This is a genomic window from Pseudomonas sp. AC229 (assembly GCF_979254655.1).
In genome coordinates this window covers 1-115343 of record NZ_CEEDHK010000001.1, presented here as the reverse complement: position 1 = coordinate 115343, position 115343 = coordinate 1, and the positions used below count along the sequence as shown (strand labels likewise).

Below are 115343 nucleotides of genomic sequence, written 5' to 3'. Positions count from 1 at the left end.
GGCCTCCCAATGGCGGATTTCTTCGGTGGCCTGGCGCCCGTCCATGCCCGGCATTTGCACGTCCATAAAGATCAGGTCGAAGGTCTTGTGCTTGACCACCTCAACCGCCGCGTAACCGCTGTCCACGGCGGTGACGTCGGCGCCCATGTCGCTGAGCAAGGTGTACACCAGCTTGAGGTTGGCCGGGTTGTCGTCCACGCACAGCAGCTTCGGCGGCCGGCTGGTGGCGGCCGGCGCGGGTGGCTCGGTGGGTTGATGGCGGGGGCCGAGCAGCTCGATCAGCGCGCGCTGCATTTTGCGCGTGCACGCCGGCTTGGCCTGGAGCTGGCTGTGCGCGTCGGGCAGCGACTCGTGATACAGCGCCTGCTCGGTGGTGGGGCAGAGCACCAGGCTCTTGCAACCGATGCGCTCCAGATCCCATACCCGCTGGCTCAACTGCTCCGGCGGCAAGTCTTGGGTGGTCACGCCCAGCACCGCCAGGGTGATGGCGCTTTCGGTGTACTGCTGCGTGCTCACGGCGCTGAGCAGACTGTCCAGGTGTTGATGGTGCACCACCACCAGGCCGCAATCTTCCAGTTGATGTTGCAACGCTTGGCGCGCCAGCGAGTGCTGTTCAACCACGGCCACGGTGCGACCCAGCAGCGGCGCTTGCGGTTGATCTTCGGCATCTTCTCGCGCCTTGGGTAAGGTCAGGCTGACCCAAAATTCCGAACCTTCCCCGGGCGTGCTGGCCACGCCAATCTCGCCGCCCATCTGTTCGATCAGCCGTTTGGAGATCACCAGGCCCAAACCCGTACCGCCGGCTTGGCGCGACAGCGAGTTGTCGGCCTGGCTGAATGCCTGGAACAGTGCGCGCAGGTCTTCATCCGATAAGCCGATGCCGGTGTCCTGCACGCTGATGCGTAGCTGCGCCCGATCGCCGCTGTCTTCCTCGACCATGGCGCGGATGGCGATGGTGCCGTCGCGGGTGAATTTGATGGCGTTGCTCACCAAATTGGTGAGCACTTGCTTGAGGCGCTGCGGGTCGCCGATCAGAGCGATTGGCGTGTCGCGATAGACCAGACTGACCAGCTCCAGCCCCTTGGCATGGGCGGTTGGGGCCAAAATGGTGAGGGCGTCTTGCAGGACGTCGCGCAGGTTAAAGGGGATGTTCTCCAGTACCAGCTTGCCGGCCTCGATTTTCGAGAAGTCGAGAATCTCGTTGATGATGCCTAACAGGCTGTCGGCGGACTTCTCGATGGTGCCCAGATAGTCTTGCTGGCGCGGCGTCAGCTCGCTTTTTTGCAGCAGGTTGGTGAAGCCGAGAATGCCGTTGAGCGGGGTGCGAATCTCGTGGCTCATGTTGGCCAAAAACTCGGATTTGATGCGGCTGGCTTCCAGCGCCTCTTTGCGCGCGAAATCGAGTTCGATGTTCTGGATTTCGATGGTTTCCAGGTTCTGGCGCACGTCTTCGGTGGCCTGATCGATGCTGTGTTGCAGTTCTTCCTGGGCGTTCTGCAGGGTTTCGGCCATGCGATTGATGCCCGAGGCCAGCTCGTCCATCTCGTGACTGCCCAGCGGCGGCAGGCGCGTTTCCAGGCGGCCTTCTTTTAATAGCGCAACGCCTTGTTTGATGCGTCGAAGCGGGTCGTTGATCGAGCGGCTCATCTGCACCGCCAGCAACGCCGTGACGCCCAGGCCGGTGATGATTAACAGCAGGCTGGCGAACAAACTGCGGTAGCCGCGCAGCAAGGTGCCGTGGTGGGAAAGCTCCAGCTCGACCCAGCCGAGCAAGCGGTCCGGATCGTCCGCCACCGGGTCGCCCGACAAGCTGCGATGGCGGCCGAATACCGGCAGCAGAAAGCGCGTGGCGTCATGGCCGCTGCGCAGCTGCAGCACGCGGTTATCGCCCTCGGGCATCGGGTTGAGCATGCTCGGGCCGGCGTTGGCCAGGCGCGAATGGTCTTCGCCGAGGAAGTGCACCGAGCGCACGTCAGGTTGCTCAAGCACCTCGTTAGCGATGCGCTCCAGCAGGGCCGCATCGCTGCGCGCCAAGGCCGGCGCGGCAATCGGCGCCAACTGCTCGATGGTCATTTGTCCACGTTGGAGCAACTGCGCCTGTAGGTCAGACAATTGCATCCAAGTGAAATAGCCGCCCAACACCAATGCCAACAAACTGGTGGGAAGTAGAGTGAGCAGCAGCACGCGGCCCTTGATACTGAGATCCTTGAACACACCGCCCTCGCTGAAAATACTGGCTCCAAGCCCCGTCCCGCAGTGTAGCGTCTGGGCTTTGTTCGTAACGTTTGAATTTTACTCAAACTCCCGTCGCTTGCGGCGGCGCCTGCGCGGATGCACGGGGTGTTTGCCTACCGAACGGCGCACACGTCCAAGCGACCTTTCGCGGACGATCAGGAGGTTGCGCAGGCAATTTCTCGCTATCATGTCGCCCCCGCTGGAACGGATCGGACCGCTTTCATGACTACCCCTGTTACCTACCCAACGATCGCCGACACCGTCGGCAACACCCCACTGGTGCGCTTGCAGCGCCTGCCGGGCAACACCAGCAATACGTTATTGGTGAAGTTGGAAGGCAATAACCCCGCCGGTTCGGTAAAAGACCGTCCGGCCTTGTCGATGATTACCCGCGCCGAACTCAGTGGCGCGGTGAAGCCTGGCGATACGCTGATCGAAGCCACTTCCGGCAACACCGGCATCGCCCTGGCCATGGTCGCGGCGATCAAGGGCTACCGCATGATTCTGATCATGCCGGACAACATGAGCGCCGAGCGCAAAGCGGCCATGACCGCTTACGGTGCCGAGCTGATCATTGTCAGCAAGGAAGACGGCATGGAAGGCGCCCGAGACCTGGCCGAGCGTATGCAAGCCGAAGGCAAAGGCATCGTGCTGGATCAGTTCGCCAACGGCGACAACCCCATTGCGCACTACACCGGCACCGGCCCGGAAATTTGGCGGCAGACCCAGGGCACCATTACCCATTTCGTCAGCTCCATGGGCACCACCGGCACCATAATGGGCACCTCGCGCTATCTGAAAGAACAAAACTCGGCCATTCAAATTGTCGGTCTGCAACCCATGGAAGGCTCCGCCATTCCGGGCATCCGCCGTTGGCCGCAAGAGTATTTGCCGAAGATTTACCAAGCCGAGCGCGTCGACCGCATCATCGACATGCTCCAGCGCGAAGCCGAAGACACCATGCGCCGCCTGGCGCGTGAAGAAGGCATTTTCTGCGGCGTGTCGTCGGGCGGTTCGGTGGCGGCGGCGTTGCGTTTGTCGCAAGAAGTGGAGAACGCCACCATCGTCGCGATCATCTGCGACCGCGGCGACCGTTACCTGTCCACTGGCGTCTACGATGACCCACGCTAATGGCTAAGAAACCCACGGGGCTGCGCTTTCAACCCAGCGGCGGCACGCGCGCCGTGCAAATTCCGGTCGGCAAAAAGCAGCGCCTGGAGATTGAACGCCTGGCCAATGACGGCCGTGGCATCAGCTTTTTCGAGAACCGCACCTGGTTCGTCGCGGGCGCCTTGCCGGGTGAACAGGTGGAAGCGCGGGTGCTGGCCGCCCGCAGCCAAATCGTTGATGCCCGCGCCGAACGTATTCTGGTGGCCGCCCCGTCACGCCGCCCGGAGCCGTGCCGGCATGCGAGGGTATGTGGCGGCTGCAGCCTGCAACACATGCCCCACGAGCAACAGTTGCTGTTGAAGCAACAACAGTTGACCGAGCAATTCAGCCGCATCGCCGGTGTGCAGCCCGAAGAGTGGGCGCCGCCGCTGGTTGGCCCGGAGTTCGGCTACCGCCGCCGTGCGCGTATCGCCGTGCGTTGGGACGTCAAAGCCAAGCGCCTGGACGTTGGTTTTCGCGCTGCCGCCAGCCAAGACATCATCGCCATCAGCGAATGCCCCGTGCTGGTACAGCCCTTGCAGACCATCGTGCAAGTGTTACCGCAGGTGTTGCGCGGGTTGTCCAAGCCGCAGGCGCTGGGCCACGTCGAGTTGTTCAGCGGAACGGCCAGCGCCGTTTTGGTGCGTCATACCGCGCCGTTGCCAGAGGCCGACGTGGCCGCGCTGCAGGCGTTCTGCGCCGAGCATGACGCGCAGCTTTGGCTACACGGCGCCGGCGACCCGCAACCTTTGGATACCACGTTGGCACTGGGGTACCGGTTAGCGCAGTGGGATTTGCAGCTAGCCTATCGCCCCGGTGATTTTGTGCAGGTGAACGCGCCGGTTAACGAGGCAATGATTGCCCAGGCGCTAGACTGGTTAGCACCGCAAGCCCACGAACGGGTGCTGGATTTGTTTTGCGGCCTGGGTAATTTCAGCTTGCCGCTGGCTCGTCAGGCGCAGGAAGTGGTCGCGGTGGAAGGCGTGCAAGTGATGGTGGAGAGGGCGGCGAGCAATGCCTTGGCCAATGGTCTGAGCAACGCGCACTTTTATCAGGCCGACTTGTCGAACTCGCTTGCCGGCGCCCCCTGGGCCGCTCAAGGTTTTTCTGCAGTGCTGCTGGACCCCCCGCGAGACGGCGCATTGCAGGCCGTTGAGGGCATGGCGAAATTGGGTGCCAAGCGTGTGCTGTATGTGTCTTGCAACCCCGCCACGCTGGCCCGTGACGCGGCGGTATTGGTGCAACAGGGTTACCGGCTAAAACGTGCCGCAATCCTCGATATGTTTCCGCAGACGGCGCATGTCGAGGCGATGGCGTTATTTGTGGCGGACTAGGATGTTCGCGTAACCGACTGGCCCGCAGAGGTCGGCGTATTCGGCGCGTTTACTGCGCGTCGTAGGGAAGGTAAACGATGGTACAGGTTAGAGCGCAGCAACCGATCAACACGGATGGCAGCATCAACCTAGAGGCCTGGCTCGATTACGTGCTGAGCGTCGACCCGGCGCTGGATCGAGAGGCCCTGCGAGCCGCCTGCGAGTTCGCTCGCGAAGCCGAGCAGCAAGCCAACGCGGCCCAGAACCTGTGGACCGAAGGCACATCCAGCTTTCGCACGGGCCTGGAAATTGCCGAAATTCTCGCCGACCTCAAACTCGACCAGGACTCCTTGGTGGCCGCCGTTGTGTATCGCGGCGTGCGTGAGGGCCAAATTCCCCTGGCCAACGTGCAGCAGCGCTGCGGTGCGGTGGTCGCCAAGCTGATCGAAGGCGTGCTGCGCATGGCCGCCATCAGCGCCAGCCTCAACCCGCGTGAATCGCTGGTGCTGGGCACTCAAGTGCAAGTCGACAACCTGCGCAAAATGCTCGTGGCGATGGTCGATGACGTGCGCGTGCCGCTGATCAAGCTGGCCGAACGGACCTGCGCCATTCGTGCGATCAAAAACGGTGACGACGAAAAGCGCCAGCGCGTGGCTCGCGAGGTGTTCGATATCTACGCGCCGCTCGCCCACCGGCTAGGTATCGGTCATATCAAATGGGAGTTGGAAGACCTGTCTTTCCGCTACCTCGAGCCCGAACAGTACAAACAGATCGCCACCTTGCTGCATGAGCGGCGCCTGGACCGCGAGCGCTTTATCACTGACGTAATGGCCCAGCTCAAAGACGAGTTGGCGGCCACGGGCGTGCAGGCCGACATCAGCGGCCGGGCCAAACACATCTATTCCATCTGGCGCAAAATGCAGCGCAAAGGGCTGGCCTTCAGCCAGATTTACGACGTGCGAGCGCTGCGTGTGCTGGTGCCGGAAATGCGCGATTGCTACACCGCGCTCGGCATCGTCCACACCCTGTGGCGGCATATTCCGAAGGAGTTCGACGATTACATCGCCAATCCTAAGGAAAACGGCTACCGGTCCTTGCACACTGCGGTAATCGGTCCGGAGGGCAAGGTGCTGGAAGTGCAAATTCGCACCCACGCCATGCACGAAGAAGCGGAACTCGGCGTTTGCGCGCACTGGCGCTACAAGGGCACCGACGTCAAATCCGGCTCCAATCACTACGAAGAGAAAATTTCCTGGCTGCGCCAAGTGCTGGAATGGCATGAGGAGTTGGGCGATATCGGTGGCCTGGCCGAACAGCTGCGGGTGGATATCGAGCCCGACCGCGTGTACGTATTTACCCCCGACGGTCATGCCATCGACCTGCCCAAAGGCGCTACGCCGCTGGACTTTGCCTACCGCGTGCACACCGAGATCGGCCACAACTGCCGGGGCGCGAAGATCAATGGTCGCATCGTGCCGCTCAACTACAGCCTGCAAACCGGCGAGCAGGTGGAAATCATCACCAGCAAGCATGGCGTGCCGAGCCGCGACTGGCTGAATAGCAACCTCGGTTACGTCACCACCTCGCGGGCGCGGGCCAAGATTGTTCACTGGTTCAAGCTGCAAGACCGCGACCAGAACGTGGCCGCTGGTCGCTCGATGCTGGAGCGTGAATTGGCGCGTCTGGCTTTGCCCAGCGTCGACTTCGACAAAGTCGCGGACAAGGCCAACATGCGCACCGCCGACGACCTGTTCGCTGCGCTGGGCGCTGGCGACTTGCGCCTGGCTCAGGTGGTTAATGCGGCGCAGCAATTGGTCGAGCCGGAACGTGGCAACGAACAGCTTGAGCTGATTCCGCGCCGTCACACCGCCTTCAAACCGGGCAAGCGCGGCGACATTCAGATTCAGGGCGTCGGCAACCTGCTCACGCAAATGGCCGGCTGCTGCCAGCCATTGCCCGGTGATGCCATCGTTGGCTACATCACGCTGGGCCGTGGCGTCAGCATTCACCGCCAAGACTGCGCCTCGGTGCTGCAACTGGGCGGCCGCGAGCCCGAGCGCATCATTCAAGTGAGCTGGGGTCCGGTGCCGGTACAAACCTATCCGGTGGACATCATCATTCGCGCCTACGACCGCTCGGGTCTGCTGCGTGACGTGTCGCAGGTGTTGCTCAACGAGAAGATCAACGTGCTGGCGGTTAACACTCGGTCCAACAAGGAAGACAACACCGCGGCCATGTCACTGACCATCGAGATTCCGGGGTTGGATGCGTTGGGCCGGTTGCTCGGTCGCATCTCGCAGTTGCCGAACATTATTGAAGTGCGCCGCCACCGAACCTCCTGACCTACGGCACTCGCTACGCTCAGCTACCTGGGACGTTTTTCATGTACCAACTTCCTGACCTCCTGCACCTCATGGCCCGTCTGCGCGACCCGCAGTACGGCTGCCCTTGGGACTTGCAACAGAACTACGCCAGCATCGTGCCGCACACCATCGAAGAAGCTTACGAAGTGGCCGACGCCATTGAACGTGCCGATTTCGAGCATTTGCCGGGGGAGTTGGGCGATCTGCTTTTTCAGGTGGTGTATTACAGCCAACTGGCGAAAGAAGAGGGGCGCTTCGAGTTCGCTTCGGTGGTCGATGCCATCACCCGCAAGCTGGTGCGTCGCCATCCCCACGTGTTCCCGGACGGCGACCTCTATGGCGCCCCCGACATGGCGCGGCTAAGCGAAGCCGCCGTGAAGCAGCGCTGGGAAGAAATCAAAGCCGAAGAACGCGCCGAGAAAGCCGCAGCGCCGGAACAGTTGTCGTTGCTCGACGATGTGCCGACCACGCTGCCCTCGCTGTCGCGCGCCGCCAAGCTGCAAAAGCGCGCGGCGCAGGTCGGCTTCGATTGGCCCGAAGCGTTGCCCGTCGTCGATAAAGTGCGTGAAGAACTCGACGAAGTCTTGGAAGCCATGAGCGCCAACGACACTGACGCGATGGCCGAGGAAATCGGCGATTTGCTGTTCGTGGTCGTCAACCTGGCGCGGCACTTGAAGGCCGACCCGGAAACCGCATTGCGCGCCGCCAATGCCAAGTTTGAGCGGCGTTTCCGTTTTATCGAGCAGGTGCTGCGCGAGCAGGGCCGCGATATTCAGGCGTGTAGCCTGGAAGAGCTGGACGCCATCTGGGGCCAAGCCAAACGCGAAGAGCGGCAGGCAGGCATAGCCAGTTGCGGATAGGCAGTTAGAAGAGTCGGCCGGGTAGGTGTTCGCCCTGGCTTGTGGAAGAATAGCGGCGTTTTTTACCGGTGCCCTTGAGAGAGTCATCAAGCATGAGCATGTCATTGCGTGACCAGTTGCTGAAAGCCGGCCTGGTCAACGAGAAGCAGGCCAAACAGGTCAGCAAGGAAAAGCAAAAGCAAAAGCGCCTCGAGCACAAAGGCCAGGTTGAGGTCGACGACTCGCAGCAGCGCGTTGCACTCGAAGCCAAGGCTGAGAAGATTGCCCGCGACCAGGAACTCAATCGTCAGCAGCAGGAAAAGGCGCAGAAGAAAGCCGAAGCCGCGCAGATCAAGCAATTGATCGAGTCGAGCCGCCTGCCCAAGCTGACCACCGAGGACTACTACAACTTCGTTGACGACAAGAAGGTCAAGCGCATCTCCGTCAACGCACTGATGCGCAACAAGCTCAGCAGCGGCTCGCTGGCCATTGTTCAACATGGCGGCGGTTACGAAGTGATTCCCCGCGAAGCCGCGCTGAAAATTCAGGAACGCGACCCGCGCCGCATCGTGCAACTGAACGTGCAAACCGAGGAAGACGACGCCAACGATCCGTACGCGGCGTACAAGATTCCCGACGATTTGATGTGGTGAGGTGATTCACCGGGTGTGGGGCGTACCGCACATCCGGTGATGCCGTTTGGCCATCAATTAAAGTTCGCACACTCTGGAACGTGCTCGGTCCAACCCCCTAGACCGTCACTTCCGGAGCCCAGCCAATGGCCGATATCCACAACCTGCAACGCTTTGTCGACGCCCAAGCTTCCACCTACGATCAGGCCCTCGCCGAAATCCAGGCCGGACAGAAACGAAGTCACTGGATGTGGTTTATCTTCCCGCAGCTCAAAGGCCTGGGGCACAGCGCCAATTCCGAGTTCTACGGAATCTCTGGCCTCGATGAGGCCAACGCCTACATCACCCATCCCATCCTCGGCCCCCGCCTGCATGCCTGCACCAACGCATTGCTGGCCTGGCCCGACCGCAGCGCCCGCGACATTCTCGGCAGCCCCGACGACACCAAGTTGTGCTCCTGCATGACCCTGTTCGCCACGCTGACCCACGAGCCGAATATTTTCTCGCAGGTGCTTGAGCATTTCTTTGCCGGGCATGCAGATCCGTTGACGTTGGCGCGAGTGGGATAGGCGTCGAACAATTGTCTGCCGGCGTTCACCGTTTGCAGAGATCGCGACTAAAGTCGCTCCCACTGAAGGCAGAGCACACGCGCATCTAGGCCAACGCTTTTCTCTGTAGGAGCGGCTTTAGCCGTGATTGCGATCTGCCGTCTTCCCCTCCCGCATATTCTCCAGCACCCGCTCAGCGTTATCGCCGCAGCCCATGCCTTCGGGGCGGTTTTCGATATCGCCAATGATCGCCAGTAGTCGCGCTTTGTTCTGCGCCAGACGCTGCTGCATGTCTTCGATTTCGACGACTTTGCGGCGCAGGCTGACAAGAATTTCGCCGTGGTCGAGCCCCTGCGGATTGTTGTCCGGCAGGAAGCGGCGGATTTCTTCCAGGCTGAAACCGGCGCGCTGGGCGTTGAGGATGATTTCCAGCGTGCTCACTGTATGGGCCGGGTAGTGGCGGTAGCCGTTGGCGTGGCGCTGCGCGGCGATCAGGCCGCTGGCTTCGTAGTAGCGAATGCGGGACGGAGCCAGTTGGGTGCGTTGTGCCAGTTCGCCAATTTTCATCAGTACTCCAAGGCGGTGCTTCGCCCGATAAAAGAGGGGTTGACCTTAAAGCTGACTTTAACCTTAGGCTCGCGTCTTCAGCCAACTGCATTTTTCTCTGGAGTTTGAGATGCCTGTCTTTTCGCCGCTGCAATTGCCCAACGGCACCACCGTTCCCAACCGCATTTGCAAAGCGGCGATGGAGGAAAACCTGGCCGATGCGGACCAGGGGCCATCGCCCGAACTGTTTCGCCTGTACCAGACTTGGGCCGAAGGCGGCGCCGGGATGATTCTGACCGGCAACGTGATGGTCGACCGCCGCGCCATGACCGGCCCGGGCGGCGTAGTGCTGGAAGACGCGCGGCAGTTGGATAAATTCCGTCAGTGGGCGCGCATCAGCCGCAGCCACGGCGCTCAGGTGTGGATGCAGCTCAACCACCCCGGCCGTCAAATGCAGGCCAGCCTGGGTCAGCAAACCGTCGCACCTTCGGCTGTTTCCCTGCAACTGGGCGGCATGTCGAAAATGTTCGCCGAGCCCAAGCCAATGAGCGAGGCGGACATCGCCGAGCTGATTCAACGCTTCGCCACCAGTGCGCAGCTAGCCGAACAAGCCGGCTTCAACGGCGTGCAAATCCACGCCGCGCACGGCTACCTGCTCAGCCAATTCCTGTCGCCCTTGAGCAACCAACGCACCGACCGCTGGGGCGGCAGCCTGGAAAATCGCGCGCGCGTGTTAGTGGAAGTGGTGAAGGCAGTGCGTGCCGTCGTCGCCCCGGCGTTCGGCGTATCGGTCAAACTCAACTCGGCCGATTTCCAACGCGGCGGCTTCGACGGCGCCGATGCGTTGAAGGTGGTGGAACTGCTCAACGAGTTGCCCGTGGACCTGGTCGAGCTATCCGGCGGCAGCTACGAAGCGCCCGCGATGCAAGGCCAGGCGCGCGACGGTCGTACGCTGGCGCGTGAGGCGTATTTCCTCGAGTTCGCCAGCGACATCGCCAAAACCGCACGCATGCCGCTGATGGTCACCGGCGGCATTCGCCGCTTGCCCGTTGTCGAACAGGTGCTGGCCAGCGGCGTCGCCATGGCCGGCATTGCCACGGCGTTGTCCATTGATCCTGCATTGCCCAAACGCTGGCAGGCCGGCGAGGCCAGCAGCCCTGAACTGGCGCCGATCAACTGGAAAAACAAAGTGTTCGCCTCGCTGGCCTACATGGCAGTGGTGAAGTTTCAGCTCAACCAACTCAGCCGTGGCAAACAGCCCAAGCCTGGTGTTTCGCCACTTAAAGCCTTGGTGTTAGAACAGCTGAAAACACTGCGCCGCACGCGTCAGTACAAGCGGTGGATGGCGGCGAGTTAAGTCGTTACGCAGAGCTGCGTGGGAAACGGATGGTAGGTGAGGTTTGCTGTCGACTCGCGGCCGTAGGGAAGGGCAGGATAGCGGCCCTTTCCTTATTGAGCGGCCAAATCATGGCGGACCGTAATATCTTCACGGAGATACTAGAAGGCTTCGACGCACTGGCGAAGCAGCGCGCAGACGCTGCTTCGATTCAGAACAAGCACGCTACGCCGACCACACCGCCAACTCATACCCATCCAAATCCAGAAACTGAAACCGGCGCCCGCCTGGAAAGCTGAATACTGCTTTGCTGACGGTGCCGCCCGCTGCTTCCACACGGGCCTGCGTGGCCGCCAGGTCTTCGCCATACACGATCACCAACGGCCCACCGGGGCGCACGGGCTCGCCTGTGGTGAAGCCTCCGGTGAGCCGGCCGTCGCTGAATTCACAATAGGTTGGACCGTAGTCGGTGAAGGTCCAGCCAAATACGCTGCCGTAAAACACTTTGCTGCGTTCGATATCAGCGACGTTGAACTCGATGTTATCGATCTGCTTATCGTTGCCTCGGGTGCCCATCGTTTCCTCCTAATTCGGTAACAAGCCAGTAGTGACTAAGCCAGATCCCGCAGCGCACCTTCAAGGTTCGGATAACGGAAGCTAAAGCCTTCGCTCAGCAGCCGAGCCGGCGTTACGTTCTGGCCGTCGACAAACAGTTGCGCCATTTCACCGGCCAGTAGACGAACCGGGGCAGCCGGCAGGTGCAGCCACACGGGCCGATTAAGCAAGCGGCCTGCGGTGGCAGCAAACTGCGCCTGGCTGATGGCTTCGGGGGCGACGGCGTTGTAGGTGCCGTGCATGTTGGAGTCGGCGAGCGCACGGGCGAATAGGCGCAGCAGGTCTTCGCGGTGGATCCAACTCATCATTTGTTTACCGCTGCCCAGGCGTCCGCCGAGGCCGAAACGGTGGGGCAGCAGCAACGGTTGCAGCGCGCCGCCGGGGCCAAACACCACGCCCAAACGCATCACCACTTGGCGCACGCCAGCTGCTTGCACAGCGGCGGCGGAGGCTTCCCAGCGGGCGCAGAGTTCGGCCATAAATCCGCCGCCTTTTGCGCTGTCTTCAGTCAGCACTTCGTCCGGGCTGCGCACGCCGTAGTAGCCGATGGCCGAGGCTTGCAGCCATACGCTGGGTTTGTGCCGGGCTTTTTCCAGCCAGGCGACCAAGGCGTCGGTGACACCCACACGGCTGGCGAGCAGTTGCGCCTGACGCTTGGCCGACCATCTTGGCCCCGCCACCGGCGCACCGGCCAGGTTAATGACGGCGTCGAAGGCGTCCCATTCGGTCAGCGCGGCAAGGCTGCTAACGCATCGTGCTCGACCGTTAAATTGGAAGGCGGCGCGCCGCGGGTTACGGGCGAACACGGTGACCTCGTGCCCGCCGTCCAAGAGTTGCTTGACCAGCGTTTCACCGATAAATCCGGTACCTCCGGTGATCAATACGCGCTGATGAGCAAGTTCGGTGAAGGGGTTGTGCGCTGGGGCACTGAGGCCTTGGCTGAGCGCCGCCGGGGCACTGTCTTGGCGCAGCAGCCATACCAGCGGCACGAGCAAGCTAACCATGGCGAAGCAGTCGACCCAGACGTGTGACCACACGCCCGCCTGCATGGACATCCAGATGTCTTGTGGCCCCCACAACACCACGCCCGCGATCATTGCTCCCCAGGCCACGCGGCTGCGGTAGCGATTGCCCAGGTACACCAATGCGCCCATAAACAGCGCGTAGCTTTGCACCGTGGCGCCGAACAAGGCGAACCACCACACTTGCAGGCCGTGCAGGTTGGCCGCTGTGCCGCCGCTCTGAAACGCAAGTTCGATGTTGCGGTGGTAATCGGCCAACGCGGCGGCATCGCCCAGGTATGTCATCAACAAGCCGCCCACCAGATGGCCGACCGCCACCGCGTACAGCCAGAAAATAAGCCAGGGTCTGAGGCGGGTTTTGTCTGCGCGTTGCATGGGAATCGCCTGTGCCGTTGCGAGGAAGTTGCTGGCTGGATGATAGCAGCGGGGCTGATGCAACCATTCGTTGATTGCGTTGAGCAAGGCTGAATAAGATGCCGGCGAGCCACTCTCCAACGGACGCTTCCATGCACATCGCCATTCTGACCTTTGACGGTTTCAACGAACTCGACTCCCTGATTCCTTTCGGCATTTTGCAGCGCGTGAAAACGCCTGGCTGGACGGTGTCCATCGCCAGCCCGTCGGCGCGGGTGCGGTCAATGAATGGCGTGTGGATGGATGCACACATTTCCCTGGAGCAGGCGTGCGAAGCGGATGCGGTGCTTGTGGGTAGCGGCATCGCCACCCGCGAGGTGGTGCAGTCCGCCGAGCTGATGGCGCAACTGAAGCTGGACCCCGCGCGACAACTGATCGGCGCGCAATGCTCCGGCACATTGATTCTGGCCAAACTTGGTTTGTTGCAGGGCGGCGTGGCCTGCACCGACCTGACTACCAAACCGTGGGTGATGGAGGCGGGTGTCGATGTGTTGAACCAGCCGTTCTTCGCCAATGGCAACGTCGCCACGGCGGGAGGCTGCCTAGCGTCGCAATACTTGGCGGCCTGGACCATCGCCCGCCTTGAAGGGCTCGACGCGGCGGAAGCGGCCATCCATTACGTGGCGCCTGTGGGAGAGAAAGAGGGTTACGTGGAACGGGCGATGGCCGCGATTGCGGCGTATCTGTAGAAGCTTAACGGGCCGGGCGGCGGAGAGGCTTAACCGGATCGGCTGTCGCCTGCCCGCTTGGCGCGAAATTGCAGCACTTCAATCTCGATTTCGATGGCCTGGGCGATGATTTCCACGTCTTCTTCCGACAGCGTGGCGCCGCACGGAATGCAGGTGATCACCACCAGATTTTCGCCCGTTTGCGGGTCGTAGACCCGGGCGGTCATGGAGGTCGGCGAGCTTAATACGCCTTCGAAGCCAAGCGGCGCGAAGTGGTTTTGTAACCTGGCGCAAGCGGCAGGGAAGATCATTCTGGCCATTAATGACCCTCTGGGAAAAATCCGACGAAGCCAAGGATAATTCAACGGCGCGGAATGTGACAGGCTGCTCATTGTTGCTGTGAGGCAGTCGTCACCCGTAGCCGGTGCTGGGCGGGCGTTTCGCCGGTTTGCTGTTTGAACATTCGGCTGAACGAGCTGAGGGTGGGATAGCCCACCGCCAGCGCGATGTCACTCACCGGCGCAGCGCTTCGCTTTAACAATAGCTGAGCGCGCTCGATGCGTAGTTGCATCAGCCAAGTGGCCGGCGCAATGCCGGTGGCGGCGACGAACGCACGGACGAAATTGGAGCGCGACATGCTCGCGCACTCCGCCAAACTTTCCACCGACCAGGCCTGACTCAAGTCGGCCAGTAATGCCTGCGCCGCCTTGGCCAGGCGCTTGTCGCGCAGCAGCGCGAATACGCCTGGCAGTTCGTGCTGGTGCTCACAGACATGGCGCAACACCAGGGTAAACAGAATCACCGAAAGCCCGTCGACCACCGACTGATTGGCCACTTGCTGCCCCTCGGCTTCAAGGCGCATGAGGGTGATAAGGGCGTTGAGTCGCTCGTGTTGGGGCGGCGCGCTGGCGTTAATGACCAGCACCTCGGGCAGTGCCGCCAGCAAGGTGGCGTTAGGCAAGTAATCGATACGCCCACACAGCATGTTCAATTCGCCGCTGCCGGCGCCGTTGCGCAATTGGGTAATGCGCCCTGGTTCGGCGAGTTTGCGCAACGCGGACGTGCTGCTTCGTCCCGCATCGCCTGCTGCCAGCACATGCACAGCGCTGCGTGGCAGCAACACCACATCTCCGGCACGCAGTGGCACGGGCGCCTGACCGGGCAATTCCAGGCGGCATTGGCCTTCAAGAATCACGTGATAACTGGCTTGCCCAGCGGGCAACGGCGGGTGGTTCAAGGCCCAATCGCCTTGCAATTGGCAGTGCAAGTCGAGCACGCCGCGCAGGTTGGCCAGGGCAATCAGATGGTCGAAGGCATGCATTTGGGACGATTCGGCAAATGGATGGGCGTTGCGGAAAAAACCGCACCAAGCGAACGGCCGACACTGTGTTCGTCGGCCTTGAGGCCACCGGCAGCCCGCCGCCAACATAGGAGAATCCACCATGCTGTTCAACTGGTCTGAATATGTGCCCGCCGTGAAAAAAGCCTTTGGCAAACTCGGCAAAACCCACCCGAAAATGCTGCAGGCCTATGGCGCTTTGAGCGACGCCGCGGCCGAAGGCGATGCGCTGGATGCAAAAACCCGCGAGCTGATCGCCATCGCCGTGGCCATCACCACCCGCTGCGACGGCTGTATTGGTGTGCACGTGCAAGCGGCGCGCAAGGCCGGAGCAACCGAGGCAGAGCTGGCGCAAACCCTGGCCACGGCCATTTCCCTGAATGCCGGCGCCGCCTACGTGTACTCGCTCAAAGCGCTGGAGGCTTACGAGCAATTGGCGCCCTGAGCCGCCACGGGTGTATTGCGCAATGGGAGGGGCTGGCTATATTCCTTAACTGAACACGAGCGTGAAAGCGCGTGCTCTTCAGTCCCTTCCAACCGCCTATTCCGTTGTTTTCGCCGTGTCCGCGAGCGGCGTTTCTGGAGTGTTGCCACCATGGTTTTCCTTGAGATGGGTCGCCGCTGATGGCTGGCAAACGCTTACAGCAATTCTGGAATTCCTCCGACCTGTCGCTTATCCACCACCGGCGCGAAAGACGTGTGCGCGTGCTGGCCAGCTTCGTGATGTGGGTGCTGGGCGGCATCTGGGCGGTCTATTTTTCCCTGCACGGCCATTGGTTGATTGTCGGCATCGACCTGGTGCTGATGGGCACGGGCGTGGCCGTGTTCGTGCTGAGCTGGGTGCACCACGACCGAAGCGCGCGGTTGCTGTTATTCGGCGTGTTGCTGCTAGTGATTATTGGCATTTCGCTGGTGCTGGACGTCCCCAACGCCAGCATTCCGCGCTCCACGCATCTGTATCTATTGCCCTTGGGCGTGGCCGCCATGATGGCGTTCCGCGACGAGCCGCGCTGGCTGCGCTACAGCGTCATTGCGGTGTGTCTGCTGAGCTTTATCGGGCTGGCCGGCAGTTACTGGACGCCGCTGCCCGGTCACAGCCTGCCGGACGCCACGCGCGGCCCCGGCACCTGGGTGAACACCTGCGCAGCCATCCTTTCGCTGTTCGCCATGCTGCATGTGCTGCAAACCGATGCTGTGCAACGGTCGGCCTGGGAAAGCGAGCTATTGGAAGCGCTATCCACCGGCCAGTTTCAGCTGCACTACCAGCCGCAGCTCAACAGTCACGGCCGGGTTATCGGCGCCGAAGGCTTACTGCGCTGGTTTCACCCCAAGCGCGGCATGATCGCGCCGGGCAAGTTCATTCCCCATGCCGAAGAAACCGGTCTGATCATTCCAATTGGCAAGTGGGTGCTGGAAACGGCGTGCGCGCAACTGCGCATCTGGATGGACGAACCGGGCATGCAGCATCTGTGTCTGGCGGTGAACATCAGCCAGAAGCAGTTCAACCAGGCCAGTTTCGAATCCGACATGCTGGCGCTCATCAAACGCTCCGGCATTGACCCCAGCCGACTTGAGCTGGAAGTGACCGAAACCATGGTGGTCAAAGACATGGAAGAGCTGTCGCGCAAGATGGCCAATCTGGTCAGCCATGGCATCACCTTCGCGCTGGACGATTTTGGCACCGGCTACTCATCGCTCAGCCACCTCAAGCAGTTGCCGTTGACCAAGCTGAAGATCGACCAATCCTTCGTCTGCGACGTACTCACCGACCACAACAGCGAAGCCATTGTGCGCACCGTCATCGGCCTGGGCAGCAACATGGGCCTGACGGTGATTGCCGAAGGCGTGGAAACCGCTGCCCAGCATCAATTTCTGCTCGACAACGGTTGCCAGCAATTTCAGGGCTACCTGTTCAGCAAACCGCTGCCGCTGGTGGCCTTCACCGAATTCACCAGCGGGCGCAATGCCTGAGCCCAGGCGTTAGTCCACCAGCGGCACTTTCGCGGCGCGCTGATACGGCCCGAACTCCACCGGCACCCAGGCGAAGCCTTTGCCCTCTACGCGGATATGGCCGATGGCCGGAAACGGTAGGTGCGCCGCAGCTACCCACGTGTTGTCCCGCGCCACTTGGGTGAACAGCTTTTTGCGCGCAGCAATGGCTTCGGTGCCGTTGTTATCAAAGCCGATGCTCACTTCCGGATGGGCAAACTGCACGGCGAAGCTGTGAATGATGTCGCCCATAAAAATGATGCGTTGCCCGTTCGACTCGAAGGCATAGCCAGTGCTGCCCGGCGTGTGGCCGGCCAGGTTCAGGGTGCTTACGCCAGCAATCGGCTCCTGGCCCGGCGTGAAGGTTTTCAGGTGGCCGGCTGCTGCATACGGCGCGGTGGAGTTCTGCGCGATCTGGAAGAAGCCCTGCGCTTCTTTCGGTGCTTTCGTGAGGTTTTCCTTGCTCAGCCAGAAGTCGGCTTCGGCTTTTGCCGCGTACACATCGGCGTTGGCAAATACCGCCGCGCCCTTGTCGTCAACCAGGCCGCACACGTGGTCCAGGTGCATGTGGGTGAGCAATACGGTGTCGACCTGCTCCGGGCTGTAGCCCGCCGCGCGAATAACGTCCGGCAAGCCGCCGGCCGTTGGGCCGATGCATTTGCCGGCGCCGGTGTCGACGAGAACCAGGTTCTTGCCGGTGTTGATCAGAAAGGCGTTGAACGCCGTTTGCACGCCGACCGAGGTGATGTTTTTGCGTGCCAGCAGTGCGCGAATTTCTTTCTGCGACAAGCCTTTGAGCAACGACGGTCCGAGGTCGTTGTAGCCATCAAACAACGCGGTCACTTCATAGTCGCCCACCGCCAAGCGCTGGTAGCCGGGCGCTTGGGTTTTTATCTGTGCAGGCGGTGTTGCCAGCGCGGCCAGCGGTGCCAAGGCGGCGCCCAGCAGCAGAAACGGAGTGAGCAACAACGCGGCGTTCGAGCGAGTGGTGAGCATGGCGAGCCTCTGTCAGGTGGGCACGCAGGCCCATTTGGGAAGGCTCGATAGTGGCGGGTTAAGGCGCTGGCTGCTTGCACCGATGTGCTGAAACGAAAACGGGGTGAACAGCGGTTTCCCACTGCTCACCCCGTACGCTGTCAACGTGGCGCCGAGCGATGCCGGCGCGGTTGTCAGAAGATTTCCAGCGGGTATTCCACAAACGCGCGAACTTCGTTCAGGTTCGGGCCGACGTCGCGGTCGGCACGGTAGATCGAGTTACGCAGTTTCAGCGACAGGTTTTTCAACGAGCCGTCCTGCACCACGTATTTCACCTGGTTGAAGAATTCGCGCTCGGTGCCGTCCTGCTCGCCACCGGCATCAATGTTGCTGCCGCGCACGTAGGCGGTTTTGTAGCTCAGGCCGGCGACGCCGTACTCGGTGAAGTCCAGCTCGTAGCTGACCTGCCACGACTCTTCATCTTTCAGGTTGAAGTCGGAGTAGTAGGAGTTGGCCACGTAAATGGTGCTGCCGCCGTCGCCGTAGTCATAGGCGTAGCCCGCGTCGCCGCTGCTGCGCTGGTGCGCCACGATAAAGGCGTGAGCGCCGACGCTGTACTTGGCCGCCAGGCTCCACAAGGTGTTGCTGTCGTTGTTGCCGTCGCCGCCGAAATCCAGCGCCGCTTGGGCGTTGTCGTCGTAATCGGTGCGGTAGATGTTGAAGTCGAAGTTCAGCGCCTGGTTCTCGCTCAGCACCTGGGTGAAGTTCACGTTGCCGTAGTACTTCTTGAAGGTGTCTTCCACATCGGAGTGGTAAGCGGCCACGCTCAGGGCGTCGTTCACGACATAGCTGCCGCCGATCACGTCGATGCTTTTCAGACGGTTCGGGTCGCGCGCGGCGTCGCCCATTGGGCTGTCCGCGGTGAAGCGGCCGGCGTTCAGTTCCAGGCCTTCGATTTCCTTGCTGGTCACCAGGGTGCCGGTGAAGGCTTGTGGCAGCAGGCGCGAATCGTCGTACGCCAATACCGGCAACGATGGGAACTGGTTGCCGTAACGCAGCACGGTGTTGGAGATACGCAGCTTCACCACGCCGCCTGCTTCAGACAGGTCGTCTACCGGGTGGCCGTCGCTATCGGTGTCGAAGAAGGCGCCGTAATTGCGACCACGGCCGCTGTCGAGCTTGATGCCCAGCAGGCCGTAGGCATCAACGCCGAAGCCGACCGTGCCCTGGGTGAAACCGGACTCGAACGTGCCGATAAAGCCCTGGCCCCAAACCTTGCGATCGGCGGCGCCATTTTTGTAGTCACGGTTGAAGTAGGCGTTGCGCAGCAGCAGGTTGAGGCTGCTGTCTTCAACGAAGCCCTTGGACTCGGATTGCTCACTGGCAAACGCCGGGGAAAGACTCAGCGAGGCCAGCGCGCAGGCCAGCGCGATGCGTGTGCGATTGAACATAGGTGCTCCCAATAACGGTTCTTGGCATGTGTTGTTGTTGCTAAAGGCGGCAGGCGCTGCACGGCGCTTCGGGTCAGCCTGGCGAGCAGGCAAACCACGGGCGGGACGTTATTGAGCTATAGGAAGTCCCAGCCTATGCAGCGGATGGGATAAATACGCGGTTTGAAACCATCGGTAAAACTGCTTATTTCAATTTTTACTATCGACGCTATTAATGGTGCGTTTGGCGGGCTGGGCCTTACTCTTGGCCGCGATGAATCCCCAACGCACTGAATTCAGAGACTAATTCAGTGCATTGCTCCCTTCATCACCTTTGGTTTTATTTGCCGCCTCCTGTGGGCGGCTTTTTTATGGGCGCAGATTCATCGAGCCCGTCGATGGATGGCGCGAAACGGCCTAGCGGTCTAGCAGGGCGCGGATGCGTTCGAGCAGGTCGTTGCTGTTGAACGGCTTGCTGAGCATGTCCATGCCGGTGCCGGCCAGGTCCTGGCGGTCCAGGGCGTTTTCGGCGTAGCCCGACACATACAGCACCGGCAAGCCAGCGCGCATGGTGCGGGCGAGGGCGGCCAGGTCGCGGCCGTCCATGCGCGGCAGGCCGATGTCGGTGAGCAGCAGGTCGATGGAGGGGTCCTGCTTGAGCGCTTGCACCGCGCCTTCCGCGTCGTACACCTGGGTGAACGTGTAGCCGGCATCGCTGAGAATTTCCGACATCAGCGCGCTGACCGAGGCCAGGTCTTCAACGATCAGCACATGCTCGCCGCTGCCTTGTTGCGGCTTGGTCGCAGGCGCGGCCTCAGTGGCGGGCAAAGCATCGCCAGCCGGCAACAGCAACACCACTTCGGTGCCTTTGTTGATGCGGCTGCGAATGCTCACATCGCCGCCCGACTGGCGGGCAAAGCCATAAATACTCGACAGGCCCAGGCCGGTGCCTTGGCCGACCGGTTTGGTGCTGAAGAACGGGTCGAAGACTTTGCCGATCACTGACTCATCGATACCCACGCCATCGTCACGAACCGACAGGGCGATATAGGTGCCGTCTTCCAACTTGGCGTTGCCTGAAACCACCGTCGCGTAGGTAGCAATGCGAATGCTGCCGCCTTTGGGCAGCGCGTCGCGCGCGTTGATGATGAGGTTGAGTACCGAACTCTCGAACTGGAACGGGTCGACCATCGCGATCGAGGTGCCGGCGGTGAGTTCCAGCGTCAGGGAAATGCGTTCGCCAATAGTGCGACGCAGCATTTCCTCTAGCGACAGCACGTGCTCGTTGATATCGATAGGGCGTGTGTCCAGCGGCTGCTGGCGGGCAAAGGCAAGCAGGCGATGGGTGAGTGCGGCGGCACTGTTGGCCGAGCTTAGCGCGGCGTCGGCGTAGCGCATCAGGGTGTCGTAGCGCTGGTCTTCAACGCGACGCTTCATCAATTCCACGGCGGCAATAATGCCGGTGAGCATGTTGTTGAAGTCGTGGGCGATGCCGCCAGTGAGCTTGCCGAGGGCATCCATTTTTTGCGCTTGCAGCAGTTGTTCTTCGGTACGCGCACGCTCGGCGACTTCCTGGGCGATGCGACTGTGGGCTTTGTCCAACTGCTGGCGCTGGGCGCGATCTCGTTCGCGGTGTTCGGTCACGTCTTCAACAAATGCCAGGCTGTGGCCGGGCAGGCGATAGGGCGATACCTGCCACTCGGTCTCGCGATTTTCGCCGTTGACCTGCAGCGTGAGGGTGCCTTTCCAGCGTTCGCCGGCCAGCACCTGTTTGCGCAGTTCGATCAACGGCTCGTCCTGGCCCGCGCCGATGTGTTCGAGCAGGCGTTCGTCGCCGTGAAGCAACTGGGCAAACGCCTGGTTGCTTTCGATGACGTTGAGCTGTTCGTCGATCACCGCAATGGGCGCCGACACGTTGCGGAAAATCTCGCGGAAGCGCGCTTCGCTTTCGCGCAGGGCGTTTTCGCTGTCACGCACACGCAGCAAAGTGCGCAGCGTGGCCATCAGCACCTCGGGGTCGATGGGGTGCGTCAGGTAGGCGTCGGCGCCGGTCTCAAGGCCGGTGACGATATCGTGGGTCTGAATCGAGGCAGCCGATACGTGAATGACCGGCACCAGTTCGGTTCGCGTGTGCTGGCGGATCTCGCGCACGATGTCGAAGCCGGTCATGTCCGGCAGGTTCACGTCGAGAATCAACCCGTCGTACTCATTTGCTGCAATCAGCGCCAGGCCTTCAGCACCTGTGCCGGCTTCGTCGATGACATAGCCTTGCTGCTCAAGGCGGCGCCGCAAGGCATACCGCGTCGCTACGTTGTCGTCGACGATCAGCAAATGAACGTCAGTCTTCATCGGGTTTTTCCTGACCAATTGCAAAGGGAATAATCACGTAGAAAGTCGAGCCGACGCCGGGTTCGCTTTCCACCCCAACGCGTCCGCCCAGCAAACCGGCGAAGCGTTTGCACAATGACAGACCCAGGCCGGTGCCACGGAAACGTTTTTGCAGCGGTGAGTCCACTTGCGAGAAATCTTCAAATAGCGTGCCGTGCATTTCTGCCGGTATGCCAATCCCCGTATCCGACACGGCAAAACGCACTTCGGTGTCGCTTTCCAGACGCGCGGACACGCGCACTTCGCCGCGCTGGGTGAACTTCAACGAGTTGGAAATGAAATTGCGCAGAATCTGCGCCAGCTTTTTATCGTCGGTGTAGAGCCTGGGCATGTTCACCGGTTCGGCAAACACCAGGTCCACCGACCTGCCATCGACGATGGGGCGGAACATGCCGCGAAGCGCCGAGAACAGATCGAACATATCGAACCAGTCCGGCGAAATGCTGATGCGCCCGGCCTCGATTTTCGCCAGGTCGAGCAGGTCGTCGACCATGTCGCTGAGCTCGCTGGCGGCGGTGCGCACAAAGCCCACCTGCTTGTGCTGCTCGGGACTCAATGGCCCGTCCAGTTCGTCATCCAGCAGGCTGGTGATGCTCAGAATCGAGCCCAGCGGCGTGCGGAATTCGTGGCTCATGTACGAGAGGAAACGGCTTTTCAAATCCGACGCTTGGCGCAACTCATCGGCCTGCGTATCCAACTCGGCATACAAGGCCAGCACGCCCTGATTGGTTTCTTCGAGCTCGGCGCGCAGCGCTTCGTTTTCAGCCAGCACGGCGTGCAGGCGCGCCTGAATATCGCTGTCAGCCATTGGCTGCCTCCAGTGGAACGACCAATACGGTTACATCATCACGGCCCCGGCAGAAGTCACGGTGCAGTACGGCGGCGACCACGGCGGGGTGGCGGTGCACCAGACCTGGGTAGTCACGCAGGTTCCAGCGCGACTGCAGGCCGTCGCTGAACATCACCAGCAGCTGGCCGCCGCAGTCGGCGAAGTCGAAACCCTGTGCCTTGCGAAACTGGGCGCCAAGAATGCCAGGGTGCGAAGCCAGGCCACGGCTTTTGTCGGCCGTTATAAGCGTAGCGCCGATATTGCCGATGCCAGCGAAATGCAGGCTGCCGGTGTTAGCGTTGTATTGCGCCACGGCGCCCGCGCCACCTCGGGTTCCGCACATGGCCCGGTGCATATCGTCAATTAGCACCACCGGTACTGAAAATGGCGAGGCGGCGAAAGCGACTTCGCCAGCACGTGAGGCTTCTTCGGCTTCTTCGCCATGGCCGAGACCGTCGATGATCATTGCGCTGACATGGTTGTCCTTGACCACCAGGTGCCAGGTATCGCCGCACGCCGGTACGTTGTGCAGCGAATGCTGGGTGACGCCAAAGCGCAGGTCGGCGCTGTGTTTGCCGCGCGGGTACAACCGCGCCATCAGCACCGCACCACGGGCGTCGGCAAATACATCGAAGACATCCGACTGCCGATCCACCGCGCCCATGCCAATGCCTTGCGTGCCGCCGGTGGAAAAACCATCGGCCAGGCAGTTGTGCACGTCGAAGCCCGGCCCGCGATCCACCGCCACCAGCTCGATGCCGGTGGACTCGGAAAACGGCAGCGTGCGCACATGCAGCTCACCACGGCCGGCGTGCTTGAGCAGGTTGCTGGTGAGTTCGGTGGCCACCAGGGCCGCGCGGCCCGCATCGTTGGCGTTGAAGCCGCTGTCTTCAGCGAGCTTCTGCACCACGCGGCGGGCGTGCCCGACCTGGCTTTCGTCATCTACATGCAGCACCAGGGTGAGGGAGCTGCCTAGGTTCACGTCCATCGGGTGATCGTCACGCGGGTGCCTTTGCCAGGCGCCGTGTCCAGCTCGAACTCGTCGACCAGACGCTTGGCGCCGGTCAGCCCAAGGCCCATGCCGCTGCCGGACGTCCAGCCATCGGTCATTGCCAACTTGAGGTCGGGAATGCCGGGGCCTTCGTCGCGGAAGGTCAGGCGCAGGCCGGTGCGGCCGCCGTCGTCCAGCACTTGCCAGTCCATGTCGCCGCCACCGCCATACACCACGGTGTTGCGCGCCAGCTCGCTGACGGCGGTCACCAGCTTGGTCAGGTCGATCAAGCGCATACCGCATTCCTGGGCCAGCTTTCGTGACGTCTGCCGAGCCATTACCACGTCTTGCTCAATGCGTACCGGTTGCGTGCCGCTGCTGCGCACGTTCATTGCGCGCCAACTCGCTCACGCAAGAGCTTCATGCCGCGCTCGACGTTCAGCGCGGTGCTCACGCCCGGCAGGGTCAGCCCCAACTCCACGAGGGTGATGGCTACAGCCGGCTGCAAACCGACCACCACGGTTTCGGCGTCCATGATGCGCGACAGGCCGGAGATGGTGCCGATCATGCGGCCGATAAACGAGTCGACCATGTCCAGCGCCGAGATATCGATAAGAACACCACGCGCCGACGTGGCGCTGATGCGTTCGGACAAGTCGTCTTGCAGGGTCATGGCCAGTTGGTCATGCATGTCCACCTGAATGGTGACCAGCAGGAACTGACCCATCTGCAGAATGGGGATGCGCTCCATGATTACTGCGCCTTGGTCACGGTGGCGCCCAGGCGGCGCAATGCCAATGCCAGCGCGTCGGCCAGGTTGGCTTTGGTGACTACGCCTTGCAGATCCAGACCCAGGTGCACGATGGTTTGCGCAATTTGTGGGCGCACGCCACTGATGATGCAGTCCGCGCCCATCAGGCGGATGGCCGTCACGGTTTTCAGCAGGTGTTGGGCAACCAGGGTGTCAACGGTGGGCACGCCGGTGATGTCGATGATGGCGATTTCCGAACCAGTGTCGACGATGCGTTGCAGCAGCGATTCCATGACCACTTGGGTGCGTTGCGAATCTAGGGTGCCGATCATTGGCAGCGCCAGCACGCCGTCCCACAGTTTCACCACCGGGGTCGACAGTTCCAGCAGCTCTTCTTGCTGGCGACGGATTACCGCTTCGCGCGAAGCCTGGTAGGTGCGGATGGTGTGCAGGCCGAGCGCGTCGAACAGCTCCGAGGCTTGCAGCAGTTGCTGCGCGAACAGAGCGGGTTGGTCACCGAACTCTTTTTGCAGCAGGGTAAAAAACGGACCTTTAAGAGCAAAAATAAAGTTGGCGGTCTGGCTGGAGTCCTGCCCCAACTGAGCGCGGCTGCGCGACAGGCGTTCGAGGAACTGACGGGTGTCTTCCCACTGCGCAGTGCCGATGGCGGCGCTGGCGCCGTTTTCCAGTGCGGTGCTGATCAGCTTGAGGAATTCGCGGGTGTCGGCTTTGAGTTCGTCTTCTTTCAGATTGCGGGTGCCGCCTGTGGCTTGCAGCGAGGCGATCCACTCTTGGGACAGCTGCGACTCGGCGGCTTTGATTTTCTGAACGGCATCTTGACCCAGTGCGGCCATGCTGAAACTCCTGTGTTGGCTGTTCTTTTAATAGGTGCAGTGGCGGGCGCAGACGGTGTCATTGATGGCACACGGCCTTCACCCTAAAGAAGGTGTTGACGAAATACAGCAAGGCGGGCTTCCGGTAAAGAAGTGTTCGCATCTTGCGCAGGAAAGTGTATCCAACACACACACGAACACCGCCTGTTGCCTCGCTAACGCGTAGGCCACGAGGGGTCACTTTAGTTCAGGAAATATGAACGATGCACCGGCGCTTCACCGAAGAATGGCGAGCGGGCGCTGAAGGCACAAGGAGGGGGTAGAAAGCTGCATCGGGCTCATCCGTGAGCAAGGCTTTGTCCGTTAAGCCATCCGTTAAGCAGTGCATCCAAAACAGTACAACCGCGCGGCGCGTGCACGCCGCAGCGGGCAGAGAACTTAAGCTTGAGCGCGCAGCCACTCGCGAGGAGCGTGGGCCTGGCGTTGAGCGCGGGCGGCTTCGTTGGCACGGTTGGCCAGGAAAGCACCTTGTTCAACATTCAGGGTCAGGGCGCCACTGGCGATGCGCATGTCACGACGCAGTTCGCGAATCAGGCGGCCGACCATCTTCTCGTTAAAAATCATCGCCGGCTCGATCACCTTGGTGAAGGTCTCGCGGGCGTTTTTCAGGGTCAACAGCACCGAGGTGTCTGGACGTGGGCTGAAGGTGATTTCGTAAGTCGGGAAGGCGTTGAACAGGTGCTTAACGGGATATTTCATTTTTCACCGCTCCATGGGGTTTTAGTCGTTGCAGAACATAGAGCAGCAGACGTGCCAACTTTTGAAACTGCTCGCAGCCCAGCAAATTCGCGGGTTGGGCGTTTTTTGCAATCAGCCTGCCATTAGCAATTTGCACGATTGCCTTGAGGCCGCCATGCAAATCGCATGAAGCGGCTAAGCCGAACGCCGCATCATCAGCAACGCCACCCCAACGGCTGCCGCTGCGCCCACCGTCGCCAGTACGCCGAGGCTTTCAAGGCCGAGGTGGCGAATACCCAGACCACCGAAAATAGCGCCAAGGCCAATGCCGGCGTTGGCGGCGGAAATGTTCATGCTCGCCGCCAAGGCCTGCGCACTGGCACCGGCCTGCATGACGCGCACCTGGCAAATGGGGAACAGCGCCGTATGGGCAACGCCCCACGCGGTGAGCGCCACCACCAGCCAGAACGTGTGTCCGGCAGCGGGCACGGCGGCGAGCATGCCGGCAGCCAGCATCAGCAGAAACAGCACCATGGCGGCCAGCGGGTTGCGATCAACCATTTTCCCGCCGAGGTGATTGCCGAGCATGCCGACGGCGCCAAAGCCCATCAGCCACCAGCCCACCTGGGCTGCCGGAATCGCCGCCAGGCGTTCAAGGGTGTCGGCCAGGTAGGTGTAAGCGGTGAACATGGCGGTGAAGGCCAGCGTCGAGAGCAACACGTGGGCCAGGAAGCGCGGTTGTTTAAGGATGTCGGTCTGGCGTTTGCCGCTGGCTTGCACCGGCGCAGCGGGCATGGCGGGCATCACCAGCTGAATGAGCAGGGCGATCAACAACGCGGCGCCGGCCAGCAGCCAGAAGCTGCCGCGCCAGCCCAGCGCGTCGGCGGCCAAGGTGCCCAGCGGAATGCCGAACACAAAGGCGGCAGAAATACCCATGTACACCTGCGCCACCGCCTTGCCACTGTTGCCCGGCCCGGCGAGCTGCCCAGCGGTTTCGCTGGCCGTGCTCCAGAACACCGGCAAGAACAGCGCGGCCATAAAACGCGCCACCGCCAGCACCCAAATGGACGACGACGCGGCGGCCAGCGCGTTGGACGCCACGAACACCAGCAACACGAACACAAAGAGTTTTTTGCGCGGCAGGTGCGCCAGTTTGGCCGTGAGCAGCGGGCCGAACAGCATCACGGTGAACGCGAACAAGGTGACCAATTGGCCGGCCAGAGGAATGGAGATATTCAGGTCCCGCGCCAAGGCTGGTAGCAAGCCAAGAATGAGGAATTCGGTGGTCAGAATAATGAAGCCGGCGACGGCCAGAATCAGAATAGACAGCCCGGCGCGCGGTGCAGCGCAGGAAGGCGCAGTGGGGCACGCCGTAGAGGTGGAAGTTCGCATCGTCAGTTGCTCTTGAGAAAACCAGGCGGCAAGCTTATTGGCGAACGCAGTTCCGATTTACGCTGGTTTATCCCAACTGCTGTGACCAAAATTCCTTAATGTGGGCGCACCATGTTTTCTTCTGAACGCTTGAAAGGCATCGACCTGTTCGTCTGCGTGGCCGATGCCGGCAGCTTTACCGCCGCGGCCGAGCGCATGAACCTCACCAGTTCGGCGGTGAGCAAAGGCATCGCGCGGCTCGAATCGCGCCTCGACACCCGGCTGTTTCAGCGCACCACCCGGCGCCTGGCGCTCACCGAAGCGGGCGTGGATTTCTATCGCACCTGCACCGCCGTGTTGGCCGAACTGGAAGAAGCCGAGCTGGCGCTGCACACCGAACATGGCGAACCGTGCGGCAAAGTGCGGGTTGATTTGCCCGCCTCGTTCGGCCGCCTGCATGTGCTGCCGGTGATTCTTGACTTCGTCGCCGAGCACGGGCTGTTGCACCCGCATGTGTCGTTCTCCGACCGTTTCGTCGATCCGGTGGAAGAGGGCATCGACATCCTTGTGCGCATCGGCGGCTCGGATGAGTGGCCCGTGGCGCTCGGCCACCGTTACCTGGGTGCCGAACGCCTTATTTTCTGCGCCGCGCCACGTTACTTGGCCGAGCACGGCGAACCGCGCACCGTGCACGACCTCGAGCAGCACAGCTGCGTGGTGTATGGGCGCAGCGACGGCGGCGTGAACCCGTGGCTGTTTTCCGGCGAGCACGCCGGCGACCGCGAGCGCCGCGTGATGCCCGGGCGGATTGCCGTGGGCGATGGCGAAGCGCAGGTGGTCGCCGTGCTCGCGGGGCAGGGCATCGCGCAGTTGCCGCTGTGGCTGGTGCAGGATCAATTGCACAGCGGCAGCCTGGTGCAAGTGCTGCCGGACTTGGCGTTGGAGGGCTCGCCGATCAACCTGGTGTGGCTGAAAACCCGGCAAAACCTACCGAAAGTCAGTGCGTTGCTGGAGGCGCTGGCCGCCGCCCTGACACCGTCGGGCCGGCGCCGCTAAACACGTTCAAGCGTCGCGTAGCAGGTCGTTGGCGTTAAGCAGGTCGAAGGCGATTTGGGGAGTGTGTTCCAGGCCACGGCGAATGGCGGCTGGAATGGCTTGGCGGGTTTTGCGGCACAGGCCTGGCAGGTCGTGCACATAGATGGCAATGCCGCGCATGGTGCGCACTTCGGTGTGGCCGGGGCCGATGTCCAGGCGAATGCCCAATTGCTCGTGCATGCGCCGGCACATGTGTTCAAGGTCGGCCAGGCTGTCGATGCGCTCCAGGCGTTCGAGCAGTTTTTTCTCTTCCAGGCGGGTGAGCCGCACGATGCGCAGGTCGGCATCAGCGGCCGTGCGCAATTCTTCCAGCCGGCAAATGCAGACACCGGGCGGGCAGGGTTGGCGGATTGGCGTGGCGCTGTTCATGGGGTCCGATCATAGCCAGCCCGCCCGGGCCTTGCCCATGGCTTTTTATCTGCCGCTGCGCGGGCGCAGCGCCAGGCTGGGTCAGGCCAGCGAGGCCATGTCGATCACGAAGCGATAGCGCACGTCCGAGCGCTCCATGCGTTCGAAGGCTTCGTTGATCTCATCCATGCGGATCATTTCGCAGTCCGGAAGGATGTTTTTCCGTGCGCAGAAATCCAGCATTTCCTGGGTCTCGGCAATGCCGCCAATGGGCGAACCGGCCAAGCGGCGACGACCCAGCACGAAGGGCAGGGTCAGCTGTTGGTCGATGGGGCCGATCTGGCCGACGATCACCAGCGTGCCGTCGACATCCAGCAGCGACATGTATGGCGACACGTCGTGGCGCACCGGCACGGTGTCGATGATCAGGTCAAAGCTGGACGCGGCTTTTTTCATGGCGTCTTTGTCGGATGACACCAGCAGCGCGTCGGCACCCAGCTCCAGAGCGTCGGCTTGTTTGTCACTGCTGCGGCTGAGCACGGTCACTTGCGCGCCCATGCCGGCCGCCAGTTTCACCGCCATGTGGCCCAGGCCGCCCAGGCCGATGACCCCAACGCGACTGCCGGGCCCAACATTCCAGGTGCGCAGCGGCGAATAGGTGGTGATGCCTGCGCACAACAGCGGCGCGGCTTTGGCCAGGTCCAGCGCGTCGGGCACGCGCAGCACGAACTCTTCACGCACCACCAAATGTTTGGAGTAACCGCCGTAGGTGGGCTCTTTGGTGATGCGGTCGCGGCTGTTGTAGGTCTGGGTATTGGCCTGTCGACACAGCTGCTCTTCGCCTTTGCGGCATTGGTCGCACTCCTGGCAGGAGTCGACCATGCAGCCCACGGCCACGGCATCGCCGACCTTGTAGCGTTTCACTGCGCTGCCCACCTCGGTGACGCGGCCGACAATTTCGTGGCCCGGCACGATTGGGAAGGTGCTGAAGCCCCAGTCATCCCGTGCCTGGTGCAAGTCGGAATGGCACACGCCGCAGTAGAGAATTTCCATCGCGACGTCGTTCGGGCGCAGGGCGCGGCGCTCGAATTTGAATGGGGCCAGGGGCGATTTGGCCGTTTGGGCGGCATAACCAATGGTGAGCATGAAAACCTCCAAATACGCAAAACGTGGGCGAAAGAAATTCGGCGGGTAGCGATTGATATCTTGCGGCCGGCAGATGGCCAAGTCCTATGCTAGACACTTGCCGGGGTGAAACGCTCCGTTGTCTATCGGGCTATAGCGTGTGGCGCCGTGTTCGCCGACACTCATGGCACAGTGGCATGGGTGAACCTTACCCGCCCCGCTGCGCTCTGATTAGGCATATAAACCTGCATGCCGTTATACGCTCTGCTAATAAGCTGGCCGCTGAAGTTCCGGCGGTTTGACCGGGGCAGGGCCAGGCGAAATCGCTGATCATGGGGGCAGTCCGCTCAAAGGGAGAGTTACATGCGCGTCCGTTCAACCGTTGTGCCAGTCGTGTTGTTGTCGTTGTCCGTACTCACTACCACGCCGGTGTGGGCTGATGATGAAACGCAACTGGTACAGGCCATCAACGCCTATCGCGGCCAGGTTCAGCGCTGCGAAGGCCAGGCCTCGCCAGAGCTGCCGCCGCTGGCCGACGACCCGCGCCTGCGCCTGCGCTCGGACAGCTTCGGCGGTTTGCAGACGGCACTGGCCAAGAACGGCTACCCCATGGTCAATGTGCAGGCCATCAGTCTAGCGGGCGCGCGTGACAGCGCGGCGGCCATGAAAGCCGTTCAGGAAAGTTTCTGCCGGGTGATTCTGGATCCACAATTCGTGGACATCGGCGTGCGCCGCGAAGGCGATTTGTGGCGCATCACCCTGGCTCGCCCAATGCTCACGGCGCGCATGGGCGACTGGCAAAGTCAGGGCCAACAGTTACTGCAAATGATCAACAGCGCCCGCAACCAGGCGCGCCAGTGCGGCACCCAGGCCTACGCGGCGGCCGCGCCCTTGAGTTGGAACAACACCCTGGCCGGCGCCGCCGAAGCCCATAGCCGGGCCATGGCCAATGGCAATTTCTTCGATCACAAAGACCGCGACGGCCGCACGCCCGGCGACCGCGCCGAGCTGGCTGGCTATGCCGGTCTAGCCATCGGCGAGAACATCGCCGCTGGCAACGACAGCCCGCGCAAAGTGCTCGACGGCTGGCTGGCCAGCCCCGGCCACTGCGCCAACCTGATGAACCCGCAATACCGCGAGCTGGGCGCCGCCTACGCACTGGACCCACGCAGCGACGCCGGTATTTATTGGACCGCCATGTTTGGCAGCCAGTAAGCGGGGTTAGATCACCCCGGTATCGTCATCGTTAATCAGCTTATGCAGCCCGCCCAACGCCTCACGCGATTGGGTACGGCTGAGCAGTTTGCTCTGCGCCGCCGGCGGCAAATCGGTGATGCGCAGCACGCCTTTATTCATCAGCACTGAAATCAAGTCGTCGATTACCCGGATCATCTCCAGGTCGCTCTGCTTGAGTTGCATCAGGTTGCTTTCGACGGTCTGGTTCGAATACCAGGCCAATGCCTCTTGATCGTCTGCCGGCAAGGTGCCGTTCATGCCCTCGAACTCGGCGGCTTCGACGCGCGTCAGCTGGCCCTGCTCATTGCGCTGGATATACAGCATCCGCAAATCCCTCTTGGTTTCGTGCAACACGTTGGGTTGGAAGACAGAGCCGCAGACCCTGCCAGTAGTGTGTAGCGCCTGCAACGCTTTCTTGCCAGGCAAAAAAACGGCGCGAACTCCACACTGCTAGAGAACGCGCCGTTTAGTCCCGCCCTAATTAATGGTGGTCGGTTTTCACCACCGGATCGGTACCTGCCACCAACGACTTGATGATGTCGGCCGAGCTTGAACCGTAGTTGTTCAAGTCCACACCTTGCAGGGTAATGCTCACATCCGAACCCTGATCGATATGGCCGCTGGTGCTGACCTGAATGGTCGACGTCGCAGTGTCCACTTTCAGGTAGCTCAGCACGTTGGTGTCGGTGATATCCGGCAGCAAGTCGCTGAGGTTGATGCGGTCGCCTTCGCTGGCGTTGAAGTCGGTGATGGTCGATTTACCGACATCGCCGGCCTGCCAGGTGAAGGTGTCTGCATTGGCACCGCCAGTAAGGATATTGTTGCCGCTGCCGCCGTACAGGATGTCGTCGCCGGCACCGCCGATAAGCAAGTCGTTACCGGCGCCGCCAAACAGCGAGTCGTTGCCGTTGCCGCCTTCCAGACGATCGTTGCCGGCCAGGCCGTGCAAGGTGTCGTTGCCGTCACCGCCACGCAGCAGATCAGCCGCTGTCGAGCCGGTGAGGGTGTCGGCGCCCGCCGTGCCGGTGGCCAGCACCGACGTGCCGTTGGCCAGTGTCAGCGCCTGGTAGGTGGTGCTCACATCGCCATTGGCGGCGGTGTTGGTGCCGGTGAAGATCAGCGTGCCCGAGTCGGTGCCGGTGTGGCCGAGGGTCAGGTTGCTGGTGGTCCAGTTGCTCAGGTCGATCAGCGAGTCAACGCCGGTCGAGGTCGCGGTGTGGCCGTTACCGTCGCTGATGATCATGCCGGCTTCCAGGCCGCTCACTTTCAGCACGCTGGCGTTGTCGGTCACGCTCAGGCTCAGGGTGCTTTCGTTAGTGGTGGTGGCGTTGGCAATCGCGGTGCCCTGGTAGCCGTTTTCCACGTGGTGGATGGCAGCCACTTGGTCAGCGCTCAACACGCCGCTGTAAATGCGCAGGTCGTCCAACGCGCCCTTGAAGTAGCTCGTGTCGTTGGCATCTTTACCGTTGCCGGTGAAAGCATTGGTCGCGCCAATTTCCAGCAACTGATTCAGCGCGCCGGTGAAGGCGGCGTCGACCGGGCTGCCGGTGGCTTCCAGTTTGCCGTCCACATACACGTTCACCAGGCCCGTGGAGGAGTCGCGAGAGATGGCCACGTTGTGCCACTGGCTGTCGTTAACCGAGGTGGTGCTGTACACGCCGTCGACGTTGCCCAGACCGAAACCGATTTTGCCGGCGGCGTTGATGGCGCCCCACTGAATGTCGTTGCCGCCACTCACTTGTTCGCTGCCGATAATGCTCGGGTTGCTCCACGCGCTGCCGGCGCCGTTGGCGTTGCCTGCCTGGGCGGTATTGATCCAGAACGTCAGCGTGGCGGTGCCCATCAGCGCTGCCGTTACCGAGGTGCTGACATCGATGTGGTCACCGGTGTCGCTGCCCGAGTTGAACACCAGATTCTTGCCGGCGCCCTCGGCGCGGCTGGTGGAACTCAGCTGCGGCAGGTCGACGGTTTTATTGCTGTCGGCATCGGCCAGCGTGCCGGTCTGTTTGGTGATCTCGTTGGTGACAACCGAGCCGCTGCTGGTGGTCGAATCGAAAGTCCAGTAACCCTTTGGCGTCACGCTGACGGTTGGAATAGCCGCATCGCTGACCGAGTTGACCATCAGGCTGACGGTCGAGGTTTCGGTCACGCCGCCGGACGTCACGGTGTAGGTGAAATTCGACTGGCCGTGGTAATCGGCAGTCGGGGTAAACAGCAACTGGCCGTTAACCAATTTCACCGAACCGTGGTCCACCGTCACCGAGCCATTGTTGGCAATGCTGGTGCCGTTGATGGCGCTGATGGTGGCGGTGTTGCTGAAGTTGTCGTTGCCCAGCACGTTGAGGGTGATGGCGGTGTCTTCGTCTGTCACACCCGTGTCGGCCTTGATATCGGCCACCGGTTTAACGGTGAGCACAGCGCTGTCGGCAGTGGCCACGGTGCCATCGCTGACGGTGTAGCTGAACTTGACCTCGCCGTTCCAGTCTTTGGTCGGCGTGAATGTCCAGGTGCCATCAGCATTGACGACCAGCGTGCCTTCGCCGGAGGTTTTGCTCAGGCCCACCACGGTTAGCGCGTTGCCGTCCGGGTCGGTGGCATTGCCCAGCAGTTGCGCCGAGGTAATGGTGATGGAAGTGTCTTCGTCGCCACTCAGGGCGACCGGCGTTACTGCCACCACTGGCGCATCGTTTACCGGCGTCACGTACATCGTTACGGTGGCGCTGGCGGTGCCGCCTTTGCCGTCGCTAACGCTGTACTGGAAGGTCGCTTCGCCGTTGTAGTTGGCTTCCGGGGTGAAGGTGATCACGCCGTTGTTCAACGCAACGGTGCCGTGGGTGGCGTTCTGCACGCTGGTCAGCGTGAGGGCGTTGCCGTCCACGTCGGAATCGTTCTTCAGCAAGGTGCTGGCGTTGATGGTCAACGCGGTGTCTTCGGCTGTCACCAAGGAGCCGGTGTTGCCGCTGGCGCCGAGCACGGTGTAAGCGGTGTCGGCAGCGCCGGCTGCTTTCACTTCCACTTTCAGCGCGGCGTTGCCGCCTTGGTCCCAATAAACGATCTCGATCTGGTGCGCGCCGCCGGTGGGAATCGTGAAGTTGGCAGTGGTGGAAGCAGCACTGCGGTTGCCGTCGAACTTGACCACGTCCTGACCATCGATACGCAGGATAAACCCGTCGTCCGAGGTCACTTTGAAGGTGTAGTTGCCGGCCGCCAGGCTGATCTGGCCGCTGAGCTTGATGATCGCGTCGCTGGTGTTACCCGGGTCGGTCGACAGGCTGGCCTTGTCATTGCCCAGGAACGTTTGCAGGTTGGTGCCTTCACCCAGGTTGGTGCTGACGCCGCCGTAGTTCAGGTTGGTGGAAACAAAGGTGGCATCCGGGGTTTTGCCGGCGATCAGCGACTCGACCTGAGAAATGGTCGCCAGGTTGGCGCCGTTGCCCTGTGCATAACCGTAGTACTGGCCCGTCAGGCCCAGCACATAGGTGTCAGCCACGGCCACTGGCGCATCGTTGGTGCCGGTGACGTTGACGTTGATCACCTGCGTGGTGGTGCCGCCCAAGCCGTCGGACACGGTCGCCGTAAAGGTTTCCGTGCCGGTGCTGCCCGCGCCCAAGGCTTGGGTGGCTGGCTTGCTGTTGTCCAGGGTGTAAGTCCACACGCCGGCGCTGCTCATGGTCAGCGAACCGTAAGTGCCGGTGCCGTTGGCCACGCTCCAGGTGGTGCTTGAACCGTGGTCCGCATCGCTGGCCGTAAGAGTGCCGGTGGCCGACGGGGTGCCCGCCGTGGCAGCGCCCGCAGGCGTCAGGCCGGCCTCGACCACAGTGCCGGTCGCGGCGCTGGCGGCGGAGGTAACCACCGGTGCATCGTTAGTGCCGTTAACGGTAACGGTGATGACTTGCACCTTGCTGCCGCCCTGGCCGTCGGACACGGTGGCGTTGAAGGTTTCGGTACGGCTCTCGCCTACCGCCAACGCTTGGGTGGCCGGCTTGCTGTTATCCAGGGTGTACGTCCAGGCGCCAGCGGCGCTCAGGGTCAGCGAACCGTAGGTGCCAGTGCCGGTGCCGCTGGCCAGGCTCCAGCTGGTGCTGGAATCGTGGTCCACGTCGGTGGCCGTCAGGGTGCCGCTGGCCGTGGCGGTGCCAGCAGTGGCAGCACCGGCCGGGGTCAGACCGGCTTCGGTGACGGTACCGGCTGCGGCGGCAGCGTTCGAGGTGATAACCGGTGCGTCGTTGGTGCCGGTGACGGTGATTACGGCGGTTTGCGCCACCACCGCGCCTTTGTCATCGACCACGTTGTAAGTGACGGTCAGCGTCTGCTGCTCGCCGGCTTTCAAGGCCTGGAACGCGGCATTGCTTGGGTCCACGGTCAGCACGCTGCCCACGCGGGAAACGCCTGCCGGCAAGGTGCCGACGTTGGCCACGCTGAGGCTGGAACCGCTGTCCACATCGCTGGCGCCGGCCAGCAGGTTGACGGTGAAGCTGGCACCGTCTTCCACGCCCGAGGCGGTGACTGCGCCGCTGACTACAGGCGAATCGTTGGTGCCGGTGACGTTAACGGTGATTACCTGAGTCGCCGTGCCGCCCTGGCCGTCGGAGACGAGGGCCGTAAACGTTTCTTTGCCAACCTGACCTTCTGCCAGCGCTTGGGTCGCGGCCTTGGCATTGTCCAGGCTGTACGTCCACACGCCGGCGGCGGTGAGTGCCAGCGTACCGAAGCTGCCGGCGCCGCCGTTTGGCAGGCTCCAGGTGGTGCTGGAATTGTTGTCGACATCGCTTGCGGTCAGCGTGCCAGTGGCCGACGGCGTGCCTGCTACCACAGCGCCCGGATCGGTATTGCCGGCTTCCACTACGGTGCCGGTGGCGGCAGCGGCGGAAGAGGTGACTACTGGCGCATCGTTGGTGCCGGTGATGGTGATGACGGCGGTTTGTGCTGTCTTGGCGCCAAACTGATCGGTCACGCTGTAATTGATCGTCAGCACTTTCGACTCGCCCACCGCCAACGACTGGAAGCTGCTGTCGGATGGGTTAACGGTAAGGGTCGAGCCCGAACGGGTGACGCCCGCCGGCAAGGTGCCGACATCGGTCACGCTCAGCGCAGCACCGTTATCAACATCGCTGGCATTGGTCAGCAGGTTGACGTTGAAGCTGGCACTGTCTTCAGCGCCCGTCGCGGTCACAGTGCCGCTAACGGTTGGCGCGTCGTTGGTGCCGGTCACGGTGATGGTCGCGGTTTGTGGGGTAACGGCGCCTTTGTCGTCTTCGACGTTGTAGGTCACGGTGATGACCTTGGTTTCGCCCTGCGCCAACGACTGGAAGCTGGCGTTGCTCGGGTTCACGGTCAAGGTGCTGCCCGACAGGCTCACACCGGCCGGCAAGGCGCTGACGCCGCTGACTTTCAGCAGGGCGCCGGCATCCACATCGCTGGCACCGCTGAGCAGGTTAACGACGATAGCGGCGCCATCCTCGGCGACCGCCGCTGTCAGTGCAGCAGCCACGACTGGCGAATCGTTGGTGCCGGTGACATCAACCGTAATGACTTGGGTAGCGGTGCCGCCCTGGCCATCGGACACGGTCGCGGTAAAGGTTTCTTTACCGGTCTGGCCTTCGGCCAACGCCTGGGTCGCAGCCTTGGCGTTATCCAGCGTGTAAGTCCATACGCCCGCCGCTGTGATTGCCAGAGTGCCGTAGTTGCCGGCGCCGTTGGCGACAGTCCAGGTAGTGACCGAACCCTGATCCACATCACTGGCAGTCAGCGTGCCGGTCACGCTCGGCGTACCCGCCACGGTGGCGCCAGCATCGGTATTGCCGGCTTCCACCGCAGTGCCGGTCGCAGCGGCCGGGGAGGAGGTGACCACTGGCGCGTCGTTAACCGGCGTAACGCCGATGTTGATCACGCTATCAACCGTGCCGCCTTTACCGTCGGAAACGGTCACGGTGAAGGTGTCAGCGCCGTTGTAATTGCTGGCTGGCGAATAAGTGAACTTACCGTCTGTACCCACCAGCACCGTGCCGTTGGCCGGACCGGTTTTCAGGGTGTAGCTGAGCGTGTCGCCATCGGCATCGCTGCCGGTTACGGCGCCGGTCAGCGGCGTGTCTTCAGCGGTGGTCAGCGATTGGTTGGCAGTAGTCGGGGCGTCGTTTACCGGCGTTACACCGATGCTGATCACGCTATCAACAGTGCCGCCTTTTCCGTCGGAAACAGCGACGGTGAAGGTGTCGGAACCGTTGTAGTTACTGTTCGGCGTGTAGGTGAACGTGCCGTCGGCGTTAAGCGTTACGGTGCCGTTGGCTGCCGGGGTTTTCACGTTGTAGCTGAGGCTGTCGCCGTCTACATCAGTGCCGGTTACAGCGCCGTTCAGCGGGGTGTCTTCGGCGGTGGTAAGCGTTTGGTTGGCAGTAGTCGGTGCATCGTTTACCGGCGTGACGCCGATGCTGATCACGCTATCAACCGTGCCGCCTTTTCCGTCGGCAACGGTGACAGTGAAGCTGTCGGAACCGTTGTAGTTGCTGTTCGGCGTGTAGGTGAAAGTGCCGTCGGCGTTAAGCGTTACGTTGCCGTTGGCCGCCGGCGTTTTCACGGTGTAGCTGAGGCTGTCGCCGTCTACATCAGTTCCGGTCACGGTGCCGTTCAGCGGGGTGTCTTCGGCGGTGGTAAGCGATTGGTTGGCAGTAGTCGGTGCGTCGTTTACCGGCGTTACGCCGATGCTGATCACGCTATCAACAGTGCCGCCTTTGCCGTCGGAAACGGTGACGGTGAAGCTGTCGGAACCGTTGTAGTTGCTATTCGGCGTGTAGGTGAACGTGCCGTCGGCATTCAGCGCGACGTTGCCGTTAGCTGCCGGAGTTTTCACGGTGTAGCTGAGGGTGTCGCCGTCGACATCAGTACCGGTCACGGCGCCGGTCAGCGGCGTGTCTTCAACGGTGGTCAGCGATTGGTTGGCGCTGGTCGGCGCGTCGTTTACCGGCGTAACGCCGACGCTGATCACGCTATCAACAGCGCCGCCTTTGCCGTCGGAAACGGTGACGGTGAAGGTGTCGGAACCGTTGTAGTTGCTGTTCGGCGTATAGGTGAACGTGCCGTCGGCATTCAGCGCGACGTTGCCGTTGGCGGCCGGGGTTTTCACGGTGTAGCTGAGGCTGTCGCCGTCTACATCAGTGCCGGTTACGGCGCCGTTCAGCGGGGTGTCTTCCGCGGTCGTCAGGGTTTGGTTAGCGCTGGTCGGTGCATCGTTTACCGGCGTTACGCCGATGCTGATCACGCTATCAACGGTGCCGCCTTTTCCGTCGGAAACAGTGACGGTGAAGGTGTCGGAACCGTTGTAGTTGCTGTTCGGCGTGTAGGTGAACGTGCCGTCGGCATTTAGCGCGACGTTGCCATTAGCGGCCGGCGTTTTCACGTTGTAGCTGAGGGTGTCGCCATCGGCATCGCTGGCGGTCACGGCGCCGGTCAGCGGGGTGTCTTCGGCCGTGGTCAGCGATTGGTTGGCGCTGGTCGGCGCATCGTTTACCGGCGTAACGCCGACGCTGATCACGCTATCAACAGTGCCGCCTTTTCCGTCGGAAACAGCGACGGTGAAGGTGTCGGAACCGTTGTAGTTACTGTTCGGCGTGTAGGTGAACGTGCCGTCGGCGTTAAGCGTTACGGTGCCGTTGGCTGCCGGGGTTTTCACGTTGTAGCTGAGGCTGTCGCCGTCTACATCAGTGCCGGTTACAGCGCCGTTCAGCGGGGTGTCTTCAGCGGTGGTCAGGGTTTGGTTAGCAGCAGTCGGTGCATCATTTACCGGCGTTACGCCGATGCTGATCACACTATCAACAGTGCCGCCTTTTCCGTCGGAAACAGTGACGGTGAAGCTGTCGCCGCCGTTGTAGTTGCTGTTCGGCGTATAGGTAAACGTGCCGTCGGCATTCAGCGCGACGTTGCCGTTAGCGGCCGGGGTTTTCACGGTGTAGCTGAGGGTGTCGCCGTCGACATCAGTACCGGTGACGGTGCCGTTCAGCGGAGTGTCTTCGGCAGTGGTCAGCGATTGGTTGGCGCTGGTCGGCGCATCGTTCACCGGCGTTACGCCGATGCTGATCACGCTATCAACCGTGCCGCCTTTGCCGTCGGCAATGGTGACGGTGAAGCTGTCGCCGCCGTTGTAGTTGCTGTTCGGCGTGTAGGTGAAAGTGCCGTCGGCATTAAGCGCGACGTTGCCGTTAGCGGCCGGCGTTTTCACGTTGTAGCTGAGGCTGTCGCCGTCTACATCAGTGCCAGTTACGGCGCCGGTCAGCGGGGTGTCTTCGGCGGTGGTCAGCGATTGGTTGGCGCTAGTCGGCGCATCGTTCACCGGCGTAACGCCGATGCTGATCACGCTATCAACCGTGCCGCCTTTTCCGTCGGAAACAGTGACGGTGAAGCTGTCGGAGCCGTTGTAGTTGCCGTTCGGCGTGTAGGTGAACGTGCCGTCGGCATTCAGCGCGACGTTGCCGTTAGCGGCCGGAGTTTTCACGGTGTAGCTGAGGGTGTCGCCGTCTACATCAGTGCCGGTCACAGCGCCGTTCAGCGGGGTGTCTTCGGCGGTGGTCAGCGACTGGTTGGCGCTGGTCGGCGCGTCGTTTACCGGCGTGACGCCGATGCTGATCACGCTATCAACCGTGCCGCCTTTGCCGTCGGAAACGGTGACGGTGAAGGTGTCGGAGCCGTTGTAGTTGCTATTCGGCGTATAGGTGAACGTGCCGTCGGCATTCAGCGCGACGTTGCCATTAGCAGCCGGAGTTTTCACGGTGTAGCTGAGGCTGTCGCCATCGGCATCGCTGCCGGTTACGGCGCCGGTCAACGGGGTGTCTTCGGCGGTGGTCAGTGTTTGGTTGCCAACAATCGGCGCGTCGTTATCGGGCGTTACACCAATGCTGATGATGCTGGTGGTGGTGCCGCCTTTGCCGTCGCTGACCAGGGCCTGGAAGCTGTCCGGGCCGGTGTAGTCCTTCGCGGGCGTGTAGGTGAAGCTGCCGTTGGTGTTGAGCGTCAGGGTGCCGTGAGCCGGAGCGGTGACCAAGCTGTAGGTCAGCGTGTCGCCGTCAACATCACTGCCGGTTACGGTGCCGGTCAGTGGGGTGTCTTCTTCGGTGGTCAGGCTTTGGTTGGTGGCGGTCGGTGCGTCGTTTTCCGGGCGCACGGTAACCGTCAGCGGCAGGGTCGTGGTGGCGCTGCCGCCAGTCGCTTCGGTGGACGTGGCGCTAACGTGCAGCACGATGGTGCCGTTGAAGTTCGCCGGCGGCGTGAGCGTCAGGCTGCCTTTGGCCCAGCCGGTGATGTCCACCGGGCTGCCGGTGCTGGTCACGGTGTTGCCGTTGCCGTCGCTGAGTACCGAGCCGGCCGGCGCGTCGTCGATGGTGATTTTGCTGATGCTTTCCGAACCGTCGGTGTCGGTCACCGCAGCAGTAATGCTCGACAAGCGAATGGCGTGATCTTCCAGGCCAACATTGACCTGCTGACCGAGGCTGATGTTGTCGAGCAGGCCGCCGACCGAGTTGCTGTCGGTGGCGCGGAATTCCAGGGTGTAGTTGCCAGCGGTGTCGGCTGGCAGGGTGAAGCTGTAATTGGTCAGCCCGGCGGTGGTGCCGCTCAGGGTGCCGACTTTTACGCCGCCCCAGAACACGTCGATGCTGGAGTTTGCTTCGGAACCGCTGCGTGGCGAGTACTGCAGTTGCACCACGAAGGTGTCGCCGGCTTGCGCGGCCACGGTGGTGTTCAGGTTGCTGGCATCGCCTGGGTTGCGTTCCAGTTCAATGACCTGGTTGCTGCCGCTGCCGCCGTTGATGTAAGTGCCTTCGCTACCGACTTCCACAGCGTTGCCGCTGTTATCGGTGTGCCATTGGCCGCCGCCCAGCGAGCCCTCGGAAACGCTGTTGCTGAAACCGCCGCTCAGGTTGATTTCCTGGAAGTCGGTGGACGCCAGTTGGCTGCCGGCACCGAAGGTCAGGGTAGGCGCATCGGCCACTGGCGTGACGTTGATGGCGGCGCTGCCAGTGGTGGAGCTGGCGCCATTGTTGTCGATGGCTTTGAAGTCGAAGGTGGTGCTGCCGCCCCAGTTGGCGGTGGGCACGAAATACACCGGGCCGCTGACCACTTGGCCAACGCTGATGGCTTGCGTGCCGGCTGCATCGGAATACAGGGTGCCGTGGTCCGGGAGCGATTCAATCGAGTAGCTGGTGACGGTGCCGTCGACGTCGCTGCCGGCCAGGGTGACGGCAATCGGCGCTGCCGAATCTTCATTGCCGCTGGCGACCACGGTGCTGCTGGCAACCGGTGCGTCGTTGGTGCCGTTGATGGTCACGGTCACGGTGGTCGGCGTGCCATCGGCACTGACTACGGTGAAGGTGTCGCTGACGCTCTGGCCGACGTTCAGGTTGTTGTAGGCCGAGTTGGCCTGGTAGGTCCACGCGCCGTTGGCGTTGACGCTAAAGGTGCCGTAGGTGCCAGCGGTGTTGGTTTGCGCGGCGAAGGTGGCCGGGCTGTCGATGTCGCTAATGCTCAGCGTGCCGCCGGTGGTGATGGCGGCATCGGTTTCGGCCACGGCCACGTTCGCCGGGGTGAGCACGGCAGCATCGTTGACCGGGTTGACGTTCACGGTCACGGTCGCGGTTTCAGTCACGCCGCCCGAGGTCACGGTGTAGGTGAAGGTGTCGGTGCCGTTGTAGTTGGCGGCTGGTGTGTACACCAGCGTGCCGTCGGCGTTGAAGGTCACGCTGCCATGGGCGCCCTGGGTTACCGAAGTCACGGCACGGCCGGCGTTTTCGAAATTGTCGGCAGTGCCGCCGCCCACGCCGGTAATGGCGTTGAAGGTGAGCACGTTGTCTTCGTTGACGCTGACGGTATCCGGGCGGATGTCGGCCACGGCATCAACGCGAATGGCGACGTTGCTGTTGGTGGTCAGGCTGCCGTCGGTGCTGCTGATTTTCAGGTTGTCGACGCCGTTGTAGTCGGCGGTCGGCTTGTAGTTCAGGCCTTGCAAGGCGGCGTTGATGGCCGCCGAGCTGCCGCTGAGCACCAGGCTGCCGGTGCCATTGCCGGTCACGGTCACGCCGCCGGCCACTGGGCCGAGCGTCAGGGTGCCGTGGTCGACATTCAAGGTGGTGGTGAGGTTGGCGCTGTCGATGTCGCCAGTGGCGATGCTGTTGCCACGCAGCACTGAGAACACTTTGCTGGTGTCTTCGCTGGTCACTTGCACGCTGCTCGGCGCGGTAATGAATGGCGCGTCGTTGACCAGCGTGACGTTGATATTTAGCGTGGCGGTGCTGGTGGCAGTGCCGTCGCTCAAGGTGTAAGTGACGGTCGGCACCGGGCCGTTGTAGTTGGCAACCGGGGTAAAGGTGAAATCACCGTTGGCGCTGATGGTCAGCTTGCCGACGATCGTGTTCAGGGTGTCGCCGGCGTTGGCGCTGAAGGTAAACGGGCCAACCGAATAGCTGAACTTGGTTACCGACAGCACGGCGCCTGCGTCCACGTCGCTGTCGTTGCTGATCACGTTGCCGGTGATCACGGTGTCTTCGCTGCCCGACTTCACATCGGCCACGGCTACCGGTGCATCGTTGCGGCCGTCGATGGTGATGGTGGCCGTCGTTGGCGTAACGCCGCCGTTGCTGTCGATGACGTCGTAGGTGTAGTTCAGCACCACCTGCTGGCCGGCAGCCAAATAGGTGTAGGCGTTCGGGTTGACGCTCAGGGTGCCGTCTGCATTCAGCGATACGCCGGCAGTGTTGCCGCCGCTGGTTTCCTGCAGATTGGCCACGCTGAGGCTGTCGCTCAGGTCTACGTCGCTGGCGTTTTGCAGCAGGTTAACGGTGAGCGGGGCAGCGTCTTCGTTGGTCGCGGCACTCACAGCAGCACTGACCACTGGGGCGTCGTTAACGCCGTCGATGGTGATAGTGGCGCTGGCCGGGGTAACGCCGCCGTTCTGGTCGACCACGTTATAGGTGTAGGTGAGGGTGACGCTCTCGCCGGCGGCCAGGTAGTTGTAGGCGCCGGGGGTCACGCTCAGGGTGCCGTTGGCATTGATGGTGACGCCTGAAGCATCGCCTGCGCCGGACTGGGCAACATTGGTCACGCTGACCACATCGCCCTTGTCGACATCGCTGGCGTTGGCCAGCAGGTCGACCGTCAGGCCGCCGGCGTCTTCGTTGGTGGTGACGGTGACATCGCCGCTCACCACCGGGGCATCGTTTACGCCGGTGATGGTCAGGGTCAGCACGTTGTTGCTGGTCAGGCCGCCGCTGTCGGTGACGGTGAACGGCACGTTAAGGGTCAGCTGCTCGCCGGCCGCCAGGTTCTGGTACGCCGCGTTACTCGGGTCGATGGACCAGGTGCCGTTGCCGTTCAGGGTGAAACCGGCTGGCGCGGTGGCGCCGGCTTGCAGGGTGAAGGTTTGGGTGTCGCCGGTATCGACGTCGCTGGCGGTCAGTTGGCCAGAGACGATGGCGCCGTCTTCTGTGGCGCTGCCGTTGGCGGCATCGGCAACCGGTGCATCGTTAACCGGCGTGACGCCGATGTTCACGGTCAGGGTGTCGCTGGCGCCACGGCCATCGGTCACCACCACCTGAAAACTGTCGGGGCCGTTGTAGTTGGCCACCGGGGTGTACACCCAGACGCCTTGCGGGCTCAGCGTCAAAGAACCGTTCGCCGGGCCGGTGCCCACCAGGGTGTACGTCAATGCGTCGCCGTTGTTATCAACAGCGGTGAAGGCGCCGTTAAAGGCCACGTCTTCGTCGGTAGTGACATTAATTGTCGAACTTGCATCATTTCCGTCGGCAGTGACGAAACGCGGCGCCACGTTTTGCTCGGCGCCGAACGCTTGCTGCTGAACAACCCCATCACCGTCCGTCGTGTTGCTGAAATTGATACCGATCTCAGGCTGCACTTCGCCTGCGGTTTCGCTCAGCAGTACGAAGCTGCGGCCACCACCGGCTGCACCACCGGCCGCGCCACCCGCGCCAGGGCCGGCAGCGGTAGCCGGGAGGTCTTGAGTCGGGTCGGCGCCGGCGACGATGGCGCGCTGCACATCCACCACTTCGGCGCGGGCCTCGGCGGCGCTTTGGGCCGTCGCTTCGGTGATGGGGCTCGCGGCATCGGCGCTGCTCCACTGCGTGTCGCGGCCCAGGTCGAGCATGCGGCCGTCGGCCAACTCCAGTGTGACCATGCCGCCGGCACCGGTATCCAAGGTGTCGCCTACATACAAACGGTCGCCTTCAACCAGCACGCGATGAGCGCCCTCGGCGGATGTCGCGATGACTTGGCCAACAATGCTTTTAACGATGGCGACGACGGTGCTCATGTGAAGACTCTCCCTGGAAACTCAGGTAAACGGCAGTGCAAAGGGGTGGTTTGGGTCAAGCGGCCGAACGAATAGCAGCGAATAAGGCAAGGATCTTGCCAGTACAAATAGTCTTAAAATTGGCGTCAGTAACTTGGCGTAAATGTCGATTTGTTCATCTTTTTGCCAAACTATTGACCAATTTTGCGACATCCTAAACAATCCATTCCGTAATGTCACTTTGATAGTAGTGTGGAATCGGACGGTTGGAATTGAGAAGCCGGTCTCACTTATTTTTTGGCATCAAAACCAGTAAAACATCTGCCGCTGTCGTGCCCATCACAAGCCTGTAGTTGGCGTCCGTAGTAGGTTTCAGGGGAAATACTCACCATGCGTTTTGGTCTTTTTGCGTTGCTGCCGCTTGCGGTAAGTGCCAGCTTTTCTGTGTCCGCTCAGTCGCTTCAGGAGGCCATGCAGCAAGCGGTCACCGAGCACCCTGAGGTTCACGCGGCAGTTAACCGGCGCCTGGCCGCTGACTCCGGCTTGCGTGCTGCCCAAGGCGGCTACCTGCCCAAAGTGGATGTGCTGGCCGGTTATGGCCGCGAAGGCACCGACAATCCCTCCAGCCGCGCCGAGGCTGGCAGCAACGATTGGAATACCCTGAACCGCGGTGAATCGACCGTGCGCTTGAGCCAAATGCTGTTCGACGGTTTCGCCACCTCCAGCGAAATCGGCCGCAACAAAGCCACCGTCAACTCTCGCGCTTACGCCTTGCTCAACACCTCCGAGCGCACGGCGCTGAGCGTTGCCCAGGTGTACCTGGAGATGCTCACCCGTCAGGAACTGGTGCGCTTGGCCCAAGACAACCTCACCAGCCACGAACGCATTCACGACCAGATTCGCCTGCGCACCGACCGTGGCGTAGGGCGTCTGGCCGACCTCAACCAGGCCGAAGCGCGCCTGGCCCAGGCCCGCAACAACCTGATCACCGAGCAGACCAACCTGGTCGATGCGCAAACCAACTTCTACAGCGCCGTGGGCGCCGACCCGGTTGACCTGCAACAGCCCGCCACCGGCGTGCAACTGCCGGAAACCCTGGCGCAGGCGCGTCAGCAACTGATCGAAAACAGCCCCGTGCTGCGCTCGGCCGAAGCGGATATCGCGGCCGCTGAAGAGCAATACAACGCTGCCAAATCCACCTACTACCCACGTTTCGACGCCGAGTTGGGCCGCTCCGCCAACAACGACATCGACGGCCAGGACGGTCACTACAACGAATGGGAAGCCATGGTGCGCATGCGCTACAACCTCTACAGCGGCGGCAGCGACAAGGCCACCCTGGAAGCGCGCTCCTACCAGGCCGGTGAGGCGCTGGACATCCGCAACAACGCCCTGCGCCAGCTCAACGAAGAACTGGGCCTGGCCTGGAACGCCCTGAGCAACGCCCGCGCCCAGCTGCCGATCGCACAGAAATACGTCGACGAAACCAGCGAAGTGCGCAACGCCTACCAGAAACAATTTGGTCTGGGCGAACGCACCCTGCTGGACTTGCTCGACAGCGAAAACGAGCTGTTCAGCGCCCAGCGCCGTCTGGCCGAAATCAAACTGGCCGAGCAATACACCCAGTACCGCCTGCAAGCCACCCTCGGCACCTTGCTGAAAAGCCAAGGCGTTGTGGCGCCGATGGAGACGGTGGTGCAGAACGACGTGAAGCCGAAGATTGCGTTGCCGGGGTTGAATTAAGGGCTGGAACAAAAGCGATCTGCGCCTGGGTGGGGATCGCGTTCGTGTTGGATGTCCATGCCATAGCCGAAATTCTGGATTCCGAATCGTCGGACCGCCGCCTGCGCGGGAATGACGGAGTGAGATAAGAATTCACCGTCATTCCCGCGCAGGCGGGAATCCAGAGTCTTGAAGGGGAATGGCCATACCTCGGCCACCCGCGTTTACCTTCCAGATATCTCGCACCTCGCCCCCTCGCCGACAACCAGCTAAAGTCCAGGCACCCTTGTTGCATTGCCCTACGTCGTCATCCGACGTTGCCGATACAACTGGCTCAAGTACACCCCACTTTCAGCGTCAAGAGTGTTTAGCGTGGAATCAGACGTTCGCCCCACCCAGCCTCACCATGATCCCCGTGCTCAGCATGACGACCCTTTGCTCGACAGCCTCTTGTCGCTGTGCGCGCTGCATCAGAAACCGGTCAGCCGCGCCATGCTCACCACCGGTTTGCCGCTGCCGGCCCAGCGCCTGAGCGCCGATTTGTTGCCGCGCGCCGCTGCCCGTGCCGGGCTGCAAGGCCGTTTATTGCAACGCAAACTGGCGCAAATTCCTGCAATGGCATTGCCGGCCATGCTGCTGCTCAAAGATGGCCGCAGCGCCATTCTGGTGGCCATCGACGCCACCTACGCACGCCTGCTGCTGAGCGAAAGCGACGGCGGCGAAGTGCAAGTGGCCGTGGAAAAACTGCAGGCCGACTACAGCGGCCAAGTGTTCTTCGCCCAGCCGCAACACAAATTCGACGCGGACAACGGCTCGCTTATTCCGCGCACCTCGTCGTGGTTTCGCGACACCCTCAAACGCTCGCGCTGGCTGTATGCCGACGCCATCGCCGCCAGCCTGCTGATCAACGTCATCTCGCTCGGCGCGCCGCTGTTCGTGATGAACGTGTACGACCGCGTAGTGCCCAACCAGGCCGCCGCCACCTTGTGGGTGCTGGCTATCGGCATCAGTGGCGCCTACCTGTTCGACATCCTGCTGAAAAGCCTGCGCGGGCTGTGCCTGGACCTGGCCGGCAAGAAAACCGACCTGATCATTTCCGCCACGCTATTCGAACGCATCGTCGGCATGTCGATGAAATACCGCCCCAAGCGCGTCGGCAGCTTTGCCCAGAACATTCATGAATTTCAGACCCTGCGCGACTTCCTCGCCTCGCTGACCCTTACCAGCCTGATCGACCTGCCTTTTACCTTGCTGGTGCTGCTGGTGATTGCGCTGCTGGGCGGGCATCTGGTTTGGATTCCGGTGATGGCCTTCCCGCTGGCCTTGCTCATCAGTTGGGCGCTGCAAAAGCCGCTGACCGAAACTATCGAGCGCAGCATGGCGCTGTCCGCTGAGCGGCAATCCAGCCTGATCGAAACCCTCGCCGGCCTCGACGCGGTGAAGGTCAACAACGCCGAAAGCGAACGCCAATACCAGTGGGAGCAAACCATCGGCACCCTCAGCCGTCTGGAGCTGAAGGCGCGCATGCTGTCGAACCTGGCGATGAACTCGACCATGCTGATTCAGCAATTGGCCGGGGTGATCATGATTATTTTCGGCGTGTACCAAATCATCGACGGCAACCTCAGCATGGGCGGCCTGATCGCCTGCTACATGCTCAGCGGCCGCGCGCTGGGCCCGTTGTCGCAACTCTCCGGTCTGCTCAGCCGTTATCAGCAAGCCAAGGTCACCATGGCCTCGGTCGACCAGATGATGGACCTGCCGCAAGAGCGCCAGGCCGACGACCGCCCGCTCACCCGTCAGCGCGTGCAAGGCGCCATCGAACTGCGTCAGCTCAACTTCAACTACCCGCAGCAGCAAAACACCGCGCTGATCAACATGAACCTGGTGATTCGTCCGGGCGAGAAGGTCGGCATCATCGGGCGCAGCGGCTCGGGCAAAAGCTCGCTGGCCAAGCTGATCGTCGGCCTGCACCAGGCCGACTCCGGCAGCCTGCTGATCGACGGTGTCGACATGCGTCAGCTCGACATCAGCGAACTGCGGCACAACATCGGCTACGTGCCACAAGACATCCACCTGTTCAGCGGCACGCTGCGTGACAACCTGGTCAGTGGCGCCCGCTACGTGGAAGACGAGCTGGTGCTGCAAGCGGCCGAACTGGCCGGCGTGCATGAATTTGCCCGCCTGCACCCGCAAGGTTACGAACTGCAAGTAGGCGAGCGCGGCCATCAGCTGTCCGGCGGCCAGCGCCAGAACGTCGCCCTGGCCCGCGCACTGCTGCTAGATCCGCCGATTCTGCTGCTCGACGAACCCACCAGCGGCATGGACAACACCGGCGAAGTGCACCTCAAACAACGCCTGCAAGCGATGATCGCCAACAAGACCGTGCTGCTGATTACCCACCGTTCTTCCATGCTGGATCTGGTGGATCGCCTGCTGATTATCGACAAAGGCCAGATCATTGCCGACGGGCCAAAAGGTGCTGTTATGGACGCTCTGAAGAAGGGGCAAATCAGTGTCGCTTAAAAGCCTCGCCCGTTACTTCAAAGGCCGTGACTCGCTCGAAGGTGAGCCGCTGCCGGAACTCAGCAAAGCCCTGGTGGAAGATGCGCCGCGCGTGGTGCGGCTGACCATTTGGGGTCTGATCGCGTTCTTCGTATTTATGTTCGGCTGGGCGCATTTCGCCCAGATCGATGAAGTGACGCGTGGCGACGGCAAAGCCATTCCGTCGTCAAAAATTCAGAAGATCCAGAATCTGGAAGGCGGCATCGTTGCCGAGCTGTTTGTGCACGAAGGGCAGATCGTCAAAGTCGGCGACCCGCTGGTGCGCCTCGACGACACCCGCTTTGTTTCCAACGTCGGCGAAACCGAAGCCGAGCGCCTCGGCTGGCAACTGCGCGTCGACCGTCTGGTGGCGGAAACCGAAGGCAAGCCCTTGGTCATCAACCCGGAAATCAGCAGCAAAGTGCCAAGCCAGGCCGCCAGTGAACTGGCCTTGTACCAAAGCCGCCAACAGCAACTCAGCGACGAAGTGGCTGGCCTGCAGCAGCAGCTGGTGCAGAAGCAACAGGAACTGCGCGAGTTTCAATCCAAGCAGGAGCAATACCGCAACAGCCTGACCCTGCTGCGCCAGGAAATCGCCATGTCCGAGCCGCTGGTGGCCCAGGGCGCGATTTCGCAAGTGGAAGTGCTGCGCCTCAAACGCGCCGAAGTGGAAAACCGTGGGCAGATGGACGCCACCAGCCTGGCCATTCCCCGCGCAAAATCGGCCATCACCGAAGCCGAGCGCAAAATCGACGAAACCCGCGGCAAATTCCGCAGCGACGCGCTTACCCAACTTAACGAAGCGCGCACCGAACTGTCGAAATCGCAAGCCACCGGCCGGGCCCTGGAAGACCGTGTAAACCGCACCCTGGTGACCTCGCCGGTGCGCGGCATCGTCAAGAGTTTGCTGGTCAACACCATCGGCGGCGTGATCCAGCCGGGCAGCGACTTGGCCGAAGTGGTGCCGCTGGACGACACCCTTTTGGTAGAAGCGCGCATTCGTCCGCAAGACATCGCCTTCCTGCATCCCGGCCAGGAAGCGGTAGTGAAATTTACCGCCTACGACTACACGATTTACGGTGGCCTGAAAGCCAAACTCGAACAGATCGGCGCCGACACGGTGACCGACGAAGACGGCAAAACCACGTACTACCTGATCAAACTGCGCACCGACAAAAGCCACCTCGGCACGGAGGAAAAACCCCTGCTGATTATTCCCGGCATGGTCGCGTCGGTGGACATCATCACCGGTAAGAAGAGCATCTTGAGCTATTTGCTGAAGCCGATTTTGCGCGCCAAGGCTGAGGCGTTGCGGGAGCGGTGAGGGTTGTGCCATAGGCGAAGCCCAGCGCTGCGAGGTGTGGTGGTATTCATTACCGAGTGTGCTGAGGGTTTTTGTTTCGTGCCTTACGCGCGAGCTCTCTACCGCGCTCGTTATCAGATCCTCCGTCATCCTCGCGAACGCGGGGATCCAGTATTTCAAGCCGTACACGGTGGATCGGCGAAGGTATTCGTTTGCGCGTGTGCTGGACGTTTTTGTTTCGCGCCTTACGCGCGAGTCACTTTTGTCATTGCCACAAAAGTAACCAAAAGGTCTAGCCCCTACCTTGGCCCTCCGCTGCGCTGCGGGTTCCCTCCTTCCGTCGCCGCTCCGGGGGCGCGGCGCAACGGGCCATCCATGGCCCGATGCGCCTCTCGCGGCTCCCGGCCGCTCAACCCCCTACGCGTCGACTCCACTCGGCCTGCGATAAACGGTGCGGGGTAAATCACAAGCCAGATCAAAAGCGGATCAAGAGCAGATCAACAACAAGTTTGACTCTGCCGCTGATCTTGTGGGAGCGGCTTTAGCCGCGATGCCCTTGACCTTCACCCCCGCAAAACCGCCAACAAGGCACTGGGCGCCAACCCCGTCCAGCGCTTAAACGAACGCCGAAAATTCGTCGCATCGTGAAAGCGTAAATGACTGGCCACCTCATCATTGCTGTAGCCCTTCACCTGATACAGATACAACGCCACCAGCATCCGAATCTGGTCGTGTTGCTCCTGATAACTGGTGCCGTGTTTGTGCAATTTGCGTTTCATCGTGGCCGGGCTCATGGCAAACGCGGCGGCCGCGTGGTCGAGGTTGGGCGCTTCGCGTACGTGGCGAAATAACCAGCGTTGCAAGGTGTCGAGCAAGCTCGCCTCGGCACCCAAGTCATGCAACTGTTGACGCGCTTGTTGGCAGGCGACCTGCGCGGTGCTCTGTACGGTTTGCGGCCAGGCGCGGGTGAGGCATTCGCGGGGCAGGCGCAGCAGGTTGTAGGGCCGGTTGAAGTGCAGGTCTTCGCCAAGGTTGACCCAGTACTGCTCGATATAGCGCGGCGGCGCCTGGCGGAAGTGGCATTGCCAGGGCAGGTGCTCACCGCCCAGACGCCGGCTCATGGCGACCACGGCGGTCATGTTGGCTTCCAGCAGAAACCGCGCTTGGCTGCCGGCGCCGCAGCTGTCGAGCCAGTACACGTAGGCGTGCTGTTCATCCAGCAATAAGCGCGGGCTCAGCAGGGGCGAGAGCAGGGCGCGTAATTCGCCGAGCAGTTCCAGGGCTTGTTGCAGGTTGTTGGCCAGCGCCAGGGCCTGGCTGGCGGCGCCGTGATGGCCGGGCAGCAGGCGTTGGCCGAACAAAAAGCTGGAGTCGTCAGCGCCGAGCAAGCGCTGGGCGTTGTCGATCAGGGTAAGAAATTGCGTGGGGCTGATCAGCGTGTCGGCGTTGGGCACGTCTTCGATAAACAGCCCGGTGCCGCGCAGCAGCCGGTGGCTGTCGATGCCGCGCGACAGGCACAGCTCGATCAATGTCGCTGGCTGTTGATGCGCGGCGATGAGGCGGCTGTCGCATTCGTACCAGGGGCAGGCCAGGGTCATGGCTGCCTCACGCGCTCAGGGCCAACGGCCGCTTGGCTTTGGCCAACGCCAGGTTCAGCCGTTGCAGCAGGCTGTCCGGGGTTTCCTGCAGGGCCATGACCGTGGCCACGGTGGCGCTCAGTTGAATGCGCTCGCCGTGCTGACGCGACTTATGCGCCAGGTGCCGCACGGCCTCGGCCAGCTCGCCGGCGAACTGGCTGGCGAGGGTTTCGCCAGTGGCCGGCAGCAGCACCACAAAGCGGTCGCCAGCCAGGCGGCAGAGCAGGTCTTGTTGGCGCACGTTGAGCAGCAGCAGTTGGGTCATGGCTTGCAACACGCGGTCGCCTTCGTCGTGGCCGTAGCGCTGGTTAATGCCGTCGAAATTATTGATATCCACCACCACCAACGACAGGGGCTGTTGCGCCTGGGCGCTGTGCTGCACGCTCAATTCCAACTGCCGACGCAGGTAGTCGGCACCGCCCAGCGGGGTGAGTTTGTCGAACAGCCGATGCTCGCGAAACAGGCGCTCGCGCTTTTCCATTTGTTGAGAAATGGCCAACTGCTCGTGGTGCCAGTGGTAGATGCCATAGGTCAGGAACAGCAAACCGATGGGCATCGGCCCCGACTCCAGCCAGTGATCCCAAACCACGCTGTCGGGCAGGCGAATAAATTCGTCGAGCAGGTCGATCCACCAGGAAAAAAATACACAGCTCAGGCCGATGGCGAGCAGGTTAGTCACCCGTCCGGCCGGCCGGCTTTTCAGGATCAGCCCCAACCACACCAGCGCCAACAACGCCGAACCGCCTTCGCCGACCACATCGAGCCACACCCATTCGGCCATGGCTTTTAAATCGCCCGCCGCCAGGTGCAACAGCAAACCGAGGTTGGCGGCCAGAAACAGCGCCGTGAGTTTCAGGCGGTGGTGGTGAAGAAGGTTGGACATCGACGGGCTCCCGGAAGGCGGCGGACCCGAGCCCTTGAAAAGCCAGGTTGCCGAACTGATGCCGCTCAGCTAACCAGCGCTTTATGACGCTCAGGTTGCAGCGGGGGAGGTCAATTGGGCTCAGGCATTCGTGCGGTTTTTTTGTGCTGCGGCTACTTGCCGCCATAAGCCGTGGCCCGTGGCCGGAAAACGGCGGGTCATTTCAGCCCATTTACCCTGTGTAACCCCGTCAAACCCCCGGTTTTACTGGGTTGGCGTCCCGCGCTGTCACAGAAGCGTCATGGCCGCTGCCTAGCGTGTCGCTCCACTTGCCGGGTCCTGCCGGCCTCTTGGGGAGTTACCGATGACCAGAAGTTTTCGCCACGCCCGCCGCGCCGGGCATGCCCTTAGTGCGCTAACCCTGGCGATGGCCGCCAGCGCCGCGTGCGCCGTCGAGCCGTCGGAAACCGAGCACGTCAACGTGGTCGGCCAGGCCGTGAGCATGGACAAAGCCATCAAGGAACAGCGCACCTCCGATGCCGTGAAAAGCGTGGTCAGTGCCGACGGCGTCGCCCAGTTGCCCGATGAGAACGTCGCTGAAGCGGCGCAGCGGTTGCCGGGCGTGAGCGTTGAGCGCGACCAGGGCGAGGGGCGGTTTGTCAGCGTGCGCGGGCTGGGGCCAGACCTGAACAGCGTGAGCATCAACGGCACGCTGATTCCCTCGCCCAACAGCGGCACCCGCGCGGTGGCGTTGGACGTGTTGCCCTCGGAATTGGTGCAGTCGCTGAGCGTGATCAAAACCCTTACCCCGGACATGGACGCCAACTCGCTCGGCGGCACCATTGAGGTACAGAGTCTTTCCGCGTTCGACCATAAGGGCCTGTTCTACACCGGCAGCGTTGAAGGCAGTCACGACGACAACACGGCCCAGAACAGCCCGAAAGTGTCCGGCGCGGTGAGCGACCGTTTCAGCCTGGGCGAGGGCACCAACAATTTCGGCGTGGCGGCAGCGGTGAGCTGGGGCAAGCGTGACTTTGGCTCCGACAACGTCGAAACCGGCGGCGCCTGGGACTTCACCGATGGCGCCAAGCTGGAAGAATTCGAACAGCGCGATTACGACATCACCCGCGAGCGCACCGGCCTGGGCCTGAACTTCGACTACCAGGCCGACGACTACAACAGCTATTACCTGCGCACCCTTTACAGCCGCTACAAAGACAGCGAAACCCGCAACGCCGCCGGCGTCGAATTTGCCGACGCGCAAGCCGCTGGCGAGCTGGGCGAAAGCGAAGGCTGGCGCGAGCTGAAAAGCCGCGAAGAAACGCAAAAGATTCAGAGCTACGTGCTCGGCAGCGAACACCTGCGTGGCGACTGGACCATCAACGCCCAGGCCGGTTGGAGCGAGTCCAGTGAAGACAGCCCCGGCCATATCGCCTCGGCCACGTTTGAGGGCACCGACGATTTCGCCGACAGCGGTTTTAGCAGCACGCGCAAACCGCGTTTGAACATTGGCAGCGACTTCTACAACCCGGCCAACTTCGAACTCGACAGCGTCGAGTGGGAAGAGCAGAACACCACCGACACCGAGAAAAACATCAAGCTCGATTTCGCCCGCGACTACGAGCTGGCCGGCAACACGGCGCAGGTGAAGTTCGGCGGCAAACTCAGCCGCCGCGACAAAGATAACGACACCGACAGCTGGGCTTATGAAGACTTCGACAACTTCGGCATCACCGACGACGAGCTGTCGCTGACTCAATTCACCAAGGGCACCGTGCACTACGGTCTGGACAATTTCGGCCCCGGCATCAGCGCCGGCTCGATCAAAAACCTGCTCGGTCGGCTGGACCGCAGCGAGTTTTACGACGAGGAACAGTCGCGGGTAAACGACTTCGACATGAGCGAAGACATCAACGCCGCGTACCTGATGCACACCGTCGACGTCGACGACTGGCGCATCATCACCGGCCTGCGCTACGAGGGCACCGAGTTCAAAGCCAAAGGCACCGGCATTGAAGACGGCGATTTCGTCTCCAGCGAAGCCGACAGAAAGTACGACCACTGGTTGCCGGGCCTGCACGTGCGTTACCAGATCGACAAGCAAACCCAGGTGCGTTTCGCCTGGACCAACACCGTGGTGCGCCCGACCTTCGAGCAACTGGCGCCGGGGTTTGTGATTGATGGCGATGAGGCCGAATTCGGTAACCCCGACCTCGACGCGCTGGAGTCGAGCAACTTCGATTTAGGCATTGAGCACTACCTGAATGACGACGGCGTGGTCTCGGCTTTCGTGTTCTACAAAGACATCGAAAACTTTGTCTACAACACCGACCTGGCCGGCACCGGTCGCTGGGCCGCGTTCGATCAAGCGAATACGTTTGCCAACGGCAACAGCGCCGATCTGTACGGCCTGGAACTGGCGTGGCAGCAGAAGTTCAGCAGCCTGCCGGCGCCGTGGAATGGCTTGCTAATGGGCGCCAACGCCACCTTCAGCCGCTCCGATGCGCAGATTGAAGGGCAAGGACAAAAGCGCGATATCGACTTGCCGTTTCAGTCCGACAGCGTCGGCAACCTGATGCTCGGTTGGGAAAACGACACGCTCAGTCTGCGCCTGTCGGCCAACTACAAATCCGACTACCTGTTCGAAGTCGCTTCGGTCGACGACAAAGCCCACGACCTGCACGTGGACGATCAAACCTTTGTCGACTTCACCGCGCGCTATTTCCTGACCAAGAACCTGCAGTTGTCGTTCGAGGCGCAGAACCTCACCGACGAGTCGTACTACGTGTACACCGGCAGCCGTTCTTACAACGCGCAGTACGAAGAATACGGTCCGACCTACAAGCTCGGCCTGACCTTCACCCACTTCTGATCCCGCCCGCGCGCCCCCGTGCGGGGCGCTGTGGCGTGTGCGTTTTGTTTAAGGACACCGTGAATGACACCGTTGTTTAGCACTCCCTGGTTTGCTCCTACCTTGCTGGCCGCCGCGTTGCTGCTGGCCGGCTGCGATGGGCTGCCGAAAACATCCGAAACCAAGCCCGCCGTCAGCCTGTCGCCCTGGGGCGCGTCGGCAAAAGTGAAGGCCGAAGACGTGCGCTTTTTGCCGGCCGATGTTCCAGGCAGTGGCGACCTGCGCCTGGCCGCCAGCGAGCGCAATGGTTTGCTGTTGCTGACCGGCGACGGCACCGAGCTGGCACGTTTGCCGGGCGCTTATAGCGGGCTCGACAGCCGCTCTCTGGGCAACGACGTGCTGGTGGCCAGCGTCGACGGCGCTACCCAACAAGCGGCATTGGTGGTGCTCGACCCGCGCACGCGTCAGTGGGGCAAACCGCTGTTATTGCCGGCGCGCGATTACGCCGTGTCGGGCCTGTGTCTGTACCGCGACGAAGCCGCCAACCTGCACCTGTTTCTGCTCGGCGAAGACGGCAAGGGCGAGCAATGGCTGGTGGGCAGCGGCGCGCACATGAACAAGGAGCCGTTGCGCCTGCGCGGCCTGCCGACGCCGCCAGGCGCCGAGTATTGCCATGCCGATGACGCCGCCAATCGCCTGTATGTGAACGAGGAAAACGTCGGCCTGTGGGCCTACTCCGCAGCGCCGGAAGCCGACACCGCGCGGGTGCCGGTCGATTTTCGCGCGCCCTTCGGCACGCTGGCCGGCAGCCCGCAAGCGATGGTCAGCCTGCCCGGTGGCCTGGTGGCGCTGGACGCCGAAAGCGCCACGCTGAATCTGTATCAGCAAGACGCCGAGCAGTGGAAAAGCGTCGCCAGCCTGCACCTTGATGGCCTCACGGAGCCCGAGCGCCTCGACGCCCGCGTGACTGCCAACGGCGTGGAATTGTTGGTGGAAGACGGCGAGCAAAAGCGCGTCTATCTCGGCCAGCTCAACTGGAAGCCCACGCCGCAACTCTTGCCACCGCGACTGCCCGCTGTGCCGGCGCTGCGCCAGACCGAACCGGTCGGGCGCCAGGGCGATGCGGCGGATGATCCGGCCGTGTGGCTGCACCCGACGCAGCCGCACTTGTCCCGCGTGCTCGGCACCAATAAAAAGCAGGGCCTGTTGGCGTATGACCTCGACGGCCGCTTGCTGCAAGAGCTGCCGGTGGGCCGTTTGAACAACGTCGATGTGCGCGCCGGTTTTACCCTGGCGGGCAAACCGATTGACCTGGCAGTGGCCAGCAATCGCGATCGCAACAGCATCAGCCTGTTCGCCATCGACCGCGCCACGGGTGTGCTGCGCGAGGCCGGCGAAGTGCGCACGCCGCTGGCGGAAATCTACGGCATCTGCCTGTTCCAGCCGGCGCCCGGCGAGCTGTATGCCTTCGCCAACGGCAAAGACGGCACCTTTCTGCAGTACCGCCTGAGCGACGTGCAGGGCCAGATTCAGGGCCAGCAGGTGCGGCGCTTCAAGGTCGACAGCCAGCCAGAAGGCTGCGTCGCCGATGACCGCCAGCAGCGTTTGTTTATTGGCGAGGAAGACGTTGGCGTGTGGACGCTGGACGCGCGCCCGGACGCCTCGGGCGAGCTGACCAGCGTGCTCAAGGTTGGCGATGTGCTCAAGGCCGACGTTGAAGGCATGGGCCTGTACCACGGGCCGCGCGGCAATTACTTGGTGGTGTCGAGCCAGGGCAACGACAGCTATGTGCTGCTCGATGCGCAGCCGCCGTTCGCCGTGCGCGGCGCGTTTCGCGTCGGCCTCAACGGTGCATTGGGCATCGACGGCGCCTCGGAAACCGATGGCCTGGAAGTGACTGGCGCCAACCTCGGCGGTGCCTGGAGCGAGGGGTTGCTGGTGGTGCAAGACGGCCGCAAGCGCATGCCCGAGAGCACGCAGAACTTCAAGCTGGTGCCCTGGAGTGATGTCGCCAAGGCGCTGCGCCTGCCGTAGTGGGCTGTCATCAGTTCGCAACATCAACGTAATCGAATAGCCGATCACAACCCCGTCACGGCGGGGTTAGAAAAGAAGGAGCCGCACCATGCACAGCACCCTCGAACAGATGAGCGTCTGGAGCCTGATCAACGATGCCTCGCTGCTGGTTAAAGGCGTGATGCTGATTCTGCTGCTGGCCTCGTTGGTCAGCTGGTACCTGATCGTGCAGCGCAGCCTGCTGCTGGGTCGTACCGAGCGCCTGCTTAAAGCGTTTCAACTGCGCTTTCGCAACAGCAACGACCTGGCGCAACTGCACCGCGACAGCGGCGAAAACGCCGACGACGACGCCGGTTTGCAGCGCATTTTTCACGAAGGCTTCAGCGAATACAGCCACCTGCGCCGCGAGCCAGGCATTACGCCTGAAGCCGTGGTCGATGGCGTGGAGCGACGCTTGCTGGTGAGCATCAGCGAAGAGCAGGAACGCTTGGAGAAGGGCTTGGCCTTTCTCGCCACCGTCGGCTCGGTGAGCCCGTACATCGGCCTGTTCGGTACGGTGTGGGGGATCATGAATTCGTTTATCGGTTTGTCGCAGGTGCAACAGGCCACGCTCGGCACTGTGGCGCCGGGCATTGCCGAAGCGCTGATCGCCACCGCCATCGGCCTGTTCGCGGCCATTCCGGCGGTGATCGCCTACAACCGTTTTGCCGCCCGCGTGGAAACCTTGAGCACGCGTTTCTACAGCTTTGGCAATGAGCTGCAAGGCCGCCTGCACCGCGCCTTGCAAGCCTCCACGCGCCTCGCGCACGCGGCCTGAGGAATTCGCCATGCGCAAGCCTCAACGCAAGCACGGCCCGAAAGCGGAAATGAACGTGGTGCCCTACATCGACGTGATGCTGGTGCTGCTGGTGATCTTTATGGTCACCGCGCCGATGCTCACCCAGGGCGTAAAAATCGAACTGCCCAAGGTGGCCGCCCAGGCGCTGGCGACCACCAGCCAGCAGCAGATCCTGACGCTCTCGGTAAAGGCCGACGGCGGCTACTACTGGAATGTCGGCGCTGAGTTGGACAGCCACGAGCAGCAAGACAGCGCCGTGGGCTTGGAGGAAATGACCGCTAAGGTCGGCGCCATCATTGCCAGTCGCGGCGACACTCAGGTGTACATCCGCGCGGACCACAACACCGACTACGCCACGGTGGTGGCCGGCATGGCGGCGCTGCAAAAAGGCGGCGTGCGCAACCTCGGCCTGATCACCGAGGCGCCGCAATGAGTGCTGCGCTAATGCCAAGCCTGCAACCGATGCCGAGCCTGCAATTGCCCAACCGCAAATGGCTGCGGCAAGCATTGGCGATGGCCGTCGCCGCTGGCGTGCATGGCTTGGCGATCGTGGCGTTGGTCAGCCATTGGCAGCCCACGCCGCCGCCTGAGCCGCAGGTGCAAACGCTGACCACCCAATTGATTACCTTGGCACCGCCTGCGCCTTTGCCTGAGCCAGTTCAGGCGTCGGCGCCGGCCGAAATCATCAGCCCACCACCGCAGCCGGTCGAGGTCGCCAAACCCGTTGAGCCGGTTAAAACGCCGGCCAAGCCCACGCCGGTTATTGACCACGCCGCCCTGGCGCGCAAGCGCGTGCAGGAGCAGGAAAAAGCGCAGCAACAGCAGCGTGAGCAACAGGCCCAAGCGCGCCAGATGGAGCAGCAACGCCAGGCCGAACAGCAACGCCAACAGCAAGCCGCCGCTGCGGTACGCGAAGCCAGCGCCCGCGCTGCCGCCGAGAAGCTGGCGGCCGAGAGTCGCCCGTATCTGCCGGTGAGCAAGGAAGCCCCCGAGTACCCGGACAAAGCGCTGGAGAAAGGTATCGAAGGCGACTGCACCGTCACCTACACCGTCACGCCCCAAGGCCGGGTGGATAACCCGCAAGTGCTGGGGCAATGCCACCCGCTGCTGGTGCGGCCATCGCTCGCCGCCGCGCGCACCTTTCGTTACCAGCCACGTATCGTCGACGGCCAGGCCGTGAGCGTGGCCAACGTGAAAAACACCTTTCACTACCGAATCGAGTAGTCCGCGTGCCGGACTGTTTTTATCTTTATTTGCGAGCCTTGCCATGCGCCACGATCACCAGCAGTTTCATCAACAACTGGAAAGCCACGACGACATCGCCATCAACCCCAGCAGCAACCCGAGCCTGGCCGAGCTGTTGAATCCCAGCCGCCGCAATGTGCTCAAGGGCGGGCTGAGCGTGGCGATTCTGGGCTTCTTCGGTGGCCTGGGTGCGTGCAGCAAAGCGGGCGCCAGTCCGTTGCTGAACTTCAAAGGCGTGCCCGTGCAGCTCGACCCGAACTTCGACCGCGTGCTGGTGGCCGAGGGGTATCGCGCCGTGCCGTTTTTCTCGTGGGGCGATCCGGTGGAGGCGGGCGCGCCGGCGTGGAATGCCGACGCCAGCGACGACTGGCAAGCGCAGTTGAAACAGGCCGGCGACAACCACGACGGCATGGACTTCTTCGCCTTCCCCGGCGAAACCGACCGTGGCCTGCTGGTGATGAACCACGAATACATCAACCCGCATCTGCATCCTTCCAGCACCATCGACCAGAGCAAGCCGCGCCCGCTCAACGAAGTGCGCAAGGAACAGGCGGCCCACGGTGTGTCGGTGATCGAGGTGAAGAAGGGCGCCGATGGCCAATGGCAGCGCGTGCTGGATTCCGCCTACAACCGGCGCATCAGCATGCTCACCCCCATGCGTTTGGCGGGCCCGTTGGCCGGTCATGCGCTGATGCAAACCGCCAGCGATCCGAGCGGTTTGGAAGTGCTCGGCACCTTGAATAACTGCGCCACCGGGGTCACGCCGTGGGGCACGTTTTTGACCTGCGAAGAGAACTGGCCGAATTACTTTATCAACCGTGACCAGGCTGACTTCGCCCAGCGCGTCGCCCATAAGCGCTATGGCCTGGCGAGCAGCGGCACCAGTAAAAACTACGCCTGGGAAACCGCCGACCCGCGCTTCGACGCCACGCCAGACGCCAGCCAACCCCACGGCGGCCATGTGAATGAGCCCAACCGTTTCGGCTGGGTGGTGGAAATCGATCCGTTCGACCCCGCAGCGCAGCCGATCAAACGCACCGCCTTCGGCCGCTTCAGCCGTGAGTGCGCCGCGATGAGCCTGGGCGACGACGGCAAGATGGCGTTCTATTCAGGCGATGACGCCAAAGGCGAATACATCTACAAATTCGTGCCGACGGGTAAGCACGACGCCAGCAACCCCAAAGCCAGCCGCGACCTGCTCGACAGCGGCACGCTGTACGTCGCCAAGCTCAACGCCGACGGCAGTGGCGAGTGGCTGGCGCTGGTGCACGGGCAGAATGGGCTAAGCGCCGAGAACGGTTTTGCCAGTCAGGCCGAGGTGCTGGTCAATGCCCGCGCGGCGGCCGACAAAGCCGGCGCCACGCCCATGGACCGCCCCGAATGGGCGGCCGTGCATCCGCGTACCCGCGAGGTGTACGTGACCCTCACCAACAACGACGGACGCGGCACTAAACAGCCGTTGGACAAAGCCAACCCGCGTGCGCAAAACCTGCACGGGCACATCCTGCGGTTTAACGAAAAAGACGCCAATCCGACGGCTGCCACGTTTACTTGGGAGCTGTTTTTGCTGGCCGGCGAAGCGCAGGGCAGCAAGGGCAAAGATGGCAAGCCGGTGGCGGCCAACCTGACGGGCACCATTAATGGCGACGTGTTGTCCTCGCCCGATGGCCTGGCATTCGATGAGGCGGGGCGCCTGTGGATTCAGACCGACTACGACGACGTCGACCCGGCCATGCAGAACATGGGCTGCAATCAGTTGCTGTGTGCGGATCCGTCGAGCCGTGAGGTGCGGCGTTTTCTGGTCGGGCCGCGTGGCTGCGAAATCACCGGCTTGGCCTGGAGCCCGGATGGCAAGGCGATGTGGGCGAACATCCAGCACCCCGGCATCAGCTTTCCGGCCAGCGACGGCAAAACCCGCCCGCGCTCGACCACGCTGCTAATCACCCGGCTGGATGGCGGGGTGATCGGCGCGTAACGCGAACGAGGCGGGTCAGGAGAAATACAGGGTGGTCTTGGCCTGCTGAGTGACTGTGCCGGAGAGCTCTTCCCCGGCAAAGCGCACAATCACGTAGCTGGCACCGGTGGGTAATTCCCAGTCGGTGGCGGCGGCGGAATAAACGCCTAACCGCTCTTCGCGAATAACGGTGGGTTTGCTCAGCTCGATGGACCCTTGAGCGAAGCAGAAAATAATATCGGCGGGGCCCTCATGCAGAATGCGGCGCGACATGGGTGGCTCTCATTGAGTCAGGCGGGGGCAGTGGAGGGTTGTCGCTTTTTCGCGTCGTCCCGCATGATCGCCACTTCTTTAGGCGCAGCAATGCCGATACGCACTTGGTTGCCATTAACCTCCACCACGGTGACCGAGATGTCAGTACCAATCTGAAGTGTTTCGCCAACGCGGCGGGTGAGTATCAACATGAGCGTGCTCCAGTGGTGCCAGAGCGCCTCGGAAATGGCACTCCCTATTGAGAGTTCTGACTCGATAGTTTGCGCAGAGGTTTCAAGAATTTTTGCCAAACCTTGGGCGGGCATTTGAGTCCGCTGCGCTGTGTTGCCCCGCCAGGGCGTCTGCTTAAATAGCCAGGCCCTTATCTGCCGCGAGTTGCTCCCATGGATTTCAGCGTTAGCCGTTTGCCAAGCCGCCTGTTCCTGGCGGCGAGTGTTTCCCTGCTTTCGCCGTTGGCTGTCGCAGCCTGCACGGTAACCACCTTGCCCGCTGACTGGCCCGCAGGGTCGGCGCGCTGGGACGGTGAATGCGCCGGCAACGTAGCCGATGGCTTGGGGGTTTTGAAGGAAGTGCAGGGCGCGCAGGTGAAGCGATTGGTCTTCGGTCGCGCCGCCCATGGCGAGCTGCAACAGGGTGTGCTCGATTTGCCCGAAGGCGGATTTATGGCGGGCCGTTTCGATCATGGCAAGGTGGTGGCGAGCGACGACCGGCAAACGCTGATCGATGCGTTCGACGTGGCTGCCGATGCTGCGGCGGCGGTGGCTGCGCGTTACGAGAGCGCCGGCAATGGTGGCTCGGCGCAGTTTTATCGGTTGAAGGAACGGACGCTGCGCAACCAGTTGGACTGAGTGCGCCCGTCCGTTGCCCGCGCGCTTATGCCGTCAGCGCGTCGATCTTCGCTAACGTCTTGGCGTGCTCTTCGTTTAACTCCGACTCGCCAATCAGGTCCGCTGCCAGGCGGGCTTTGCGGCTGACCAGAATAATGTCGGGCACCTTGCGTTCAATGCGGTCCAGCGCCTCGCGCATGGCATTGGCGCTGGGGAACGGCCCGAAGCGCCCGAACGGCGCGCGCTGCACATGCATGTCATCGAGGATGAAATACGACAGGTAGCCGGCTTCGCGCGTCCAGGCCGATTGGCTGCCAAGCATCGCCGATGCCGGTGAGGTCATGCTGCCAATCAGCGAGTCGACCACCGTTTTGGCGGACTGCAAGGTGTGGTGGGTCAGCCAGGCGGCGTTGTCTTGCAGCGGCAGGTTGCCGACGGCGGCGTCGAGAATGCCGTCTTCCATGCTGGTGAGCAGGCACGACACGCTGTGCAGGGCGTCGAGCAGCGGCACATCGGGCGTTACGCTAAACAGCCCGCGTGAATATTCGACCTGGCCGGTGGAATGGAAGCGGTGGCCGTGTTCAGTGGTGATGCAGTGCTTGGTCATGCGGCGAGTCCTTTCCGTTGTAGCGCGAAGTGCGCGTACGCAGAGTGGCGCGCACCGCGCAAGGCTCGGAAGAGGAAGGTGATCAGCGCGGCGTAGGATCAAAAGGGCGTTGCCGGACGGCCGTTCGCTGAAATCGACCGCAAAGCCACACAGGCCCGGCTACGGCGCGCTGATGCGATTACGGCCCTGCTTTTTCGCTTCGTACAAGGCGGCGTCGGCCTGTTGCACCAGCAACTGCGGCGACGTGTCGGCGCTCGGTTCCAGGCTGACCACGCCAACGCTTACCGTCACATGGCCCAGCGGCGAGGCCGCATGGGGCAGTTGCAAGGCGGCGATGGCCTGCACCACTTTGCGCGCCATGGCCTGGGCGCCGGCACTGTCGGTCATGGGCGCAAGGAACACGAACTCTTCGCCGCCGTAGCGCGCCACCAGATCACTGGCGCGGCACACGGTGGCGGCCAGCGCCTTGCCGATTTGCTGCAAGCAGGCATCGCCGGCGGGGTGGCCGTAGTGGTCGTTGTAGGGCTTGAACCAGTCGACATCGAGAATCGCCAGGCCCAACGGCGAGCCGATGCGTTGCGCGCGCGCCCATTCCTGGGTCAGCACCTCGTCGAATCGGCGACGGTTGGCGATGCCGGTGAGGGCGTCGGTAAGACTCAGGGTTTCCAGTTGGATGTTGAGCGCTTGCAACTGCTCGGTGCGCTCGGCCACGCGCTGTTCCAGTTCGCGTTCGGAGTGCTGCAGGGTGTGCACCAGTTGTTCCTGGGTGTGCAGCAATTGCTCGCGCACGCGGGCTTTTTCCCGGCGCAGCACGTTGTAGCGGTCGGCGAGGGCAAAGGCCAACAGCAACATTTCTAGGGCCGAGCCGAGTTGCAAACCGTCTACGGTAAACAGGTTGGTGGGCAGGATGCCCATGGCGCGTAGCGAGGTCATGGCCCCGCCGAGCATGAGCAAAGCAAACGCACCGAGAAAGAAATAAGCGCTGCGCTGGCGCTTTAACGCCGCCGCGATGCCCACGCCTACCACCACCAGCGCAGTGACGAGGTTGAGCACAATGCCGGCGCGGGAAAACAGCGGCAACGCTACGGCATAGGCGATGGGCGTTAGCAGGTACAGCGCGATAAAACCGACCAGCACGCGGTCGGTGCGCGGCAGCAACTGCGCGGTGGCGAGCATGCGCCGCATAAACAGCAGCATGGCGGCCAGTGCCAGCGACGTGGCCGAGTAATACATCACGTTGGCGTTAAGCGGCACGCCGGCCAGTTGCAGGTCCGGCGCCAGGCCGTTTTTGATTGCCAGGGCGGCAAACGTCAGCGTGGCAAAGGTGACATAGAGCAAATAGATGCGGTCGCGCAGCGACACCAGCAGCATCAGGTTGAACAAGATCATCGCCACGGCAATGCCGAAATACCACGCCTGGCCGGCATAGTCGTCACGCTCGTGGGCATGAAACGCCTCGGGCGCCCACAGCTGCAACGGAATCAGCAAGCCAACGGCCGATTGCATGCGCAGGTAAATCACCTGCTCGCTGTTGGGGGCCAGCGTCAGCGGGAAGATGAAGTTGCGGTTGGCGTACACCTTCGTGTCGGCAGGGACATCGGAGCCGGTGATAACGGCGCGGTATTGTCCCTGGCTGTCGGGCAGGTACGCCTGAATATGGGAGATGCGCGGGTTTTCCACCGCTAGCATCCGGTGCAGCGTGGTGCCGCTGGTGTTGCGCAGCGGCACGCGCAACCAGTACGCCGAACGGGTAAAGCCCAGCCCCAGGGCGCTGGTGGCAGGCAAGTCGGTGCTGAAACGGCTGGCCCATTCGGGCTGCTGCACGTCGGCGAGGGTCAGGTTGCCGGCGGGGTCTTCCAGCAAGGCAATAAAGGCGGTCAGCGAGGCCGGTTGTTCGCGCACGACGACGACGTCCAGCGGCTCGGCCGCCCGTAACGGCGCCGAACCCAGGGCAATCATCAGCAGTACGCCGTTGAGCAACCACCGCCAACTCAAGCAACAACCTTGCATGGGACTAAACCAGAGGCCAGTAAGGCCGGGGAGTCTACAAGAGCGGCGGCGCTGATCGCAAAAAGCGCCGGAAGGTCGCCGTTGTATTTGCCTGAATGCCCCGCTAGGCTTGCGCCTATTCAGTGAAAAACGCACAAACCCGCATAAGCAGGCATAACCATGCAGAGCCAGCACATCGTCACCGATTTACCGCAGGTCCGGCGGCAGAAGATTTTGTTAATGCTTGAGCGCGATGGGCGCGTATTGGCGAGTGAACTGAGCGCGCATTTCGAGGTGTCCGAAGACACCATTCGCCGCGACCTGGCCGAGCTGGCCGGCGCCGGCCTGGTGCAGCGCGTACATGGCGGCGCGCTGCCACGGCCCAAGGATTCCGGGAAAGATTATTTCGCGCGGCTGAACGACAGCGACGACATGAAACGCCAACTGGCGCAATTGGCCGCCGAGCGCGTGCAAGACGGCCAAGTGGTGATTTTCGATTCCGGCACCACGCCGCTGCACATCGCCCGCGCGCTGCCGCTGGATATTCGCCTGACCGCGATTACCGCTTCGCCGATGACGGCCGTAGCGCTGGCGGAGTACCCCGGCATCAACGTGATTGTGGCGGGCGGGCAGCTCAATCCCACCACCATGGCCACTTACGGCCGCGAGGCGCTGGAGCTGATTCGCGGCGTCAAGGCCGACCTGCTGTTTACCGGCGTGTGCGCGTTGCACCCGGACATCGGCCTGACCACGCCGCGCTTCGAAGAAGTGGAGTTGAAACAGGCGCTGCTTAACAGCGCCTCGCAGGTGATCGCGGTGACCACCGCCGACAAACTGGGCGCTGTGGAGCCTTTCGTCATCGCGCCGTGTTCCCGGGTGCACACGCTGTTCACTGAAGCCCGCGTGCCCTCTGGCGACATCGAAGACTACCGACGCGTCGGCCTCGAAGTGGTGGTGGCTGACGCCTGAATGCCGTTACGCGTGCTCGGCGCCGGCACGCTTGAGCAGCTTCTTGCAGCGTTCGGACAAATGCACCACGCGCAGGTGCTTGCCGGCTTTGCTGTAGCGCTCGCGCAGGGTTTTTAGCGCGGCAATGGCCGAGTAGTCGACAAAGCTCAGGTGCTGGCAGTCGAGCGTGACGTGCGCCGGGTCTTGGGCAGGGTCGAACTGATTGAGGAACGGCGTCGTCGAGGCAAAGAACAAGGTGCCGTGCAGGCGGTACAGCTTGCTGCCGTCGGGCTCCAGGTGAATGTCGGCGTACAGTTCGCGGGCGTGCTGCCAGGCGAAGTTGAGCGCGGCAATGATGATGCCCAGCAGCACGGCGGTGGCCAGGTCGGTAAACACGGTAATCACCGTGACAGCGACAATCACCAGCACATCATTCAGCGGCACTTTGTGCAGTACCCGCAGCGAGGCCCAGGCGAAAGTCTGCTGCGACACCACAAACATCACGCCCACCAGCGCCGCCAGCGGTATGCGCTCGATCAGCGGCGACAGAAACAGCACGAACAGCAGAATCATCACCCCGGCGACCACGCCTGACAGCCGTCCACGGCCGCCGGAACTGAGGTTGATGACGGTTTGCCCGATCATCGCGCAGCCACCCATGCCGCCAAACGCGCCCGACACCATGTTCGCCGCGCCCAACGCCACGCATTCGCGGTCGGGGTAGCCACGGCTTTCGGTCACTTCATCGGTGAGGTTAAGGGTGAGCAGGGTTTCCAGCAGGCCGACCATGGCCATCAGCAGCGCATAGGGAGCGATGATTTTTAGCGTCTCGACGGTCCAGGGCAGGGCGGGCAGCGCGAACGTCGGCAGGCCGCCGGCGATGTGCGCCATGTCGCCGAGGGTGCGGGTGGGCAGGTTCAGCAGGTACACCGCCAAGCCAACGCTGAGAATCGCCACCAAGGCCGGCGGCACCGAGCGGGTCAGGCGCGGCAGCAGATAGACGATGGCCATGGTCAGCGCCACCAGGCCGAGCATCAGCGCCAACGGCAAACCGCTCAGCCACTGCTCGCCGCTTTTGAAGTGCTCTAACTGGGCCAGCGCAATGATGATCGCCAAGCCATTCACAAATCCCAGCATCACCGGGTGCGGCACCATGCGCACCAGCTTGCCGAGCCGCAACAGCCCGAACAGCACCATGATCGCCCCGCCGAGCAACACCGTTGCGAGCAAGTATTGAACGCCGTGCTGCACCACCAGCGCCACGATCACCACCGCCATCGACCCCGCCGCCCCCGACACCATGCCAGGCCGCCCGCCAAACAAGGCCGTGAGCGTGCAGATGATAAAGGCGCCATAAAGGCCCATTAGCGGATTGAGGTGCGCCACCAGGGCAAAGGCGATGCACTCCGGCACCAAAGCAAATGACGTAGTGAGGCCGGCGAGGAGGTCGGCGCGAAGGCGAGCGGGTTTCATGGCAGCGGCTGCGGTACGGCAAAAAGGGGGGCGGATGGTACGGAAAATAGACGGGGGCGGCCAGCGAACGCCGCTGTCTGGCGGCGGCAGATTACGTGCGAGTGTCGTGTGAAAGTGAGTGTTTTAGTTCGGTTTCAGGCTGATTAGTTTTTCTTCGATCTCAATGTTTTGTAGGGAAGTTCCTTGGCGTGGACAACTAAGTTTTTAAGTTGTTACCGTCCGCGCCTGTTGTTTGCCTCAGTCCCCCTTTTCTTCTAATGCTTCGGCCGTAATGGCAGCAGCGAATTTATTGTTTCGCCTATTAAGTGTCGCGGTGAAGTTGCTTACTCAAGGAATAATTATGAATACATTTAAGTTGTCTGTTATATGCGCCGTTATCGCTCAGGTTATCGCCGCTCATGCGCTGGCCGCAGATTATAACGCAAGCACCGATGGCGCTATTGCCGTGGATATGGGCTTCGCCGGGCAAGATGTGGTGCAGGCGAATATAAAAAATACGTTTAAACCAGGCACCTCGGTAGAGTTCTCCGGTGATAGCCAATTACAAGCGTCCGAAGCCGATGCGGTGAATGCGGGTAAACAATACTTTAAAGATAATTCAAGTCTTGTAGCTTCAAAAAAAGGTGCACTAAACGGCGCCCAAGTTACGTTTTCCGACGCAAGTTTTATTCGCGTTACCGCCGAAGACGCTATTGTCGGCGGCTTACTTACTTTCAACGACAGCAGTTATTTAAAACTCGAAGGCGCAGACCTCACCAGCAAGATTGTGGCGGTGAAACTCAAAGGCACTGCAACAAGCCTGCAACTGGCCGGCCAGCGCATGACGTTGGGTGGCTTGGTGGGCGAGGGCACCGTTCGTAGTGGCGGGCAGGGCAATAGCACGTTGGTCATCAACACCGGCGCACTCGGAGCGTCGGCCTTCGACGGTGTGCTGGAAAATGGCGGCACTGGCACGCTTAGCCTGATTAAAGACGGCCTGCTTGAATGGACATTCAATGGCGACGGCAGCGCCATGACAGGCACCACCAGCGTAAACGGCGGGCAATTGACCGTTAACGGTACGCTGGCCAACTCCGCCGTTACCGTCAACAGCGGCGGCGTGTTGAGCGGTAAAGGAACGGTGGGCAGCGTGGAAGTCATTAAGGGCGGGGCGCTGGGTGCAGAGTTTGCCAGCGACACCCTGACCATCAACGGCAGCCTGAAAATGGGGCTGGGCACCACCTTCTATGTCAGCGCCGGCGCAGATGGCAAAGCCGGGCTGGTGGATGTGCGCGACAACGTCACCATTCAAAACGCCAGCGTGCAGGTGGCGGCCGGTATGGGCGCCTACGAGCCGAATACCCGGTACACCATTCTCACCGCCGGAGCTGGCGTTGGCGGCACGTTCGAAGGCGTGAAAACCAATCTGTACTTCCTTGATCCGAAGCTGATCTACACCAGCCATTCGGTTGAGCTGGAGCTGCATCGCAACGACAAATCGATTGTTACCGCCGCCACCAGCCCGAGCGCGATCAATGCAGCCACTAGCATGGGCGTGAAGACTCCAGGCCTGATCAATCATCTGCTGATGAGCGATTTTAATACAGCCGGCGTCGCCCTCGAACAACTGGCCGGCGCCGCCAATGCCAGCCGGGTGTCGGCCATGCTTGCCAGCACCGGGCAAGTCAGCAGCGGCATGTTGCAGGCGATGCAACAACTCGAAAGCCGCGGCAACAGCTTGCAAGCGGCGATGCTTCGCGATGACGGCCCGCTGCTGGTCGCCACCGGCACACCAGACGATGCACGCGGCCTGCAAGACCCGCAGGCGCAGGGTCGCGTGTGGCTGCAGGCCCTTGGCAGCCAAGGCACCTTCGAGCAGGACGACAACCCCGCAGATCTGCAACAGCGCACCAGCGGCGCGTTGGTCGGTGCCGACTGGGCGGTTACCAGCGACTGGCGTCTGGGCGTGGTAAGTGGTTACTCGAAAACCGACCTGGACGCCGGCAGTTATCTCACCGGCGCCGTCAACAGTTACCACCTCGGCGCCTATGCGCTACACCAGAACGGCGCCCTAGCCACGCGTATGGGCATGGCCTACAGCGGGCATAGCGGCACCAGCAAACGGGAGCTGAGTTTTAACCAATTCAGCGACACCCCACGTGGCGAATATTCGGCGAAAGGGCAGCAAGCCTTCGTGGAATTCGCCTATCAAACCGCCAGCGGTCGGTTGCTTAAAGAACCGTTTTTCAACCTGGGTTACCAGCGCTACGCCCGCGACGCCTACGATGAAAAGGGTGGCGCAGCGGCGCTGCACGTCGACGACCAACAGCAAAGCAATGTCAGCGCTACGCTTGGCCTGCGGTTGGCACACCTCGGCCAGCTTGATAACGGCATGAGCGTCACGCCCCATGCGAGCGCTGGCTGGCGTCGCCTGTTTGGCGATGTCGACGTGGTGACTCAGCAGGCCTACCGATCCGGCGGCAGCACCTTTGACGTCTACGGCAGCACGCTGGACCGCAATAGCATGACGCTGGAAGCTGGCGTCGACCTGGGCATCAGTCCCGCGCAAAACCTTGGCGTGGGGTATGTCGGCGATGTGGGTAGCAGCGCCCGTAACCATGGTTTGCAAGCGGAATGGCGCATGACTTTTTAAACACCGTTGCAGTTCCGACCCCGCTGAAAGCGCCGTCTTGTGACGGCGTTTTTTTTCGCCTGTCCCAGCCACAAAACGGCAATTTTGTTCCCGTTAGCCTGCGACCTTTTCCGTCGCAGCCGACATATTCGCGCCGCGTCACGACGTAGAGTTCGCCGTCGCTCGAATTGCAGCTCGCTTGGCCGCTTAACGGAGCTAAGGAAGATGACGATGAAAAACGCCTTAACCACCTCCCAACCCTTCGACACCGTAGACGGGGTTGCGCTGTTCTCGGTCAATGCCGGTGTGCCCATCGAAGCTGCGCTGGAGCGCGCCGCTGACTTGATGCTTTACGTCGAAACGCTTGCCACCGCTGACGCTTTTATCAACAAGGCCCACGAATCTGGCGTGATTCAACAGCTGAGCCAAATGGCCAGTGCGTTAGTGAGAGCTAGCCAGCTCAGTGTGCGTGAGCTACTTGGCGCCAGGATGTGACGACCGTCTGCACACAGTTAACTCCAGCGTTTCCCTTCTACAACCCAAACCCTTGGTGAATCCACGTTGCGCCATAGACGCGCCTTTTTCGTTCATCTGTGCGCCTATAGGTGCACGCTACATTGCTAACTGATTGCCTATAGGCGTACATAAACATGTATGTTGTATGCGTATACACATACAGATCACGCTTCTGGTTCGCAGGGGGCCGCCATGCAGACGTTCTCTTTCTTCAAGCTTCGACTCCATCAAATTGAACGTGCCGTCGAGCCTTTCATGCTGGTGCAAGGCACGACTAAACCGCGCGGGGGGTGGTTAAAAGCCATTCGCGAATCGCTTGGCCGCTCGGTTCGGGTTCAGGCGGCACTGGTCGGGGTATCGCCTTCCACGCTGCAAAAATGCGAGGTGTCAGAGGCCAACGACCGCATCACGCTCGGTCAACTTCGAAAACTGGCGGCCGGGCTGGATTGCGAGCTTGTGTACGCTTTAGTCCCTCGCCAGCCGCTGGGCGACATGATCGAAGCGCGAGCCGACGCGTTGGCGCGGCAAGAGGTAATGGGCGTCGCTCACACCATGGCGCTGGAAGATCAGCGGCCTTCGGACAGTTACATCGAGCGCAAAGTGGCGGATCGGCGACAGGAGTTGTTGTCCGGCTCATGGACGCGTTTGTGGCGGTGACGGTGGCGTTGCAGCCAGGTCAAACTCCGCTCGACCCCGACGAGGCGGCGGGGCTGTTGCCCACTCATATCCGCACTCAAAGCGAGCTGGATGAATGGGAGGCCGAGAATATCTACAGCGCCCACCGCTGGCTCGATCGACAGAAAAAACTCGACGTGCTCACCGATCAGTTTTGCCGCGAGCTGCACAACCGCATGTTCTCCGACACCTGGGAATGGGCGGGGCGGTTTCGCCAGACCGGCAAGAATATCGGCTGTGAATGGACCCAGATTGCTGAGCAGCTCCGGCAACTACTTGGCAATGTCAGCTACTGGATCGAAAGCGACGTTTACCCCCTCGAAGAGACCGCCGCGCGCTTCCATCACAAGCTCGTATGGCTCCACCCGTTTGCCAACGGCAACGGACGCCATGCTCGGCTGATGGCCGCCTTGCTACTGCGTCAATGTGGCAATCGCGCCTTTTCATGGGGAAGCGCGGCTAGTCTTGCGGTGGCTGGCGCAGTGCGAAAAAGGTACATCGACGCGCTGCGGGCCGCCGACAGAGGCGATTACCAAGCCCTTTTTGCCTTTGTTCGCACGTAGCGCCTCGCTGAGTGCTCTAGACCGAACGTATGCGCGACCGATACTCCCCCGGCGTCAACCCCGTCCAATTTCTGAACGCCCGAAAGAACACGCTCGGCTCCGAGTAGCCCAATAACAATGCAATTTCCGCAGCGGGCAATTGACCATCGTCGAGGTAGCGTTCGGCCAATTGCTGGCGGGTGTCGGTAAGCAACTGCTGGTAGCTGCTGCCTTCTTCGGCCAGGCGGCGTTGCAGGGTTCGCTCGCTCAGGTTGAGGGTGCGCGCCAGATCGGCACGGTCCGGTTCGCCATGGGCGAGTTGGGCGCCGAGTAGGGCGACCACCCGGGCGATTAAACCTTCGCTGGGCAGGCGCGCTAGTAGCGCTTCGGCGTGCTGGCGCAGCAGGATTTGCAACGGTGGATTGGCTTGAATCAACGGCGCACTGCGAAGCGCCAATGGCAATACCAGTACGTAGTCGGCGCAGCCGAAGCGAAGTTCGGCATTGAAGGCGGCGAGGTAGGGCTGCGTATCAAGCGGTTGCGGATGGGTAAATTCGGCACGAAGCAGGCGATAGGTGTGCAGCAGCGGCGCCATCATGTGCACCCAGAAAACCATCAGCGCCAGCACGCGCGTACGGGTGGCGGGCAGCTCGGGGTGCACGGGGCGATAGATCACGCGCAGTTCATCCCCCTCAGCGTGCAGGTGCAGCTCGCCGCCTTCGCCAACCAGACGTTGATAACGCAGCGCCGCCGCCAGGGCATCGCCCAGGGTGGCGCTGCTTTGCAGCAGGTAACCCAAGACGCTGAACGGGCCGGGCGCAAGATTGGCGCCGATCAGCAAACCTGGCTCGCTGGCTTGCAGACGATCGTCCAATTCCTGCCACAGCTGCTCATGGGCGCTGAAAGCAACGCGGCCGTCGGGATCGCTCAGTTGCTGCTCGTTCAAGCCGCACTGGGCCAGCAAGTCGTTGCGGTCCAAACCCAGCCGTGCAGCGGCGTGTAGCACCGACTGGGTGAGGCTGGCGCTGACGGAGGCGTGGCGGGGATCGATGGCGTTGGGCATGGCGCCAGATTCTGCCCAAGCCGTCGGTTAAAAGACAGCGCTCAACGTGCCGCCGGTTTTGCCTCGTGAGCGTGCCCGTCGTCGGCGTGCTGCATGGCTGACTCAGGGTGATCGTCATCGCCATCAGCCAACGCACCGTGTTCGTGGGCCTCCAGCGCGGCATAGGCGCTGCTGCAGAACAGCGAGTTAAGACGCTTCATGTCCGCGATCAGCTCCAAGTGCAGTGAGCTGGTTTCGATGCTTTGCACAATGTGGTGATGCAGCCGGTACACGTGGGCGTGGGCCATGCGTCGCTCTTGCGCGCGGAACCGGCGTTTCTCGCGCAGCAACTGGCGGGCGCTGTGGGCGTCGCCCGACAAAAACACGCTCAGCCCCAAGCGCAGGTTGGCCACCAATTGCTGATGCATTTCGGTCAGTTCTTGCAGGCCAGCTTCAGAAAACGAATGTTGCTGGGCGGTCTTCTGGTTTTGCACTTTGCCGAGCATGCGTTCGAGCAGGTCTGCCGCTTGTTGCAAGTCCACGGTCAGCTCAATGATTTCCGCCCAGCGCCGGCGATCGTGCTCGCCCAGCGCCTCGCCTGGCACCTGCGCCAGGTAGAGCTTCACGGCGTTATAGAGCGCGTCGACGTCATCACCGAGTCGCCGCAGCTCCTTACCTGCCAGCGGCTGCGGACCGCGCAACACGGCGAGGAAATGGCTGAGCATGGTTTCGATCAGGTCGCCGATGCGCAGGGTTTCGCGCACGGCGTTGTTCAGCGCCAGGCTGGGTGTGTCCAGGGCGGTCATGTCGAGGTGACGGGGTTTGGCGATGCCGTTGTCCAGCTGACGGTCAGGCAGCAGCCAATTGCAAAACCGCGCCATGACATGAACCGTCGGCAGCATCAGCAGGCAGCGCGTGGTGTTGTAGGCCAGGTGAAAGCCGATCACCAAGGTTTGCGGGCTCATTTTCAAGGTGCTCAGCCAGTGCACTAACGGGTGAATAAACGGGCTGATCAGCAGCAGGCCGATGATTTTGTACAGCAGGCTGCCCAGCGCCACGCGGCGGCCCGCTTCGGTCTGCATGCTGCTGGTAAGCAGGGCCAGAATGCCGCTGCCGATATTGGCGCCGATCACCAAACCCAGCGCCACCGGCAGGCTGATCAAACCGGCGCTGGCCATGGTCGCGGTCAAGAGCACGGCGGCCAGGCTGGAATAGGAAATCAGCGCAAACAACGCACCTACTAGCGCATCGAGCAGCACGTCGCCGGTCAGCGAGGAAAACAGCACTTTAATGCCGTGGGCTTCGGTGATCGGCAGGGCGGCGCTGACGATTAATTGCAGCGCCAACACAATCAACCCCAAGCCAATCGCCACGCGCCCTAACTGGCCGGCGCGGCTCTGTTTGCGCGAGAGGAAAAAAATAACGCCGAGGAAAATCAGCAGCGGCGACAGCCAGGACAAATCCAGCGTCAGCACCCGCGCCATCAACGCGGTACCGACATCGGCGCCGAGCATGATCGTCAGCGCCGGCGTAAGCGCCATCAGTCCCTGGCCCACGAACGAGGTCACCAGCAGTGCGGTGGCGTTGCTGCTTTGCACCAGCGCGGTCACGCCGATACCGGCCGCGAAGGCCAGCGGGCGCGTATCCATGTTGTGGCTGAGTACTTTGCGCAGTTGCGAGCCGTACACCCGAAGGATGCCGGTTCGCACAATATGGGTGCCCCAAATCAGCAGGGCGACGGCAGAAAGCAGGTTGAGCAGGGTCAGCATAAGCGCGGCCTCCCTGGCAGCATGGCGAATATGGGCAGTGGACCGGAAGTAAACGGCCCGCGTTCGATTTTTTCTTGTGCGCCATGCAGTTAGCTGTAGTTGGCGAATGCGCTTCACGCCAGTTTCCATGCGCGATTTGCCGGTCCCGAACGGCCTGCCGAGCTGTTAACCTACGTGCCATCTTTGCAAGCGACGGCGCCCATGCTCACGCTCTACCACGCCCCCGATCTGGAAACCCTTGGCGCGTTGGCCACCACCCTGTTGGCCCAACCGCAGCGCGAGCCGTTTGCCCCCGCGTTGGTCGTGGTGCCGAGCCAGGGCATGGGCCGTTGGCTGACGCTGGAGCTGGCGCGCAAACAAGGCATCGCCATGCAGCTGGAGGTGCAACTTCCGGCCAAATTTGTTTGGGAAATTTCCCGGCTGGTATTGGGCGACCTCATCAATAAGCTGCCGGAGCAATCGGCGTTTTCCCCCACCACATTAACGTGGCGTCTGTACGACTGGCTGTGCGAACCGAGCAACCTGGAACAAGCGCCGCGGCTGGCGCAGTACCTGGAAGGCGGCGATGAGCGTCGGCGATTGTCGCTCGGCGCTCGCATTGCCGACGTCTTCGACCAATACCTGTTGTACCGCGACGACTGGCTCGCCGCCTGGGAGCGCAACGAGTTGCTCGACCTTGGCGCCGACGAAGGTTGGCAAGCCTTGCTCTGGCGTGAACTGACCCGCGAAGGCCACCCGCACCGCGCGCGCTTGCTCGACGATTTACTGCGCCGCCTGCACGACGACACGCCCATCGCCGGCCTGCCCGAACGCTTGCTGGTGTTCGGCATCAGCAGTTTGCCGCCGCACCACATGCGTGTGCTCGACGGGCTGGCTCGGCACGTTGAGGTGGTGGTTTGCGCCCTTAACCCGTGCCGCGAAGCCTGGGGCGATATTCGTGACGTGCGCGAACTGGCGCGCCAGCCGGTGCTCAATAGCGCCACCGCTGCTGATGATTGGTACCTGGACGTCGGCCACCCGCTGCTCGCCAGTCTCGGCAAACAAGGGCGCGACTTTTTCGACGCGCTGTTCGGCCTCGGCGGCCAGGAAATAGGGCTGTATTCCGAAGACGCCGACCTGCACGACACCTCGCTGCTGCGCGCCCTGCAAAACGATATTTTGCGCCTGCGCACGCGCCAGCCCGAAGAGCGGTTGGTGCTGCGTGAAGACGACCGCTCCCTGGAAGTGCATATCGCCCATTCGCCGCTGCGCGAGGTGGAAATTCTGCACGACCAACTGCTCGCCCGTTTTGCCGCCGACCCCACGCTGACGCCCGACCAGGTGGTGGTGTTGACGCCCGATATCGAACGCTACGCGCCCTTTATCGAAGCCGTGTTTGCCACCCGCGACAGCCACGGTCGCGGCCCGCGCTCGCCGCGTATTCCGTTCAGCCTGGCCGACCGGAGCCTGCGCGCCGAGCTGCCGATTATCGAAGCCTTCCTCGCGCTGCTGACCCTGGAGCAAAGCCGCTTCGGCGCCGAAGAAATTCTCACCTGGCTGGAGCAGCCGTCGATTGCCCGCCGTGCCGGTATCGAAAACGAAGATTTGCCGCTGCTGCGCGACTGGCTGCGCGAAGCCGGCGTGCGCTGGGGCCGCGACAGCGAGCACCGCGAGCAACTCGGCTTGCCTGCCGATGCCGCCTTCACCTGGCGCCAGGGCCTGGACCGCCTGCTGCTGGGCTTTGCCGCGCCGCCACAATTGGCTGGCGATGCCGCGCCACTGCTGGGCGACACCTGGCCGCTGGATGCCCTCGAAGGCGCTCGCGCGCAACTGCTCGGCCGCCTGGCTGGTTTCGTTCAGCGCCTGGCTTCCCTGGCCGAAGACCTGCAACGTCCGCGCTCCCTGGCCGCCTGGGCCGACACCCTGCAAGCGATGATCGACGCCCTGTTCGACGAGCGCGAAGCCGGCGACACCTTGTTATTGCTAAGCCAGGCCTGCGCCGCGTTGCGTGACCAGGCACAGGCCGCCGGCATCGAGCGGCCGCTTGAACTGGCGCTGGTGCGCCAGCAATTGAGCACAGCGCTGGAGCAGGGCAGTGGCGCCTCGGGTTTTCTGACCGGCGCCGTGACCTTCTGCACCATGGTGCCGATGCGCAGCCTGCCGTTCCGTCTGGTCTGTTTGCTGGGTCTGGACGATGGCGCGCTGCCCCGGCGCACGCCGGCTGCCGGCTTCGACCTGATTACCCAACACCCCCGTCGCGGCGACCGCGCGCGGCGCCTGGATGACCGTTATCTGCTGCTGGAAATTCTGCTGTCGGCGCGCGATGCCCTGTACCTCAGCTACGTCGGTCGCGACCCACGCAACAACGCCGAACTGCCGCCATCGGTACTGATCAGCGAAGTGCTCGAAGCCGTCGACCTCACCGCCCACCTGCCCGGTAAGAGCGGCTTCAGCCGCGATGCCCTTGAAGCTGACTCCCAGGCTCAGGAGCTCGCCAGCAGACACCTGACCATCGCCCACCCCTTGCAACCGTTCTCGCCCGGCAACTTTGCCGGCGGCGCCCAGCGCAGCTATGCCGCGTCATGGTTCCGCGCCGCCCAGCGGCTGGCCGAGCCGCCGCAAAGCAGCCCGGCAGCGTTTGCCGGGCGCTTGCCGGAGCCGGACGCCGATTGGCTGCACATCGAGCCGTCGCAGCTGCTGCAATGCTTCCGCCACCCGGCGCGGTTTCTCTTGGAACAACGCCTGGGCTTGCGCCTGGCCGACAGCGACGAAGCCTTGGCCAGCGACGAACCCTTCGTTCTCGAAGGCCCGGCGTGGCGTGGCCTGCGCCAGTTGGCGCTGGAAGCGGTGGAGCGCGACTGGACGCTGGAGCAGGAACGCGACATCGCCCGCGCCGCCGGCTGGCTGCCCACCGGCGAGTTGGGCCAGGCGCTGTGGGGCAAGCTGCGCGGCCCGGTGCGTGCCTTTGCGCCCCGCCTGTTTGAAGCGCGCCCGGAAGAACAGCCGCAGCCGCTGTTGGTCGACGTGCAATTGGCCGGCGTGCATATCCACGGTTGGCTCGACGGCGTGACCTCCAGCGGCTTGTTTGAATGGCGCCTCAACGCACCGAGCGCCTGGGATTTGCCCTCGTTCTGGCTGCGTCATGTGCTGCTCAACCTCAGCGCCACGGCGGATATCGCCCGCGAAAGCCTGCTGATTTCCCCCGTCCACGATTGGCAACTTGGCCCGCTGGCCAACCCGCGCGAACTGCTGGAACCCTGGCTGTTGGCCTACCGCGAGGCGCTGTGCGAACCGCTGCCGCTGATGCTGAAAAGCAGCTATGGCTTTGCCGAGGGATTGCTCAAGCCAGGGCGCAAAGAGCCCGTCGAGGCGGCGCGCTTTAAGGCCAAAGTGGCCTGGGAAGGTGCGGACTTCAGCCCCCTGCCCGGCGAGTCGCAAGACCCGTGGTACGCCCTGGCGTTCCGTGACCGCGAGGTGCTCGGCGAGCGCTTCGAGGCCTTGGCCCACGCGCTGATTCTGCCCGCGCTGCAAGCCTTGGCACCGGAAGGGGAGGACGAAGAATGAGCCTCGACCTTCACACCTCATCATTCGCTGGCCGTTCGCTGATTGAAGCCAGCGCCGGCACCGGTAAAACCTGGACGCTCACCGCGCTCTACGCGCGCTTGCTGCTGGAGCGGCAACTGGGCGTCGGGCAGATTCTGGTGGTCACCTACACCACCGCCGCCACGGCGGAATTGCGTGAACGGATTCGCGGGCGTCTGGCCGAATTGCTGGCGGTTTACGAAGGCACGCCCAGCGGCGACGACTTCCTCACGCGCCTGCACGCCCAATACCCCGGCGAAGAGGCGCGGCGCCGTTTGCTGCTGGCCGTGCATGGCTTCGATGAAGCCGCCATTTTCACCATTCACGGGTTCTGCCAGCGCGCCCTGCAAGACGCCGCGTTTGAAGCCGGTGGCGATTTCGACAGCGAACTGGCCAGCGACGATCGCGAGGTGCTGGACGCCTTGCTCACCGACGCCTGGCGCCATGAATTGGCATCGGCCGATCCGGCCTGGGCGCGCTTTCTGGCGAAGAAAAAAATCACCCCGGCGTTGTTGCGCCAGCGCTTGCGTCCGCATTTGGGCAAACCCTATTTGCGTATCGAGCCACGCCTGGCTGAACCCGCGCCAGCGTCCGATGAACTGGCGGCTGCCAGCCAGGCGTGGCATAGCGCCGCCGAGCTGTGGCGCCGTGGCGGCTATGGCTGGATCGAAGAACTGCAAGAACACGGCGGCTTGAGCCAGAGCACCCACAAAGTGGCGAAGCTGCCGCTGTGGTCGGCCGAACTGGACAGCTATTTCGCCGACCCGGCGGCGCTGTTCGATGCGCCGATTGGCCTGGGCAAGCTGACTGGCAGCGCGTTGTTCAAGGCCACCAAGAAAGGCCATAACCCGCCGGTCAGCGCCGTTGCCGAAGCGTTCGACACGCTGTTGCTGGCCATCGCCGACGCGCTTCCGGCTGGCGAGCAACGCTTGATTGCCTTGCAAGTTCGTCTGCTCGATCGCCTCAACGCCGAGCTGCCGGCACGCAAAGCCGCCCAGCGCATGTTGGCGTTCGACGATTTGCTCAACCGCTTGAACGACGCCCTGCAAGGCCCGGTGGCCGAGACCCTGGCGCAGACCTTGCGCAGCCGTTATCCGGTGGCGTTGATCGATGAGTTTCAAGACACCGATCCGGTGCAGTACCAGATTTTCGACCGCATCTACCGAGACGGCGGCGACCTGTGTTTTGTCGGCGATCCCAAGCAGGCGATTTATGCGTTTCGCGGCGCCGACCTGGCCACCTACTTAACCGCCCGCGCCGCCGCCGAGCGGCGCTACGACTTGCCCTTCAACTACCGCTCCACGGCCGACCTGATTGCCGCCCTGAACCTGCTGTTCGCGCGGCCGCAGCCCTTCGCGGTCGAGGGCTTGGACTATCCAGAGGTGAGGGCTGGCATCAAGGCACGCTCGCAACTGGTGTTGCCACCGGGCAATGAAGCGCCGTTATCGCTGGTATGGCTCGGCGATGAACCGCTGAACAAAGGCCGCGCCGATGCGCTGGTGGCGGTCGATACCGCGCAACGCATCGCCACGCTGCTGGCTGCCAGCGCCCAGGGGCAGGCGTATTTCGACAAAGACGGCACGCGCACGCCGCTCAAAGGCGGCGACATTGCCGTGCTGGTGTCCAACCACCGGCAAGCCTCGGAAGTGGCCGAGCAGTTGGTGGCGCGCGGCGTGCCCAGCGTGCGGCGCGGGAATCAGAGCGTGTGGCACAGCGAGGAAGCGGCCGAGCTGGCTGCGGTGCTGGCGGCCTATGCGGAACCCGGCCGTGAGGGCGTGCTGCGTTATGCGTTGTCCACGCGTTTGCTCGGCCGCGACGCTCAGCAACTGGCGCGCTGTCAGGACGACGAGCGCGCCTGGGACCGTGAGCGCGAAGACGCCGAGCTTTATCACCAGCTCTGGCAGCAACAAGGGTTTATGCGCGCCTTCCGCGCCTGGCTCGATCAAGAGCAAGTGGCCGAGCGCCTGCTGGCAGCGCCCGATGGCGAGCGGCGGCTGACCAACGTGCTGCATCTGGCCGAACTGCTGCAAGCCGAGAGCCAGCAGCGTCCTGGCTTTGAACCGTTGCTGGCATGGCTCAATGCCCAACGCGGCAGCGAAGGCGCCGGCGAAGATGCCTTGCTGCGCTTGGAAAGCGATGCCGAGCGCGTGCAGATCGTCACCATCCATACCAGTAAAGGGCTGGAATACCCGTTGGTGTTCTGCCCGTATCTGTGGAATGGCCGGCTGCTGGGGCAGCACAAAGACAGCGCCACCTGCCACGACGAGCACGGCCAGCCGATGCTCGACATGGGCAGCGAAAACCTCGACAGCAACCTGCAGCGCGCCCGCGAAGAAGTGTTCGCCGAGCAACTGCGTCTGGCCTATGTGGCGCTCACCCGCGCCCGCGATCGCCTGTGGTTGCACTGGGGCCCGGTGGCGGTGCCGGCGCCGGTGAAGAAAACCGGTTTGCTGCCCGAAGAAGGCCTGCACAGCAGCGCCCTGGCGTGGTTGCTCCATGGCCGCGAACTGGCCGGCGCCGACGCGCTGGGCGAGTTGGCGCAGCACCTGAACGAGCGCAGCGGCGAAGCCTTAGCCAGCGAAATTGATGGGCTGGTAGGCGTAAGCGGCGGCACCGTTGCGCGCGTGCCGCTGCTTAATAGCGAAGCCTCGGCCGCGGGCGAGCAGCGCGCACCGGCGCCGCAGCAGCTCGGGCAATTTGAGCGCAGCCTGCACAGCGCCTGGCGTATCGGCAGCTTTTCCGGGCTGTCGGCGGGCATGCACATGGAAGCGCCCGACCGCGACAACCTGAGCATTCCTGACGCCAGCGATCCGGGCCTGGGCTTTTTCGCCTTTCCCCGTGGCGCTCGCGCCGGTACCTGCCTGCACGCGGTATTGGAAGACTGGGCGCGGGGCAAAGGCGAACTGCCGGTGCTGGTAGAACACGCGCTGACCGACCATGGCCTGTCGCGCGATTGGACTGAGCTGGCCGCCGACCATTTGCAACGCGTGCTCGACACCGACCTCGACGGCCACGGCCTGACCCTGGCCAGCCTGGTATCGGCGCGGCGTTTGCCTGAGCTGGGCTTTACCTTTCCGGTGGCGCATCTGGATGTGTATCGCCTGCGCGCCATTCTCGCCGACCCGCAACACGGCCTGGCCGCACCCATGCGCGAAGCGGCGCAGCGTCTGGAATTCGACAGCCTCAAAGGCTTTCTGAAAGGCTTTATCGACCTGACCTTCGAGCATGAAGGGCGCTGGTACATCGCCGACTACAAGTCCAACTGGCTCGGCCCGGACGCCAGCTTCTACAGCGGCGAGCGCCTGTTGCAAGCGCTGGCCGGCGAGCATTACTACCTGCAATACCTCATCTATTTGGTCGCGCTGCGGCGCTTCCTGCGCCAGCGCCTGACCGACTTCACCGACGCGCAACTGGGCGGCGCCTATTACCTGTTCCTGCGCGGCATGCCTACAGCGGGCGTGTACTTTTCGCGGCCCGCCGACAGCCTGCTCGATGCCCTCGATCAGTTGTTCAATGAGGAGCAGCCATGAGCCTTGCCGATCTGCCCCTTGGGCCATTGGAGCGCGCATTTGTCGCCAGCTTGCAGCGCTTGGACGAAGACGCCAGCGAGCCGGTGCTACTGGCCGCGGCGCTGACCTGCGCGGCGTTGGGCAACGGCGATGTGTGCCTGCTGCTGCGGCGCTGGGCCGGGCAGCGGGCGTGGCCGGAAGTGGGCGGCGGTTTGCTGGTGCCGGCGTTGGCGCTCTGGGTCGAGCAACTGCGGGCCTCGCCCCTGGTGGGCGCGCCGGGCGAGTTTGCGCCGCTGATACTCGACGGCGAGCGCCTGTATCTGGCGCGTTATCACCACTACGAAACGCAGCTGGCGGCGCAGCTGTTGGCCCGAGGCGGCGCTAATCCGGAAGTAGACGAGACCGTGCTGGCCGACGGCCTGGCGCGCTTGTTTGCCCGCAACAACAATCAAGCTGGGCCGGACTGGCAGCGTCTGGCCGCCGCGCAAGCGGTGCGCCGTAACCTGGCGGTTATTTCCGGCGGCCCCGGCACGGGCAAAACCACCACGGTGGTGCGCCTGCTCGCCGCGTTACTTGAACAACCGGGCGGCGAACGCTTGGCCATTGGCCTGGCAGCGCCGACGGGCAAAGCCGCCGCGCGCATGGCCGAAGCCATTCGTAACGCCAAGGCCGAGCTGCCGGTGAGCGAGGCGATCAAGGCGGCTTTGCCGGAAGAAGCGCGCACCTTGCACCGGTTGCTCGGCAGCCGGGGCGACACGCCGCGCGTGCGCCACACGGCGGCCAGTCCGCTGCCGCTGGATGTGCTGGTGGTGGACGAAGCGTCGATGGTCGACCTGGCGCTCATGGCCAAACTGCTCGACGCGCTGCCTATTCATGCGCGCCTGATTTTGCTAGGCGACAAAGATCAGCTGTCTGCCGTGGAAGCAGGCGCCGTGTTTGCCGAGCTGTGCGAAGGCCGAGGCTTTACTGCCGAAACCGCCGCCGACTTGCAACGGCTTACCGGCCAACCCGTAGCAGCGCAAACCCCCGGTTCACGCTTGGGCGATGCCGTGGTGCTGCTTACCCACAGTCACCGTTTTGCCGGTGATAGCGGCATCGGCGAACTGGCCCGCCGCATCAACAGCGGCGATGCCACCGGCACGATCAACCTGCTGAAAGAGGGCAGGGCAGACCTGGCCTGGGAATACGAACCGACACCCAGCGCCTTGCTCGAACGTCTGGACAATGGCTATGCGCCGTTCCTGGCGGCCGCGCGCAGCGGCGACGTGGCGGCGGCGTTTGCCGCCTTCAACGGCTTCCGCGCCCTGACCGCGCAACGCCAGGGTGCCTGGGGCGTTGAAGGCATCAACGAGGCGCTGGAAGCGCGGTTCAAACGGCGCTTCAGCCTGCCGAGCCGCGAGCGTTGGTATCCCGGTCGGGCGGTGATGGTGCGCCAGAACGACTACGCCCTTGGCTTGTTCAACGGCGACATCGGCATCTGTCTGGCCAGCGAAAATGGCCTGCGCGTGTTTTTTGAAAGCGCCGGCGAAACCGAACCGACCTTCCGCCCATTTTCCCCGGCGCGCTTGCCCAGCCACGACAGCGCGTTCGCCATGACCGTGCACAAAAGCCAAGGCTCGGAATTCAGCGAAGTGCTGCTGGCGCTGCCCGACACGGCCAGCCCGTTGCTCACCCGCTCGCTGTTCTACACCGGCATTACCCGCGCCAAGCACAAGGTGGAAATCTGGGCCTTGCCGGCGCGCTTGATGGAAGCCGTCAGCACCCGTGCCGAGCGGGCGGCGGGGTTGGCGGAGCGCTTGCGCGTGGACGGGTTTGTGGCGCCGGTGGATGCGGCCGAACCCGCGCCCGCGCCGGCGAAAAGCCCGGAGAACAAACCGGCAGGCGAGCAGGATCAGTTGAGTTTGTTTTGAGGCGAAACGCAGGCCTTTGGTCGGGTGCCGCCGCTGCGGTTTGACTCTGGGGAAAAGCGGTCAATGCTTGGCAGCAGCAGTGTTTCCCACCTCTGGACAAGGAACGGTCATGGCCAAGCGTCCTGTTGCCTCCGGCGCGCCTGCAACCGCAGCGAGCACCCGCAAAAAAGCTGCCGCCACGAAAAGCCCCGCCAAGAAGCCCTCTAAGAAAAGAAGCGCCCCGCAAACGTTGGACGTGCGCCGCGATTCCATGGATTTTCGCGACCTCACCTACAGCGCCTCGCTCACGCCGTTACCCGATGAGTTGTACCCGGTGTGGCCGCACCTGACGATTCTCGACCAGGGTACGCAAGGCGCCTGCACCGGTTTTGGCCTGGCCGCCACGGTCAATTATTTGCGCGCCAGCCGAGGCCAGCAGGGCTTGGTCAGCCCGGCCATGCTGTTCGCCATGGCGCGCCGCTACGACCAGTGGCCGGGCGAGCGCTACGACTACAGCAGCGCTCGCGGGGCCATGAAAGGCTGGCACAAACACGGTGTGTGTCTGGAGGCCAGCTGGCCGTTGACGCGCAAAGCCGGCATCACCCCGGCGATTCAGCAGGAAGCCTTGGACATTCCCCTCGGCGCCTATTTTCGGGTGTTCTCGCGCATCAACGACGTGCAGGCCGCCTTGCGCGATGTGGGCGTGGTGTTTGCCTCGGCGCAAACCCATGGCGGCTGGGAGGCGCCGCGCGATGGCGCGATTGCCTGGCGCCCGCAAGCCGGGGAAGAAGACGGCGGTCACGCCTTCGCCATCGTCGGCTACACCCGCGACGGATTTCTGGTGCAGAACTCCTGGAGCGACTGGGGCGGTTTCACCGTTGGCCAGCACACCTATCCCGGCGTGGCGCTGTGGAGCTATGCCGACTTTGAAGCCAACATCTGGGACGTGTGGGTGGCGCAGTTGGGGGTCAAGGTCAATTTCCAGGTCACCGACACCGCCAGCCGCTACACCGCCGATGGCGGCGTCGCACGCGCTGCGCAACCGGCGCCGCCTCAGGAATCGATTTACCTGCATTACCTGCACATCGACAACGGCCGCTTCGACGACCAGGGCCAATACGCCTCCGACGCCACGCAGCTGGACGCCATTATCGCCTCGCTGCAAGCCACCCAGCCCAAGCACATCGTGCTGTATGCCCACGGCGGCCTGAATGCGGTGGAAGGCTCGGCCATGCGCGCCTTCAAATGGCGGCCGGTGTTCGAGGCCAATGGCATTTTTGAAGTGCATTTCATCTGGGAGACCGGCTTGTGGAGCGAGCTGGGCGATTTACTGCGCATCAAAAAACCGGCGGTGGACGAACGCGTCGGCGCGGCCAGTTCGTGGTGGGACAACCAAGTGGAAAAACTCACCCAGCCGTTGGGCTTTTCGCTGTGGCAGGAAATGAAGCTCGATGCCCAGCGCGCGTTCGTGCCGCAGGGCGCCGGCACCCAGGTGCTGAAGCGCTTGATTGCGTGGTTGGCGGGGCAGGGCAGCGCGGCGCCTAAAGTGCACTTGGCAGGGCACAGCGCCGGTTCGATCTGGCACGCCCATCTATTGCAGCGCTGGCAGGCCCAAGGCGGGCCGCAGATTGCCAACTTGCTGTTGTTCGCCCCGGCGTGCAGCGTGGCGCTGTATGAGCAAACCATTCTGCCGGCGTTGGGCAAAACCATTGCCCAGCAAAAGCTGCTGGTGCTGTCTGACCAGGCGGAGGAGGACGACAACGTCGGCCAGGTGTACAGAAAGTCGCTGCTGTACCTGGTCTCCAACGCCTACGACAACAAAACCGCGCGCGTTCCGATTCTGGGCATGGAAGCGTTTCAGCCGGAGCGCCAGCCGAAAAACAGCACATTGGTGGTTGCCAGCAGTGCCAGCGCGCAGAGCAGCAGTCGCAGCCATGGCGGCTTCGATAACGATTTGCCGAGCATGAACAACCTGCTGCAAACGGTACTGGGCAGCGAGGTGCGGCGCTTGTTTAAAGACGAGGATATGCAGGGGTATTGAAGCGCCGTTTTGCCTGCGGGCAGACAAAACGGCGGCGGTGAACCATACAGATCAGAGCGTCCAGAACGGACGCAGCGCCTCATGGTTGGCTTCAGCGCGGGTAATGCCGATGTCGGCAAGTTGGGCGTCGGTCAAATTCAGCAGCGCGCGGCGGGTGGTCAGTCGCCGCCAGAAGGCGCTCCAACGCGAGCCGTGCGGCGCCGCCACGGCGGTGTTGAACGCCGCTGCCTTGGCGTGCGCCAACCTGCCAACTAACTCATTTTGACCCAAGGTCAACCGAACATCGCTAAGCCCATTCATTTCCCTCACCTGCTTCTGTGTGTATGTGGGAAGCATGATGCCGAGCCGAACAGAAACCCGACAGATTCAAAAAATGGGTATTTGCTCCATACAGATAAACCACCCGCTGAGCTGAATGGCGTTTTTGTGTGGCATCTGTATGGGTGTTGCCAAAACGCCGCACAAAACGCACGATCTGTGCTTTCCACGCGTGCGCAGGCTTTCCGCCATGACCCTTTATGTAAACCTTGCCGAATTGCTCGGTGCCCGTATTGAACAGGGCTTGTACCGCCCGGGCGATCGCCTGCCGTCAGTGCGCGCCCTGAGCGCCGAGCACGGCGTGAGCCTGAGCACGGTGCAACAGGCTTACCGTCATCTGGAGGATCAGGGCCTGGCGCTGCCGCGTCCGAAGTCGGGCTATTACGTGCCCGAGGAACGTGAACAGCCGGCGTTGCCGATGGTGTCGCGCACGGCGCAGCGGCCGGTCGAGGTGTCGCAGTGGGATCAGGTGCTGGAACTGATCAGCGTGGCGCCCGGCAGCGATGGCCTTATTCAACTGGGCCGGGGCCGGCCGGATCACACCAGCCCGACGCTCAAGCCGTTACTGCGTTCGCTGTCGCGCCTCAGTCGCCGGCAAGACCTCAACGGCCTCACCTACGGCTGCATTCGCGGCCACTTGCCGCTGCGTCAGCAAATTTCCCGGCTCATGCTCGACTCCGGCTGCCAGATTCCCGCCGAAGACGTGGTGGTGACCACCGGATGTCACGAGGCGTTGTCGGCCGCCATTCGCGCCATTTGCGAGCCGGGTGACATCGTCGCGGTGGATTCACCCAGCTTTCACGGCGTCATGCAGGCGCTGAAAGGCTTTGGCATGAAAGCCCTGGAACTGCCCACCGATCCACTCACTGGCATCAGCCTGGAGGCGCTTGAGCTGGCATTGGAACAGTGGCCGATCAAGGCCATTCAACTGACGCCCACCTGCAATAACCCCATGGGCTACATCATGCCGGACGCCAACAAACGCGCCTTGATCGCCCTGGCCCAGCGCTATGACGTGGCGATTATCGAGGACGACGTGTACGGCGAACTGGCCTACCACTACCCGCGTCCGCGCACGATCAAGTCTTACGACGATGACGGTCGCGTGCTGCTGTGCAGCTCATTTTCAAAAACCGTGGTGCCCGGATTGCGCATCGGCTGGATCGCGCCCGGGCGCTATCTCGAGCGCGTGCTGCACATGAAATACATGGGCACGGGCACCACGGCGCAGCTGCCGCAACTGGCGCTGACCGAGTTTATTGAAGGCGGTCATTACGAGCCGCATATCCGCCGGATGCGCGCGCAATACGCCCGTGGTCGCGACCAGATGACCGAATGGGTACGCCGCTATTTTCCGGCCGGTACGCGGGTGAGTCGGCCGCAAGGCAGCTTTATGATTTGGGTGGAAATGCCCGAAGGCTTCGACAGCCTGCGCCTGAACCGGGAACTGAAAGCGCACAAAATTCAGATCGCACCAGGCAGCATCTTTTCGGCGGCGGGCAAATACCGCAACTGCTTGCGCATGAGCTACGCCAGCAAGCCAGACGCCAAGACGGAGGCGGCGGTGAAGGTGGTAGGGGAGACGGTGGCGCGGTTGTTGGCGGAGCATGCCTGACCGCTAAAAGCCCCTCACCCCTAGCCCCTCTCCCGCAAGCGGGCGAGGGGGACGGAACAGCGCGGTCAGCTCCCTCTCCCGTTTATGGGAGAGGGTTGGGGTGAGGGCAAGCGGCTGACGCGATCATTTCCCCCCGACCGCATTAGAGGGCGCGTGCTCGCCCAACCCATTCCCCCGCCACAACAACAGCACAAACCCCGCCGCGCCCACGGCCATCAGCAGCGGCAACGCATGGCCGCTAATCCACTGGCTAACGGCGCCCGTCAGCAGCGGCCCGATCAGGCAGCCAATACCCCAAAGCTGCGAAATGTGGGCATTGGCGCGCACCAGTTGGTCATCGCGAAAACGCTCGCCGATCAGAATCAGCGACAGCGTAAACAGCCCGCCCGCACTGGCGCCGAACAGCACCCACACCGGCCAGATCAATGGCGTATGCAACAGCACTGGCACGCACAAGCTGGAGATCAGCAGCACCACGCCACAGCCGAGGAACAGGCGCTCGCGCGACATACGATCGGCCAGCCAGCCGATGGGCAATTGCAGCAGCGCATCGCCCACCACCACCACGCTGGCCATCAGCAGCGCGGTTTCCTGACTGAAACCCTGACGCAAGCCGTAGACCGGCAGCAGGGTCAGCATCATCGCCTCGAACGCCGCAAACAAACTGACCGCCCAGGCAATCGCCGGCATGCTGGCGCAAAATGCCCACAGGCCGCGACCCGAGGCGCTATGGCCGTCGACCTTGGGCGCGCCGGTGCGGCCTATCAGCATCAGTGAGCCGCCAATCAACAAGCCGGTGCCGGTCCAGAAACCCAGATCGGTGGCGGTGCCCAGCAGGCTTAACACCAGCGGTCCACACAGTTGGCTCAGCGCGTAGCCTGTGCCATACAGCGCCACCAGGCGCCCGCGCCAGCGGTCGACGGCCAGTTGATTGATCCAGCTTTCGCCGAGGATAAACACCACCGTCAGCGCGACGCCCAAGAGCAAGCGCAGCACCAGCCAAACCGGATAGCTGGGCAACAACGCCATGGTGGATACCCCCAGAGCGCTGATCAGAAAACAGATTTGCATCAAGCCCGTGGTGCCAAAACGCGCCGCCAAGCGGCCGGCCAATACCGAGCCGAGCAACACGCCCACCGCCGGCATCGCCGCCATTACACCGATGGCGAAGTTGCCGTAACCCCAGCCCTCCAAACGCAGCGACACCAACGGCATGGTCACGCCCAGCGCCAAGCCGATGCTGACTACCGCGGCCACCACGGCGAAATAGGTTCCCCAACGCATCACCACGGACTTTCTCCCTCCAGTCGGGCCACAAAATAAAACGGCCGGGTCTCTTCGCAGAAACCCGGCCGCAGGTATGGCTCCAAGAGCCGGCTCGTTAAGAGCGGACCTTAATGTCGTAAATCCAACGCACCGCGATAAAGGTTTCCGGGGCTAAGGTCAGGCAACGCAGCCTGGCCGACGACCCGGAGACCGTCCCGATATCGCTTACAGCTTGATCCAAGTCGATTTCAGCTCGGTGTACTTATCGAAAGCATGCAGCGACTTGTCCCGACCATTACCCGACTGCTTGAAGCCGCCGAACGGAGCGGTCATGTCGCCGCCGTCGTACTGGTTCACCCACACGCTGCCGGCGCGCAGGGCCTTGGCGGTGAGGTGGGCTTTGGAGATGTTGCTGGTCCAGACCGCAGCGGCCAGGCCGTAGATGCTGTCGTTGGCAATTTCGACGGCTTCTTCGGCGGTGTCGAAGGCGATAACCGACAGCACAGGGCCGAAGATTTCTTCCTGGGCGATACGCATGGAGTTGGTCACGCCGTCGAAAATGGTCGGCTCAACGTAGGTGCCGCCAGTGGATTCCAGCGTGCGCTTGCCGCCTGCCACCAGCTTGGCGCCGTCGGCGTGGCCGGCTTCGATGTAGCTCAGCACGTTGTTCATTTGCTGGGTGTCGACCAGTGCACCGACGTTGGTTTCCGGGTCCAGCGGGTTGCCGGCTTTCCAGCCTTTCAAGGCGTCGATCACCATCGGCACGAATTTGTCTTTGATCGAACGCTCGACCAGCAGACGCGAACCAGCGGTGCACACTTCGCCCTGGTTGAAGGCGATGGCGCCAGCAGCGGATTCAGCCGCCGCTTGCAGGTCTGGCGCGTCGGCAAAGACGATGTTGGGGCTCTTGCCGCCGGCTTCCAGCCATACGCGTTTCATGTTCGATTCGCCCGCATACACCATCAGTTGCTTAGCGATTTTGGTCGAGCCGGTAAATACGATGGTGTCGACATCCATGTGCAGCGCCAATGCCTTGCCAACGGTGTGGCCGTAGCCCGGCAGCACGTTCAGCACGCCAGCCGGAATGCCGGCTTCGATGGCCAATTGAGCGATGCGAATGGCGGTCAACGGCGATTTTTCGGAAGGCTTGAGCACCACCGAGTTACCGGTGGACAGCGCTGGGCCGAGTTTCCAGCAGGCCATCATCAGCGGGAAGTTCCACGGCACGATGGCGCCCACTACACCGATTGGCTCGCGCGTTACCAAGCCCAGTTCGTTGTGCGCGGTGGCGGCCACTTCGTCGTAAATTTTGTCGATGGCTTCACCGCTCCACGACAGCGCGCGGGCGGCACCCGGTACGTCGATGTTCAGCGAGTCGCTGATGGGCTTGCCCATGTCCAGGGTTTCGAGCAGGGCCAGCTCTTCGGCGTGCTGATCGAGCAGGGCGGCAAAGCGGATCATGATTGCTTTGCGCTCAACCGGCGCTTTGCGCGACCACACGCCGGAATTGAACGTGGCGCGGGCATCTTTGACGGCGAGGTCGGCATCGGCCTGGTCACAGCTGGCGACTTGGCCCAGCACACGGCCGTCGACCGGGCTGACGCAGTCGAAGGTGTCGCCCGATACCGCAGCGGTGTATTCACCGTGGATAAAGGCGCGGCCTTCGATTTTCAGATCCTGGGCGCGTTTTTCCCAATCGGCGCGGCTCAAGGTAGTCATGTGTGCGTCCTCTTATTAGTTGAGCTTTATCAAGACGAAACAGGCGTTGCATGCACGCGCGCCTGTCAAAAATTCTGCAAGCCTACTCGGCTCGCCGGTGCCGGCCACACTAAACCAGAGCACAGCGCCTTTCCAATATTTTTTACACGGAGGCAATAAACACCCTTGTCATGTTCGTTTTATTAAACATAGACTGCGACGCTCCGCTGCACAGGGCGTCGTCTCGACGTTCAAGGCATTGAGCGGCTGTGCTGGCCACGAGGGCTGCGCAGAAAAACACACACTTACTTACGCGCTTGGACTGGGACCAGACCAATGAATATTGCCGCCGTCGTCGACTTCGCCACTGCCACCACTGCCGCCGAGCACTACCGCCCCGCCGCAGAAAAGGTGCTCAAGGGCGACCCCGAGCAAAGCGTGCGCAACCACTACGCCAGCCCGTGCGGCCAGTTTGCCAGCGGCATCTGGGAAGGCGCCGTGGGGCAGTGGACGGTGAATTACAGCGAGCATGAATACTGCGAAATTCTGCAAGGCGTGTCGGTGCTGCGTGACGGCGAAGGCAACGCCAAAACCCTGCGCACCGGCGACCGTTTTGTTATCCCGGCTGGCTTCTCCGGAACCTGGGAAGTGCTGGAAGCGACCCGCAAGGTCTATGTGATTTTCGAGCAAGCGGCGAGCTGATACCGCTTCGACTGATTTCCTGCGTGAACTTTTAACCCGCTCCCCGCGGGTTTTTTTATGTCTTGTGCAAGGCCGCGCCGAAGCTACGGCTGCCAACCGCCGATTTTCGCCACGCCAGTGTTCGTTGAGGTGAATTTGTCGAAGCGATTCCAAAGGTCGGCTGCATGACATCTATATAGGTACTGGCATAGGCGGTTAGCGACATCTGTTACGCGAAGCACTTCAACGGCCTATCAGTTTGGAAGAAATCGGTTAGGTGCTCGGGCGAGGTGCGCATATAGCGCGCCTCTAGACAACAGCGCTATTGCCAGAAAACGCGCAACAGAAAGTCGGTGTTCAGCGCCTATTCGCGTCCTTTTTTGCGGGTTTCTGTTGCTTGGCGCAATAAGATGCAAAAAATGGCAGGGCGCCCCTACCTGAACAGTTGCCGCGAAACCGGAAAAAATCTGTTTTCCCTTCGCATCAACAGAGAAAACACCTGTAGGAAATTGAAAACTGTACTGGTCGACAGCGGCCGTCTTCGCAGAACCTGGCGAACTCGACAGGATTTTTTGAGTAAAAACGCCTCAAAATCGGGCGTACCGATACAGTTTGCACCGTTATGGATAAAACAGTTTGTGTATAAACTTCCCACCACCAGCACAATTTGAGGGAACTGTGACTACAAGGTCAGCTGTGCGAGGCGCAACATACGCTTCAGTTAAATAACCAGTCCCGCCATAAGCGGAAGGAAGCAAACCATGGAACGTACCCTCAGTTCCGACATGTTCGTAAGCGAAAAAAGTTCGAAAGCCCAAGCTGCTCTGCCACTGCGCATCGTCTCCAATCTGCTGCTCTGGCAACGCCGCATGTCCAGCCGCCACCAGTTGGCCCGCCTGGATCCACGTCTGCTGGCAGACGCCGGTATCAGTGAAGCCCAGCGCTTCGCCGAGCTGAGCAAGCCGTTCTGGCGTTAAGTGTTGTGACTGGCTGAGGCATTTTTTCGCACCAGCCACTGAATTGAATAAACGAAGCCCGCCGCAGGAAACTGCCGGCGGGCTTCGTCGTTTCCGGGTGTGAAAAAGCCGGTTAAACAGCTATCTGCGGGAAGAGCGGTACAGTTTTAAAACTAAGTCAACTGAAGCAGTACAATTCTGGATGACTGTCACTGCCCGGTTACGCGCCGCTGGGGGACCATGTTTTCCCATACCCAGCACTCGCGATACAGCGAGAAGGAACGTGCCATGGAACGCGCACTCGGCCAAACCGCCGCTCTTCTGCCCACCCTTGCCCAACGGCGTCCTTTTATTAAACGCGTTGCCGGCGCCATCGCCCTGTGGCTGCGTAATGCCCATACCCGCCGGCAGTTGGCGCGGCTGGATGAACGCCAATTGGCGGATGCCGGCATCAGCTTGTGTGATCGGGAAGTGGAGCTGAGCAAACCGTTCTGGCGCGAGTGAGCGCCAGGGTTCGCCTTGTGTTGGGCTTCGCCAGAGGCTCAACCCAACCTGCGGTCGCGAACCTTTTCTTTTCCGCGTGCGAACCTTCCTTATTCATGCCCCTCCAAGTGCGACCCAAGCGCCGCCGCTGCGCTAGTCTGTTTCTCGATATCACCTTTCGTCTTCACTTGGAGTACCGCCATGACCACCCTGCGCCTGCTAACCGCTGCCGCACTGCTAACCGTCGCCGCCAGCGCTTCGGCCACCAGCTTTGTTTACACCACCGATGCCGTGGTCGGCGCCGTTAAAGGCACGTCCGATGTCACGTCGGATCTTTCCTCCTCCTTTGGCGACGACAAAATCGTCCTCGCTGCCCGCGAAGACGCTGCCAGCTTTGTCGCCACCGCCGGTGATCTCCGTGGCGCGCGCCTGGAAGCCGCCCTGGCGCATATCCGTCAACAAGCGCCGCAGTTGCAAGCCAGCAGCGACTTGCAACTGGCCCAGTCCATTCTGGTTTTGTAAGCCCGCCGACACGGCGCGACGCTGGCCCCACGTCGCGCCTTCAGCTAGCCTTGGCGCCCGCCGTTGCGGGCGTTTTTGCGACCGCCATCAAATAGCCACAATTGGCTTGGAACTGGCTCTGTCCAAACTCGTCCAAGTGTTTCACTCGCTATCAAGTCATTTTTCCCGCATTTGTTTCGGAGATTTCTCTATGCGCCGTCCGCTTCCGCTCGCCGCTTTCGCTTTGCTGCTCGCCACCGGTGCTGCCCAGGCCCACACCTTGGTGGAAACCAGCGAAATCATCGTTCGCGCCTTCGGCCGTACTATCGATTTCACCTCCGACACCACCACTTCCGTGCGCGATTCCAAAGTGGTGCTCGAAGCCCGTGATGACGCTGCCAGCTTTGTTGCCAGCGAAGGCTCCATTCGTGGCGCCCAATTGGAAGCGGCGTTCACCACCCTGCGCGACCGCGTTCCCGAAGCCCGCGATGCCAGCGACCAAACGCTGGCCGAGGCTATTCTCGCCCTGTGAAACGCCTTTTAGTTCGAGGCGGCGCCTGGCTGTTAGGCGCCGCGCTGCTGTGCGGCGCGAGCCTGGCCCAGGCGCAACTGCGCCTTGAGCTGCAACGTGACGGGTTGGATGCGAACCAGCAGCAGGCCAGTCAGGCACTGCTTGACGAGGCCATGGCGGCGCTACCGCCGGCGTTCGTTCAGCGCCTCGACCGGTCGGTGCGGGTGCGCTGGACCGACGAGTTGCAAAGCAACGCCTACGGTCAGGCCCGCAATGCGACCCTGCTGGTGCTCAACCAACGGCTGTTGCCCGCGCTGACTGACGGCTCGGCCGCCCGCGAACAAACCAATCGCCCCCACGGCACGGTGCGCCAGGAACTGCTCGCCACTGTGCTGCATGAGCTCACTCATATTTACGACCGTGCGCGGCTGTGGTCGCCGGCTGAAAAAACGCTGCTGCTGCGTTGCCAACGCCAAGTCAAAAGCCAGGGCGTGATTGGCCAGATGAACGATTGCCGAGGCCAATCCGAGCGGCGCTTTACCCTCAGCGACGATCCGCGCCTGCTCGACCTCGCCGGCTGGCCGCAATACGTCGGCCGACGTGGCGAGCGTGAAGCGCATAACGGCCAGGTGGCGCGCAGTCCGGACATCTACGAGCTGAGCAACCCGCGCGAATTCGTGGCCGTGAACATGGAGTATTTCCTCCTCGACCCGGCTTACGCCTGCCGTCGTCCGGCGCTCAATCGCTACTACCGCGAACAGTTCGACGGCTGGGCGCCGGCCAATGCCGAGCCTTGCCCGAGCACGTTTGCTTACCTGAATGCCGGCCGCGATTTCGCCCGTCAGCCGTTGGGCAAGCTGGATCCCGAGCGCGTATACGAGGTTGATTACCTGCTCGCCGAGGCTAACGACGAGTGGGCCAGCCGCTGGGGCCATAGCATGTTGCGCCTGGTGATTTGCGCCCCAGGCCGCCCGCGCGGCCCGGATTGTCGGCTGGATATGGATCAGCACCTGGTCTTGTCCTACCGCGCCTTTGTTGGCGATTTGCAGCTGTCGAGCTGGGACGGCCTCACCGGCGTGTACCCGTCGCGCCTGTTTGTGCTGCCGCTCAGCCAGGTGATCGAGGAGTACACCAAAGTGGAGCTGCGCGGCCTGGTGTCGGTGCCGCTCAAGCTCGATCGCCCGCAGCTCGAAGCGCTCGTCGAACGCGCCGCCGAGCAACATTGGAGTTACGACGGCAACTACTACTTCCTGTCCAATAACTGCGCCGTGGAAACCTTGAAACTGCTGCGCAGCGGCACCGATCAGGCGCAGCTGCAAACCCTCGACAACATCATGCCCAACGGCCTGCTGGAAGTACTGGCCGGGCGAAATCTGGCTGACCTCAGCGTGCTCGATGATCGCCGCGAAGCGTTGCGTCGCGGCTACCGATTCGACTCGTTTCGCGACCGTTACCAGGCCATGTTCGAGGTGCTCAAAGAGCGCCTGCCCATCCCGCAGCAAGCCGTGGATGACTGGATAAGCCTGCCCGCCGAGCAGCGCCGCGCCTGGTTTGCCAAGGCCGATCTGCGGGCCAGCGCCGCCATGCTGTTGCTCGAACAGGCCGCGCAGCGCCGGCAGTTGTTACTGGCGCAAGACGAACTCAAGCGTCGCTACCTCAGCAGCCGGGCACTGGCCGACGGCAGCAGTGGTGAAGCGGGTAAAACCCTGGAGAAAATCCTCGCCAACAGCGGCTTTCTAAGCCGCCCGGCGGAGCTGCTTGACGGTGGCTACGGCCTGCCGCAGGCCAGCGAATGGCAGAAGCTGCAAGCCGAGAGCGACAGTCGCCAGAAAGAACTTCGCCAGCTTAGCGACGACCTCGACGGCCAAGTGCGCAGCCTGCTCGAACCCCAGCGCCTGGCCGCGCTGGATGCCGGGGACGCCAACCTGAAACTGCTTAGCGAGCACCTGCGCGCGCTGCACAAAGCGTCCGGCGGTCTGGTGCTGCCTTAAGCCTCAGGTGCTTTCGCCATCTTCCGACGGCAAGTGTTCATCCAGATGCAGCCACGGCAAACGCGTGGTGACCCAGATGTGCCGATCAGGTTTGGCCTGGTCGGGGTGGTCGAGGGTGCCGACCGTGATGTCGATGGTTTGCGGGCTGTGCTCGGTATGAAACGTCAGGTGCGCGCCGCAGGTGGGACAAAATGAACGGGTACAGCCGGGCGAAGAAACGAAGCCCTGCGGTGTGCCCTGGGTCCATTCGAAACGCTCCAGCGGCACGGTAAACCAGGTGGTGACCACGGCGCCGCTGGTGCGCCGGCACATGCTGCAATGGCAGTGGGCAACGTCGTTCAATGGCGCGTTGAAGCGGTAGCGCAGCGCGCCGCATTGGCAGCCGCCGGTGTGGATGTCCGTCATGGATGGCTCTCCTCAATGACCGACACGCCGCCCGGTTCGTGTTGCGCCTCGCGCCTGGGCTGCGCAAGATGCCGGCTCGAGCCAATCGGGGAGTGTGTCGTGTTGCAGTTGTGGTTGGCCTTGTGGCCGTTGTTCGCCTTGATCATCGCCGGTTTCGCCCTGCGTCGCCTGCGCTTTGCCGGTGACGAGTTCTGGCCCACGGCGGAACGTCTCAATTACTTCGTTCTCTTTCCAGCCCTGTTGTTCAGCAATTTAGCTACCGCGCCCCTGGGCGATCCGGCGTTACCGCGCCTGGCCTTGGCCGTGCTGCTGGGCTTGGGCGTGGCGTGGGCGGCGCTGCTGCTGTGCAAGCGTTTGCGCAAGTGGACGGCCGCGCGCTTCGGCGCCATCAGCCAGGGCGTGCTGCGGTTCAACACCTATCTGGGACTCGCCGCCGTGGGCAGCTTGTATGGCAAGGAAGGGCTGACGCTTGCCGCCTTGATGCTGGCAATGATGGTGCCGGCCGTGAACCTATTGTCGGTTTGGGCGCTGACGGCGGAGCGGGGCGTTAGCGCGCGCAACTTGCTGCTGCCGATTGTGCGCAATCCGCTGATTCTCGCCTGCGCCGCTGGCGCGCTGGTCAACGTGTTGGGCATTGGCTTGCCCGGTGGCAGCGACCGCCTACTCAACCTGCTGGCCGTCGCCAGTTTGCCGCTTGGCTTGCTCTGCGTCGGCGCGGCCCTGCGCCCGCAAGAGCTGGCCGGCGAGGCGTCGGCGTTGGCGTGGAACTGTGTGGTTCGCTTGCTGCTGATGCCGCTGCTGGCCTTTGCAGTGGCCCGCGCGTTGAGCCTGCCGCCGTTGCCAAGCAGCGTGCTGATCCTGTTTTTTGCCCTGCCTACCGCGCCGACCTCCTACGTGCTCACCCGCCAGCTGGGCGGCGACAGCCAACTCATGGCCGGCATCATCACCCTGCAAACCTTGTTCGCTGCCGTCAGCCTGCTGCTGGTTCTGACCCTGCTCGGTTAAGCCCGCTGCGCATTGAAAGCTGGCTGAAAGTTTCGCCGCTTAGCATCCCACCACCGCCGGCACTCGACCGGCCGCCGGCCGCTGTGTGCGTGCTGGCGAGACTTCCAACAATAAAAATTGGTGATTGCCATGCCCCGCTGCGCTGTTTCTGCACCTGTTCTCCGTCCCCCTCGAGCCTGTCGCTGAGCCCGTCACCCTGACGGCCGCCCGCCACCACGCCCGCTAATGCACGGAGAATTCCTATGTTGACCCTCCTTGGCTTCGCCATGGTCATCACGTTCATGTACCTGATCATGAGCAAACGCCTGTCGGCGCTGATCGCCTTGATCATCATCCCGATCGTTTACGCGCTGGTTGGCGGCTTTGCCGGGCAGATCGGCCCGATGATGCTCGAAGGCATCACCAAGCTCGCGCCCACCGGCGTGATGCTGATGTTCGCCATTCTCTACTTCGCCCTGATGATCGATTCCGGCCTGTTCGACCCGGCCGTGCGCAAGATTCTAAAACTGGTCAAAGGCGACCCGCTGAAAGTGTCAGTGGGCACCGCCGTGCTGGCGCTAGTGGTGTCGATGGATGGCGACGGCGCTACCACTTACATGATCTGCGTAGCCGCCATGCTGCCGCTTTACCAGCGCCTGGGCATGAGCCCACGGATCATGGCCGGTCTGATTATTCTGGCCGGCGGGGTGATGAACATGACCCCGTGGGGCGGACCCACCGCCCGCGCGGCCAGTGCACTGCATGTCGACCCCTCGGATATTTTCGTGCCGATGATTCCGGCCATGGCCGCTGGCGTCCTGGCAATTCTGGCCATCGCCTATTTCTACGGCAAACGCGAGCGTGCGCGCTTGGGTGAACTGCATTTGCCGAGCGACGCCGTGGGCGGCGCCGAGATCAGCGTGTCGCAATTTCCCGACGCACGCCGGCCGAAACTGCTGTGGTTCAACGCCGCGCTGACCGTGGCCTTGATGGTCGCGCTGATTCAAGGCCTGCTGCCGCTGCCGGTGCTGTTTATGCTCGCGTTCGGCATCGCCATGATCGTCAACTACCCCTGCCTGCAGCAGCAAAAAGAGCGCGTAGCGGCTCACTCGGCCAACGTGCTGGCGGTGGTTGGGTTGATTTTCGCGGCGGGTATTTTCACCGGCATTCTTTCTGGAACCGGCATGGTCGACGCCATGTCGAAAAGTTTGCTGGCCGTTATTCCCACCGCCATGGGCCCGTATCTGGCGGTGATCACGGCCGTGGTGAGCATGCCGTTCACGTTCTTTATGTCGAACGACGCCTTCTACTACGGTGTTCTGCCGGTGTTGGCCGAAGCCGCGAGCCACTATGGCATCAGTGCCGTTGAAATGGCCCGGGCTTCAATCGTTGGCCAGCCGGTGCACTTGCTCAGCCCGTTGGTGCCTTCGACCTATTTGTTGGTGGGCCTGGCCGGCATCGAGTTTGGTGACCATCAGCGCTTTACCCTGAAATGGGCAGTTCTGGTTTGCCTGTGTATCCTTGTCGCCGCGCTGCTGATGGGAATTTTCCCAGTGTTTGGCGGCTAGGCATTTTTGTAAGAGCCAGCTTGTTGGCTCCTACAGGGTTTGAACTTCACGTTATGTTGGAAACACGAGGACGCTGTACATGGAATGGCTGACCAGCCCGGAAATCTGGATTGCATTTTTTACCCTGACGGCGCTGGAGATTGTGCTCGGGATCGACAACATCATCATGATTTCGATCTTGGTCAGCCGTATGCCCAAAGACATGCAGCCCAAGACCCGTTTCTTCGGTTTGGCGCTGGCCATGGTCACGCGAATTCTGCTGCTGCTGTCGATCACCTGGGTGATGCGCCTGACCGCTGACCTGTTCAGCATCATGGGTCACGGCTTCTCCGGGCGTGACTTGATTCTGTTCTTCGGTGGCCTGTTTCTGTTGTGGAAAAGCAGCACCGAGATGTACCAGAGCCTGGAAGGTGAAGACGAAACCAACGACGCGCCCAAAGGCATGGGCAGCGGCTTTATCGGCACCATCATTCAGATCGCCATCATCGATATCGTGTTCTCGCTGGACTCGGTTATCACCGCCGTCGGCATGGTGTCCCATGTACCGGTCATGATTGCCGCCATCGTCGTGGCCGTGATGGTGATGATGCTCGCCGCCGGCACCATCAGCGCGTTCATCGACAAGCACCCGTCGCTGAAAATGCTCGCCCTGTCGTTCCTGATCATGGTCGGCACGGTGTTGATTGCCGAAGCCTTTGATGTGCATGCGCCGAAGGGCTACGTGTACTTCGCCATGGCGTTCTCGCTGGCGGTGGAAGCGGTGAACATCAAAATGCGCACCGTGCGTGATCGCAAAAAGAATGAAGCGGTGAAGCTGCGCAAGGATATTCCGGGGCAGTAATGGCCCAGCGGTTGACGTGAAAATCCCCGGTTATGCCGGGGATTTTTTTATCCGTGGTTTTCTTTGTACTGGGCGAGGGCGGGCAGCAATTGCCGGGAAATGGCTTCACGCACGGCCGGTAGCATGACGGCGCCGCTGCCGAGCATTTGCTCGACGAGCTTGCGCAGCGCCAACGCGCGCGGGCCGTCGAGGCCGAGTACAGCGTGCTCGCAGGCCTGTTCCGGCGAAGCGCCGGGCGGCACGGCGAAGCCCAGGGTTTGCAGGCGTTCGCGCAGGTCGTCCTGGTCGATCAGGTCAGCGTGCATCATGGCCGTGGTCCTTGTTGCGGGGGAGGTGGGGTCGATTCTGGTGAGGGGTTGGGCTGGCTTCAAGGGCGATGGCTGTTATATGCATGAAGAGGTCGTTTTCAACTAATTCCCGGTCGTTCGTGATGGGCACAATGGCGGCCAGAGTGTCAGCCTTGATTGGCGGGCGTTGGCTGTTTTGGTTGGGTTTGGTCACCTGATCGAGGTTGTCCGGTTCGACGTTGGCGCTCCCTGTTAGAAGCATTTTGGCCCCCCGTGCTGTGTCGGCTTTTCGGGGGGCTTTTTTTTGGGTGTTGGATAGTCGTTTGGCGCAGGCGGCGGCCCAAATCTCCGTCATTCCCGCGCAGGCGGCGGTCCGACGATTCGGAATCCACAATTTCCAGTCAAGCGCGGTGGCAACACAAACCCCGCGTCATCCTCGCGCACGCGGGGATCCAGAATTTCCAATCAAGTGCGGTGGCAGCACAAACCCCCCGTCATTCCCGCGCAAGCGGGAATCCAGAATCTCCAGTCAAACGTGGTAGCAGCACAAACCTCCGTCATTCCCGCGCAGGCGGCGGTCCCACGATTCGGAATCCAGAATCTCCAGTCAAGCGCGGTAGCGGCACAAACCCCCGTCATCCTCGCGCACGCGGGGATCCAGAATCTCCAGTCGAACGCAGTTGTGGAGGTATTCATTACCGCGTGCGCTGAACGTTCTTGTTTCGCGCCTTACGCGCGAGTCACTTTTGTCATTGCGACAAAAGTAACCAAAAACGCTAGCCCCTACCTTGGCCCTACGCTGCGCTACGGGTGCCCTCGCTCCGTCGCCGCTCCGGGGGCCGGCGAGACGGGCCATCCATGGCCCGACACGCCTTTCGCGGCTCCCGGCCGCTCAACCCCCTACGCGTCGACTCCACTCGGCCTGCGATAAACGGGGCGGGGTGGATCACAAGCGAGATCAAAAGCGGTAGGTCAACATCTCGCGGCTGAAGCCGCTCCTACAAAAGGGTGGTGGCGCTGCTTTGCTTTTTTGTAGGAGCGGCTGGGCGGCATTCCGATTAGCCGCGATGCTTTTGCGCCGGAAGACTGATTATCCGGCCGGCATATTCGGGCTTTTCCATCTCGCCTTGCGCGATCACCAGCCCTTCAATCCTGGCCAATGTCGTGGCGCTAAACGGAGCCGATTTCGGCCCATGGGTGTCCACGTGCAGCAGCATCTGTTCACTCACGGCCACGGCATTTTCCTGGCCTTCGCGGTATAGGCTCAGGTACAGGTGCAGCCGTTTTTGGTCATGCCCGAGCACTTGCAAACGCACCTCTACGGTTTGGTTTTCTTTCACTTCGTGCAGGTAGTTGAGGTGCACTTCCAGGGTGAACAGGCTGCGGCCGCTGGCTTCGCGGGCGCTGGCGTCGAGGCCGAGGGTGTCCATCAGCGCGTCGACGGCCTGGCTGAAGATCAGCAGGTAGTAGGCGTCGCGCAGGTGGCCGTTGTAGTCGACCCAGTCGGCGCCGATGTGGGTGCGAAAAAGGCGGTGTTCCATGGGCGCGGTCCTCAGTCGGCGAAGGCGAAGCCGTGTTTTGTTTTGCAGGTTTTGACGGCCTCCAGCACGGCCATCAGGCAGTCGTCGCGGTAGCGTTCCAGTTCGGCGATGGAGCGTTGGCCTTGCTGGTCGGTGGTGCCGGCAACCACGTCGTCGATGAGTTTTTCGGTCAGCTCGGGGGCGGGCAAGTAGGTCCAGGGCAGTTGCAGGGCCGGGCCGAATTGGGCCATGAAGTGGCGCATGCCGGCGTCGCCACCCGCCAGGGTGTAAGTCAGGAAGGTGCCCATGAAGGACCAGCGCAAACCGGCGCCAAAGCGAATCGCATCGTCGATTTCGCCGGTCGTGGCGACGCCGTCGTTGACCAGGTGCAGGGCTTCGCGCCACAGCGCTTCGAGCAGTCGGTCGGCGATAAAGCCGGGCACTTCTTTGCGTACGTGCAAGGGCCGCATGCCAAGACGTTGGTACACCTCGATGGCGGCCTGAACGGCTGCCGGCGCGGTGTGTTGGCCGCCGACCACTTCCACCAGCGGCAGCAGGTAAACGGGGTTGAACGGGTGGCCGACTACGCAGCGTTCCGGGTGCGTGGCGTCGGCGTAGAAGTCGCTGGGTAACAGGCCAGACGTGGACGAGGCGATCAATGCGTTGGGCTTGGCTGCGGCGCTGATTTTGGCGTGCAGGTCGAGTTTCAGGTCGAGGCGTTCCGGGGCGCTTTCCTGGATGAAGTCGGCGTCGCGCACACAGGCTTCAATGCTGTCGACAACGCGCAATCGCTCCAGGCTCGCGCCTTCTGCCACGCCTTGTTTGACCAGCGCCGGCCAGGCATTGGCGACGCGCTGGCGCAAGGCCGCTTCGGCGCCGGGGGCGGGATCCCAGGCGACTACGTCGAGGCCATGGGCGAGGGCGCGGGCAACCCAGCCGCTGCCGATTACGCCGCTGCCCAGGGCTGCGAAAACCTTGATGTCGGTGATAAAGCTCATAGCCACTCCAGCAGTAGAAAAGTGGGTCAGCCGCGACGGCTGAGGTTCATTTTTGCCCGGCCTTCGGCCGGCGTCAGAATGCGTGCGCCAAGGCGGGTCAGAATTTCGCTGACCCGTTCGACCAGCGCGCCATTACTGGCCAGCACGCCTTTGTCCAGCCACAGGTTGTCTTCCAGCCCAACCCGCACGTTGCCGCCCAGCAGCACGGCTTGTGCGGCCATGGGCATTTGCATCCGGCCGATGCCAAAGCCGGCCCAGGTGCAGTCGGCGGGCAGGTTGTCGACCATGGCTTTCATGGTGGTGGTGTCGGCCGGCGCGCCCCAGGGAATGCCCAGGCACAGTTGGAACAGCGGGTCGTGCAGCAGGCCTTCCTTGATCATCTGTTTGGCGAACCACAGGTGGCCGGTGTCGAAAATTTCCAGTTCGGCTTTCACCCCCAGTTCGGTGATGCGTTTGGCGCCGGCGCGCAGTTGGGCGGGGGTGGAAACGTAGATGGTGTCGCCGTCGCCGAAGTTGAGCGTGCCGCAGTCCAGGGTGCAGATTTCCGGCAGCAGTTCTTCCACATGGGCCAGGCGGGTGAGCGGGCCGACCAAGTCGGTGTTGGGGCCGAATTCCATGGGCGTTTCGCCCGCGCCGATTTCCAGGTCGCCGCCCATGCCGGCGGTGAGGTTGACGATGATGTCTACGTCGGCCTCGCGGATGCGTTCCATCACTTCGCGGTACAGCGCCACATCGCGGCTGAATTTGCCGGTGTCGGGGTCGCGCACGTGGCAGTGCACCACCGTCGCGCCGGCCTTGGCGGCTTCCACGGCAGCGGCGGCAATTTGTTTGGGGGTGATGGGCACCAGATGGCTTTTGCCGGTGGTGTCGCCGGCACCGGTCAGGGCGCAGGTAATGATCACGTCGTGGTTCATGGCATGTCCTTCAACAAGCAGGCAGGGCAAGCCGCTGCGCAGTCACGGTGGGCTGCGCGGCGGTTGGGGAGCGGTCAGGGGTTGGTGCTGAGTTTCAGGTGTTCGCTGGCCGGGCGGCCGTCGAGGGTGGTCACGCCTTCAAGCCAGCGCTGCTGGTCTTGCGGGTGATCCTTGAGCCATTGCTTGGCCGATTCGAGCGGGTCTTTGTGGTCGAGCAAGGGCTGCATCATGCGGCTCTCGTCGGCGGCGGTGAAATGCAGGTTGTTGAGCAGTTTGTCGACGTTCGGGCAGCGGCTGGCGTAGTCCGGCGCGGTAACGGTCCACACCGTTGCGCGGCCTTCGTCCGGGCCGAGGGCGTCCTGGCTGCCGGACAGGTAGGTCATGTCCTGGTTGACGTTCATGGGGTGCGGCGCCCAGCCGAAGAAGACCACGGCTTCCTTGCGTTTTACCGCACGGCTGACGGCGGACAACATGCCGGCTTCGCTGGATTCCACCAACTGGAATTTGCCCAGGCCGAACTGGTTTTTGGCGATCATTTCCTTGATCTGCGTGTTAGCGCCTGAGCCCGGTTCGATGCCGTAGATTTTCCCGCCCAGCTCCTTCTCGAACGTGGCGATATCGGCGAAGGTTTTCAGGCCTTTGTCGGCCAGGTAGGTGGGGACGGCGAGGGTGGCGCGGGCGTCGTCGAGGCTGGGTTTGTCGAGCACACGCACCTGCTTGGCCTCGATAAACGGCGTGATGGTGCGGGTCATGATCGGGTTCCAGTAGCCGAGGAACAGGTCCAGGCGTTTGTCGCGGATGCCGGCGAAAATGATTTGCTGCGAGGCGCTGGTTTGCTTGGTTTCATAGCCCAGGCCGTCGAGCAGCACTTGGGTCATGGCGCTGGTGGCGATCACGTCGGTCCAGTTGACCACGCCCAGGCGCACGTTCTTGCAGGAGGCCGGGTCGGCGGCGAAAGCGGTCTGGCTGGCGAGCACTAACAAACAGCAACTGAGTACGGTCTTCATCGGTGTTCCTCATGTGGCTGATTTCTCGCCAGCGCGGTGCTGACGGGAATACTTGTTGTCGAGTGGAGCCAGCGATGCCTTGCCAGCTGTGGGCCAAATTACCGGCAGCGCTGGCGGCAAAATCACACGGTAGCGACCCGCATTTGTACTCAGGCGACCTGCTGCATTGCCAACGCCACCGCAACGGCGTAAGCCACGACTATTCCCTTGCCGAGCCGTGTCATGCCTTCGACTCCAGTTACTGAAGACTTCTGGTTTCTGCTGCTGCCGGGCTTTTCCATGCTCGGCTTTCTGTCGGCGGTGGAGCCGTTGCGCGTGGCCAACCGTTTTCAGGCCGATTTGTACCGGTGGCAGGTGATGAGTCTGGACGGCGGGCCGGTATTGGCCAGCAATGGCATGTCGATCAACGCCGACAGCGGCCTGGCGCCGCTCGCGCGTACTGCGCGGCTGCTGCTGGTGGCCGGTTTTGAGCCGTTGCAGGCCTACAGCCCGGCGCTGGCGCGGTGGCTAAAACGCCTGGATGGCGAGGGCGTTACGCTTGGCGGCATCGACACCGGCGCCGTGGTATTGGCCGAAGCCGGCCTGCTCGACGGCCACACCGTGACGCTGCATTGGGAGGCGCTGGACGCCTTCAAGGAGTCGTACCCACGCCTGCACGTGACCCAGGAATTATTCGAAGTGGACCGCTCGCGCATCACCTGCGCCGGCGGCACGGCGTCGATTGATCTGATGCTCGACCTGATCGCCCAGGCCCACGGCGCCGAGCTGGCGGTGCAGGTGTCGGAGCAGTTTGTGCTCAGCCGCATTCGTCCGCGTCAGGACCACCAGCGCATGGAAATCGCCACGCGCTACGGCATCAGTAACCGCAAGCTGGTGCAGGTGATTGGCGATATGGAGCGACACACCGAACCGCCGCTCGACACCCTGGAATTGGCCGAGCGCATTCAGGTGACGCGGCGGCAATTGGAGCGCTTGTTTCGCTTGTACCTCAACGACACGCCGTCGAATTTCTACCTGCGCCTGCGCCTGGAAAAAGCCCGGCAACTGCTGCGCCAGACCGACATGAGCGTGTTGGAAATCAGCCTGGCGTGCGGCTTCGAATCGCAGTCGTATTTCTCCCGCTGCTACCGCACGCGCTTCGCCTGTTGCCCGCGTGAAGACAGGCACCCGGTGCCTGCACGTTCACGCAAAACCCTGGCGCCGCTGCTGGGCTGAGGCGCCTGTTAAAACACCTCGTTGGGCTGCACGATGCCGTGCTTTTTCATCTTGCGGTAAAGCGTCGAGCGCGAGATGCCAAAGCTCTCGGCGGCGGCAGTGATGTTCCATTGATGCCGGCGCAAGGTGGCATACAAATGCCGCACCTCATCGCCCTCCAGTTGCTCGGCGAGGTTGTTGCTGACCGGCGCGGCGACCGGCATGGGCGCGGCGACAATTGCCCCTTGCAGCTCGGCGGGCAGGCAATCGCTGTCGATCACGCCGTCTTCGGCCAGGGCCACGGCGTAGCGCAGGCAGTTGAGCAACTGACGGATATTTCCCGGCCAGGCGTAGCCGAGTAAACGCGCCCGTGCCTGTTCATCCAGTCGCAGCCCTTGAGCGCCCGGCTGCGCCGCCAACAGGTGCTCGATCAGTTGCTCGCGGTCGCTGCGTTCGCGCAAGGCGGGCAAGTGCAAGGTCATGCCGCTCAAGCGGTAGAACAGATCTTCGCGAAACTGCTTGGCGCTGATCATGTTGGCCAGATGCTGGTGAGTGGCAGACACCACTTGCACATCCAGGCCGACCGGCGTTTCGGCACCCAGTGGGGTGATCTCGCGCTCAGCCAATACGCGCAATAAACGGGTTTGCAGGTGCGCCGGCATGTCGCCAATTTCATCGAGAAACAGCGTGCCGCCGTTGGCCAATTCCAGCTTGCCCTTCATGCCTTTTTTGTTGGCGCCGGTGAAGCTGCCGCTGCGGTAGCCGAACAGCTCGCTCTCGATCAGGGTTTCGGGAATGGCCGCGCAATTGAGCGCCACGAACGGACCGTTACGCCGCGCGCTGGCCTGGTGAATGGCGCGGGCAAAGGCTTCTTTGCCGGTGCCGGTTTCGCCGGTAATCAGCACGGCAATGCCTTTGTCGAGCACCTTGCGGATGCGCCGCACACCTTGTTGAAGCAGCGGGTCGTTGCCGCCCAGTTGATCGAGTTGCGGGTGCTGCTGGGCGCTGGGGCGCGGCGCAATTGGCGTGACGGTGGCCGGGCTGCCCTGCGCTGGCACACGGCCGACGGGAATGCGCAGGCCGACGTCCACCAGCGCTTCGTCCACCAGCGCACGCATTTGCACGCCCCGGGCGCCGCCGCTGGTCATGCTCAATAATTCGTCGACGCTGGCGGGCAGCAGCGTGTCGATGCGCCGGCTCAGCAGCGCCTGGTTCTGGGACTGGTCGTAAGCGACAAACGCCGCACGGTTGGCGCCGATGATGCGGCCGCCTTCGTCGATGGCCAGCAACTGCTCGTTGGCTAGGTCGGTGACGTCGTCGCGCGGTTTGATCGCCAGGGTCAGGCAGTCGCGGTAGCGCTGGCGAAAGTGCGCGTTCTCGATCAGGCGCGCATACATGATCACCAGTTGCAGCGTCAGGTACTGCGCTTCTTTTGGGCCGTCGCTGTTCAGGCTGGTGGCGTTCAGGCAGCCGCGCAGTGCGCCTTGGGCGTCGAAAATCGGCGCCACCGAACAGCTCAGGCGAAAGTTCGAGGTGAGGAAATGTTCTTCCCGGTGAATGGTCATCGCTTGCTCGGCCGCCAGGGCGGTGCCGATGCCGTTGGTGCCCGCTACGGACTCATCCCAACGGGCGCCGACGATCAGCCCCGACTGGGTGTACAGGTCGCGCTGATGAGGCAACCGCGAGTCGAGGGTGATGCCTTTTTCATCGCTCAGTAATACCGCGAAGCCGGCTTGCACCACCCGCTTGGCCAGGCCGCTGACGCCCTGGCTGGCAATGGCCAGGTACTCCTGATGTTGCTGCTGGTGCTGGCGAATTTCTTCGGCGGTGAGAATGTGTTTGACGTTTACCGCACGGGGGTTGAGTTGGTGCTGGTTAACGCTGCGGTACCAGGATTGCGCGATAACGCCGTCGGGGCGAATACCGCGTTCGGGGAAGTTTTCGCTGACGAAAGCGGCCAGCTCACTGGCGCTGGTTTCCACGGCATGCAAAGGCATAGCAGGACTCCCGATGGCCGATGTCGTGGGGCGAATCGGCCTCTTGTTCTTGTGATGAATCGGCGCCGGAATGTCGTGCTTAAGAGCAGGGCAGACGCTGCGCAGGTGACACAACCATAGCCTGATGGGTCGCCGCTTGCAGTCATCCTTCCGTCGCATGCAGAGGTTGCAGCAAGCGACATGCCCAAAGCCCCGCGCCTGGCTAAGAGGCCCGAGCCAGCGCGGCGCAAGGCGTGCGGGGCGGTTGCAGAGGGTGCGTCGGGAGTGACACACCTGTCGCAGCGCGCTGAATCATCTGTTGCAGCCTCGCACCGGGTATTACTCAATCGCCTCGTAAGGCAAGCCCACATAGTTTTCGGCGATGGTCTTGCGTCCCGCCTCGGAGCTTACGAAGTAATCCAGCTCGGTTTGCTGCATGCGCAGGCTGAACGCATCGGTGTCGGGAAAACGGTGCAGCATCGAGGTCATCCACCAGGAAAAGCGCTCGGCTTTCCACACCCGGCGCAGGCAAATTTCCGAGTATTTTTCGAGCAAATCGGTGCGGCCTTCGCCATACACTTTGAGCAGAATGCGGTACAGCGTGCTGACGTCGCTGGCCGCCAGGTTCAAGCCCTTGGCGCCGGTCGGCGGCACGATGTGCGCGGCGTCGCCAAGCAGGAACAGGCGGCCGTATTGCATGGGCTCGACGACAAAACTGCGCAGCGGCGCGATGCTTTTCTCGATTGAGGGGCCGGTCACCAAGCGCGCGGCTACCGGAGCGGGAAGGCGAAGTTTGAGTTCGTCCCAGAAGCGCTCGTCAGACCAGTCTTCAACCTGCTCATCGGCGCCCACTTGCACGTAATAACGGGTGCGGGTGGGCGAGCGCATGCTGCACAGGGCAAAGCCGCGTTCGTGGTTGGCGTAGATCAGTTCTTCGTTTACGGGCGGCGTATCGGCCAGGATGCCCAGCCAGCCGAACGGGTAAATTCGCTCGAATTCCTTGAGCACGCCGGCGGGAATGGACTGACGCGAGACGCCGTGAAAACCGTCGCAACCGGCGATGTAGTCGCAGTCCAGGCGCAAGGTTTCGCCGTTGTGTTCGAAGGTGACGTAGGGCTGGGCGCTTTTCATATCGTGCGGCTGCACGTTGCTGGCGCTGTAGAACGTCTGCGCGCCGGCTGCCTGGCGGGCCTGCATGAGGTCGCGGGTCACTTCGGTCTGGCCGTACACCATCACGGTTTTGCCGCCGGTCAGGCCTTTGAGGTCGATGTGTTCGCTGCGCCCGTCGAAGGCCAGTTCGAAACCGTCGTGAACCAGGCCTTCGGCGTCCATGCGCTCGTTGACGCCGGCTTCGCGCAGCAGGTCGACCATGCCTTGTTCGAGCACGCCGGCGCGGATGCGGCCGAGGATGTAATCGGGGGTTTGGCGTTCGATGATGACGTTGGCGATGCCGGCTTTGTGCAGCAACTGGCCGAGCAACAAACCGGACGGGCCGGCACCGATAATTGCGATCTGGGTTTTCATGGGCGTTGTCCTGTGCAGCTCTGCGGTGGGCGAGAGCACTTAGTTGTTTTTATGACTCCTGTATTTTTTGTGGTTAAAGGCTGGCCGGGAAGGCAATATCGGATCGCGTTTCTGTACTTTTCGTGGGTGATGGTTGTGCTAAAATCTGCTGAAAATGCGGTTCCGGTGTTCAAGTTGTATGGCGAAACGGCGGCCTGGCCGACGCCGGATCTGATTCATTGCGAGACCATTCCGGCGCGCAGCCGGTTGCACCACTGGGAAATCAAACCGCACCGCCACGGCGACCTGGTGCAGCTGTTGTATGTGCAATCCGGGCAGGCGCAGTTGCAGATCGAGGGCTCGCTGACCGAGGTGCTCAGCAGTTCGGTACAAGTGGTGCCGGCGTTGTGCGTACACGGCTTTCGCTTTTCCGACGATGTGCAGGGCTACATTCTGAGCCTGGCGCAACCCTTGGCTGAACAACTGGCCGCCACGCTGGAAAGCCAGGTGCTGCGACAGCCCGCCTGCTTCGCCATCGACCGCGAGGGCGGCAGTGAGGGGCGGTATCTGGACGCGCTGTTCGAGTCGATAGCCGCCGAGTACGACCAGCAGCAAAGCGGCCGTGATGTGATGTTGCAGTCTTTGATCAGCGTATTGCTGGTGTCGCTCGGCCGCCGCGCCCAGGCGCAATCGCTGGCGCACGGGCCGGACCGGGGGCGCGAGCATGTGGACGCTTTCACCCGTTTGCTCGAAGCCCATTACCGCGAACACCTGCCGATTGAGCATTACGCCAGCGCCCTGAACATCAGCACCGCCCACCTGAATGCGCTGTGCCGACGTTTGGCCGGGCAATCGGCGTTGCAGATGATCAATCAGCGACTACTTTTAGAAGCCAAACGCTGCCTGGTTTACAGCGCCATGACCGTTAATCAGGTCTCTGACCGTTTGGGGTTTTCCGATCCTGCTTATTTTTCGCGCTTCTTCAAGCGCGGCACAGGGCTGTCGCCCAAAGGCTTTCGGATTCAGCGCTAGCGCAGGCAGCGACGCCTTGCTAGCTTCAATGGTGTGGCCCATACGCGGTGTCGGTACGCGGAAAAAACTTTGCCTATGCTGTCCTTACACGCCGTTTAACTGAGAGTGAGCTCATGGATATAGAAACGCTGTTTGCCGACCTGCACGCTCTGCCGAGCATTCCCAAGGTGGCGCTGGAACTGATTCAGCAATTTGACAGCCCCTCGTCCAGCCTGGACGCCGTGGCGCGCAATATCTCTCTGGACCCGGTGATCGCTGCGAAGGTGCTGCGTTTGGCGAACTCCTCGCGCTACCGCGGCGCACGCGAGTCCACCAGCATCGAAGACGCCGCCTCGCGCCTGGGCTTCAACACCTTGCGCACCTTGGTCATGGCCTCGGCGGTAACGGGCGCCTTTAAAGCCGACGCCACGTTTGATCTCAAAGGCTTCTGGATTCACAGCTTTCAGGTCGCCAGTATCAGCCGTTTGTTGGCCAAACAGGCCGGCCAGGATGCCGACACCGCCTTCACCTGCGGCATGATGCACAACATCGGCGAGCTGCTGATTCAAACCGGCGCGCCGCAATACGCACCGCAACTGAACAACAGCAAACACGCCAACGCCGCTGGCCGCGCGGCCAATGAAACCTTGCAGTTAGGGTTCGGCTACCCGGAAGTGGGCGCCGAACTGGCGCGTCGCTGGCAGCTGCCGAAACTGATTCAGACCGCCATTGCCCTGCAGGGCAATCCGCAACAGGCGCCAGCCGACCAACCCCTGGCGAAAACCCTGGCGCAAGCTGTGCTGATTGCCGAAGCGATGAAAGCCCATGGCGGCGCCACCGAGGAAGCCAAAGCCTCGTTGAGCGGGCCATTGGTGGAAGAGCTGGATCTGGACGCCGTGTTTGCCGCATTGCCCGCCGTGCTGGAAGCGGACAAGGCGTTTGCGGAGTTGCTTGGGTAACGATCAACAGCATCGCGGCTGAAGTCGCTCCTACAAACCACCGCGTCCACCGTCGGCAACCGACACCGCTGCACTTCCCACCACGTTGGCAATAACCGCCGCACGGCCGCTTGGCTGAAGCGGTCGTCCATCAAATACACCACGCCACTGTCTTGCTGGGTGCGGATCACGCGGCCCGCGGCCTGCACCACTTTCTGCAAACCGGGATACAGGTAGGTGTAGTCGTAGCCGCTGCCGAACATCGCTTGCATGCGTTGCTTGATCTGCTCGTTGATCGGGTTGATTTGCGGCAGCCCGAGGGTGGCGATAAAGGCGCCGATCAGGCGATTGCCTGGCAGGTCGATGCCTTCGCCAAAAGCGCCGCCCAGCACTGCAAAGCCGATGCCCTGGCCGTCGGCGTGGAAACGGTCGAGAAAATGTTGGCGTTCGGCTTCGTCCATTTGCCGCGATTGCACCCAGATCGGCACCAGCGGGTGCGCGGCGATAAATTCATCGCGCACTTGTTCCAGGTAGGCGTAGCTGCTGAAAAACGCCAGATAGTTGCCCGGCCGTTCGGCAAACTGGCGGGCCATCAGCGCGCTGATTGGCGCCAGGGAACGCTCTCGGTCGACATAACGGGTCGACAGGTTGCTCACCGCCTGCACGTGCAATTGCTCGGCCAGAAACGGTGATTCCACGTCCAGCCAGGGCGTTTGTTCCGGCAGGCCGAGCAGGTCGGCATAGTAATTGGCGGGACTCAACGTGGCGGAGAACAGCGTGCAGCTGTGGGCCGCTGCCAGTCGCGGGGCGAGAAACGGCGCGGGCACCACGTTGCGAATGCACAGGGTCGATTGCGCGGTACCACCAGGGCCGAGGTGGCGGCTGATGTCGAACAACGAGTGCGGGCCGAACACTTCCGCAAGGCGGCAGAACAGCATGGCGTCGAGGTAGAAGTGCAGCAGCTCGGCTTCGTTGCCGGTGGGCTGGTCGGTGAGGTGATCGGTGATCGCGCTCACGGCTTTTTGCAGGGCCATGATGAACAGGTCCGGCGCGGCCGGGTACACCTGATACAGCGCTTCCTGGTCTTTGTGCAGTTGGTTCCAGTGACGGTTTACCCGGTCCAGCACGCTCTTCAGGGCTTTGGGCGCCAGGCCGCGCATGGTCTTGAAGCGCGCTTGCTGCAGCTCGGCGCTGTACATGCCGCGCCCGCGCTCCACCAGGTTGTGGGCTTCATCGACCAGCAGCGTCACTTTCCATTCGTTGAGCTGGGTAAGGCCGTAGAGCAGGGCGGTCATGTCGAAGTAATAGTTGTAGTCGCCGACCACCACGTCGCTCCAACGACACAGTTCCTGGCTCAGGTAGTACGGGCAAATGCCGTGCGCCAGGGCCACGTCGCGCACGGCGTTCTGGTTCAACCACTGGCTGTCGAGGGCGGCCTTGCGCGCGGCGGGCAGGCGGTCGTAGAAGCCTTTGGCCAACGGACAGGAATCGCCGTGGCAGGCTTTGTCGGGGTGCTCGCAGGCTTTATCGCGCGCGACGTGTTCGAGCACGCGCAGGGCGATTTTCGGTTCCTGGGCGCGCAGGGTTTCGAGCGCATCGAGGGCCAATCGCCGGCCCGGTGTTTTCGCGGTGAGGAAAAACAGGCGATCAAGCTTCTGCTCGGGAAAGGCCTTTAGCTGCGGGAACAGCGTGCCGATGGTTTTGCCAATGCCGGTGGTGGCCTGGGCCATCAGGCTGTGGCCGTCACGGGCGGCGCGGTACACCGCTTCCGCTAACTGGCGCTGGCCGCTGCGAAACGTGGCGTGGGGAAAACGCAGATGGCCGAGGCTGTCGTCACGCTCGATACGGTGCGCCTGCTCCTGCTTGGCCCAAGTAATAAAGCGCTGACAATGCAGCTCGAAAAACGCCTGCAATGCGCTGGCACTGAAGGTTTCGCGGAAGCTGGTTTCCTTGTGGGTGAGCACATTGAAATAAACCACGGCGAGGTCGACTTCTTCCAGCTCGTACTCGCGGCACAGCAAGGCGCCGTACACCTTCACCTGCGCCCAGTGCAGCAGCCGGTGGTTGTCTGGAATGCGCGAGATGTCGCCGCGGTGGGTTTTGATTTCTTCCAGCAGGTTCTCGTCCGGGTTGTAGCCATCGGCGCGGCCGCGTACCAGCAAGCCTTCGTACTCGCCGCTCAGCGGCAGCTCGGCGATGTAACCCGAGCCGCGCCGGGCGACCACGCTCATGTGCCCGGCGATGCCTTCCTGGGCCGTGGGCGAGGGGGTGAAGCGCAAGTCGAGGTCGCCTTGTTTGGCGGTGAACTCGCAGAGGGCGCGCACGGCCACCTGATAAATCACGCCTCACTCCATTGCACGTAGCAAACGTCCACCGGCATACCGTGTTCGGCGCAGAACGCCAGCCAGCGCTTTTGATTGTCTTGCAGGCGGTCGCCGGGGCCTTTCACTTCGATCATGCGGTAGCGCTGTTCGGCGGGCCAGAACTGGATCAGGTCGGGCATGCCGGCGCGGTTGGCTTTGATGTCGCCCAGCAAGCGCTGAAACCAAGCGCGCAGGTGCGCCGCGGGCAGGCAGAGCAGGGCATGGTCCAGCAGTTCTTCGCTGAGCAGGCCCCAATACACGAAGGGCGACTGAATGCCGAATTTTTCCGCGTAGGTAGCACGAATGCGTTGCTGGTAAGCGTCGCTGTTCAAGGCGTCGAGGCAATCAGCAAACTGTGCGGCGCGGCGTTGGCTGAAGTCGGCGCGCAGCAAGTCCACGGGCCCTGCATGAAACGGGTGGAAAAACGCGCCCGGCAGCGGCGCATAAATCGCCGGCCAGCAAAGCAAGCCGAACAGGCTGCAAATCAGCGCGTTCTCCACGTAATACACCGGTGCGCCGTCTTCGCTCAGGTGCAACTGCACACGCTGTTCGACGCTGAAGTCGGGGTGGAACGGCAGGCTCAGTTCGATCAGCCCGGCGTCCACCTTCGCCGGTCGGCTGGCTTTGGCCAGGCCCAACTGCCGGTTCAAGCGGGTAAGGGCGCGGCCCACCAGTTGCGCCTCGGCATCGTTGACCGGCGCGGCGGCGGCTTGCTGCGCCAGGGCATACGCCTGCTCGAACTGGCTGAGGCGCTCGAGCACGCGAATCTGCCGCTGCCGCGCCTGCGGGTAGCCGCTGACGCCATACAGCCCCAAGGCGTGTTCAAGCTCGCCGAGGCGTTCCAAGTGCTGGCCAATGCGAAACAGCAATTTGCCGCGTCGCTCCAGCAGCAGCGGGTTGTCGGTGTGCACCTGGGCAATGTGCTCGATCACCTCGGTCAGCGGCTCGCCCGCTTCAAAGCGCTGGCGGCAATTCCACAGGTGGATATAGGTGTCGACGTCGTCACGCCGCGTGAACCCGCGAGACTCGGCGCTGAGCTCAACCTGTTCGTAACGGAAAATGCCTAGGTCTGAGAGCACGAACTCCACCCAGTCCTGATGCAGATTGCCGAAGAACATCAGACGCAGGCGGTCGATCAGTTCGCCAATGGCCAGGGTTAACAAGGGATCGTCCAGCGCCGGGCACCACTGACTGAACGGGCGCGCGCCGGGCAAGTGCTCTTCGAGCTGCTCCAGCAGTTGCGGTTTGTTGGCCGTGCGGGTGAGCAGCAACGTGCCGAAGTGGTTAAGCACTTCGTCTTTGCGCAGGTACGCGAACAGCTCGGCGAGGCTCAACGCATGTTCGTTATGCACCCAACCACAGGCCAGCAGCGGCTCGGCGGCCTGGCGCGGACAGCCGATTTCTTCATAGCTGAGCTTGCTGGCGCGAAAGTGCGGCCCTTTGCGCATGATCATGCGTGTAAGCAGCGCTTGCGAGGGCAACGGTAACTCGACAAACACGCGCACGAAGGCCGCCTCGTCGGCGCTGAGCAGGTCGCTGTAGCGCGCAGCAAGCCATGCCAGCGCTTTATGAAAGTTGGCCAGGTAGTAGAAACGGGGATCGTCGAGGGAGTGCATCGGTACGCCAAACCACTGTGTGCATGTACAGATACCAGCGCTCGGGCGCGCTGGCAAATACAAATAGATCGGTGGCTTGGCGAGAGCGGTGGCGGTTAGTTGTAGGTGATGGTGATCACTGGGTTGTCGAGATCGGTTTGGCTGCCGTCGAGCGAGCCGACCTGGGTTGTAAAGGCTGGGGCACCGCGCGAGCAGGCGTCGTTTGCCGGGCGGGTAATGACCTGGACGTTGCTTGCCGTTGCAGTGGGCTCGGCGCTGACCGTACAGGCGGCTTCGACGATCTGGCCTTCGAAGCGGATGGTGCCGCCGTCGGCAAGGGCGGGTAGGGCGGTGAACAGGGAAAATAGCAAGACGAGGCGTGCGGGCATGGCGGTGGCTCCGTGGGCTGATGGCGCACGGGCAAGTTAAGAGGGGTTTGAAGGTCGGTGCCAGATGGGGATGTTTGTTTTGTGGGAAGGGTCTTGGAATGATTATTTTCCTACAGGTGTAGGACCTGTCTCTTATACACATCTCCGAGCCCACGAGACGAAGCGGCACATCGCGTATGCCGTCTT

Annotated in this window: 88 protein-coding genes and 1 pseudogene (1 of these 89 running past the window's edge); 45 read left to right on the top strand and 44 right to left on the bottom strand. The window is 62.4% G+C overall.

Annotated features, from left to right (window positions below):
* A protein-coding gene (locus AC0IW7_RS00445; protein WP_471815340.1) for a response regulator crosses the window boundary here: on the bottom strand, positions 1–2214 show its 5' portion. The gene continues 546 nt to the left of window position 1, outside the view; only the first 2214 of its 2760 coding nucleotides appear in the window; it begins with the start codon at positions 2212–2214; its stop codon lies off the left edge, out of view.
* Positions 2215–2457: 243 nt separating this feature from the next.
* Here AC0IW7_RS00445 and cysM point away from each other — a divergent pair, with 243 nt between their 5' ends.
* From cysM to AC0IW7_RS00415, 6 genes are all read left to right on the top strand, one after another.
* Positions 2458–3366 (top strand): cysteine synthase CysM, encoded by a 909-nt coding sequence (gene cysM, locus AC0IW7_RS00440; RefSeq protein WP_471815339.1) that lies wholly within the window; start codon positions 2458–2460, stop codon positions 3364–3366.
* Positions 3366–4718, top strand: a complete 1353-nt coding sequence (gene rlmD, locus AC0IW7_RS00435; protein WP_471815338.1) for a 23S rRNA (uracil(1939)-C(5))-methyltransferase RlmD — start codon at positions 3366–3368, stop codon at positions 4716–4718. The genes cysM and rlmD overlap by 1 nt, the downstream gene beginning before the upstream one ends.
* Before the next feature lie 77 nt (positions 4719–4795).
* Positions 4796–7039: a GTP diphosphokinase gene (gene relA / locus AC0IW7_RS00430; RefSeq protein WP_122494029.1), complete on the top strand. Its 2244-nt coding sequence runs from the start codon at positions 4796–4798 to the stop codon at positions 7037–7039.
* Between the two features lie 41 nt (positions 7040–7080).
* Positions 7081–7920, top strand: coding sequence for a nucleoside triphosphate pyrophosphohydrolase (mazG, locus tag AC0IW7_RS00425; protein WP_471815337.1), 840 nt, complete (start codon positions 7081–7083; stop codon positions 7918–7920).
* Positions 7921–8012: 92 nt separating this feature from the next.
* Positions 8013–8552 (top strand): DUF2058 domain-containing protein, encoded by a 540-nt coding sequence (locus AC0IW7_RS00420; protein WP_122494027.1) that lies wholly within the window; start codon positions 8013–8015, stop codon positions 8550–8552.
* A gap of 125 nt (positions 8553–8677) precedes the next feature.
* Positions 8678–9100 carry a DUF1810 domain-containing protein gene (locus tag AC0IW7_RS00415; RefSeq protein WP_122494026.1) on the top strand — a complete coding sequence of 141 codons (423 nt, stop codon included), beginning with the start codon at positions 8678–8680 and terminating at the stop codon, positions 9098–9100.
* 117 nt (positions 9101–9217) lie between these two features.
* Here the strand turns inward: AC0IW7_RS00415 and AC0IW7_RS00410 are convergent, their stop codons facing one another.
* A complete protein-coding gene (locus AC0IW7_RS00410) occupies positions 9218–9646 on the bottom strand; it encodes a MerR family transcriptional regulator (RefSeq protein ID WP_471815336.1) in 429 nt (142 codons plus the stop codon).
* 109 nt (positions 9647–9755) lie between these two features.
* On the opposite strand from AC0IW7_RS00410, the gene AC0IW7_RS00405 reads away from it, so the two are divergent.
* Positions 9756–10982 (top strand): NADH:flavin oxidoreductase/NADH oxidase family protein, encoded by a 1227-nt coding sequence (locus AC0IW7_RS00405; protein ID WP_471815335.1) that lies wholly within the window; start codon positions 9756–9758, stop codon positions 10980–10982.
* Positions 10983–11186: 204 nt separating this feature from the next.
* Here AC0IW7_RS00405 and AC0IW7_RS00400 read toward each other — a convergent pair whose 3' ends face one another.
* Complete coding sequence (locus AC0IW7_RS00400; RefSeq protein WP_471815334.1) at positions 11187–11537, bottom strand: VOC family protein; 351 nt, start codon at positions 11535–11537, stop codon at positions 11187–11189.
* A gap of 35 nt (positions 11538–11572) precedes the next feature.
* Positions 11573–12973, bottom strand: a complete 1401-nt coding sequence (locus AC0IW7_RS00395) for a TIGR01777 family oxidoreductase (protein ID WP_471815333.1) — start codon at positions 12971–12973, stop codon at positions 11573–11575.
* Between the two features lie 131 nt (positions 12974–13104).
* Here AC0IW7_RS00395 and AC0IW7_RS00390 point away from each other — a divergent pair, with 131 nt between their 5' ends.
* Positions 13105–13701 carry a DJ-1/PfpI family protein gene (locus AC0IW7_RS00390; RefSeq protein ID WP_471815332.1) on the top strand — a complete coding sequence of 199 codons (597 nt, stop codon included), beginning with the start codon at positions 13105–13107 and terminating at the stop codon, positions 13699–13701.
* A 29-nt stretch (positions 13702–13730) separates the two neighbouring features.
* On the opposite strand, the gene AC0IW7_RS00385 is transcribed toward AC0IW7_RS00390, so the two are convergent.
* Entirely contained in the window at positions 13731–14000 is a 270-nt protein-coding gene (locus AC0IW7_RS00385; protein ID WP_471815331.1) for a DUF1652 domain-containing protein, read from the bottom strand.
* 68 nt (positions 14001–14068) lie between these two features.
* Positions 14069–15001 carry an AraC family transcriptional regulator gene (locus tag AC0IW7_RS00380; RefSeq protein WP_463550337.1) on the bottom strand — a complete coding sequence of 311 codons (933 nt, stop codon included), beginning with the start codon at positions 14999–15001 and terminating at the stop codon, positions 14069–14071.
* Between the two features lie 121 nt (positions 15002–15122).
* On the opposite strand from AC0IW7_RS00380, the gene AC0IW7_RS00375 reads away from it, so the two are divergent.
* On the top strand, positions 15123–15464 hold the full coding sequence (locus AC0IW7_RS00375; protein WP_122494014.1) for a carboxymuconolactone decarboxylase family protein: 342 nt from the start codon (positions 15123–15125) through the stop codon (positions 15462–15464).
* A 179-nt stretch (positions 15465–15643) separates the two neighbouring features.
* Positions 15644–16990, top strand: coding sequence for a putative bifunctional diguanylate cyclase/phosphodiesterase (locus AC0IW7_RS00370; RefSeq protein WP_471815330.1), 1347 nt, complete (start codon positions 15644–15646; stop codon positions 16988–16990).
* A gap of 9 nt (positions 16991–16999) precedes the next feature.
* Here the strand turns inward: AC0IW7_RS00370 and AC0IW7_RS00365 are convergent, their stop codons facing one another.
* From AC0IW7_RS00365 to AC0IW7_RS00320, 10 genes are all read right to left on the bottom strand, one after another.
* A complete protein-coding gene (locus AC0IW7_RS00365) occupies positions 17000–18004 on the bottom strand; it encodes an MBL fold metallo-hydrolase (protein ID WP_471815329.1) in 1005 nt (334 codons plus the stop codon).
* Between the two features lie 173 nt (positions 18005–18177).
* Positions 18178–19434: an OprD family porin gene (locus AC0IW7_RS00360; protein ID WP_471815328.1), complete on the bottom strand. Its 1257-nt coding sequence runs from the start codon at positions 19432–19434 to the stop codon at positions 18178–18180.
* A 396-nt stretch (positions 19435–19830) separates the two neighbouring features.
* On the bottom strand, positions 19831–21762 hold the full coding sequence (locus AC0IW7_RS00355; RefSeq protein WP_471815327.1) for a response regulator: 1932 nt from the start codon (positions 21760–21762) through the stop codon (positions 19831–19833).
* Positions 21752–22609, bottom strand: coding sequence for a sensor histidine kinase (locus AC0IW7_RS00350; RefSeq protein WP_471815326.1), 858 nt, complete (start codon positions 22607–22609; stop codon positions 21752–21754). The genes AC0IW7_RS00355 and AC0IW7_RS00350 overlap by 11 nt, the downstream gene beginning before the upstream one ends.
* Positions 22602–23618, bottom strand: coding sequence for an ATP-binding protein (locus AC0IW7_RS00345; RefSeq protein ID WP_471815325.1), 1017 nt, complete (start codon positions 23616–23618; stop codon positions 22602–22604). The genes AC0IW7_RS00350 and AC0IW7_RS00345 overlap by 8 nt, the downstream gene beginning before the upstream one ends.
* Positions 23609–24013: an anti-sigma regulatory factor gene (locus tag AC0IW7_RS00340; protein ID WP_122452677.1), complete on the bottom strand. Its 405-nt coding sequence runs from the start codon at positions 24011–24013 to the stop codon at positions 23609–23611. Before AC0IW7_RS00340 ends, AC0IW7_RS00345 begins: the two co-directional genes overlap by 10 nt.
* Positions 24010–24372 carry an STAS domain-containing protein gene (locus AC0IW7_RS00335; protein ID WP_122452678.1) on the bottom strand — a complete coding sequence of 121 codons (363 nt, stop codon included), beginning with the start codon at positions 24370–24372 and terminating at the stop codon, positions 24010–24012. Before AC0IW7_RS00335 ends, AC0IW7_RS00340 begins: the two co-directional genes overlap by 4 nt.
* A 2-nt stretch (positions 24373–24374) precedes the next feature.
* Complete coding sequence (locus AC0IW7_RS00330) at positions 24375–25226, bottom strand: STAS domain-containing protein (RefSeq protein WP_471815324.1); 852 nt, start codon at positions 25224–25226, stop codon at positions 24375–24377.
* A gap of 417 nt (positions 25227–25643) precedes the next feature.
* Positions 25644–25964: a DUF3509 domain-containing protein gene (locus AC0IW7_RS00325; protein ID WP_471815323.1), complete on the bottom strand. Its 321-nt coding sequence runs from the start codon at positions 25962–25964 to the stop codon at positions 25644–25646.
* 174 nt (positions 25965–26138) lie between these two features.
* Positions 26139–27335: an MFS transporter gene (locus AC0IW7_RS00320; RefSeq protein WP_471815322.1), complete on the bottom strand. Its 1197-nt coding sequence runs from the start codon at positions 27333–27335 to the stop codon at positions 26139–26141.
* A gap of 111 nt (positions 27336–27446) precedes the next feature.
* Here AC0IW7_RS00320 and AC0IW7_RS00315 point away from each other — a divergent pair, with 111 nt between their 5' ends.
* The gene (locus AC0IW7_RS00315; RefSeq protein ID WP_471815321.1) at positions 27447–28370 is read left to right on the top strand and encodes a LysR family transcriptional regulator; all 924 of its coding nucleotides are present in this window, start codon (positions 27447–27449) and stop codon (positions 28368–28370) included.
* Between the two features lie 6 nt (positions 28371–28376).
* On the opposite strand, the gene AC0IW7_RS00310 is transcribed toward AC0IW7_RS00315, so the two are convergent.
* Complete coding sequence (locus AC0IW7_RS00310) at positions 28377–28778, bottom strand: hypothetical protein (protein WP_463383569.1); 402 nt, start codon at positions 28776–28778, stop codon at positions 28377–28379.
* A gap of 81 nt (positions 28779–28859) precedes the next feature.
* A complete protein-coding gene (locus AC0IW7_RS00305; protein WP_463539802.1) occupies positions 28860–29903 on the bottom strand; it encodes an NAD(P)-dependent alcohol dehydrogenase in 1044 nt (347 codons plus the stop codon).
* A 342-nt stretch (positions 29904–30245) separates the two neighbouring features.
* Between AC0IW7_RS00305 and AC0IW7_RS00300 the strand changes: the two genes are divergently transcribed.
* Positions 30246–31097 carry a CAP domain-containing protein gene (locus AC0IW7_RS00300; RefSeq protein WP_471815320.1) on the top strand — a complete coding sequence of 284 codons (852 nt, stop codon included), beginning with the start codon at positions 30246–30248 and terminating at the stop codon, positions 31095–31097.
* Between the two features lie 6 nt (positions 31098–31103).
* Here AC0IW7_RS00300 and AC0IW7_RS00295 read toward each other — a convergent pair whose 3' ends face one another.
* Together AC0IW7_RS00295 and AC0IW7_RS00290 are read right to left on the bottom strand one after the other, a co-directional pair.
* Positions 31104–31442 (bottom strand): tryptophan synthase subunit beta, encoded by a 339-nt coding sequence (locus AC0IW7_RS00295; protein ID WP_122494002.1) that lies wholly within the window; start codon positions 31440–31442, stop codon positions 31104–31106.
* Positions 31443–31599: 157 nt separating this feature from the next.
* Positions 31600–44424: a retention module-containing protein gene (locus tag AC0IW7_RS00290; RefSeq protein ID WP_471815319.1), complete on the bottom strand. Its 12825-nt coding sequence runs from the start codon at positions 44422–44424 to the stop codon at positions 31600–31602.
* A gap of 369 nt (positions 44425–44793) precedes the next feature.
* Between AC0IW7_RS00290 and AC0IW7_RS00285 the strand changes: the two genes are divergently transcribed.
* The 3 genes from AC0IW7_RS00285 (at position 44794) to AC0IW7_RS00275 (ending at position 49993) form a co-directional block, all read left to right on the top strand.
* Complete coding sequence (locus AC0IW7_RS00285) at positions 44794–46146, top strand: TolC family outer membrane protein (protein WP_471815318.1); 1353 nt, start codon at positions 44794–44796, stop codon at positions 46144–46146.
* Between the two features lie 351 nt (positions 46147–46497).
* On the top strand, positions 46498–48651 hold the full coding sequence (locus tag AC0IW7_RS00280) for a type I secretion system permease/ATPase (RefSeq protein ID WP_471815317.1): 2154 nt from the start codon (positions 46498–46500) through the stop codon (positions 48649–48651).
* Complete coding sequence (locus AC0IW7_RS00275; RefSeq protein ID WP_471815316.1) at positions 48641–49993, top strand: HlyD family type I secretion periplasmic adaptor subunit; 1353 nt, start codon at positions 48641–48643, stop codon at positions 49991–49993. Before AC0IW7_RS00280 ends, AC0IW7_RS00275 begins: the two co-directional genes overlap by 11 nt.
* A gap of 542 nt (positions 49994–50535) precedes the next feature.
* Here AC0IW7_RS00275 and AC0IW7_RS00270 read toward each other — a convergent pair.
* Entirely contained in the window at positions 50536–51570 is a 1035-nt protein-coding gene (locus AC0IW7_RS00270; protein ID WP_471815315.1) for an AraC family transcriptional regulator, read from the bottom strand.
* A 7-nt stretch (positions 51571–51577) separates the two neighbouring features.
* Positions 51578–52492 carry a GGDEF domain-containing protein gene (locus tag AC0IW7_RS00265; RefSeq protein ID WP_471815314.1) on the bottom strand — a complete coding sequence of 305 codons (915 nt, stop codon included), beginning with the start codon at positions 52490–52492 and terminating at the stop codon, positions 51578–51580.
* A 343-nt stretch (positions 52493–52835) separates the two neighbouring features.
* On the opposite strand from AC0IW7_RS00265, the gene AC0IW7_RS00260 reads away from it, so the two are divergent.
* The 6 genes from AC0IW7_RS00260 to AC0IW7_RS00235 all read left to right on the top strand — a co-directional run bounded on the left by AC0IW7_RS00260 (position 52836) and on the right by AC0IW7_RS00235 (position 61393).
* The gene (locus AC0IW7_RS00260; RefSeq protein WP_471815313.1) at positions 52836–55343 is read left to right on the top strand and encodes a TonB-dependent receptor; all 2508 of its coding nucleotides are present in this window, start codon (positions 52836–52838) and stop codon (positions 55341–55343) included.
* 63 nt (positions 55344–55406) lie between these two features.
* Complete coding sequence (locus AC0IW7_RS00255) at positions 55407–57356, top strand: phytase (protein ID WP_471815312.1); 1950 nt, start codon at positions 55407–55409, stop codon at positions 57354–57356.
* A gap of 88 nt (positions 57357–57444) precedes the next feature.
* Entirely contained in the window at positions 57445–58152 is a 708-nt protein-coding gene (gene tolQ / locus AC0IW7_RS00250) for a protein TolQ (protein WP_471815311.1), read from the top strand.
* Between the two features lie 10 nt (positions 58153–58162).
* Positions 58163–58606: a protein TolR gene (gene tolR, locus AC0IW7_RS00245; protein WP_122452696.1), complete on the top strand. Its 444-nt coding sequence runs from the start codon at positions 58163–58165 to the stop codon at positions 58604–58606.
* Positions 58603–59397 carry an energy transducer TonB gene (locus AC0IW7_RS00240; RefSeq protein ID WP_471815310.1) on the top strand — a complete coding sequence of 265 codons (795 nt, stop codon included), beginning with the start codon at positions 58603–58605 and terminating at the stop codon, positions 59395–59397. Before tolR ends, AC0IW7_RS00240 begins: the two co-directional genes overlap by 4 nt.
* A 43-nt stretch (positions 59398–59440) precedes the next feature.
* Entirely contained in the window at positions 59441–61393 is a 1953-nt protein-coding gene (locus AC0IW7_RS00235) for a PhoX family protein (RefSeq protein WP_471815309.1), read from the top strand.
* Between the two features lie 15 nt (positions 61394–61408).
* On the opposite strand, the gene AC0IW7_RS00230 is transcribed toward AC0IW7_RS00235, so the two are convergent.
* Together AC0IW7_RS00230 and csrA are read right to left on the bottom strand one after the other, a co-directional pair.
* Entirely contained in the window at positions 61409–61645 is a 237-nt protein-coding gene (locus AC0IW7_RS00230) for a hypothetical protein (protein WP_122493991.1), read from the bottom strand.
* Between the two features lie 17 nt (positions 61646–61662).
* Positions 61663–61836 (bottom strand): carbon storage regulator CsrA, encoded by a 174-nt coding sequence (gene csrA, locus AC0IW7_RS00225; protein ID WP_463383559.1) that lies wholly within the window; start codon positions 61834–61836, stop codon positions 61663–61665.
* 192 nt (positions 61837–62028) lie between these two features.
* Here csrA and AC0IW7_RS00220 point away from each other — a divergent pair, with 192 nt between their 5' ends.
* Positions 62029–62493, top strand: a complete 465-nt coding sequence (locus tag AC0IW7_RS00220) for a hypothetical protein (protein ID WP_471815308.1) — start codon at positions 62029–62031, stop codon at positions 62491–62493.
* Between the two features lie 25 nt (positions 62494–62518).
* Here the strand turns inward: AC0IW7_RS00220 and AC0IW7_RS00215 are convergent, their stop codons facing one another.
* Complete coding sequence (locus tag AC0IW7_RS00215) at positions 62519–63079, bottom strand: DUF3077 domain-containing protein (protein WP_471815307.1); 561 nt, start codon at positions 63077–63079, stop codon at positions 62519–62521.
* 159 nt (positions 63080–63238) lie between these two features.
* Positions 63239–65089: a diguanylate cyclase domain-containing protein gene (locus tag AC0IW7_RS00210; RefSeq protein ID WP_471815306.1), complete on the bottom strand. Its 1851-nt coding sequence runs from the start codon at positions 65087–65089 to the stop codon at positions 63239–63241.
* A gap of 159 nt (positions 65090–65248) precedes the next feature.
* Here AC0IW7_RS00210 and AC0IW7_RS00205 point away from each other — a divergent pair, with 159 nt between their 5' ends.
* Positions 65249–66037, top strand: a complete 789-nt coding sequence (locus AC0IW7_RS00205) for a DeoR/GlpR family DNA-binding transcription regulator (RefSeq protein ID WP_471815305.1) — start codon at positions 65249–65251, stop codon at positions 66035–66037.
* A 6-nt stretch (positions 66038–66043) separates the two neighbouring features.
* Here the strand turns inward: AC0IW7_RS00205 and AC0IW7_RS00200 are convergent, their stop codons facing one another.
* Positions 66044–67489 (bottom strand): SulP family inorganic anion transporter, encoded by a 1446-nt coding sequence (locus tag AC0IW7_RS00200; RefSeq protein WP_471815304.1) that lies wholly within the window; start codon positions 67487–67489, stop codon positions 66044–66046.
* Positions 67490–67829: 340 nt separating this feature from the next.
* Between AC0IW7_RS00200 and AC0IW7_RS00195 the strand changes: the two genes are divergently transcribed.
* From AC0IW7_RS00195 to AC0IW7_RS00180, 4 genes are all read left to right on the top strand, one after another.
* A complete protein-coding gene (locus AC0IW7_RS00195) occupies positions 67830–70121 on the top strand; it encodes an autotransporter family protein (RefSeq protein ID WP_471815303.1) in 2292 nt (763 codons plus the stop codon).
* 210 nt (positions 70122–70331) lie between these two features.
* Positions 70332–70595, top strand: coding sequence for a DUF3077 domain-containing protein (locus AC0IW7_RS00190; protein ID WP_471815302.1), 264 nt, complete (start codon positions 70332–70334; stop codon positions 70593–70595).
* Between the two features lie 213 nt (positions 70596–70808).
* On the top strand, positions 70809–71273 hold the full coding sequence (locus tag AC0IW7_RS00185) for a helix-turn-helix domain-containing protein (protein ID WP_122493982.1): 465 nt from the start codon (positions 70809–70811) through the stop codon (positions 71271–71273).
* On the top strand, positions 71252–71854 hold the full coding sequence (locus AC0IW7_RS00180) for a mobile mystery protein B (RefSeq protein ID WP_471815301.1): 603 nt from the start codon (positions 71252–71254) through the stop codon (positions 71852–71854). Before AC0IW7_RS00185 ends, AC0IW7_RS00180 begins: the two co-directional genes overlap by 22 nt.
* Before the next feature lie 16 nt (positions 71855–71870).
* Here the strand turns inward: AC0IW7_RS00180 and AC0IW7_RS00175 are convergent, their stop codons facing one another.
* Positions 71871–72896, bottom strand: coding sequence for an AraC family transcriptional regulator (locus AC0IW7_RS00175; RefSeq protein WP_471815300.1), 1026 nt, complete (start codon positions 72894–72896; stop codon positions 71871–71873).
* A 41-nt stretch (positions 72897–72937) separates the two neighbouring features.
* On the bottom strand, positions 72938–74644 hold the full coding sequence (locus AC0IW7_RS00170; RefSeq protein ID WP_471815299.1) for a Na/Pi cotransporter family protein: 1707 nt from the start codon (positions 74642–74644) through the stop codon (positions 72938–72940).
* Between the two features lie 201 nt (positions 74645–74845).
* Between AC0IW7_RS00170 and recC the strand changes: the two genes are divergently transcribed.
* The 4 genes from recC to AC0IW7_RS00150 all read left to right on the top strand — a co-directional run bounded on the left by recC (position 74846) and on the right by AC0IW7_RS00150 (position 85644).
* Positions 74846–78187 (top strand): exodeoxyribonuclease V subunit gamma, encoded by a 3342-nt coding sequence (gene recC, locus AC0IW7_RS00165; RefSeq protein ID WP_471815298.1) that lies wholly within the window; start codon positions 74846–74848, stop codon positions 78185–78187.
* Positions 78184–81735, top strand: coding sequence for an exodeoxyribonuclease V subunit beta (gene recB / locus AC0IW7_RS00160; RefSeq protein WP_471815297.1), 3552 nt, complete (start codon positions 78184–78186; stop codon positions 81733–81735). Before recC ends, recB begins: the two co-directional genes overlap by 4 nt.
* Positions 81732–83624: an exodeoxyribonuclease V subunit alpha gene (gene recD / locus AC0IW7_RS00155; RefSeq protein ID WP_471815296.1), complete on the top strand. Its 1893-nt coding sequence runs from the start codon at positions 81732–81734 to the stop codon at positions 83622–83624. The genes recB and recD overlap by 4 nt, the downstream gene beginning before the upstream one ends.
* 109 nt (positions 83625–83733) lie before the next feature.
* Complete coding sequence (locus AC0IW7_RS00150; protein WP_471815295.1) at positions 83734–85644, top strand: C1 family peptidase; 1911 nt, start codon at positions 83734–83736, stop codon at positions 85642–85644.
* A 51-nt stretch (positions 85645–85695) separates the two neighbouring features.
* Here AC0IW7_RS00150 and AC0IW7_RS00145 read toward each other — a convergent pair whose 3' ends face one another.
* Positions 85696–85944 (bottom strand): DUF1127 domain-containing protein, encoded by a 249-nt coding sequence (locus AC0IW7_RS00145; RefSeq protein ID WP_471815294.1) that lies wholly within the window; start codon positions 85942–85944, stop codon positions 85696–85698.
* 208 nt (positions 85945–86152) lie between these two features.
* On the opposite strand from AC0IW7_RS00145, the gene AC0IW7_RS00140 reads away from it, so the two are divergent.
* Positions 86153–87577 carry an aminotransferase-like domain-containing protein gene (locus AC0IW7_RS00140; RefSeq protein WP_471815293.1) on the top strand — a complete coding sequence of 475 codons (1425 nt, stop codon included), beginning with the start codon at positions 86153–86155 and terminating at the stop codon, positions 87575–87577.
* 123 nt (positions 87578–87700) lie between these two features.
* Here AC0IW7_RS00140 and AC0IW7_RS00135 read toward each other — a convergent pair whose 3' ends face one another.
* Together AC0IW7_RS00135 and AC0IW7_RS00130 are read right to left on the bottom strand one after the other, a co-directional pair.
* Positions 87701–88861, bottom strand: a complete 1161-nt coding sequence (locus tag AC0IW7_RS00135) for an MFS transporter (protein ID WP_471815597.1) — start codon at positions 88859–88861, stop codon at positions 87701–87703.
* A 207-nt stretch (positions 88862–89068) separates the two neighbouring features.
* Positions 89069–90562, bottom strand: coding sequence for an aldehyde dehydrogenase (locus AC0IW7_RS00130; protein WP_471815292.1), 1494 nt, complete (start codon positions 90560–90562; stop codon positions 89069–89071).
* A gap of 315 nt (positions 90563–90877) precedes the next feature.
* Here AC0IW7_RS00130 and AC0IW7_RS00125 point away from each other — a divergent pair, with 315 nt between their 5' ends.
* The 6 genes from AC0IW7_RS00125 (at position 90878) to AC0IW7_RS00100 (ending at position 95664) form a co-directional block, all read left to right on the top strand.
* Positions 90878–91243 carry a cupin domain-containing protein gene (locus AC0IW7_RS00125; RefSeq protein ID WP_471815291.1) on the top strand — a complete coding sequence of 122 codons (366 nt, stop codon included), beginning with the start codon at positions 90878–90880 and terminating at the stop codon, positions 91241–91243.
* A 740-nt stretch (positions 91244–91983) separates the two neighbouring features.
* Positions 91984–92199: a YjiS-like domain-containing protein gene (locus AC0IW7_RS00120; RefSeq protein WP_122452719.1), complete on the top strand. Its 216-nt coding sequence runs from the start codon at positions 91984–91986 to the stop codon at positions 92197–92199.
* A gap of 267 nt (positions 92200–92466) precedes the next feature.
* Entirely contained in the window at positions 92467–92682 is a 216-nt protein-coding gene (locus tag AC0IW7_RS00115; protein ID WP_471815290.1) for a DUF1127 domain-containing protein, read from the top strand.
* A 180-nt stretch (positions 92683–92862) separates the two neighbouring features.
* A complete protein-coding gene (locus tag AC0IW7_RS00110; RefSeq protein ID WP_463383545.1) occupies positions 92863–93183 on the top strand; it encodes a DUF2388 domain-containing protein in 321 nt (106 codons plus the stop codon).
* 190 nt (positions 93184–93373) lie between these two features.
* Positions 93374–93694, top strand: a complete 321-nt coding sequence (locus AC0IW7_RS00105) for a DUF2388 domain-containing protein (protein WP_463383544.1) — start codon at positions 93374–93376, stop codon at positions 93692–93694.
* Positions 93691–95664: a DUF7844 domain-containing protein gene (locus AC0IW7_RS00100; RefSeq protein ID WP_471815289.1), complete on the top strand. Its 1974-nt coding sequence runs from the start codon at positions 93691–93693 to the stop codon at positions 95662–95664. Before AC0IW7_RS00105 ends, AC0IW7_RS00100 begins: the two co-directional genes overlap by 4 nt.
* 3 nt (positions 95665–95667) lie before the next feature.
* On the opposite strand, the gene AC0IW7_RS00095 is transcribed toward AC0IW7_RS00100, so the two are convergent.
* The gene (locus AC0IW7_RS00095; RefSeq protein WP_463539771.1) at positions 95668–96069 is read right to left on the bottom strand and encodes a GFA family protein; all 402 of its coding nucleotides are present in this window, start codon (positions 96067–96069) and stop codon (positions 95668–95670) included.
* A gap of 99 nt (positions 96070–96168) precedes the next feature.
* Here AC0IW7_RS00095 and AC0IW7_RS00090 point away from each other — a divergent pair, with 99 nt between their 5' ends.
* The 3 genes from AC0IW7_RS00090 to AC0IW7_RS00080 all read left to right on the top strand — a co-directional run bounded on the left by AC0IW7_RS00090 (position 96169) and on the right by AC0IW7_RS00080 (position 99462).
* Entirely contained in the window at positions 96169–97074 is a 906-nt protein-coding gene (locus AC0IW7_RS00090) for an AEC family transporter (protein WP_471815288.1), read from the top strand.
* Between the two features lie 242 nt (positions 97075–97316).
* The gene (locus tag AC0IW7_RS00085) at positions 97317–98621 is read left to right on the top strand and encodes a CitMHS family transporter (RefSeq protein ID WP_471815287.1); all 1305 of its coding nucleotides are present in this window, start codon (positions 97317–97319) and stop codon (positions 98619–98621) included.
* A 79-nt stretch (positions 98622–98700) separates the two neighbouring features.
* Positions 98701–99462 carry a TerC family protein gene (locus tag AC0IW7_RS00080; protein ID WP_463383541.1) on the top strand — a complete coding sequence of 254 codons (762 nt, stop codon included), beginning with the start codon at positions 98701–98703 and terminating at the stop codon, positions 99460–99462.
* A gap of 47 nt (positions 99463–99509) precedes the next feature.
* Here the strand turns inward: AC0IW7_RS00080 and AC0IW7_RS00075 are convergent, their stop codons facing one another.
* The 6 genes from AC0IW7_RS00075 to choX all read right to left on the bottom strand — a co-directional run bounded on the left by AC0IW7_RS00075 (position 99510) and on the right by choX (position 104188).
* Positions 99510–99770 carry a hypothetical protein gene (locus AC0IW7_RS00075; RefSeq protein ID WP_463539767.1) on the bottom strand — a complete coding sequence of 87 codons (261 nt, stop codon included), beginning with the start codon at positions 99768–99770 and terminating at the stop codon, positions 99510–99512.
* Positions 99757–100104 carry a hypothetical protein gene (locus tag AC0IW7_RS00070; protein ID WP_471815286.1) on the bottom strand — a complete coding sequence of 116 codons (348 nt, stop codon included), beginning with the start codon at positions 100102–100104 and terminating at the stop codon, positions 99757–99759. The genes AC0IW7_RS00075 and AC0IW7_RS00070 overlap by 14 nt, the downstream gene beginning before the upstream one ends.
* Before the next feature lie 703 nt (positions 100105–100807).
* On the bottom strand, positions 100808–101290 hold the full coding sequence (locus tag AC0IW7_RS00065) for a thioesterase family protein (protein ID WP_471815285.1): 483 nt from the start codon (positions 101288–101290) through the stop codon (positions 100808–100810).
* An 11-nt stretch (positions 101291–101301) separates the two neighbouring features.
* Positions 101302–102267, bottom strand: coding sequence for an L-carnitine dehydrogenase (locus AC0IW7_RS00060; RefSeq protein WP_471815284.1), 966 nt, complete (start codon positions 102265–102267; stop codon positions 101302–101304).
* A 26-nt stretch (positions 102268–102293) separates the two neighbouring features.
* Positions 102294–103181 (bottom strand): 3-dehydrocarnitine:acetyl-CoA trimethylamine transferase CdhC, encoded by an 888-nt coding sequence (cdhC, locus tag AC0IW7_RS00055; protein WP_471815283.1) that lies wholly within the window; start codon positions 103179–103181, stop codon positions 102294–102296.
* Between the two features lie 74 nt (positions 103182–103255).
* Positions 103256–104188, bottom strand: coding sequence for a choline ABC transporter substrate-binding protein (choX, locus tag AC0IW7_RS00050; protein WP_471815282.1), 933 nt, complete (start codon positions 104186–104188; stop codon positions 103256–103258).
* 74 nt (positions 104189–104262) lie between these two features.
* Here choX and AC0IW7_RS00045 point away from each other — a divergent pair, with 74 nt between their 5' ends.
* Together AC0IW7_RS00045 and AC0IW7_RS00040 are read left to right on the top strand one after the other, a co-directional pair.
* Positions 104263–104433 carry a hypothetical protein gene (locus AC0IW7_RS00045; protein WP_471815281.1) on the top strand — a complete coding sequence of 57 codons (171 nt, stop codon included), beginning with the start codon at positions 104263–104265 and terminating at the stop codon, positions 104431–104433.
* Positions 104411–105403, top strand: a complete 993-nt coding sequence (locus AC0IW7_RS00040; RefSeq protein ID WP_463383535.1) for a GlxA family transcriptional regulator — start codon at positions 104411–104413, stop codon at positions 105401–105403. The genes AC0IW7_RS00045 and AC0IW7_RS00040 overlap by 23 nt, the downstream gene beginning before the upstream one ends.
* An 8-nt stretch (positions 105404–105411) precedes the next feature.
* Here AC0IW7_RS00040 and AC0IW7_RS00035 read toward each other — a convergent pair whose 3' ends face one another.
* Both AC0IW7_RS00035 and pobA read right to left on the bottom strand, forming a co-directional pair.
* A complete protein-coding gene (locus AC0IW7_RS00035) occupies positions 105412–107379 on the bottom strand; it encodes a sigma-54-dependent Fis family transcriptional regulator (protein ID WP_471815280.1) in 1968 nt (655 codons plus the stop codon).
* A 318-nt stretch (positions 107380–107697) separates the two neighbouring features.
* Positions 107698–108882 carry a 4-hydroxybenzoate 3-monooxygenase gene (gene pobA, locus AC0IW7_RS00030; protein ID WP_471815279.1) on the bottom strand — a complete coding sequence of 395 codons (1185 nt, stop codon included), beginning with the start codon at positions 108880–108882 and terminating at the stop codon, positions 107698–107700.
* A gap of 135 nt (positions 108883–109017) precedes the next feature.
* Here pobA and AC0IW7_RS00025 point away from each other — a divergent pair, with 135 nt between their 5' ends.
* Both AC0IW7_RS00025 and AC0IW7_RS00020 read left to right on the top strand, forming a co-directional pair.
* A complete protein-coding gene (locus tag AC0IW7_RS00025) occupies positions 109018–109893 on the top strand; it encodes a helix-turn-helix domain-containing protein (RefSeq protein ID WP_471815278.1) in 876 nt (291 codons plus the stop codon).
* 113 nt (positions 109894–110006) lie between these two features.
* Positions 110007–110831 carry an HDOD domain-containing protein gene (locus AC0IW7_RS00020; RefSeq protein ID WP_122493952.1) on the top strand — a complete coding sequence of 275 codons (825 nt, stop codon included), beginning with the start codon at positions 110007–110009 and terminating at the stop codon, positions 110829–110831.
* 53 nt (positions 110832–110884) lie between these two features.
* Here AC0IW7_RS00020 and AC0IW7_RS00015 read toward each other — a convergent pair.
* The 3 genes and pseudogenes from AC0IW7_RS00015 to AC0IW7_RS00005 form a co-directional block, all read right to left on the bottom strand.
* Positions 110885–113152 (bottom strand): annotated as a pseudogene (locus tag AC0IW7_RS00015) (ATP-dependent DNA helicase); the annotation flags it as partial.
* Complete coding sequence (locus AC0IW7_RS00010; RefSeq protein WP_471815277.1) at positions 113149–114789, bottom strand: VRR-NUC domain-containing protein; 1641 nt, start codon at positions 114787–114789, stop codon at positions 113149–113151. The pseudogene AC0IW7_RS00015 and the gene AC0IW7_RS00010, both read right to left, overlap by 4 nt.
* A gap of 95 nt (positions 114790–114884) precedes the next feature.
* Positions 114885–115157, bottom strand: coding sequence for a hypothetical protein (locus tag AC0IW7_RS00005; RefSeq protein WP_471815276.1), 273 nt, complete (start codon positions 115155–115157; stop codon positions 114885–114887).
* Between the last annotated feature and the right edge of the window lie 186 nt (positions 115158–115343).

Bases quoted from the DNA above. Each gene is read 5' to 3' on its own strand.
- recB (WP_471815297.1), top strand. From the start codon at position 78,184: ATGAGCCTCGACCTTCACACCTCATCATTCGCTGGCCGTTCGCTGATT.
- rlmD (WP_471815338.1), top strand. From the start codon at position 3,366: ATGGCTAAGAAACCCACGGGGCTGCGCTTTCAACCCAGCGGCGGCACG.
- AC0IW7_RS00390 (WP_471815332.1), top strand. From the start codon at position 13,105: ATGCACATCGCCATTCTGACCTTTGACGGTTTCAACGAACTCGACTCC.
- AC0IW7_RS00260 (WP_471815313.1), top strand. From the start codon at position 52,836: ATGACCAGAAGTTTTCGCCACGCCCGCCGCGCCGGGCATGCCCTTAGT.
- AC0IW7_RS00300 (WP_471815320.1), top strand. From the start codon at position 30,246: ATGCGCGTCCGTTCAACCGTTGTGCCAGTCGTGTTGTTGTCGTTGTCC.
- AC0IW7_RS00120 (WP_122452719.1), top strand. From the start codon at position 91,984: ATGGAACGTACCCTCAGTTCCGACATGTTCGTAAGCGAAAAAAGTTCG.
- AC0IW7_RS00210 (WP_471815306.1), bottom strand. From the start codon at position 65,089: ATGCAAGGTTGTTGCTTGAGTTGGCGGTGGTTGCTCAACGGCGTACTG.
- AC0IW7_RS00145 (WP_471815294.1), bottom strand. From the start codon at position 85,944: ATGAATGGGCTTAGCGATGTTCGGTTGACCTTGGGTCAAAATGAGTTA.
- AC0IW7_RS00110 (WP_463383545.1), top strand. From the start codon at position 92,863: ATGACCACCCTGCGCCTGCTAACCGCTGCCGCACTGCTAACCGTCGCC.
- AC0IW7_RS00215 (WP_471815307.1), bottom strand. From the start codon at position 63,079: ATGACCAAGCACTGCATCACCACTGAACACGGCCACCGCTTCCATTCC.
- AC0IW7_RS00355 (WP_471815327.1), bottom strand. From the start codon at position 21,762: ATGAAGACTGACGTTCATTTGCTGATCGTCGACGACAACGTAGCGACG.
- AC0IW7_RS00195 (WP_471815303.1), top strand. From the start codon at position 67,830: ATGAATACATTTAAGTTGTCTGTTATATGCGCCGTTATCGCTCAGGTT.
- recC (WP_471815298.1), top strand. From the start codon at position 74,846: ATGCTCACGCTCTACCACGCCCCCGATCTGGAAACCCTTGGCGCGTTG.
- AC0IW7_RS00325 (WP_471815323.1), bottom strand. From the start codon at position 25,964: ATGAAATATCCCGTTAAGCACCTGTTCAACGCCTTCCCGACTTACGAA.
- AC0IW7_RS00010 (WP_471815277.1), bottom strand. From the start codon at position 114,789: ATGCACTCCCTCGACGATCCCCGTTTCTACTACCTGGCCAACTTTCAT.
- AC0IW7_RS00095 (WP_463539771.1), bottom strand. From the start codon at position 96,069: ATGACGGACATCCACACCGGCGGCTGCCAATGCGGCGCGCTGCGCTAC.
- AC0IW7_RS00290 (WP_471815319.1), bottom strand. From the start codon at position 44,424: ATGAGCACCGTCGTCGCCATCGTTAAAAGCATTGTTGGCCAAGTCATC.
- AC0IW7_RS00375 (WP_122494014.1), top strand. From the start codon at position 15,123: ATGCTGTTCAACTGGTCTGAATATGTGCCCGCCGTGAAAAAAGCCTTT.
- AC0IW7_RS00270 (WP_471815315.1), bottom strand. From the start codon at position 51,570: ATGACCCTGGCCTGCCCCTGGTACGAATGCGACAGCCGCCTCATCGCC.
- AC0IW7_RS00185 (WP_122493982.1), top strand. From the start codon at position 70,809: ATGCAGACGTTCTCTTTCTTCAAGCTTCGACTCCATCAAATTGAACGT.
- AC0IW7_RS00035 (WP_471815280.1), bottom strand. From the start codon at position 107,379: ATGCCTTTGCATGCCGTGGAAACCAGCGCCAGTGAGCTGGCCGCTTTC.
- AC0IW7_RS00385 (WP_471815331.1), bottom strand. From the start codon at position 14,000: ATGGCCAGAATGATCTTCCCTGCCGCTTGCGCCAGGTTACAAAACCAC.
- AC0IW7_RS00340 (WP_122452677.1), bottom strand. From the start codon at position 24,013: ATGAACGTGCGCAGCAGCGGCACGCAACCGGTACGCATTGAGCAAGAC.
- AC0IW7_RS00205 (WP_471815305.1), top strand. From the start codon at position 65,249: ATGCAGAGCCAGCACATCGTCACCGATTTACCGCAGGTCCGGCGGCAG.
- AC0IW7_RS00125 (WP_471815291.1), top strand. From the start codon at position 90,878: ATGAATATTGCCGCCGTCGTCGACTTCGCCACTGCCACCACTGCCGCC.
- AC0IW7_RS00200 (WP_471815304.1), bottom strand. From the start codon at position 67,489: ATGAAACCCGCTCGCCTTCGCGCCGACCTCCTCGCCGGCCTCACTACG.
- cysM (WP_471815339.1), top strand. From the start codon at position 2,458: ATGACTACCCCTGTTACCTACCCAACGATCGCCGACACCGTCGGCAAC.
- relA (WP_122494029.1), top strand. From the start codon at position 4,796: ATGGTACAGGTTAGAGCGCAGCAACCGATCAACACGGATGGCAGCATC.
- AC0IW7_RS00070 (WP_471815286.1), bottom strand. From the start codon at position 100,104: ATGACGGAGATTTGGGCCGCCGCCTGCGCCAAACGACTATCCAACACC.
- AC0IW7_RS00265 (WP_471815314.1), bottom strand. From the start codon at position 52,492: ATGTCCAACCTTCTTCACCACCACCGCCTGAAACTCACGGCGCTGTTT.
- AC0IW7_RS00365 (WP_471815329.1), bottom strand. From the start codon at position 18,004: ATGCTCACCACTCGCTCGAACGCCGCGTTGTTGCTCACTCCGTTTCTG.
- AC0IW7_RS00060 (WP_471815284.1), bottom strand. From the start codon at position 102,267: ATGAGCTTTATCACCGACATCAAGGTTTTCGCAGCCCTGGGCAGCGGC.
- AC0IW7_RS00140 (WP_471815293.1), top strand. From the start codon at position 86,153: ATGACCCTTTATGTAAACCTTGCCGAATTGCTCGGTGCCCGTATTGAA.
- csrA (WP_463383559.1), bottom strand. From the start codon at position 61,836: ATGTTGATACTCACCCGCCGCGTTGGCGAAACACTTCAGATTGGTACT.
- choX (WP_471815282.1), bottom strand. From the start codon at position 104,188: ATGAAGACCGTACTCAGTTGCTGTTTGTTAGTGCTCGCCAGCCAGACC.
- tolQ (WP_471815311.1), top strand. From the start codon at position 57,445: ATGCACAGCACCCTCGAACAGATGAGCGTCTGGAGCCTGATCAACGAT.
- AC0IW7_RS00320 (WP_471815322.1), bottom strand. From the start codon at position 27,335: ATGCGAACTTCCACCTCTACGGCGTGCCCCACTGCGCCTTCCTGCGCT.
- mazG (WP_471815337.1), top strand. From the start codon at position 7,081: ATGTACCAACTTCCTGACCTCCTGCACCTCATGGCCCGTCTGCGCGAC.
- AC0IW7_RS00135 (WP_471815597.1), bottom strand. From the start codon at position 88,861: ATGCGTTGGGGAACCTATTTCGCCGTGGTGGCCGCGGTAGTCAGCATC.
- AC0IW7_RS00335 (WP_122452678.1), bottom strand. From the start codon at position 24,372: ATGGAGCGCATCCCCATTCTGCAGATGGGTCAGTTCCTGCTGGTCACC.
- AC0IW7_RS00255 (WP_471815312.1), top strand. From the start codon at position 55,407: ATGACACCGTTGTTTAGCACTCCCTGGTTTGCTCCTACCTTGCTGGCC.
- AC0IW7_RS00310 (WP_463383569.1), bottom strand. From the start codon at position 28,778: ATGAACAGCGCCACGCCAATCCGCCAACCCTGCCCGCCCGGTGTCTGC.
- AC0IW7_RS00175 (WP_471815300.1), bottom strand. From the start codon at position 72,896: ATGCCCAACGCCATCGATCCCCGCCACGCCTCCGTCAGCGCCAGCCTC.
- AC0IW7_RS00315 (WP_471815321.1), top strand. From the start codon at position 27,447: ATGTTTTCTTCTGAACGCTTGAAAGGCATCGACCTGTTCGTCTGCGTG.
- AC0IW7_RS00170 (WP_471815299.1), bottom strand. From the start codon at position 74,644: ATGCTGACCCTGCTCAACCTGCTTTCTGCCGTCGCCCTGCTGATTTGG.
- AC0IW7_RS00085 (WP_471815287.1), top strand. From the start codon at position 97,317: ATGTTGACCCTCCTTGGCTTCGCCATGGTCATCACGTTCATGTACCTG.
- AC0IW7_RS00130 (WP_471815292.1), bottom strand. From the start codon at position 90,562: ATGACTACCTTGAGCCGCGCCGATTGGGAAAAACGCGCCCAGGATCTG.
- AC0IW7_RS00405 (WP_471815335.1), top strand. From the start codon at position 9,756: ATGCCTGTCTTTTCGCCGCTGCAATTGCCCAACGGCACCACCGTTCCC.
- AC0IW7_RS00180 (WP_471815301.1), top strand. From the start codon at position 71,252: ATGGACGCGTTTGTGGCGGTGACGGTGGCGTTGCAGCCAGGTCAAACT.
- cdhC (WP_471815283.1), bottom strand. From the start codon at position 103,181: ATGAACCACGACGTGATCATTACCTGCGCCCTGACCGGTGCCGGCGAC.
- AC0IW7_RS00360 (WP_471815328.1), bottom strand. From the start codon at position 19,434: ATGTTCAATCGCACACGCATCGCGCTGGCCTGCGCGCTGGCCTCGCTG.
- AC0IW7_RS00295 (WP_122494002.1), bottom strand. From the start codon at position 31,442: ATGCTGTATATCCAGCGCAATGAGCAGGGCCAGCTGACGCGCGTCGAA.
- AC0IW7_RS00005 (WP_471815276.1), bottom strand. From the start codon at position 115,157: ATGCCCGCACGCCTCGTCTTGCTATTTTCCCTGTTCACCGCCCTACCC.
- AC0IW7_RS00400 (WP_471815334.1), bottom strand. From the start codon at position 11,537: ATGGGCACCCGAGGCAACGATAAGCAGATCGATAACATCGAGTTCAAC.
- AC0IW7_RS00395 (WP_471815333.1), bottom strand. From the start codon at position 12,973: ATGCAACGCGCAGACAAAACCCGCCTCAGACCCTGGCTTATTTTCTGG.
- AC0IW7_RS00285 (WP_471815318.1), top strand. From the start codon at position 44,794: ATGCGTTTTGGTCTTTTTGCGTTGCTGCCGCTTGCGGTAAGTGCCAGC.
- AC0IW7_RS00240 (WP_471815310.1), top strand. From the start codon at position 58,603: ATGAGTGCTGCGCTAATGCCAAGCCTGCAACCGATGCCGAGCCTGCAA.
- AC0IW7_RS00220 (WP_471815308.1), top strand. From the start codon at position 62,029: ATGGATTTCAGCGTTAGCCGTTTGCCAAGCCGCCTGTTCCTGGCGGCG.
- AC0IW7_RS00190 (WP_471815302.1), top strand. From the start codon at position 70,332: ATGAAAAACGCCTTAACCACCTCCCAACCCTTCGACACCGTAGACGGG.
- AC0IW7_RS00075 (WP_463539767.1), bottom strand. From the start codon at position 99,770: ATGATGCACGCTGACCTGATCGACCAGGACGACCTGCGCGAACGCCTG.
- AC0IW7_RS00345 (WP_471815325.1), bottom strand. From the start codon at position 23,618: ATGGACGTGAACCTAGGCAGCTCCCTCACCCTGGTGCTGCATGTAGAT.
- AC0IW7_RS00105 (WP_463383544.1), top strand. From the start codon at position 93,374: ATGCGCCGTCCGCTTCCGCTCGCCGCTTTCGCTTTGCTGCTCGCCACC.
- AC0IW7_RS00305 (WP_463539802.1), bottom strand. From the start codon at position 29,903: ATGCTCACCATTGGTTATGCCGCCCAAACGGCCAAATCGCCCCTGGCC.
- AC0IW7_RS00115 (WP_471815290.1), top strand. From the start codon at position 92,467: ATGGAACGCGCACTCGGCCAAACCGCCGCTCTTCTGCCCACCCTTGCC.
- AC0IW7_RS00330 (WP_471815324.1), bottom strand. From the start codon at position 25,226: ATGGCCGCACTGGGTCAAGATGCCGTTCAGAAAATCAAAGCCGCCGAG.
- AC0IW7_RS00380 (WP_463550337.1), bottom strand. From the start codon at position 15,001: ATGCATGCCTTCGACCATCTGATTGCCCTGGCCAACCTGCGCGGCGTG.
- AC0IW7_RS00350 (WP_471815326.1), bottom strand. From the start codon at position 22,609: ATGGCTGACAGCGATATTCAGGCGCGCCTGCACGCCGTGCTGGCTGAA.
- AC0IW7_RS00045 (WP_471815281.1), top strand. From the start codon at position 104,263: ATGCCTTGCCAGCTGTGGGCCAAATTACCGGCAGCGCTGGCGGCAAAA.
- AC0IW7_RS00420 (WP_122494027.1), top strand. From the start codon at position 8,013: ATGAGCATGTCATTGCGTGACCAGTTGCTGAAAGCCGGCCTGGTCAAC.
- AC0IW7_RS00040 (WP_463383535.1), top strand. From the start codon at position 104,411: ATGCCTTCGACTCCAGTTACTGAAGACTTCTGGTTTCTGCTGCTGCCG.
- pobA (WP_471815279.1), bottom strand. From the start codon at position 108,882: ATGAAAACCCAGATCGCAATTATCGGTGCCGGCCCGTCCGGTTTGTTG.
- AC0IW7_RS00020 (WP_122493952.1), top strand. From the start codon at position 110,007: ATGGATATAGAAACGCTGTTTGCCGACCTGCACGCTCTGCCGAGCATT.
- recD (WP_471815296.1), top strand. From the start codon at position 81,732: ATGAGCCTTGCCGATCTGCCCCTTGGGCCATTGGAGCGCGCATTTGTC.
- AC0IW7_RS00080 (WP_463383541.1), top strand. From the start codon at position 98,701: ATGGAATGGCTGACCAGCCCGGAAATCTGGATTGCATTTTTTACCCTG.
- AC0IW7_RS00410 (WP_471815336.1), bottom strand. From the start codon at position 9,646: ATGAAAATTGGCGAACTGGCACAACGCACCCAACTGGCTCCGTCCCGC.
- AC0IW7_RS00230 (WP_122493991.1), bottom strand. From the start codon at position 61,645: ATGTCGCGCCGCATTCTGCATGAGGGCCCCGCCGATATTATTTTCTGC.
- tolR (WP_122452696.1), top strand. From the start codon at position 58,163: ATGCGCAAGCCTCAACGCAAGCACGGCCCGAAAGCGGAAATGAACGTG.
- AC0IW7_RS00065 (WP_471815285.1), bottom strand. From the start codon at position 101,290: ATGGAACACCGCCTTTTTCGCACCCACATCGGCGCCGACTGGGTCGAC.
- AC0IW7_RS00235 (WP_471815309.1), top strand. From the start codon at position 59,441: ATGCGCCACGATCACCAGCAGTTTCATCAACAACTGGAAAGCCACGAC.
- AC0IW7_RS00415 (WP_122494026.1), top strand. From the start codon at position 8,678: ATGGCCGATATCCACAACCTGCAACGCTTTGTCGACGCCCAAGCTTCC.
- AC0IW7_RS00370 (WP_471815330.1), top strand. From the start codon at position 15,644: ATGGCTGGCAAACGCTTACAGCAATTCTGGAATTCCTCCGACCTGTCG.
- AC0IW7_RS00150 (WP_471815295.1), top strand. From the start codon at position 83,734: ATGGCCAAGCGTCCTGTTGCCTCCGGCGCGCCTGCAACCGCAGCGAGC.